General features: G+C 57.4%; 105 protein-coding genes, 4 tRNA genes and 2 pseudogenes (2 of these 111 only partly in view). 57 read left to right on the top strand and 54 right to left on the bottom strand.

All coding sequences use genetic code 11. The annotated features are described in order from the left end of the window. From HGP31_RS23615 to HGP31_RS23600, 4 genes are all read left to right on the top strand, one after another. Window positions 1–107 carry the 3' portion of a DsbA family protein gene (locus tag HGP31_RS23615; protein WP_173667180.1) on the top strand. The gene continues 496 nt to the left of window position 1, outside the view, so 107 of the gene's 603 nt are visible here — the last part of the coding sequence; its start codon lies beyond the left edge, outside the window; it ends in the stop codon at window positions 105–107. After that, window positions 100–1,917, top strand: coding sequence for an ABC transporter ATP-binding protein (locus HGP31_RS23610; RefSeq protein WP_033043105.1), 1,818 nt, complete (start codon window positions 100–102; stop codon window positions 1,915–1,917). Before HGP31_RS23615 ends, HGP31_RS23610 begins: the two co-directional genes overlap by 8 nt. 136 nt (window positions 1,918–2,053) lie before the next feature. Beyond that, window positions 2,054–4,513, top strand: coding sequence for an EAL domain-containing protein (locus tag HGP31_RS23605; protein WP_168758779.1), 2,460 nt, complete (start codon window positions 2,054–2,056; stop codon window positions 4,511–4,513). Between the two features lie 45 nt (window positions 4,514–4,558). Next, complete coding sequence (locus tag HGP31_RS23600) at window positions 4,559–5,353, top strand: iron-containing redox enzyme family protein (RefSeq protein ID WP_033043101.1); 795 nt, start codon at window positions 4,559–4,561, stop codon at window positions 5,351–5,353. A gap of 69 nt (window positions 5,354–5,422) precedes the next feature. Here HGP31_RS23600 and sugE read toward each other — a convergent pair whose 3' ends face one another. From sugE to rdgC, 3 genes are all read right to left on the bottom strand, one after another. Then, on the bottom strand, window positions 5,423–5,737 hold the full coding sequence (sugE, locus tag HGP31_RS23595; RefSeq protein ID WP_008060873.1) for a quaternary ammonium compound efflux SMR transporter SugE: 315 nt from the start codon (window positions 5,735–5,737) through the stop codon (window positions 5,423–5,425). A 119-nt stretch (window positions 5,738–5,856) separates the two neighbouring features. Further along, the gene (locus tag HGP31_RS23590) at window positions 5,857–6,822 is read right to left on the bottom strand and encodes a bile acid:sodium symporter family protein (RefSeq protein WP_020799999.1); all 966 of its coding nucleotides are present in this window, start codon (window positions 6,820–6,822) and stop codon (window positions 5,857–5,859) included. 156 nt (window positions 6,823–6,978) lie between these two features. Further along, window positions 6,979–7,899 carry a recombination-associated protein RdgC gene (rdgC, locus tag HGP31_RS23585; RefSeq protein WP_008060875.1) on the bottom strand — a complete coding sequence of 307 codons (921 nt, stop codon included), beginning with the start codon at window positions 7,897–7,899 and terminating at the stop codon, window positions 6,979–6,981. Window positions 7,900–8,059: 160 nt separating this feature from the next. Between rdgC and HGP31_RS23580 the strand changes: the two genes are divergently transcribed. The 4 genes from HGP31_RS23580 to HGP31_RS23565 all read left to right on the top strand — a co-directional run bounded on the left by HGP31_RS23580 (window position 8,060) and on the right by HGP31_RS23565 (window position 8,601). Next, window positions 8,060–8,135: transfer RNA gene (locus HGP31_RS23580), tRNA-Val, on the top strand. Window positions 8,136–8,154: 19 nt separating this feature from the next. After that, window positions 8,155–8,231 (top strand) — tRNA-Asp (locus tag HGP31_RS23575). Window positions 8,232–8,429: 198 nt separating this feature from the next. Beyond that, window positions 8,430–8,505, top strand: a tRNA-Val gene (locus HGP31_RS23570). 19 nt (window positions 8,506–8,524) lie between these two features. After that, window positions 8,525–8,601 (top strand) — tRNA-Asp (locus tag HGP31_RS23565). A gap of 152 nt (window positions 8,602–8,753) precedes the next feature. Here the strand turns inward: HGP31_RS23565 and HGP31_RS23560 are convergent. Both HGP31_RS23560 and HGP31_RS23555 read right to left on the bottom strand, forming a co-directional pair. Further along, on the bottom strand, window positions 8,754–9,887 hold the full coding sequence (locus HGP31_RS23560; RefSeq protein WP_168758778.1) for a catalase family protein: 1,134 nt from the start codon (window positions 9,885–9,887) through the stop codon (window positions 8,754–8,756). Next, window positions 9,884–11,692 carry a di-heme-cytochrome C peroxidase gene (locus HGP31_RS23555; RefSeq protein ID WP_168758777.1) on the bottom strand — a complete coding sequence of 603 codons (1,809 nt, stop codon included), beginning with the start codon at window positions 11,690–11,692 and terminating at the stop codon, window positions 9,884–9,886. The genes HGP31_RS23560 and HGP31_RS23555 overlap by 4 nt, the downstream gene beginning before the upstream one ends. Window positions 11,693–11,947: 255 nt before the next feature. Between HGP31_RS23555 and HGP31_RS23550 the strand changes: the two genes are divergently transcribed. The 5 genes from HGP31_RS23550 to HGP31_RS23530 all read left to right on the top strand — a co-directional run bounded on the left by HGP31_RS23550 (window position 11,948) and on the right by HGP31_RS23530 (window position 14,657). Then, window positions 11,948–12,661: a BamJ family beta-barrel-assembly machinery protein gene (locus HGP31_RS23550; RefSeq protein WP_020796775.1), complete on the top strand. Its 714-nt coding sequence runs from the start codon at window positions 11,948–11,950 to the stop codon at window positions 12,659–12,661. A 308-nt stretch (window positions 12,662–12,969) separates the two neighbouring features. After that, window positions 12,970–13,425: a YkvA family protein gene (locus HGP31_RS23545; RefSeq protein WP_020796776.1), complete on the top strand. Its 456-nt coding sequence runs from the start codon at window positions 12,970–12,972 to the stop codon at window positions 13,423–13,425. A 114-nt stretch (window positions 13,426–13,539) separates the two neighbouring features. Next, window positions 13,540–13,881, top strand: a complete 342-nt coding sequence (locus HGP31_RS23540; protein ID WP_033043089.1) for a helix-turn-helix domain-containing protein — start codon at window positions 13,540–13,542, stop codon at window positions 13,879–13,881. Next, window positions 13,878–14,249: a hypothetical protein gene (locus HGP31_RS23535; protein WP_020796778.1), complete on the top strand. Its 372-nt coding sequence runs from the start codon at window positions 13,878–13,880 to the stop codon at window positions 14,247–14,249. Before HGP31_RS23540 ends, HGP31_RS23535 begins: the two co-directional genes overlap by 4 nt. Continuing rightward, window positions 14,250–14,657, top strand: coding sequence for an SEL1-like repeat protein (locus HGP31_RS23530; RefSeq protein ID WP_168758776.1), 408 nt, complete (start codon window positions 14,250–14,252; stop codon window positions 14,655–14,657). A gap of 140 nt (window positions 14,658–14,797) precedes the next feature. Here the strand turns inward: HGP31_RS23530 and HGP31_RS23525 are convergent, their stop codons facing one another. Next, a complete protein-coding gene (locus tag HGP31_RS23525; protein WP_083349627.1) occupies window positions 14,798–15,478 on the bottom strand; it encodes a polysaccharide lyase family 7 protein in 681 nt (226 codons plus the stop codon). Window positions 15,479–15,830: 352 nt separating this feature from the next. Here HGP31_RS23525 and HGP31_RS23520 point away from each other — a divergent pair, with 352 nt between their 5' ends. After that, window positions 15,831–16,922 (top strand): DUF3616 domain-containing protein, encoded by a 1,092-nt coding sequence (locus HGP31_RS23520; protein ID WP_168759221.1) that lies wholly within the window; start codon window positions 15,831–15,833, stop codon window positions 16,920–16,922. Here HGP31_RS23520 and HGP31_RS23515 read toward each other — a convergent pair. From HGP31_RS23515 to HGP31_RS23505, 3 genes are all read right to left on the bottom strand, one after another. Beyond that, window positions 16,919–17,746, bottom strand: coding sequence for an alpha/beta fold hydrolase (locus tag HGP31_RS23515; protein ID WP_168758775.1), 828 nt, complete (start codon window positions 17,744–17,746; stop codon window positions 16,919–16,921). The genes HGP31_RS23520 and HGP31_RS23515 overlap by 4 nt on opposite strands. 174 nt (window positions 17,747–17,920) lie before the next feature. Continuing rightward, window positions 17,921–18,658 carry an SDR family oxidoreductase gene (locus HGP31_RS23510; RefSeq protein WP_020796783.1) on the bottom strand — a complete coding sequence of 246 codons (738 nt, stop codon included), beginning with the start codon at window positions 18,656–18,658 and terminating at the stop codon, window positions 17,921–17,923. Between the two features lie 130 nt (window positions 18,659–18,788). Beyond that, complete coding sequence (locus HGP31_RS23505; protein WP_020796784.1) at window positions 18,789–19,349, bottom strand: NADPH-dependent FMN reductase; 561 nt, start codon at window positions 19,347–19,349, stop codon at window positions 18,789–18,791. Window positions 19,350–19,493: 144 nt separating this feature from the next. Between HGP31_RS23505 and HGP31_RS23500 the strand changes: the two genes are divergently transcribed. After that, complete coding sequence (locus tag HGP31_RS23500) at window positions 19,494–20,402, top strand: LysR family transcriptional regulator (RefSeq protein ID WP_033043076.1); 909 nt, start codon at window positions 19,494–19,496, stop codon at window positions 20,400–20,402. Window positions 20,403–20,422: 20 nt separating this feature from the next. Here HGP31_RS23500 and HGP31_RS23495 read toward each other — a convergent pair whose 3' ends face one another. Beyond that, window positions 20,423–21,292 (bottom strand): helix-turn-helix domain-containing protein, encoded by an 870-nt coding sequence (locus HGP31_RS23495; protein ID WP_240963563.1) that lies wholly within the window; start codon window positions 21,290–21,292, stop codon window positions 20,423–20,425. A 245-nt stretch (window positions 21,293–21,537) separates the two neighbouring features. On the opposite strand from HGP31_RS23495, the gene HGP31_RS23490 reads away from it, so the two are divergent. Beyond that, window positions 21,538–22,302: an SDR family NAD(P)-dependent oxidoreductase gene (locus HGP31_RS23490; protein ID WP_020796787.1), complete on the top strand. Its 765-nt coding sequence runs from the start codon at window positions 21,538–21,540 to the stop codon at window positions 22,300–22,302. Window positions 22,303–22,417: 115 nt separating this feature from the next. Here the strand turns inward: HGP31_RS23490 and HGP31_RS23485 are convergent, their stop codons facing one another. Further along, a complete protein-coding gene (locus HGP31_RS23485; protein WP_168758773.1) occupies window positions 22,418–24,217 on the bottom strand; it encodes a bifunctional diguanylate cyclase/phosphodiesterase in 1,800 nt (599 codons plus the stop codon). Between the two features lie 133 nt (window positions 24,218–24,350). Further along, the gene (locus tag HGP31_RS23480; RefSeq protein ID WP_162276367.1) at window positions 24,351–26,432 is read right to left on the bottom strand and encodes a carboxy terminal-processing peptidase; all 2,082 of its coding nucleotides are present in this window, start codon (window positions 26,430–26,432) and stop codon (window positions 24,351–24,353) included. 139 nt (window positions 26,433–26,571) lie between these two features. Here HGP31_RS23480 and HGP31_RS23475 point away from each other — a divergent pair, with 139 nt between their 5' ends. Beyond that, window positions 26,572–27,534, top strand: coding sequence for a zinc-binding dehydrogenase (locus HGP31_RS23475; protein ID WP_168758772.1), 963 nt, complete (start codon window positions 26,572–26,574; stop codon window positions 27,532–27,534). A 122-nt stretch (window positions 27,535–27,656) separates the two neighbouring features. Here the strand turns inward: HGP31_RS23475 and HGP31_RS23470 are convergent, their stop codons facing one another. The 6 genes from HGP31_RS23470 to HGP31_RS23445 all read right to left on the bottom strand — a co-directional run bounded on the left by HGP31_RS23470 (window position 27,657) and on the right by HGP31_RS23445 (window position 32,958). Next, entirely contained in the window at window positions 27,657–28,310 is a 654-nt protein-coding gene (locus HGP31_RS23470; protein ID WP_020796791.1) for an HAD family hydrolase, read from the bottom strand. Between the two features lie 34 nt (window positions 28,311–28,344). Continuing rightward, window positions 28,345–29,334, bottom strand: coding sequence for an ABC transporter ATP-binding protein (locus HGP31_RS23465; protein WP_168758771.1), 990 nt, complete (start codon window positions 29,332–29,334; stop codon window positions 28,345–28,347). Beyond that, the gene (locus HGP31_RS23460) at window positions 29,331–30,131 is read right to left on the bottom strand and encodes an ABC transporter permease (RefSeq protein WP_020796793.1); all 801 of its coding nucleotides are present in this window, start codon (window positions 30,129–30,131) and stop codon (window positions 29,331–29,333) included. The genes HGP31_RS23465 and HGP31_RS23460 overlap by 4 nt, the downstream gene beginning before the upstream one ends. Continuing rightward, window positions 30,118–30,954 (bottom strand): ABC transporter permease, encoded by an 837-nt coding sequence (locus HGP31_RS23455; RefSeq protein WP_162276379.1) that lies wholly within the window; start codon window positions 30,952–30,954, stop codon window positions 30,118–30,120. Before HGP31_RS23455 ends, HGP31_RS23460 begins: the two co-directional genes overlap by 14 nt. Window positions 30,955–30,959: 5 nt before the next feature. After that, window positions 30,960–31,766, bottom strand: coding sequence for an alkaline phosphatase family protein (locus tag HGP31_RS23450; RefSeq protein WP_151143107.1), 807 nt, complete (start codon window positions 31,764–31,766; stop codon window positions 30,960–30,962). 127 nt (window positions 31,767–31,893) lie between these two features. Next, window positions 31,894–32,958 (bottom strand): ABC transporter substrate-binding protein, encoded by a 1,065-nt coding sequence (locus HGP31_RS23445; protein WP_020796796.1) that lies wholly within the window; start codon window positions 32,956–32,958, stop codon window positions 31,894–31,896. A gap of 350 nt (window positions 32,959–33,308) precedes the next feature. Here HGP31_RS23445 and phnR point away from each other — a divergent pair, with 350 nt between their 5' ends. Further along, a complete protein-coding gene (gene phnR, locus HGP31_RS23440) occupies window positions 33,309–34,022 on the top strand; it encodes a phosphonate utilization transcriptional regulator PhnR (protein ID WP_020796797.1) in 714 nt (237 codons plus the stop codon). A 25-nt stretch (window positions 34,023–34,047) separates the two neighbouring features. On the opposite strand, the gene HGP31_RS23435 is transcribed toward phnR, so the two are convergent. Beyond that, entirely contained in the window at window positions 34,048–34,815 is a 768-nt protein-coding gene (locus HGP31_RS23435; protein ID WP_168758770.1) for a DODA-type extradiol aromatic ring-opening family dioxygenase, read from the bottom strand. Between the two features lie 102 nt (window positions 34,816–34,917). Here HGP31_RS23435 and HGP31_RS23430 point away from each other — a divergent pair, with 102 nt between their 5' ends. Continuing rightward, the gene (locus HGP31_RS23430; RefSeq protein WP_020796799.1) at window positions 34,918–35,574 is read left to right on the top strand and encodes a thiopurine S-methyltransferase; all 657 of its coding nucleotides are present in this window, start codon (window positions 34,918–34,920) and stop codon (window positions 35,572–35,574) included. A 188-nt stretch (window positions 35,575–35,762) separates the two neighbouring features. Here HGP31_RS23430 and htpX read toward each other — a convergent pair whose 3' ends face one another. Next, entirely contained in the window at window positions 35,763–36,653 is an 891-nt protein-coding gene (htpX, locus tag HGP31_RS23425; protein ID WP_020796800.1) for a protease HtpX, read from the bottom strand. A 316-nt stretch (window positions 36,654–36,969) separates the two neighbouring features. Beyond that, window positions 36,970–38,181: a pyridoxal phosphate-dependent aminotransferase gene (locus HGP31_RS23420; RefSeq protein ID WP_020796801.1), complete on the bottom strand. Its 1,212-nt coding sequence runs from the start codon at window positions 38,179–38,181 to the stop codon at window positions 36,970–36,972. Window positions 38,182–38,407: 226 nt separating this feature from the next. On the opposite strand from HGP31_RS23420, the gene msrB reads away from it, so the two are divergent. The 3 genes from msrB (at window position 38,408) to HGP31_RS23405 (ending at window position 39,957) form a co-directional block, all read left to right on the top strand. After that, the gene (msrB, locus tag HGP31_RS23415; RefSeq protein WP_168758769.1) at window positions 38,408–38,803 is read left to right on the top strand and encodes a peptide-methionine (R)-S-oxide reductase MsrB; all 396 of its coding nucleotides are present in this window, start codon (window positions 38,408–38,410) and stop codon (window positions 38,801–38,803) included. 210 nt (window positions 38,804–39,013) lie between these two features. After that, window positions 39,014–39,499, top strand: coding sequence for a glutathione peroxidase (locus HGP31_RS23410; RefSeq protein WP_020796803.1), 486 nt, complete (start codon window positions 39,014–39,016; stop codon window positions 39,497–39,499). Continuing rightward, a complete protein-coding gene (locus HGP31_RS23405) occupies window positions 39,496–39,957 on the top strand; it encodes a MarR family winged helix-turn-helix transcriptional regulator (RefSeq protein ID WP_020796804.1) in 462 nt (153 codons plus the stop codon). The genes HGP31_RS23410 and HGP31_RS23405 overlap by 4 nt, the downstream gene beginning before the upstream one ends. Here HGP31_RS23405 and HGP31_RS23400 read toward each other — a convergent pair. After that, window positions 39,941–42,304 (bottom strand): hybrid sensor histidine kinase/response regulator, encoded by a 2,364-nt coding sequence (locus HGP31_RS23400; protein ID WP_083349615.1) that lies wholly within the window; start codon window positions 42,302–42,304, stop codon window positions 39,941–39,943. The genes HGP31_RS23405 and HGP31_RS23400 overlap by 17 nt on opposite strands. Before the next feature lie 117 nt (window positions 42,305–42,421). Here HGP31_RS23400 and HGP31_RS23395 point away from each other — a divergent pair, with 117 nt between their 5' ends. Both HGP31_RS23395 and HGP31_RS23390 read left to right on the top strand, forming a co-directional pair. Continuing rightward, a complete protein-coding gene (locus HGP31_RS23395; protein WP_033044809.1) occupies window positions 42,422–43,312 on the top strand; it encodes an ATP-binding protein in 891 nt (296 codons plus the stop codon). Then, window positions 43,309–43,791, top strand: a complete 483-nt coding sequence (locus HGP31_RS23390; protein WP_020796807.1) for a GAF domain-containing protein — start codon at window positions 43,309–43,311, stop codon at window positions 43,789–43,791. The genes HGP31_RS23395 and HGP31_RS23390 overlap by 4 nt, the downstream gene beginning before the upstream one ends. Here the strand turns inward: HGP31_RS23390 and HGP31_RS23385 are convergent, their stop codons facing one another. The 5 genes and pseudogenes from HGP31_RS23385 to HGP31_RS23365 form a co-directional block, all read right to left on the bottom strand. After that, complete coding sequence (locus HGP31_RS23385) at window positions 43,792–46,737, bottom strand: HD domain-containing phosphohydrolase (protein WP_168758768.1); 2,946 nt, start codon at window positions 46,735–46,737, stop codon at window positions 43,792–43,794. Between the two features lie 48 nt (window positions 46,738–46,785). Next, window positions 46,786–50,427 carry a transporter substrate-binding domain-containing protein gene (locus tag HGP31_RS23380; protein WP_168758767.1) on the bottom strand — a complete coding sequence of 1,214 codons (3,642 nt, stop codon included), beginning with the start codon at window positions 50,425–50,427 and terminating at the stop codon, window positions 46,786–46,788. Between the two features lie 8 nt (window positions 50,428–50,435). Further along, window positions 50,436–51,062: a response regulator transcription factor gene (locus HGP31_RS23375; protein WP_020796810.1), complete on the bottom strand. Its 627-nt coding sequence runs from the start codon at window positions 51,060–51,062 to the stop codon at window positions 50,436–50,438. A 237-nt stretch (window positions 51,063–51,299) separates the two neighbouring features. Beyond that, window positions 51,300–51,689: a response regulator gene (locus HGP31_RS23370; protein WP_020796812.1), complete on the bottom strand. Its 390-nt coding sequence runs from the start codon at window positions 51,687–51,689 to the stop codon at window positions 51,300–51,302. A gap of 178 nt (window positions 51,690–51,867) precedes the next feature. Beyond that, a pseudogene (locus HGP31_RS23365) lies at window positions 51,868–52,581 on the bottom strand (deoxyguanosinetriphosphate triphosphohydrolase); the annotation flags it as partial. A 513-nt stretch (window positions 52,582–53,094) separates the two neighbouring features. Between HGP31_RS23365 and HGP31_RS23360 the strand changes: the two are divergent. Continuing rightward, window positions 53,095–53,910, top strand: coding sequence for a Hachiman antiphage defense system protein HamA (locus HGP31_RS23360; protein ID WP_168758766.1), 816 nt, complete (start codon window positions 53,095–53,097; stop codon window positions 53,908–53,910). After that, window positions 53,900–57,049 carry a DEAD/DEAH box helicase gene (locus HGP31_RS23355; RefSeq protein ID WP_168758765.1) on the top strand — a complete coding sequence of 1,050 codons (3,150 nt, stop codon included), beginning with the start codon at window positions 53,900–53,902 and terminating at the stop codon, window positions 57,047–57,049. Before HGP31_RS23360 ends, HGP31_RS23355 begins: the two co-directional genes overlap by 11 nt. A gap of 130 nt (window positions 57,050–57,179) precedes the next feature. Here the strand turns inward: HGP31_RS23355 and HGP31_RS23350 are convergent, their stop codons facing one another. Beyond that, entirely contained in the window at window positions 57,180–58,868 is a 1,689-nt protein-coding gene (locus HGP31_RS23350; RefSeq protein WP_168758764.1) for an LA2681 family HEPN domain-containing protein, read from the bottom strand. A gap of 244 nt (window positions 58,869–59,112) precedes the next feature. Between HGP31_RS23350 and HGP31_RS23345 the strand changes: the two genes are divergently transcribed. The 4 genes from HGP31_RS23345 (at window position 59,113) to HGP31_RS23330 (ending at window position 62,510) form a co-directional block, all read left to right on the top strand. Then, window positions 59,113–60,474: a deoxyguanosinetriphosphate triphosphohydrolase gene (locus tag HGP31_RS23345; protein ID WP_240963505.1), complete on the top strand. Its 1,362-nt coding sequence runs from the start codon at window positions 59,113–59,115 to the stop codon at window positions 60,472–60,474. Window positions 60,475–60,737: 263 nt separating this feature from the next. Then, on the top strand, window positions 60,738–61,283 hold the full coding sequence (locus HGP31_RS23340; RefSeq protein ID WP_168758763.1) for a hypothetical protein: 546 nt from the start codon (window positions 60,738–60,740) through the stop codon (window positions 61,281–61,283). Window positions 61,284–61,343: 60 nt separating this feature from the next. Further along, window positions 61,344–61,889, top strand: coding sequence for a hypothetical protein (locus tag HGP31_RS23335; protein WP_168758762.1), 546 nt, complete (start codon window positions 61,344–61,346; stop codon window positions 61,887–61,889). A 30-nt stretch (window positions 61,890–61,919) separates the two neighbouring features. Beyond that, a complete protein-coding gene (locus HGP31_RS23330) occupies window positions 61,920–62,510 on the top strand; it encodes a hypothetical protein (RefSeq protein ID WP_168758761.1) in 591 nt (196 codons plus the stop codon). A gap of 226 nt (window positions 62,511–62,736) precedes the next feature. Here HGP31_RS23330 and HGP31_RS23325 read toward each other — a convergent pair whose 3' ends face one another. The 8 genes and pseudogenes from HGP31_RS23325 to HGP31_RS23290 all read right to left on the bottom strand — a co-directional run bounded on the left by HGP31_RS23325 (window position 62,737) and on the right by HGP31_RS23290 (window position 68,388). Beyond that, window positions 62,737–62,883: a hypothetical protein gene (locus HGP31_RS23325; protein ID WP_168758760.1), complete on the bottom strand. Its 147-nt coding sequence runs from the start codon at window positions 62,881–62,883 to the stop codon at window positions 62,737–62,739. Between the two features lie 351 nt (window positions 62,884–63,234). Next, on the bottom strand, window positions 63,235–63,942 hold the full coding sequence (locus HGP31_RS23320; protein WP_168758759.1) for a hypothetical protein: 708 nt from the start codon (window positions 63,940–63,942) through the stop codon (window positions 63,235–63,237). Between the two features lie 13 nt (window positions 63,943–63,955). Then, the gene (locus tag HGP31_RS23315) at window positions 63,956–64,663 is read right to left on the bottom strand and encodes a hypothetical protein (protein ID WP_168758758.1); all 708 of its coding nucleotides are present in this window, start codon (window positions 64,661–64,663) and stop codon (window positions 63,956–63,958) included. A gap of 687 nt (window positions 64,664–65,350) precedes the next feature. Continuing rightward, window positions 65,351–65,980 (bottom strand): annotated as a pseudogene (dgt, locus tag HGP31_RS23310) (dGTP triphosphohydrolase); the annotation flags it as partial. 68 nt (window positions 65,981–66,048) lie between these two features. Continuing rightward, window positions 66,049–67,212: an EAL domain-containing protein gene (locus HGP31_RS23305; RefSeq protein WP_168758757.1), complete on the bottom strand. Its 1,164-nt coding sequence runs from the start codon at window positions 67,210–67,212 to the stop codon at window positions 66,049–66,051. A 129-nt stretch (window positions 67,213–67,341) separates the two neighbouring features. Beyond that, window positions 67,342–67,686, bottom strand: coding sequence for a hypothetical protein (locus HGP31_RS23300; protein WP_020796815.1), 345 nt, complete (start codon window positions 67,684–67,686; stop codon window positions 67,342–67,344). Then, window positions 67,683–68,072, bottom strand: coding sequence for a phage holin family protein (locus tag HGP31_RS23295; RefSeq protein WP_020796816.1), 390 nt, complete (start codon window positions 68,070–68,072; stop codon window positions 67,683–67,685). The genes HGP31_RS23300 and HGP31_RS23295 overlap by 4 nt, the downstream gene beginning before the upstream one ends. Window position 68,073: 1 nt before the next feature. Next, window positions 68,074–68,388, bottom strand: coding sequence for an ElaB/YgaM/YqjD family protein (locus HGP31_RS23290; RefSeq protein WP_008055105.1), 315 nt, complete (start codon window positions 68,386–68,388; stop codon window positions 68,074–68,076). A 318-nt stretch (window positions 68,389–68,706) separates the two neighbouring features. On the opposite strand from HGP31_RS23290, the gene HGP31_RS23285 reads away from it, so the two are divergent. The 5 genes from HGP31_RS23285 to HGP31_RS23265 all read left to right on the top strand — a co-directional run bounded on the left by HGP31_RS23285 (window position 68,707) and on the right by HGP31_RS23265 (window position 72,078). Continuing rightward, window positions 68,707–69,915, top strand: a complete 1,209-nt coding sequence (locus tag HGP31_RS23285) for an ammonium transporter (RefSeq protein WP_020796817.1) — start codon at window positions 68,707–68,709, stop codon at window positions 69,913–69,915. Between the two features lie 73 nt (window positions 69,916–69,988). Continuing rightward, window positions 69,989–70,225, top strand: coding sequence for a glutaredoxin family protein (locus HGP31_RS23280; protein ID WP_020796819.1), 237 nt, complete (start codon window positions 69,989–69,991; stop codon window positions 70,223–70,225). 156 nt (window positions 70,226–70,381) lie between these two features. Continuing rightward, window positions 70,382–70,699: a hypothetical protein gene (locus HGP31_RS23275; RefSeq protein ID WP_020796820.1), complete on the top strand. Its 318-nt coding sequence runs from the start codon at window positions 70,382–70,384 to the stop codon at window positions 70,697–70,699. 71 nt (window positions 70,700–70,770) lie between these two features. Beyond that, window positions 70,771–71,661: a pseudouridine synthase gene (locus HGP31_RS23270; RefSeq protein WP_033044817.1), complete on the top strand. Its 891-nt coding sequence runs from the start codon at window positions 70,771–70,773 to the stop codon at window positions 71,659–71,661. Between the two features lie 138 nt (window positions 71,662–71,799). After that, window positions 71,800–72,078 carry a hypothetical protein gene (locus tag HGP31_RS23265; protein WP_020796822.1) on the top strand — a complete coding sequence of 93 codons (279 nt, stop codon included), beginning with the start codon at window positions 71,800–71,802 and terminating at the stop codon, window positions 72,076–72,078. A 77-nt stretch (window positions 72,079–72,155) separates the two neighbouring features. Here HGP31_RS23265 and HGP31_RS23260 read toward each other — a convergent pair whose 3' ends face one another. Together HGP31_RS23260 and mobA are read right to left on the bottom strand one after the other, a co-directional pair. Continuing rightward, on the bottom strand, window positions 72,156–72,377 hold the full coding sequence (locus HGP31_RS23260) for a YgdI/YgdR family lipoprotein (RefSeq protein WP_020796823.1): 222 nt from the start codon (window positions 72,375–72,377) through the stop codon (window positions 72,156–72,158). A 75-nt stretch (window positions 72,378–72,452) separates the two neighbouring features. After that, window positions 72,453–73,055, bottom strand: coding sequence for a molybdenum cofactor guanylyltransferase MobA (mobA, locus tag HGP31_RS23255; protein WP_168758756.1), 603 nt, complete (start codon window positions 73,053–73,055; stop codon window positions 72,453–72,455). Window positions 73,056–73,136: 81 nt separating this feature from the next. Between mobA and moaB the strand changes: the two genes are divergently transcribed. Together moaB and HGP31_RS23245 are read left to right on the top strand one after the other, a co-directional pair. After that, the gene (gene moaB, locus HGP31_RS23250) at window positions 73,137–73,676 is read left to right on the top strand and encodes a molybdenum cofactor biosynthesis protein B (protein WP_020796825.1); all 540 of its coding nucleotides are present in this window, start codon (window positions 73,137–73,139) and stop codon (window positions 73,674–73,676) included. After that, complete coding sequence (locus tag HGP31_RS23245; protein ID WP_033045705.1) at window positions 73,660–74,886, top strand: molybdopterin molybdotransferase MoeA; 1,227 nt, start codon at window positions 73,660–73,662, stop codon at window positions 74,884–74,886. The genes moaB and HGP31_RS23245 overlap by 17 nt, the downstream gene beginning before the upstream one ends. A gap of 62 nt (window positions 74,887–74,948) precedes the next feature. Here HGP31_RS23245 and HGP31_RS23240 read toward each other — a convergent pair whose 3' ends face one another. Continuing rightward, complete coding sequence (locus HGP31_RS23240) at window positions 74,949–75,257, bottom strand: hypothetical protein (protein ID WP_168758755.1); 309 nt, start codon at window positions 75,255–75,257, stop codon at window positions 74,949–74,951. A gap of 214 nt (window positions 75,258–75,471) precedes the next feature. Between HGP31_RS23240 and yegS the strand changes: the two genes are divergently transcribed. After that, the gene (yegS, locus tag HGP31_RS23235) at window positions 75,472–76,389 is read left to right on the top strand and encodes a lipid kinase YegS (protein WP_083349609.1); all 918 of its coding nucleotides are present in this window, start codon (window positions 75,472–75,474) and stop codon (window positions 76,387–76,389) included. On the opposite strand, the gene HGP31_RS23230 is transcribed toward yegS, so the two are convergent. From HGP31_RS23230 to HGP31_RS23220, 3 genes are all read right to left on the bottom strand, one after another. Continuing rightward, window positions 76,373–77,032: a response regulator gene (locus HGP31_RS23230; RefSeq protein WP_168758754.1), complete on the bottom strand. Its 660-nt coding sequence runs from the start codon at window positions 77,030–77,032 to the stop codon at window positions 76,373–76,375. The two genes, yegS and HGP31_RS23230, sit on opposite strands and share 17 nt — an antisense overlap. Beyond that, entirely contained in the window at window positions 77,029–77,922 is an 894-nt protein-coding gene (locus HGP31_RS23225) for a sensor histidine kinase (protein WP_168759219.1), read from the bottom strand. Before HGP31_RS23225 ends, HGP31_RS23230 begins: the two co-directional genes overlap by 4 nt. Window positions 77,923–78,378: 456 nt before the next feature. Beyond that, a complete protein-coding gene (locus tag HGP31_RS23220) occupies window positions 78,379–78,849 on the bottom strand; it encodes a hypothetical protein (protein WP_168758753.1) in 471 nt (156 codons plus the stop codon). A 422-nt stretch (window positions 78,850–79,271) separates the two neighbouring features. Between HGP31_RS23220 and HGP31_RS23215 the strand changes: the two genes are divergently transcribed. Both HGP31_RS23215 and HGP31_RS23210 read left to right on the top strand, forming a co-directional pair. After that, complete coding sequence (locus HGP31_RS23215; protein WP_168758752.1) at window positions 79,272–80,207, top strand: chemotaxis protein CheV; 936 nt, start codon at window positions 79,272–79,274, stop codon at window positions 80,205–80,207. Between the two features lie 974 nt (window positions 80,208–81,181). Further along, window positions 81,182–81,988, top strand: a complete 807-nt coding sequence (locus HGP31_RS23210) for an MOSC domain-containing protein (RefSeq protein ID WP_168758751.1) — start codon at window positions 81,182–81,184, stop codon at window positions 81,986–81,988. 68 nt (window positions 81,989–82,056) lie between these two features. On the opposite strand, the gene ppnP is transcribed toward HGP31_RS23210, so the two are convergent. The 8 genes from ppnP to HGP31_RS23170 all read right to left on the bottom strand — a co-directional run bounded on the left by ppnP (window position 82,057) and on the right by HGP31_RS23170 (window position 91,393). Further along, complete coding sequence (ppnP, locus tag HGP31_RS23205) at window positions 82,057–82,341, bottom strand: pyrimidine/purine nucleoside phosphorylase (RefSeq protein ID WP_007973461.1); 285 nt, start codon at window positions 82,339–82,341, stop codon at window positions 82,057–82,059. Window positions 82,342–82,410: 69 nt separating this feature from the next. After that, a complete protein-coding gene (locus HGP31_RS23200) occupies window positions 82,411–82,953 on the bottom strand; it encodes a 3'-5' exonuclease (RefSeq protein ID WP_033042085.1) in 543 nt (180 codons plus the stop codon). Window positions 82,954–83,024: 71 nt separating this feature from the next. Beyond that, a complete protein-coding gene (locus tag HGP31_RS23195; RefSeq protein WP_168758750.1) occupies window positions 83,025–84,986 on the bottom strand; it encodes an acetyl/propionyl/methylcrotonyl-CoA carboxylase subunit alpha in 1,962 nt (653 codons plus the stop codon). Window positions 84,987–85,094: 108 nt separating this feature from the next. Beyond that, window positions 85,095–85,892 carry an enoyl-CoA hydratase/isomerase family protein gene (locus HGP31_RS23190; protein WP_020796142.1) on the bottom strand — a complete coding sequence of 266 codons (798 nt, stop codon included), beginning with the start codon at window positions 85,890–85,892 and terminating at the stop codon, window positions 85,095–85,097. Beyond that, complete coding sequence (atuD, locus tag HGP31_RS23185) at window positions 85,889–87,046, bottom strand: citronellyl-CoA dehydrogenase (protein ID WP_168758749.1); 1,158 nt, start codon at window positions 87,044–87,046, stop codon at window positions 85,889–85,891. The genes HGP31_RS23190 and atuD overlap by 4 nt, the downstream gene beginning before the upstream one ends. Window positions 87,047–87,088: 42 nt before the next feature. Further along, window positions 87,089–88,705, bottom strand: coding sequence for a geranyl-CoA carboxylase subunit beta (gene atuC, locus HGP31_RS23180; RefSeq protein WP_033042090.1), 1,617 nt, complete (start codon window positions 88,703–88,705; stop codon window positions 87,089–87,091). A 3-nt stretch (window positions 88,706–88,708) separates the two neighbouring features. After that, window positions 88,709–89,578: an SDR family oxidoreductase gene (locus HGP31_RS23175; RefSeq protein WP_020796139.1), complete on the bottom strand. Its 870-nt coding sequence runs from the start codon at window positions 89,576–89,578 to the stop codon at window positions 88,709–88,711. A gap of 12 nt (window positions 89,579–89,590) precedes the next feature. Beyond that, window positions 89,591–91,393, bottom strand: a complete 1,803-nt coding sequence (locus tag HGP31_RS23170; protein WP_033042091.1) for an acyclic terpene utilization AtuA family protein — start codon at window positions 91,391–91,393, stop codon at window positions 89,591–89,593. A gap of 177 nt (window positions 91,394–91,570) precedes the next feature. Here HGP31_RS23170 and HGP31_RS23165 point away from each other — a divergent pair, with 177 nt between their 5' ends. From HGP31_RS23165 to HGP31_RS23150, 4 genes are all read left to right on the top strand, one after another. Further along, window positions 91,571–92,194: a TetR/AcrR family transcriptional regulator gene (locus HGP31_RS23165; protein WP_205896182.1), complete on the top strand. Its 624-nt coding sequence runs from the start codon at window positions 91,571–91,573 to the stop codon at window positions 92,192–92,194. A 92-nt stretch (window positions 92,195–92,286) separates the two neighbouring features. Further along, on the top strand, window positions 92,287–93,081 hold the full coding sequence (locus HGP31_RS23160; protein WP_205896181.1) for a substrate-binding periplasmic protein: 795 nt from the start codon (window positions 92,287–92,289) through the stop codon (window positions 93,079–93,081). Between the two features lie 133 nt (window positions 93,082–93,214). Further along, window positions 93,215–95,848: a hypothetical protein gene (locus HGP31_RS23155; protein ID WP_168758747.1), complete on the top strand. Its 2,634-nt coding sequence runs from the start codon at window positions 93,215–93,217 to the stop codon at window positions 95,846–95,848. Window positions 95,849–96,007: 159 nt separating this feature from the next. After that, complete coding sequence (locus HGP31_RS23150) at window positions 96,008–97,021, top strand: GNAT family N-acetyltransferase (protein WP_168758746.1); 1,014 nt, start codon at window positions 96,008–96,010, stop codon at window positions 97,019–97,021. Window positions 97,022–97,070: 49 nt separating this feature from the next. Here HGP31_RS23150 and HGP31_RS23145 read toward each other — a convergent pair whose 3' ends face one another. Beyond that, complete coding sequence (locus HGP31_RS23145) at window positions 97,071–97,238, bottom strand: DUF2897 family protein (protein WP_020796133.1); 168 nt, start codon at window positions 97,236–97,238, stop codon at window positions 97,071–97,073. 372 nt (window positions 97,239–97,610) lie between these two features. Here HGP31_RS23145 and kdpF point away from each other — a divergent pair, with 372 nt between their 5' ends. From kdpF to HGP31_RS23110, 7 genes are all read left to right on the top strand, one after another. After that, window positions 97,611–97,700 (top strand): K(+)-transporting ATPase subunit F, encoded by a 90-nt coding sequence (kdpF, locus tag HGP31_RS23140; RefSeq protein WP_007899818.1) that lies wholly within the window; start codon window positions 97,611–97,613, stop codon window positions 97,698–97,700. Window positions 97,701–97,708: 8 nt separating this feature from the next. Beyond that, window positions 97,709–99,403: a potassium-transporting ATPase subunit KdpA gene (gene kdpA / locus HGP31_RS23135; RefSeq protein ID WP_020796132.1), complete on the top strand. Its 1,695-nt coding sequence runs from the start codon at window positions 97,709–97,711 to the stop codon at window positions 99,401–99,403. 10 nt (window positions 99,404–99,413) lie between these two features. Next, window positions 99,414–101,471: a potassium-transporting ATPase subunit KdpB gene (gene kdpB / locus HGP31_RS23130; protein WP_168758745.1), complete on the top strand. Its 2,058-nt coding sequence runs from the start codon at window positions 99,414–99,416 to the stop codon at window positions 101,469–101,471. A gap of 148 nt (window positions 101,472–101,619) precedes the next feature. After that, window positions 101,620–102,165: a potassium-transporting ATPase subunit KdpC gene (gene kdpC, locus HGP31_RS23125; RefSeq protein ID WP_168758744.1), complete on the top strand. Its 546-nt coding sequence runs from the start codon at window positions 101,620–101,622 to the stop codon at window positions 102,163–102,165. Between the two features lie 237 nt (window positions 102,166–102,402). Then, window positions 102,403–103,350, top strand: a complete 948-nt coding sequence (locus HGP31_RS23120; RefSeq protein ID WP_168757207.1) for an IS110 family RNA-guided transposase — start codon at window positions 102,403–102,405, stop codon at window positions 103,348–103,350. A 121-nt stretch (window positions 103,351–103,471) separates the two neighbouring features. Then, entirely contained in the window at window positions 103,472–106,123 is a 2,652-nt protein-coding gene (locus HGP31_RS23115; protein ID WP_168758743.1) for a sensor histidine kinase, read from the top strand. 48 nt (window positions 106,124–106,171) lie between these two features. Then, the gene (locus HGP31_RS23110; RefSeq protein WP_033042097.1) at window positions 106,172–106,861 is read left to right on the top strand and encodes a response regulator; all 690 of its coding nucleotides are present in this window, start codon (window positions 106,172–106,174) and stop codon (window positions 106,859–106,861) included. Window positions 106,862–106,978: 117 nt separating this feature from the next. Here the strand turns inward: HGP31_RS23110 and HGP31_RS23105 are convergent, their stop codons facing one another. Continuing rightward, a complete protein-coding gene (locus tag HGP31_RS23105) occupies window positions 106,979–108,019 on the bottom strand; it encodes a patatin-like phospholipase family protein (protein ID WP_033042534.1) in 1,041 nt (346 codons plus the stop codon). A 218-nt stretch (window positions 108,020–108,237) separates the two neighbouring features. On the opposite strand from HGP31_RS23105, the gene HGP31_RS23100 reads away from it, so the two are divergent. The 3 genes from HGP31_RS23100 (at window position 108,238) to HGP31_RS23090 (ending at window position 110,359) form a co-directional block, all read left to right on the top strand. Beyond that, window positions 108,238–108,516 (top strand): hypothetical protein, encoded by a 279-nt coding sequence (locus HGP31_RS23100; protein WP_020796126.1) that lies wholly within the window; start codon window positions 108,238–108,240, stop codon window positions 108,514–108,516. 87 nt (window positions 108,517–108,603) lie between these two features. After that, a complete protein-coding gene (locus HGP31_RS23095) occupies window positions 108,604–109,362 on the top strand; it encodes a CHAD domain-containing protein (protein WP_020796125.1) in 759 nt (252 codons plus the stop codon). Window positions 109,363–109,561: 199 nt separating this feature from the next. Next, on the top strand, window positions 109,562–110,359 hold the full coding sequence (locus HGP31_RS23090) for an acyl-CoA thioesterase (protein ID WP_020796124.1): 798 nt from the start codon (window positions 109,562–109,564) through the stop codon (window positions 110,357–110,359). Here the strand turns inward: HGP31_RS23090 and HGP31_RS23085 are convergent, their stop codons facing one another. Continuing rightward, entirely contained in the window at window positions 110,360–110,725 is a 366-nt protein-coding gene (locus tag HGP31_RS23085) for a DUF962 domain-containing protein (protein ID WP_020796123.1), read from the bottom strand. A gap of 113 nt (window positions 110,726–110,838) precedes the next feature. Next, window positions 110,839–112,320: a methyl-accepting chemotaxis protein gene (locus HGP31_RS23080; protein WP_168758742.1), complete on the bottom strand. Its 1,482-nt coding sequence runs from the start codon at window positions 112,318–112,320 to the stop codon at window positions 110,839–110,841. A 178-nt stretch (window positions 112,321–112,498) separates the two neighbouring features. Between HGP31_RS23080 and HGP31_RS23075 the strand changes: the two genes are divergently transcribed. The 3 genes from HGP31_RS23075 to HGP31_RS23065 all read left to right on the top strand — a co-directional run. Next, window positions 112,499–113,029, top strand: coding sequence for a hypothetical protein (locus tag HGP31_RS23075; protein WP_020796121.1), 531 nt, complete (start codon window positions 112,499–112,501; stop codon window positions 113,027–113,029). An 82-nt stretch (window positions 113,030–113,111) separates the two neighbouring features. Continuing rightward, window positions 113,112–113,303, top strand: a complete 192-nt coding sequence (locus HGP31_RS23070; RefSeq protein WP_020796120.1) for a PLDc N-terminal domain-containing protein — start codon at window positions 113,112–113,114, stop codon at window positions 113,301–113,303. A gap of 85 nt (window positions 113,304–113,388) precedes the next feature. Then, window positions 113,389–113,532, top strand: the 5' portion of a protein-coding gene (locus HGP31_RS23065) for a hypothetical protein (RefSeq protein WP_033043848.1). 90 nt of this gene lie beyond the right edge of the window; only the first 144 of its 234 coding nucleotides appear in the window; it begins with the start codon at window positions 113,389–113,391; its stop codon lies beyond the right edge, outside the window.

Here is a 113,532-nt window from a genome sequence, read left to right as displayed (position 1 = left end):
TGGCTGAACGCAATGGTCAATTGGCGTTGCTGACCAATGGCTACCAGCCGCTTGGCGTCCTGTCCCCCTTGCTCGGTCGCTGGCTGGAGCGTGCCGCCTGTGCATGATCCCGCCAACGACACCCCAACCGTTAAACGTGTCGACCGGCTGAGCTGGGCAGAAATCCGTCGTCTGGCTCTTCATCACAAGAAATCCCTGTGGATCGCCAACGGTGTAGCCGTGTTGGCGACCCTGTGCAGCGTACCCATTCCCTTGCTCCTGCCATTGCTGGTAGACGAAGTGTTGCTGGGGCACGGCGACGCCGCGCTGAAAATCATGAACCTGGCGCTGCCCGAGGCCTGGCAGAAAGCCGCGGGCTACATCGGCCTGATGCTGGTGGTGACCCTGGCCCTGCGGTGCGCGGCATTGCTGTTCAACGTGGTGCAGGCGCGCTTGTTCGCCGCCTTGGCCAAGGACATCGTCTACCGTATTCGCATCCGTCTGATCGAACGCCTCAAGCGTATTTCGCTGGGGGAATACGAAAGCCTGGGCAGCGGCACGGTGACCACGCACCTGGTGACCGATCTCGACACCCTGGACAAGTTTGTCGGCGAAACCCTCAGTCGTTTCCTGGTGGCCATGCTGACGCTGGTCGGCACCGCGGGCATTCTGGTGTGGATGCACTGGCAGCTGGCGCTGCTGATCCTGTTGTTCAATCCGCTGGTGATCTACGCCACGGTGCAATTGGGCAAGCGGGTCAAGCACCTGAAGAAACTCGAGAACGACAGCACCTCGCGCTTCACCCAGGCATTGACCGAAACCCTGGACGCGATCCAGGAAGTGCGCGCCGGTAACCGCCAGGGCTTTTTCCTCGGTCGTTTGGGGCGACGCGCCCGGGACGTTCGCGATTATGCGGTGAACTCGCAATGGAAAACCGATGCGTCGAACCGGGCCAGCGGTTTGTTGTTCCAGTTCGGCATCGATATTTTTCGTGCTGCAGCGATGCTTACCGTGCTGTTTTCCGACCTGTCCATCGGCCAGATGCTCGCGGTATTCAGCTACCTGTGGTTCATGATCGGTCCGGTCGAGCAGCTTCTGAATTTGCAGTACGCGTATTACGCCGCCGGCGGCGCATTATCGCGGATCAACGAGCTGCTTGCCCGGGCTGATGAGCCGCAATACCCAGGCGGTGTCGACCCGTTCAAAGGTCGCGAAACCGTTGGCATCGAAGTTCAGGGATTGAGTTTCGGCTATGGCGACGAACTGGTCTTGAACCAGATGGATTTGTCGATCGCTCCCGGTGAAAAAGTCGCGATCGTCGGTGCCAGCGGTGGCGGCAAAAGCACACTGGTGCAGTTGCTGCTGGGCTTGTACACGCCGCTGGCGGGGACCATCCGTTTCGGCGGTTCGACCCAGCAGGAGATCGGCCTGGAGACCGTGCGCGAAAATGTCGCCGTGGTCCTGCAACATCCGGCGCTGTTCAACGACACGGTGCGCGCAAACCTGACCATGGGGCGTGAGCGCAGCGACGAGGCTTGCTGGCAAGCGCTGGAAATCGCCCAACTGCACACCACTGTGCGCGAGTTGCCCAATGGCCTGGACAGCATCGTCGGGCGTTCCGGCGTGCGCTTGTCCGGCGGCCAGCGCCAACGCCTGGCCATTGCGCGGATGGTATTGGCCGACCCCAAGGTGGTGATTCTCGACGAGGCCACCTCGGCCCTGGATGCCGCCACCGAATACAATCTGCACCAGGCGCTGGCGCGGTTCTTGAGCCACCGCACCACGTTAATCATTGCGCACCGCTTGTCCGCGGTGAAACAGGCCGACCGGGTGCTGGTGTTTGACGGCGGTCAGATCGCCGAGGATGGCGACCATCAGCAGCTGATTGCCGATGGTGGTTTGTACGCCAAGCTTTATGGGCATTTGCAGCAGCACTGAGTCAGTGCCAGGCACCTCGAGTGGACTTTCCTGCAAGAGGAGGAGGGTTGACGCTTGCTGGGATGCGGAAGGCCCCCTAGTCTAGCTGTAGCGATCACGTGGATGATGATCTGGCAGTGCTAAACAAAGGGACCTCATGAATCAAGCGCGGACTCTCGGAACGCCACGGTTGCTGGGCATCGTCTGGCCTTTTATTGCCGTTGTGTTATTTCAGGCCCTGTTGGGGGGCGTCAGTCTTTATGTATTGTCGGCGGTGCGCGGTTATGTTGCCGGCGAAAGCCTGTGGTCCAAGGGCCAGAAGGACGCGATCTATTACCTCAACCTGTATGCCGACAGTCGCGATGAGAGCAAATTCCTCAAGTATCAGGAGGCCATTGCCGTCCCTCAGGGCGGGCATGAGCTGCGTCTGGCACTTGACCAGCAGCCACCCGATATCGAAGCGGCCAGGCTGGCGATTCTCAAGGGTGGCAACCACCCCGATGACGTTCCCAGCCTGATCTGGCTTTACCTCAATTTTCGCCATTTCAGCTACCTCGAGAAAGCCATCGATCGCTGGACCGTGGGTGATGCGTACCTTGATCAACTCGATGATGTCGCCAGGGACATGCACCGCCACATCAGCATCAAGCCGGCCCATCCTGACGACATCCAGCGCTGGAAAGAACAGATTTTCGATATCAACAACGGGGTGACGCCGGCGGCGAAGGCCTTCAGCGATGCCCTTGGCGAAGGCTCGCGGATGATCATGCGCCTGCTACTGGCAACGAATCTGGCCACCGCCCTCGGCCTGATCGCCCTGGCGCTGCTGCGCACACATAAGCTGCTCAAGCAGCGGCACGCCTTTGCCGACGCCCTGCAGCTGGAGAAGGAGCGGGCGCAAATCACCCTGCAATCGATTGGCGACGCGGTGATCACCACCAATGTCGAGGGCGCGATCGCCTACATGAATCCGGCCGCCGAAGCCTTGACCCACTGGAAAGCCGAACAGGCGAGCGGGTTGCCGCTGGCGGCGCTGTTCAATCTGCTGGATGACAATGCCCAAGCCGATGGTTTTACCTTGATCGAGCACATCCTGAGCGGTCAGCTCAGTGGCGGCAGCGAACATTCCAAGCTCATTCAGCGCCTTGATGGCAGCACGGTGTCGGTCACCCTGGTCGGGGCGCCGATCCGCAATGCCGGGAAGGTCAGCGGTGCCGTGCTGGTGCTGCATGACATGACCCAGGAGCGGCAATACATTGCCAATCTCTCCTGGCAGGCGACCCATGATGCGCTGACCGGGCTCGCCAACCGCCGCGAGTTCGAATTCCGTCTGGAACAGGCGCTGCAGGGCCTGACGCGACAATCGGGGCGCCACGCCTTGATGTTCCTCGACCTGGATCAGTTCAAGTTGGTCAACGACACCAGCGGACACGCGGCGGGTGACGAGTTGCTGCGGCATATCTGTGCACTGTTGCAATCCGGATTGCGCGAGGGCGACACCCTGGCCCGGTTGGGCGGCGACGAGTTTGGCATCCTGCTGGAGAACTGTGCTCCGCAGGCAGCTGAAAAAATTGCCGAGGGGTTGCGCCAGACCGTGCAGAACCTGCACTTCGTCTGGAAGGGGCGGCCGTTCGTGACCACCGTGAGCATCGGCCTGGTGCACATCAATGCCCATCCGACCACCCTGGAAGTCTCGCTGCGCGCGGCTGACATGGCCTGCTACATGGCCAAGGAAAAGGGCCGCAACCGGGTTCAGGTATATCACGCCGACGACTCGGAGCTGTCCCTGCGCTTTGGCGAGATGGCCTGGGTGCAGCGCTTGCACATGGCCCTGGAAGAAGACCGTTTTTGTCTGTACGCCCAGGAAATCGCGCCGCTTGGTCATGTCGAACAAGGTGGCGGGCATATCGAGATCCTGCTGCGTCTGCATGATGAAGCGGGTCGCATGATATTGCCGGACAGTTTTATTCCGGCAGCAGAACGCTATGGCTTGATGACGACCCTGGATCGTTGGGTTGTAAAGAACGTGTTCAAGATCATTGCCCAATGTATGGCCGAAAAGCACAACGAGCCTTTAGCGATGTGTGCGATTAATCTGTCAGGCACAACTATAGGAGATGAAGCGTTCCTGGACTTCCTGCGTCAACAGTTCATTAGTTACGCCATACCACCTGAAATAATTTGTTTTGAAATCACTGAAACCAGCGCCATTTCCAATCTGGCGAGTGCAATTAAATTTATTAACGAACTCAAAGGTTTAGGGTGTCTGTTTTCCCTGGATGACTTTTGCGCCGGTATGTCCTCGTTCGCATACTTGAAACATTTGCCTGTAGACTTCCTGAAGATCGACGGGAGTTTCGTAAAGGATATGCTGGACGACCCGATTAACCGCGCCATGGTCGAAGTGATCAACCACATCGGTCATGTCATGGGTAAGCGTACGATTGCCGAGTTTGTTGAAACGCCCCAGATCGAGCAGGCATTGCTGGATATCGGAGTTGATTACGCTCAAGGGTATGTCATTGAACGCCCGCATCTGTTTACCTGCGATAGCTTGAAAAGTCGTCCAGCCAGGCCGCAGCCCCTGTTGTTCAAGGCGCCCGGCACGTTCCGTTGAAGTCTCTCGTTGATCGGAACAATCACAATCAAAAGGAGCCCGACAGTGATCGAGACATTCAACCGAACCGGACCACTCATGGAAGCTGCAAGTTATCCCGACTGGGCCCAGCGCCTGATTCAGGATTGCAGCGCGAGTAAGCGCCGGGTTGTAGAGCACGAGCTGTATCAGCGCATGCGAGATAACAGACTCAGTGCCAAGACGATGCGCCAGTACCTTATCGGGGGCTGGCCCGTGGTCGAACAGTTCGCGTTATACATGGCGCAGAACCTGACCAAGACCCGTTTTGCCCGCCACCCGGGCGAGGACATGGCGCGTCGCTGGTTGATGCGCAACATCCGTGTCGAACTCAACCACGCCGACTACTGGGTGAACTGGAGCCGTGCGCACGGCGTCAGCCTGGAAGATCTGCAGGCGCAGCAGGTGGCCCCCGAGCTTCACGCCTTGAGCCATTGGTGCTGGCACACCAGTTCCGCCGATTCGCTGATCGTTGCCATTGCTGCCACCAACTACGCCATCGAAGGCGCGACCGGTGAGTGGTCGGCGGTGGTCTGTTCCAATGGTCTGTACGCGGCAGCCTTCCCGGAGGAGGATCGCAAGCGGGCCATGAAATGGTTGAAGATGCACGCCCAGTATGACGATGCCCACCCTTGGGAAGCGCTGGAAATTATCTGCACCCTGGCCGGGATGAATCCGAGTAAGTCATTGCAAATCGAATTGCGCCAGGCCGTGTGCAAGAGCTACGACTATATGTTCCTGTTCCTGGAGCGTTGCATGCAGTTGGAGCATTCGGAAAAGGCCTCGGTGATGCGTGAGCGATTGGAGATGGCCGAAAGCTGACAGATTGGCGTTCATGAAAAAGCCCGCCCCTGGTGACAGGAGGCGGGCTTTTTTGCAGATGGGCTGTAGTCAGGCGCTGACTTTAAGCCCCACCAGGCCGGTGATGATCAATGCCACACTGGCCAGGCGGACCAGCGCCATGGATTCGCCAAACAAAATGATTCCGGCAATCACGGTGCCGACTGCACCCACTCCGGTCCAGATCGCATAGGCCGTGCCCAGCGGCAACTCCTTCATCGCAAGGCCGAGCAAGCCAAGGCTGACGGCCATGGCGGCAACGGTCAATGCCGTAGGGAGAGGGCGGCTGAAACCATCGGTGTACTTGAGGCCAACGGCCCAGCCGACTTCGAACAAGCCGGCGAAAAACAGAATGATCCAGGACATGGAAGACCTCCATCCATTGACGGGGTCGTCCCCAAGGTTAATGACTCGATCGAGCCGCGAGGTCGTCCTCGCGTTGCGCAATATAGTGCCCAGCATTAACCCTGGGATCAAGTTTCGGTTCAGTCGGTCGCCTGTCGCGCGGCGACTTCACGATCCTGCTTCTCGCTCATGCGACGGAAATACGTCGAGAGCAACGCCCCGGAAATGTTGTGCCAGACACTGAACAACGCGCTCGGTACCGCCGCCAAAGGCGAAAAGTGCGCACTGGCCAAGGCGGCGCCCAGCCCTGAGTTCTGCATGCCGACTTCCAGCGCCAGGGATTTGCGCTGGGCCAGTGGCAATTTGAACAGGCGCCCGGTGAAGTAACCCAGCAGGTAACCAAAGCTGTTGTGCAGCATGACCACGGCCATGATCAACAGGCCCGATTCGGCAATTTTCGCCTGGCTGGCGGCCACCACGGCGGTGACGATGATCACGATGCTCACCACCGAAACCAGAGGCAACACGTCCACAGCGTGGCGAACCTTGTCGCCGAGCAGTCGCTGGGCAGCGACACCCAGTACGATCGGCAGCAGCACTACCTGGAGAATCGACCAGAACAGCTCCATGAACGACACCGGCAGCCAGGCCGAAGCCAGCAGCCAGATCAAGGCGGGTGTCAGGAGCGGAGCGAGGAGGGTGGTCACGGCAGCGATGGCCACCGACAACGCCAGGTCGCCGCGTGCCAGCCAAGTCATCACGTTCGACGAGGTGCCGCTTGGGCAGCAACCGACCAGAATCACGCCGACGGCAATCTCCGGGGGCAAATGGAACGCCTGGCAGAGCAACCACGCCACGCCAGGCATGATCACGAAATGCGCCACCACGCCCAAGGCCACGCGCCACGGGTGGCGGGCGACCTCGGCGAAGTCGTCGAGCTTGAGGGTCAGGCCCATGCCGAACATCACCAACCCCAGCAACGGCACGATGGCGCCCTTGAGGCCGATGAACCAGGCCGGCTGCAGGAATGCCACGACGGCGAAAATCAGTACCCAGTAGGCGAAGGTGTTACCGACAAAACGACTCAATGCAGCCAGTGCACGCATGGCCAGATCCTTATTGTAAGAAAGCGTTAGGGAGCTAAGCATACGCTGCTCGCAAAAAAAGATCGCAGCCTGCGGCAGCTCCTACAAGGAAACGCATTCCAATGTAGGAGCTGCCGCAGGCTGCGATCTTTTTGCAGGCGCCGCCGATTTCGATAATCAGATGCCTTGCGGAGTCTCTTCCCCACCCAACGCCTCGACCAGCGCCGGCAGGAAATCACCGAACGTCAGCATCATCAGGGTGAAGCTGGCATCCAGTTGGCCGAGGGCTTCATCGCCACCGTCCTGTTCCGCCTGGTCTTGCAGCAGGTCTTCGAACTTCAGGCGCTTGACCACCATCTTGTCGTCGAGGACGAAGGACAGCTTGTCCTGCCAGGCCAGCGACAATTGAGTGACCACCTTGCCGGTGCTCAGGTGTAGCTGGATTTCTTCGCTCGTCAGGTCCTGACGCTTGCAACGCACGATGCCGCCGTCTTCGTGGGTGTCGCGCAGTTCGCACTCGTCCAGCACAAAGAAGTCGTCTGCGGCTTTCTGGGTGGTGACCCACTCGGTCATGGTCGCTGTCGGGGACATTTTCACAGTCAGTGGGCGCACCGGCAGTGTGCCGATCACTTCCCGCAGGGTGGACAGCAGGTCCTCGGCGCGCTTCGGGCTGGCCGAGTTAACCAGGATCAGGCCCTGTTTCGGCGCGATGGCGGCGAACGTCGAGGAGCGACGGATAAAGGCGCGCGGCAGGAAGGCCTGGATGATTTCATCCTTGATCTGGTCGCGTTCCTTTTTATAGACCTTGCGCATTTGCTCGGCCTCGATCTCTTCGACCTTTTCCTTCACTGCATCACGCACGACGCTGCCCGGCAGAATGCGCTCTTCCTTGCGCGCGCTGATCAGCAGGAAATCACCGCTGACGTGCACCAGCGGGGCATCTTCGCCCTTGCCGAACGGTGCGACGAAACCGTAGGTGGTCAACTCCTGGCTTGCACATGGACGCGCCAGCTTGGTGGCCAGTGCAGTCTCCAACGCCTCGGCATCAACAGGCAGATCTTGGGTCAGGCGATAGATAAGCAGGTTTTTGAACCACATGGGGTAAGTCTCTCCTTATATACAAAGGCGGGCATTATTGTCCTCCGTGTGCCATAGGCCAACCCTTCTCTAAGCCTTTGGAAGGCATCAGAAAATTAATTAAAAAAGTGCTTGCCAGAGGTAGGGGCGCTCCGTAGAATGCGCGCCACACCGAAGCGAAGGGTGATTAGCTCAGCTGGGAGAGCGTCTGCCTTACAAGCAGAATGTCGGCGGTTCGATCCCGTCATCACCCACCATTCGTTTCAAGTGTTTAGCGCAGCGGTAGTTCAGTCGGTTAGAATACCGGCCTGTCACGCCGGGGGTCGCGGGTTCGAGTCCCGTCCGCTGCGCCATATTCGGTAACCTGGACCACTGAACGCCAGGTCACCACGGAAAAACCCGCCAAGGCGGGTTTTTTTCTGCCTCAAGTTTGTACGTTGTACCCGCGGGATGTGTCGTTTCACCGGTTTTCAGATTTTTTTGAAAAAAACTTCAAATAAATCAACACTTTATGAAAATCTGTGGCATAATGCGTCCCGTAACGAAGCGAAGGGTGATTAGCTCAGCTGGGAGAGCGTCTGCCTTACAAGCAGAATGTCGGCGGTTCGATCCCGTCATCACCCACCATTCGTTTCAAGCGTTTCGCGCAGCGGTAGTTCAGTCGGTTAGAATACCGGCCTGTCACGCCGGGGGTCGCGGGTTCGAGTCCCGTCCGCTGCGCCATATTCGGTAACCTGGAACACTGAACGCCAGGTCACCACAGAAAGCCCGCTTAATGCGGGCTTTTTGCTGTCTGGCGTTTGGCTTTTCCTTCGCGGGATACCTGACACCCCGTGGTGCCCTCCAGTTTTTCGCGAGCGTGCTCGCTCCTACTCCTACATAGCTTGATTACGAGCATGACGGTAATCGCTCACAGCTTCGTAAACGGCTTTGCGCAGTCGGTTGATCCCGCCGATGGGGCGGTGCGCCTCAAGCCCGAACCAAGGGTTGAACGACTGGTTATCGCATTGCAGGTTCAGTGCCGGGGTGTCGAAATCCTGGGCGGGCAGGGTGATCCGCGCCACCGTCTCGAAGGGCGCATCGTTCTCTTGCCATTCAATACTGGTGTCCTCGATCGGCATGTACTTGCCGGGGTCCTGCCGCTGTATCTGCAAGACAAAACACGCGGGCATCCGATCGGTCGATAACTGCTGGTACAGCGCATTTCGCAGAAAATTGGGTAACTCACGGTTCTGCGCGGGCAAGGTGTAGGCCGGGCAGCTACCAGGATCCGGCACGACCCGAAACTTGGCATTGGCCTCACCGAACTTGTAGGGCGAAACCGAAAAGTAAGTGGTGCGCGTCGGGCTTTCCGGGGCGGGGGAGAGTGTCGCCAGGGCGATAATCAGATGGCGGACCTGCCAGGTGCGCGGGTCCCAGCCCGGAAAGAACGCCAGAATTTTTTTGCCATCCGCCTGGGCAGCCACATTCTGACGATACTCGGCGACATCGCTGACAAAGAAGTTCGGATGGCTGAACATCACGAAGTCCTGTTCACCTCGACCCGGTTGATCGTCAAGCAGCTGTTTGCCGGGCACATCGTGCAGCTTGATCGCCATGCCCCGGGCATCGCGGATGCTGTCGAATTGAGGGTAGGCGTTGCCGTTGGACAGGCGCAGGGTCGCCTGCCAGGTTTTGCCTGGCTCGCTGAACACACCCTGACGCAGTTCTGCCGCCAGTTCCGATAACACCTGCACTTCGGCCTTAAAGCAGCCGTGAGCCTTGGCGTGGGCATCGCGCAGGTAGCGTGTGCTTTCACGGTGCTGGTCGACGATACGCACCGCCGTCTGGATGATGTCCTGGGTCATTGCGGCTTCACCGTTGGGGATCAGCTCTTGCGTAGATACCGGTCCACGGTGCTGCCAGGCGAACCATGCCGTGGCCAATGCCCAGCCGAGTAACCCCAGGACCAGCAAACAGAGCAGGGCCTTGCCGAGAAAGGCGCCCAGGCGCATCCAGAGTCGTTTCATGGCAGTTGCGCCTCCAGAGGGCCGCCCAGCACTTTCAAATACTCCAACAACGCCCAGCGCTCTTCGGGTTGCAGCAAGCGTCCGATCACGCCGTTGCCACGCTTGCCGGCGCGGAACTCGTGCCCGCTGTTGTGATTGCCGGTTATGCGCGTGTCGAACACAAAGCCATTGCTAAAGGCTTCGGTGCGATAGCCCAAATGCCGCGGGTCGTACTCGAAGGTGCCTTTGTAGAAGGTGGTGGCGCGTTCGTCCTGGGGCGAAAGCAATTGATAAATGCTCGGCACCGAACCGTTGTGCAGGAACGGCGGCGTCGCCCATACACCCGGCAGGGGCCGGGCCTTGTAGGCGCGCAGTTCCTGGACGCCGATCGGCAGGCCGAAGCCATCCATGTCCGCGCGCTCGGCCGGCGTGACGGCGGCCTCGCGATAGGCGCGGTTGCCGACGAATGCCGTGACATACGCCAGCCCCTTGGCCACCGACAGCTGGCTCAGGTCCAGAGGTTCGGTGGGGGCTGGATGCAGTTGTACGTCCAGGCGCGCCAACTCGGCCGGGTCCCACTGCAAGGCCGTCAGGTCGAAGCGGTGATCGGCGATATTGTTGGCGGCGCCCGGGTCGGTGCCGATTACCTCCACGGGCAGCATTTTCAACTGTTGCACCGGGCGCCCTTCGCTGATGCTGACGCGCGGTACGTGGCAACCGGCGCAGTTCTCTGCGAACAACGCGCGACCTTTGGCGGCCAGCGGCTTGTCCACCGCGCCCAACCATTCTTCCGGCCAGGCCGGCGGCTTGAGTCGTTGCAAGGTTTGTTCGATCAGGTGCAGATCCCGCACCCGGACGCTGGACGGGTATCGATTGTCGTCCTTGAGGGGCTGCCCTTCGGCATCGAAAAAGCTCAGCGTAGCGCCTACTCCCAGGGCTTCACCGATATTGCGCGCCATGGGCTGCTGCGCCGAGCCATTCCACTGCACCCAGTCGAAGGTCCACATGTCCCACAACTGTGGGTAGTCGACGGGGGCATTGGCCACGCGGTAATTGGCGGGGGAAATTGCGTCGCCGAAGCTGGCGTTGGCAATGCGCCCGAACGCGTCGGTACGCCCGGGACCTTCTTCGGTGGGGTAGAGCCCGCGGTGAGTATCGTTCCAGGCCACCTTCAGGAAAGTATCCAGGGAACCCTTGAATGCCTCGCGCAGTGCCTGGTGCCCGGCCTCGTAGTCCGGTCCAAGGACGTTGCGGGCGAAACGTTCGAACTTCCAGGGGTTGTAGTAAGTGGAAGCCAGGCTCGCGACCAGCGCCTGGCCAAAGCTGCCACCCTGCAAGGTGGGTACGCTGGAGGGCAACACATGCTGCGCAGAGCCGCCGTCAATGCGCACGGCTTGCCCGTTCAAGCGCAGTTCACCGGTGTGACAGGCGGCGCAGGTAATATCCAGAAATGTATCCGCGCTGCCGGGATTCTGATGCCGTGCGAAGCCCACGGGCAGGTTGCCGGGGTTGTTCGGCGTGGGTTTCTGCTCGGGGTCGATCAGGAAACCGAAGCGCGCGAGGTACTCCGGCGCGGCGAATCGTTGTTGTGAAAAGGGCAGTTCCAGGGCGGTGAACCAGTCGTAGTGCAAGCCCTTTACCTGAGTGCCCTGGGGCGTGAAATAGTAACGCTGGCGGTCTTCGGCGTTCCATTGCTCCAGGTAATGCACCTGTTGCGCGGCCGCGTGGCGCGGCAGTTTCGGGTTGGCGACGTAGTACAGGACCACGGCCAGGGCGAGGGCCACCAACGCAACAAAAAGAGCCAGTAAGCGGAGCAAAAGGCGCACGTGGACCATCCTTGTCTATTATTGCTACCGTTATGCCTTAGGGCCAGGGATGCGGCAAGGGGCCATTACGCCAGATGTTCAGCCTCCCTGAGTGCAAGATGACGGAAGTTTCATCATCAGCATGGTGAAATGCGTTTAAACACCTGAACTTATCGCCAGTTTGTGGCTCTCATGCCGGTAGCCATTGGTCGTGGCCGCCTGATAAGCTCGCGACTTTACTCGATTGCCCTTTAGGCGCATGAACAAGGAAATAGCATGAAACAGCATCGGTTGGCGGCGGCGGTGGCCCTGGTTAGCCTGGTACTTGCGGGTTGCGATTCGCAAACCAGCGTAGAGCTGAAAACCCCGGCGCAAAAAGCTTCCTACGGAATTGGCCTGAACATGGGCAAGAGCCTGGCTCAGGAAGGCATGGATGATCTGGACTCCAAAGCCGTTGCCCAGGGCATTGAAGATGCGGTCGGCAAGAAAGAACAGAAACTCAAGGATGAAGAATTGGTAGAAGCCTTCGCCGCGCTGCAAAAGCGTGCTGAAGAGCGTATGGCCAAGATGAGTGAAGAGTCGGCAGCTGCCGGCAAGAAATTCCTCGAAGAAAACGCCAAGAAAGCTGGCGTCGTGACTACCGCTTCGGGCCTGCAATATGAAGTGGAAAAGAAAGCCGATGGCGCCCAGCCAAAGCCGACTGACGTAGTGACCGTCCACTACACCGGCAAGCTGACCAATGGCACCGTTTTCGACAGCTCCGTCGAGCGCGGCAGCCCGATCGATTTGCCGGTTAGCGGTGTGATCCCGGGTTGGGTCGAAGGCCTGCAACTGATGCACGTAGGCGAGAAGTACAAGCTGTATATTCCTAGCGAACTGGCTTACGGCGCGCAAAGCCCAAGCCCGGCGATCCCGGCCAACTCGGTGCTGGTGTTCGACCTGGAACTGCTGGGAATCAAGGATCCAGCAAAAGAAGACGCTGCCAAGTAATTCGCGTCTGCTTTAACGACAACGCCTCGCTAATGCGGGGCGTTGTTGCATCTGGCGTTGATTGCACGAACCTGTACACAGGTAAACAAAGCGAACAGTTGCCGTACACTGAAGTCATAGTCAGTGTGGGGGCCGTGCCTAACCTTCGGCAGACCTCCAAGTCAATGAAATATTAGGTTTTTTTAGATGGGTAAAAAACGCCCGATCTAAGTGCAGCCCTTATGCAGCGGGCCTTTCAGCCATGAAAAGTGGCTCTGTTCACAAGGTTATCCACAATTTGTGTGGATAACATTTCTGCCGGAGGCATCATGAAAGCACCCTGGAATTTTGCTCGTTTCCTGCCCTTGGCCGGACGCCTGCTCGCCCGTGGGCGCTTGCCGACCTTACTGTTTGCGGTGGCCAGCAAAAGTGCCAGCCAGGGTAACCGGTTGGGCAAGCTCAAGGATGATCTGCGCCTGTTACAGGCGTTGTGCCTGGCGTACTGGCGTGGCGAATACCGGGCCATCAGTCCCAAGGCGCTGATATCGGTGGTCGCCGGCCTGATGTATTTCCTCAGTCCGGTCGATGCCATTCCGGATTTTCTGCCGCTGTTCGGCATGATCGATGACATCGCCGTGTTGGCCTGGCTGATGAAAGTTCTCGACGATGAACTCAACGCCTTCCGCGCCTGGCGCAAACGCCAGGTCCCGGAAAAGCTCGCGGTGGTCGAGCGATTGCCCGACACCCCTGAACAACTCAAGCTGCAGAAACCGAAAAAAACCTGATTCGATCCCGTCTGTGCTTCATATAGATAGCCCCCGCGACCTTGGCCGCTGTTAGGATTACACTTCTAGGGAAAAGTGCCGACTCGCTAAGTGTTGTTGTCCTACGGGGTAATCATGGATATTCAGATAATTACACGCGAAGGCGAGCCCGAATACGCGGTTCTGCCGTGGGCTCAGTATCAGGCTCTACTGAAAGCAGCAGGCATCAACGAAGCACCGTCACGTGCGGCCCCGACGCCGCTCGCGACAACGCCAGACACCATTCTTCCGGGTCTGGATCAATTACGCAGTTTGCGCGAAGGGAAGGGCATCGCCATCGAGGCGCTCGCCCGCACGGTAGGCATCAGCCCGTCTTACCTGGCCATGATCGAAAGTGGCGAGCGTCTGCCCGACGCCGCGATTCGCCGCAGCCTGGCCTGGGAATTGACGGTGCCAGGGTGGAGGGATGAATCGTGAGCGTACGCATCAGTCGTCAACACTGGGATGGATTGCTGGGCGAGTTGGATCAGGCGCGCCGACAGCGTCACCTCCTGACCTACCGGGCATTGCTGGAGCGATTGCAGCTTCCTACGCCCGCCATGCAAACCCTGACCGCCGCACTTGAACATCTGGCCGCACTGGATGCCAAGGCCGAACAGCCGCTGCGCAGTTCCCTGGTGATCAGCCAGGGTGCCAGCCGCTTGCCGCGTACCGGATTCTTCGAATGCGTCGAGCGCTTGGGGCGCTTCACCGGCCCGTCCGACGGCGTCGCCGCTGCCTCATGGCATGCCTCGGAAGTGGTTCGCGTATTCGAATACGAGTACCCCGAATCGGCGGAAGCCTGAGTGTTCCTGAAGCTCAAGGCGCGGGCCGGCTACTGGCTGGCCCGCCGGTTGTTTCACTGGCCATGGTTCGTGCGCCAGCCTCGCGGCTGGAGCTGGATGGAGGGTCAATTCGCACGCATGGCCAACCTGGGCGATGTCGGCGCGCAGAGTTTCTACGGGCACATCCTGACCTTTCGTGGTGTCGGGCTGGGCGCACGGGAAGAGGGTATTCGGCTGTTGCGCCTGGCGGCACTGGCCGGTGATGGCAAAGCCGCCTACCAAGTGGGTGTGATCAGCCTGGCTGGCAGCCCGAGCAAGGCGCCGGATCCGGCGGAAGCGGCGCGGTTCTGGGCAATGGCGGCCAAGGCCGGACATCCATTGGCCGAGATCAAACTCAAAGAGTTGGCGGCTGGCGGGTCTTCTCAGTAATTCGTTTATTCTTCGATAAGCAAACAAGGGCACCTGCCGCCCGCGTTGTTGAGTTTCAGACAGCGATCACTTGGTAGCCGATCGACGGGGAAGTCCACTTGAGTCTTCACCCTTCGGATCGGCATGCCAACGATAGTGACCTAGAGAGGCGACTTAATGTTGTGTTGGATCTCCAGCATCCTGAACGTCACTCTTGCGCCCTCGGTGGGATAGCCGGTGTTGTCCTGCACATACGCCCCTGCTTTGAAATAGAGTGGTTTAGTCTTCCAGCTCGGGTCGATGGTGGTTCTCCAGTTGTTTCCTGCTGCGCTGATGCCCAGTGCGCCCTTCGGGCTGAGGTGGATCTGGTAGGAAAAGTCGCGGTCGAGTGGCACACCCGTCGCAATGTTAATGACCCGGCCCTCTTCATCGTCGGGGTGCATGCGTACCTTGGCGACAATGTTCCCCGTCGAAGCCGACGTTTTGTATTGGTATTCCAGCTTCACCATGGGTTTGTTGCTGTCCTTGTTGTGAATCTGTCCAATCACGATCTTGCCGGTGCTGGGGACCTGATTGACTGTCAGGCTCGCCCGCAGGATGTTATCCGCCGCTGAGTACTGCCAGTTGCGCAGCGTTCCATCACTATAGGTTTCCCGCAACTCGCTGCGCGGATAAATAGCGTTGGCCGTCCTGGAACCGGTCACAGGTGCCCAGAAGGAAAGCGTAGCGGCTTCGGAGCTGAAATACTGGTCCTTGAAGCCTTGCGCCAATCGAGGTGTTTCTATTGTGGCCGGTGGGCTGCCTTCAGGGATGCTTAAATTCCAGGTGGCGAGATCGATCATGTCAATAATCCTGTATGCGGGGGAATGTTGCGGCCACAGTTGCACTCGAACCGACGCTATTGAGCTGTATCAATTGGGCCTGCTGATTAGGAAAATCCGTATGGCGGTAGATTGACGTCAAATGCTCGTCAAGGTGTTTGGTGCAGGCTTTGTGCCTACGGGTTTTACCGTTCGTCGGCTATTTTTGTTTTGGATGGAACTAATCCGCGGTGCGCAGTCGCTGCAGAGAAGGGACCCAGGCCAACACCAGCGTTCAGGTCGGAAGGGACGAGTGCATGCACTGGATGAAGAACACGCGCAGAATCCGGTTCTAAATAACCGGCCGCCGCGCCATAAAGACAGGAGACCGCTCATGAGCCGCCGAAGCAATTTTGCGCTGTTGAGCTTTGATCCGGAGCTTGCGTCGTTGCGCGATGGCCTTTCTGTCGTTCAGCAGATTGACGACACACTCTGGGTTGCGAACGACGAAACCACGAGCCTGGAACGCCTGAAAATCCAGGATGCTGCGCCCGACGGTGTTGTAAGGTGCGACGAGCACCATTCGTTTCCGCTCCTGGACTATCTGGATCTGCCCCTACCGAAACAAGACGCCGAGATCGATATCGAGGGCTTGGCCTATGTTCCTGACAGTGGTTACCTCTGGGTGGTGGGCTCTCATAGCCTGAAGCGCAAGAAGTGCAAGGCCGGCACTTCTGCACAGAAGAATATCAAGCGCCTGTCGACGGTAGAGGCGCATGGCAATCGTTTTCTGCTGGCCCGCATCCCTGTCGTGCAGCAGAACGACAGCTATGTACTCGCCAGGAAAGTGGATGCCGATGGACGTACAGCGGCGCAGCTGCGGGGCAACGAAGTCGGTAACGACCTGACCGCGGCTATTGCTGAAGATCCTCAGCTACGCGACTTCCTGCGTATCCCGGGTAAGGACAACGGCTTCGATATCGAAGGGATGGTGATGATCGGCTCGCGTCTCCTGCTGGGGCTGCGTGGGCCGGTGCTACGCGGCTGGGCCGTGTTGTTGGAGATCGAACCCGAGCTGAACGACGCTTCGTCTGACACCCTGGTGCTAAAGAAGATCGGTCCGGATGGGTGCCGCTACCGCAAGCACTTCTTCGCGCTCAATGGCCTGGGCTTGCGTGACCTGTGCACCCGCGGTGACGATCTGCTGATCCTGGCGGGCCCCACGATGGAGCTGGACGGTCCGGTAACGGTCTTGCGCTGGGGCGGCGGTTTCGCGTCTGACGAGCAAAACGTGGTTTTCGCCGATCAATTGGAGAAGGTGCTGGAGGTGCCTTTTGGGCAAGGCAACGATCACGCTGAAGGCATGTGTCTGTTTGAATCGGGCGGGCAGCCTGGGGAGGTTCTGATGATCGTCTACGACTCTGCGGCGCAGAGTCGTAAACACGGCGATACGGATGTGGAAGGGGACCTGTTCATCCTGGATTAGCCACGTACATCGACGTCAACGCGGGCGTCACCCATCATTGGCACCGGCTCTTCATCGTCGTGCTGCTGGCAGAGGAATTCGCGTATCGCTTCGGCGGTTCGCCTGGCGCTGGTCACCACGAAAAAATGCCCCTCGCCCTGCAGGGTGCGCAGTTCGGCTCGGCGAATGGTGCGGCGCAGGATGTGCGCGTTGTACAGCCGCACCAGGGTGTCGCGTTCGCCGGTGAGAATCAGCGTGCGCTGTCGCAGACGGAACAGCCGCAACAGGCTGGTCCAGCCGACCAGGGCGGTGAGCTGGTGGTAATAGGTTCGCGGGTTGGCCGTGAGCATGCCCTTCATCACACCGAAGCGCAGCAGTGTATGCAGTGAATTGCGCGAGCCTTTTTGCGTGTGTTGCCTGGGGCTTTTGCTGCTGGCAAAAAAGTCCAGGATGTCGGCGGGCTTCACCAGCATTGCCGGGCCAGCTGATGTTGCCGCCAGGATCAGCCGGCGCACCATGCCCGGGTAACGCAGGGCGAATTCCTGCGCCAATGCACCGCCCCAACTTACGCCGAACACATCGACCTGGTCGATGCCCAATTGCTTGAGCAGCTCGGCGATCAGGTCGGCATGGCGCGGCAGACGCATGGGCCAGCGCGGCATTTGCGATTTGCCGACCCCGGGCACGTCCAGCGTTATGGTCCTGTAGTCCGCCAGTTCATCGCGCAAGGAGTCGAAAGTACGGATCAAACCGCCCAGGCCGTTGAGCAAGAGCAGCGGTGAGCCTTGGCCGCGGATGGAAACGTTCAACTGCAGGTCTTTGATGGTGATTTTTTGCGTGGTCATGGTTTCCCCTTGGGCCTGCCCGCTGTTAAGACAGCGTCTGGGGTGCAGATGATCCCTGGCCGATTAGCCAAGGAAACCATTTCAACATCAACCCTGATGAATTCAATCGGTTGAACGACCTCGTTCTGCGAGGCCGTGGCCAATACGCTGGCCACCTGGCAATTGCCTGCCTCGTCAGAATGGGCTCGCCGTCGGCCGAACGATCAGCTCGCTTACATCCACGTCCGCAGGTTGTTCAATGGCATAGGTAATTGCTCTCGCGATGGCGTCGGCCGAAATCGCGATCTTGCGAAACTCTTTCATCTCTGCGCGCCCCCCTTCATCAGAGATGCTTTCGGCCAGCTCTGATTCAGTGACGCCCGGGGCGATGACGGTAACCCGAATATTGCCGCCCACCTCTTGTCGCAAACCTTCGGAAATGGCCCGGACGGCGTACTTGGTGGCGCAATAAACGGCCGCGGTCGGGCTCACTGCGTAGGCACCAATAGAGGCAATATTGATGATCTGCCCCGTCCGTTGGCGCTGCATCAGCGGTAGCGTGGCAGCGATACCGTGCAGCACTCCGCGAATATTCACGTCAATCATACGGTCCCACTCATCCACCTTGAGTGCCTCGAGTTTGGAAAGAGGCATCACACCCGCGTTATTGACCAGCACATCGACCCGATCGAAACAGGTAACGGCGAAGTCAATGAAGTCCTGGACATCCTTTCTGTCTGTGACGTCCAGGGCACGGAATTCAGCCCTGCCGCCGCAGGCGTTGATATCGCCAGCAATCTTTTCAAGTCGGTCGGTACGACGCGCGCCGAGTACTACTTTCGCGCCTTGGCTAGCCAGCAGTCGCGCGGCAGCCTCTCCGATACCGCTGCTTGCACCGGTAATTGCGATGACTTTGTCCTTGATGTTCAACATGATCGGTTTCCTCTTCTGTTCGCCCAGGAAGCGGGTCTGGAAACAAGGTTAGGGACGGACAACACGTTTCCGTTAGTCAAATACTGCGTACCTTTTGCCTATTTCTGCGGTGAAGCTTTTGCACTAAGGTTCAGCTCACCAGTGCATAGGGCATCTGTTGCCGCGCAGCCTTCAGGGCTCTCGCCCACCAGTTCAGCTGTACCAGCATTCGAGCCATTGGAAGCCTGGCTTGATCAGGCTGACGTAACACTCCATCCCCATCGATTAGCGCCCAAGGATCAGGGAAGGACACGAAATTGCAGATGGGTACTGCGTGCTGTCCGGCCAGTATCTGGCGAAGCTGATCAATCGCACACAGTCCACCCGACGCTGCGCCGTAGCCGATGAATGCCACCGGCCTTGCGTGCCAACGATCCGAAACCCGTTCAATGAATGCTTTCAGCTCGCAGTGATGCACATTGCGGTGTTCCGATGTAATGATCAGGAACGCATCAGCGTCGGCCAAATGACGAAGACTTTCCTGAACGACTGCATTGTCAGACCTGGCCATGAGGTGGGCGGGTTCTACCCACCAGGGTTCGAACTCCGCACGTTGCGCTAGAACATCGGCAACCCAGTTCACCAGCGCAGGCTGTAGTCCTTCTTCATCTTCACCACTGTGAATCAGGACCAGTTTCATCTCGTTATTCATCTCATCCTCCAGACTTGGTATCCAAGTGGTGGCACGTCATTTGCTGAATTTCACCTGCGCCTTTCAGGCTCTGGATTAGAGTATGAGCGGGAGCGCGGCAGATATAGCCGGTTCTGGGGCATACAACTTGTGACGTGAATTCATATGAGACGGTTGGACATAAACTGCTTCGCCGAAATGAACGTGTTCGTCAGGGTCGTTGAAGATGGCGGCTACACGGCTGCCGCCAGGCACTGTGCAATGACCCCATCAGCGGTCAGTAAGCTGGTTTCAAGGCTGGAAAACCGCTTGGGGACGCGTCTGCTCAATCGCTCGACAAGACGGCAGTTGCTCACCCCTGAAGGGGCCGCGTTCTATGAGCGCAGCCTGACTATCCTGGCCGCGCTCGATGAGGCGGAGCAGGAGGCGGCGGCAAGCAGCGCACCTCAGGGAACAGTGCGGGTCAACTGCAATGTCGACATCGGGCGTTTGTACCTGCTGCCCCTGTTGAAGACTTTCTTGCGAGACCACCCAGGGGTATCAGTGGAGGTTTTCCTCAGCGACGAAGTCGTCGATCTGATCAGCGCACGCGCTGACGTGGCCATCCGCAGCGGCCCGCTCAAAAGCTCCAATCTGGTGGCCAGGCGCTTGGGCGAGACGCGAACTCTCATCGTGGCATCACCGGACTATCTGGCAGCACGCGGCCTACCAAAAACTCCGGCCGATCTCGTAGACCACAACTGTCTGGGGTTCACTTTTGGCCAACCCATGATGGAGTGGAACTTCATGGGCGATGACGGCCTACCTGTTCCGGTATCCGTGACCGGCAATGCACGGGTCAGTGACGGCAATGGAGTACGGGAACTTGCAATCCTCGGGCTCGGCCTTGCGCGCGTAGGATTTTGCCAGGTCGAGCACGATCTTGCGGATGGCCGGCTTCTCCCGGTATTACAGGACTTCATGCCCATTGCGAAAACTGAAGTGCATGCGGTTTACGTAGGGCAGGGAGGAAAGTTGCCCACACGCGTCAGAGTCTTCATGGATTTTCTGGCGGCAAACCTCACGATCCACTAATCGCGAACTTGTAGGGCATGTCACGCTTGGCGGAAAGCGCTGGGCGTGACACCCACCTCACGACGAAAAACCTGGGAGAAATGGCTGGGGCTGGAATAACCCACTTCCAATCCAACATCAATAATGCTGCGATCGGTCTCAAGCAGCAGATGGCGGGCGCGACTCATGCGCAGACGGATGAAGTACTGCGATGGCGCCAGCCCGGTGGCGCGTTTGAACATCCGACTGAAGTGATACTCGCTCAGTTCGGCGATATCAGCCAAGTGCGCAAGGCGGAATTCATCGGCCAGATGCTCGTTCATCGCATCGATGACGCGTCGCAACTTGTAAGCCTGTAGTGCATTACTGCGTCGGGGAGCGCTGTGCAGATCGAGATAACGGCGTATCAGGTGAACGGTCAGCGCCTGAGCCAGGCTGTGTACGAACAACAGGCTGGGCTCAGGTTCCTCGATCAACTCCAGGCGCAACTGATCAAGCATGAAATTCACGCGCTCATCCCGGGCACCGGAGACATCGAGGAAAGTCACCGAAGCAGTGTGCTCGCCCCGAAGATCACGGGCAGCCTGGTCGATCAGTGGAAGGCCGAGGTAGAGATGCATCACTTCGAAGGTGTCACCCCCGATTGTCTGCCAGCGCATCTCGTAAGGCTCGCTTGTATTGGTGAGAAAGAAGTCGCCAGCCTGCACCTGGACGGCTGTCCATGTGCCACCGAGGGAGCGTTCTTCGACCCTGGCCGTTCCAGCCAGGACCAATACCAGCAGAGGCTCCACCACGGCAGGCACCAGGATCGGCTCGACGGTGCTCTGATGGCTGAACAACTGCACCACCACATCCGGCATCTGCGGGAGCCGCGGCACCACCTGCGGTGTTCCCGGCAGATGGCGTGGCATCGATTCGGCCGTGATGCGCTGTGCATCGAGCGGCGTCAGGTCTTCATAGTCGTGCGGATGCACTGGCGGCTCCATCGAAAAAGCTGGGGGCGGTATTAACGTTAGCGCAAAACTCCGACAGCTTCGGCAAGCCTGCGAAAGCTCAATCCAGCCCATTGCGAGACAGTGAAGCCGTCGATAACGACAGCGCCTCACGGGCGCTGAGCCGCTGAATATCTCGGTGGCTTGCAATGCAGGAGAGCACCATGACTGAGATCAACCACAGCATCCCCAACGAAGTCGAAGGCAAAGTCGCGCTGGTCACCGGCGCTGCCAGTGGCATCGGCAAGGCTATCGCACTGTTGCTGCATGCGCGCGGCGCCAAGGTCATCGCTGAAGACCGCAATCCCAGCGTCGAAGAACTCGCCCGCCCCGGGTTAGTGCCACTGGTGGCCGATATCACCGAAGACGGCGTCGCCGAGCGCGCAGTCGGATTGGCCGTCGAGACGTTCGGTCGGCTGGACATTCTGGTCAACAACGCCGGGATCATCATCAACAAGTTGGTCATCGACATGACCCGCGAAGACTGGGAGCGCATCCAGGCGGTCAACGCAACCGCGGCCTTCCTGCATTGCCGCGAAGCGGTCAAGGCGATGATGCCCAATAAATCGGGAGCGATAGTCAACATTGCCTCTTACGCAGCCTATTTCGCATTCCCAACCATTGCCGCTTACACCGCATCAAAAGGCGCACTGGCCCAGTTGACCCGCACGCTGGCGCTCGAGGTAATCGAGCATGGCATTCGAGTCAATGCCATCGGCGTCGGCGACGTGGTGACCAACATCCTCAACGACGTGGTTGACGACGGTCCCGGCTTCCTGGCCCGGCATGGCGAAGCCGCTCCCATTGGCCGTGCCGCGCAGCCTGAGGAAATCGCCGAAGTGGTGGCATTTCTCGCCTCGGACCGCGCGAGCTTCATCGTCGGTTCCGTGGTCATGGCCGACGGTGGCATGACTGTCACCGCTGGTTGATCGGGTGACCTGGCAGTCTGAGCACTGAAGCAATGAGCAGCCTGCGCAGGTCATGGTGACCAAGCATGCTGGTAAATCCGCTGAACTCGTGGTCAGGTCAACTGCAGACGGCTGGTCAAGTGGAGTGCGATGGCGCCATCAACCATTCACTCCCTCGCCCCGTCCCCTCCAGGCTATCCATCACATGCACGCTATACCCCGGCACATCCTTGGCGTGATGCTTGGCCTGCGAGGCCATTTCCGCCAACCGGCTGGCATCGAGATGTGCGCAGGCCTGTGGGTGTAGATGCACCACGCCGACCGACAGTGACAACAATGGGAATTCCTGGCGCGTGCCCTGGCGGTTGGGGGCGATGAAGCAGCCGGCTTCCAGGTGTTCGCTGCGGTAGAAACGTCGGCACTGACCCTGGAAGTCCTCCAGCAGTTGGTTCAAGCGCTTGCGCCAGTCGTCCGGGCCCAGCACCAGCAGGAAGTCATCGCCGCCAATGTGGCCGACGAAATCTCGGGACGGATCGATGCGATCATTCAGGCATTGCGCCAGGCACAACAGCACTTCATCGCCACGGCCGTAGCCGTAGATGTCGTTGAAGGGTTTGAAGCTGTCGATGTCCACGTAGCAGATCAGCGATTCGCGTTGCTGTTGCAGCAGGCGGGTCAGGCATTGCTGGATGGGTACGTTGCCCGGCAGCAGGGTCAGGGGGTTGGCGTAGCGCGCTTGCTGGATTTTCAGTTCGGTGATCAGCTTGAGCACGTCGATCACCCGGCCCAGGCCCAGGTAATTGCCATCGAGGGTGATGATAAAGTCTTCTTCGATGCGTTGCCGGGCGCGGCTGGTGATCAACCGGCTGACTTGCTGCAGCGACTGGCCCAGCTCGACGGCGAGGAAGTCGTCGCTCATCAGGCGGCTGATCGGTTTGCGGGCGAACAGGTCGGTGGCAAACGGCTTGAGCAGGGCATCCGAAAGCGAATGGCGATGGACGATACCGCAAGGCTGGCCTTGTTCATCCAGCACCGCCAGCGAGTTCAGGTTGGCCTGGCGACGGAAGGCTTCGAGCACGGTGGCGGTCGGGGTGTGGCGGGCCACCGCGGGCTGGTCGTTGAGCAGGGCACTCAGGTCGCTGCCGTCTTCGCCCAGCGCCACGGCGCTGCTGTCGCGCCTGGGCATCAAGGTGCGGGCATCGCGCGGTGGATGTTCCTGTGGCCGGCAGAGAAGATAGCCCTGGACCAGGTCGACGCCCATTTCGGTCAGTACCGCCAGTTCTTCCGGCAATTCGATGCCTTCGGCGATCACCTGTGCCCGCGAGGCGTTGGCAATTTGCAGGATCGAGCCAACGAACTCGCGCTTGAGGGCATCCAGGTGAATGCCGTCGATGAAATGTCGGTCGATCTTCACGTAGTCGGGACGTAGTTCGGACCACAGGCGCAAGCTGGAGTAACCCGCGCCCAGATCGTCCAGCGCAATGGAAAACCCCATGGCCCGGTAATGATGCAGGGCGGTGTGCAGCAGCTGGAAGTCGTCGGTGGGAGTCTGCTCGGTGAGCTCGATGACCACCTGGTTCGGTTTAATGCCGAAATCCTGCAGCAACTGCAAGGTGCGACCGGGCTGGTGGGCGGCTTCGAGCAAGGATTCCGGGGAGACGTTGAGGAACAGTTTGCCGGGTAGCTGTTGTTCGTTGAAGCGCCGGCACGCGCTCTGTCGGCAGGCGATTTCCAGTTCGCTGAGGCGACCCGCCTGGCGGGCGACGGAGAACAGGGCGACAGGGGAGTGCAACGGACTGTTGGAGGGGCCGCGGCTCAGGGCTTCGTAGCCCAGGATGCGTCGCTCGGAGAGGCTGATGATGGGTTGGAACAGGCTGTGCAAACCGCTTTGAGCCAGGATTGAACTCAAGGCACTCAGCTGTTCGGTTGTGGTCATGGCGATCTCTGGCGAAAAAAAAGGACCGGGCGTGCTCTTGGTTAAAAGAGGCGCTACCGGTCCGTTATTTCACGACAGAATGATGACTATTTGATGACGCTCCGGGGAGCGTCAGCATTAAATTGCCATCAGCTTAGTGCTTGGCTACCGCCGTATTGAGCTTCAAGTAATCCAGCAGGATGCGCCCGGTCTCGCTCAGGTAGGCGTCGTCTTCCGGCTTGGTCTTGTCGTCCTCGGCCGCGATAGCGTCTTCGTCTTCTTTCTTCAGCTCCTTGAGCGGCTCTTCGCCCTTGGCCTTGCGGCGGATATTCTCCATGGCAAGCTGCTTGGCTTCGATATCGGCGTGCTGGGCACGACGCTCGGCCTCATTGAGGCTGACGGTTTTTTCCGTCATCAGTTTTTGCGCCAGGGCCAGTTTGTCACGGATGAACACGAACTCCGCGTCCTTGGCCGTGCGTACGTCATGCTCGGACTTGAGCTGGGTGATGTACGGTTTGAACGGGTCGACCGCAGGCTTGATCGCCGCACGGATGGTGTCCCACGGCATGGCTTCGGGCAGGGCGCTTTCGCCGATTTCCTTGGTATCGATGATCGACGGGTAATCGATGTCCGGCAGTACGCCCTGATGCTGGGTGCTCTGTCCGGAAACCCGGTAGAACTTGGCCAGGGTCAGCTTGAGCTCACCATGGTTCAGCGGCTGGATGGTCTGCACGGTGCCTTTGCCGAAGGTCTGGCCGCCGATGATCAGTGCGCGGTGGTAGTCCTGCATGGCGCCAGCGAAAATTTCCGAAGCCGAGGCGGACAGGCGGTTGACCAGCAACGCCATCGGGCCTTTGTAGAAGGCGCCCGGGTTTTCATCTTCCAGGACGTCGACACGGCCATCGGCGTTACGCACGAGTACGGTCGGACCTTTGTCGATGAACAGGCTGGTCAGCTCGGTGGCTTCCTGCAAGGAGCCACCGCCGTTGTTGCGCAGGTCGATGACCACGCCGTCAACCTTGTCCTTTTGCAACTCGGTCAGCAGCTTCTTGACGTCGCGGGTGGTGCTCTTGTAATCCGGATCGCCGGCACGGAACGCCTTGAAGTCCAGGTAGAAAGCCGGGATCTCGATGACGCCGAGCTTGTAGTCCTTGCCATCCTGCTTGAGATTGAGCACCGACTTCTTCACCGCCTGGTCTTCGAGCTTAACCGCTTCGCGAGTGATCGGCACGATCTTGCTGGTCTGGTCGTTCGGTGCATTGCTGGCCGGAATCACTTCCAGGCGCACGATGGTGCCTTTGGGGCCGCGGATCAGCTTGACCACTTCGTCCAGGCGCCAGCCGACCACGTCTACCATCTCTTTGTTGCCCTGGGCAACGCCGATGATCTTGTCGGCCGGTGCGACTTGCTTGGTCTTGTCCGCCGGGCCCGCAGGCACCAGGCGCACGACCTTGACTTGATCGTTATCGCTCTGCAATACGGCGCCGATGCCCTCTAGGGACAGGCTCATGTTGATGTCGAAGTTTTCCGCGTTATCCGGCGACAGATAGTTGGTGTGCGGGTCGTAGGACATGGCGAAGGTGTTGATGTACGCCTGGAAGATGTCTTCCGCGCGGGTCTGGTCCAGGCGCGCCAGCTGGTTCTTGTAGCGCTTGGTCAGGGTTTCCTGGATTTGCTTGGAATCCTTGCCGGCGATCTTCTGCCGCAGCACTTCGTCCTTGACGCGTTTGCGCCACAGGTCGTCGAGTTCCGCGGTGGATTTGAGCCAAGGGGCATCCTTGCGGTCGATCAGCAAGGTTTCCTTGCTGGTGAAGTCGATCTTGTCGACGCCTTTGTTCAGCTCGGCAAGGGCAAAGTCCAGGCGCGATTTGACGCGGTCCAGGTAGCGCTTGTAGATGGTGAACCCGGCGTTGAGGTCGCCGCTCTTGAGGAAGTCGTCGAACTGGGTCTTCCACTTGTCGAATTCGGCGATGTCGCTGGCCATGAAGTAGCTGCGCGACGGGTCGAGCAATTTCAGGTAGCTGTCGTAGATGATCACCGAGCGCGCGTCATCGAGCGGCGGCTTGCTGTAGTGGTGGCGCTTGAGCAACTCCACGACGTTCAGACTGGCGATGACTTCGTCACGGTCGGGCTGAAGCTTGTCCCAGCTGTTGGCTGCGAAAGTATTGCCGGACATCGGCAGCAGGCCGATACCGATGAAAAGGGCGAGGGCAGTGCTGGGGAACAAACGCTTCATGTTGATTCGACGCGGGGACAATTGATAACGCATATTAGGCCGTCTTTGAAGTCGCCGGTTCCACATGGGCCGGTCGCATAATGCAAAAAGCCCGGTGCTACAAGCTTCGGGCTCAGTCCAGACTCACTATGGAGGCACTGTGAAAGCATTGCAAGGCGTTGACGGTCAAGTGGTGTGGGTTGAAGAGCCCAGTCCTGCGTGTGATGTAGGGCAAGTTCGTATTCGAGTGGCGGCAGCGGGTCTCAATCGTGCCGACTTGTTGCAGAAGGCCGGTCTTTATCCGCCACCGCCGGGTGCCAGCCAAGTGCTTGGTCTAGAGTGTTCGGGGGTGATCAGCGAGGTCGGGCCGGGGTCGTCCTGGCAGGTGGGCGATCGGGTTTGCGCCTTGCTGGCCGGGGGCGGGATGGCCCAGGAGGTGGTGGTCGACGGGCGGCACGTGTTGCCGGTTCCCGACGAAATGTCGTTGGCGGAAGCGGCCGCGTTGCCGGAAGTCTACGCAACCGTCTGGTTGAACTTGTTTCAGCTTGCGCAACTCAAGCCCGGTGAAAAAGTGCTGTTGCACGCCGGAGCGAGTGGAATCGGTTCAGCTGCCATTCAGCTGTGCAAGGCATTCGGCAATCCGTGCTGGGTCAGTGTCGGCTCTGCTGAGCGCCTGGCCTATTGCGAAGCGCTCGGCGCCCAGGGCGGTGTGGTGCGCACTGACGAACTGGACAGCCTGCGCGACTTGGGGCCATTCGACGTCGTCCTCGATCCGGTGGGCGGTAACTACGCAGCGCTGAACCTGAAACTGATGGCGACTGATGGCCGCTGGGTGCTGATCGGCCTGATGGGCGGCCGCGAGGCCACGCTCGACCTGGCGCAGGTGCTGGCCAAGCGTGTGCAGTTGCTGGGCTCGACCCTGCGCAGCCGCGATGATCAGTTCAAGGCGGATCTGTTCAGCGATCTGCGCATGCATGTCTGGCCACTGTTTGCGGATAAACGCTTGAGCCCGCAATTGGCCAAGGCTTTCCCGATCAAGGACGCCGAAGCGGCGTTTGCCGAGTTGGCGAGTAACAAGGTGGCGGGGAAGTTGGTGTTGGTGATTGACGAAAGCCTCCTCTGATACCGATCGTTCCTACGCTCTGCGTGGGAATGCCTCGTCGGACGCTCCGCGTTCGACTCTGGGACGCAGAGCGTCCCGGGCTGCATTCCCACGCGGAGCGTGGGAATGATCAGGGCGAGGTACTATTTCCAGGTGTGGATTGGCCAGCCGGCCTTTTGCGCCTGCTCAAGTAACACCGGGTCGGGGTTCACCACGTGCGGGTAATCGACCTTCAGCAACAACGGCAAATCATTGCGTGAGTCCGAGTAGAAACTCGCGCCTTCCAGGTTCTCCTCTTCGGCATCCAGCCACTCCAGCAACCGGGTGATCTTGCCTTCGCGGTAGGTCAGGGTGCCGACGGTCTTGCCGGTATAGGCCCCGTGTGCCACTTCCAGCTCGATACCCAGGATTTCATCGATGCCCAGGCGTTCGGCAATCGGCTTGACCAAATGGACGCCCGAGGCCGAGATCACCAGGATCCGATCGCCGGCCTTGCGGTGGGCGGCGATGGTTTTGGTGGCGTCGCTGAAGATGATCGGTTCGATAAAGTCTTCCACCCAAGGGCCGACCAAGTGCTCGACTTCTGCGGGAGTTCGGCCGATCAAGGGTTCCAGGCTGAAGGCCATGTAGTCCTCCATGGCCAGGTGCCCCCTGCCGTAGGCGTCCATCAATTCCTTGTCGCGACGCAGGAAGGATTCGCCGTCGACCCAGCCGAGGCGGACCATTTGTTCGCTCCACAACGAGGCGCAGTCGCCGTGGATCAGGGTTTCGTCCAGATCAAAAATTGCCAGGGCCATCAGTGCAGTTCTCTCTTCAACTTCAGCAAGGGCATCAGGCTACCTCACGCAGGGCCGTCGGATCGATGGAAAGCGCCAGGCGCTGACCATCGGGATGCAGGTCGGACGCCGAGCGGTTGAGCACATCCACCACCAGTTCCACGCCGCGGGCTTCGATCCGGTAGCGAATCACGTTGCCCAGCAGGCTGTGGCTGCGCACCTGGGCGTCGAGATCGCCGTCGAGACTCAGTTCGATGGCCTCCGGGCGAATGGCGATGCGGTGCTTGATCGGCCGTTGCAACAGCTTCGACGCGCTGTCGGCGTCCAGCAAATTGTAGTTGCCGATAAAACCGGCGGCGAAAACGTCCACCGGTGCGGTGTAAAGGGTTTCAGCGTCACCGCTTTGTACGATCTTTCCCTGATTCATCAGGAAAATGCGGTCGGACATCGTCAGCGCTTCTTCCTGATCGTGAGTGACGAAGATGGTGGTCAGGCCCAGTTCGCGCTGGATCTGACGGATTTGTTCGCGCAGGTGCTTGCGAATCCGCGCATCCAGGGCTGACAGCGGTTCGTCCAGCAGCAACAGCCTGGGCCGGGTTACCAGCGAACGGGCGAGGGCGACGCGCTGGCATTGGCCGCCGGACAACTGATGCGGATAACGGGCGGCAAAATCTTGCAGCTCCACCAGTTTCAATACTTCTGCGACACGCTTCTGGCTGTCGTCAGGGTTGACTTTCTGCATGCGCAAACCGAAGGCGACATTCTGCTCAACGGTCATGTTGGGGAACAGCGCGTAACTCTGGAACACCATGCCGATCCCGCGTTTTTGCGGGCTTAACGGCACGATATCGACGCCATCGAGCAGGATCTTGCCGCCATCGACCGATGTCAGCCCGGCGATGCAGCGCAGCAACGTGGACTTGCCGCAACCGGACGGGCCCAGCAGGGTTACGAACTCGCCTTTCTGGATTTCGCAGTTGATGTCGCTGAATACTGTGGTGCCCGAGTAGTTTTTCTGCAGATGTTGGACGCTGACATAGCTCATTCGCTTTTGTCCCTGTTCAAGATATTGGCAATCCAGGTCAAGACCAGCACAAAGAGGAAGTAGGAAATCACCAGCGCACTGGTGAAGTGACCGCTACTGTTGCGCATGTTGTTGAGATAAACCTGCAGGGTTTCGTAGCGAGTGCCGACGAGGATGTTGGCGAACACGAACTCACCGAACAGGAACGAGAACGACAGCAGCAGCGCCACCATCAAGCCTTTGCGCAGGTTCGGCAGCACCACCAGGAATGCAGCCTGGAAGGTGCTCGCGCCGAGCAACTGGGCGGCGTCCATCAGGTCGCGCAGGTTGATTGCTTGCAGGTTGTTGGTGATGGCGCGGTACATGAACGGCAGCGCTACGGTGAAATAACAGCCGATCAGGATCCATGGCGTGCCGACCATCGCAAACGGCCCGGAGCCATAGAGCTGCAAAAGCCCCACCGATGACACCACGGGCGGTACGGCAAAGGGTAGCAGGATCAGGATGTTCATCAGCGCATCGAGTTTGGGGAAGTGGTAATGCACCACGAACAGCAGCGGCAGGATCAGCACGACCGCCAGGATCAGCGCACCGACACAAACCAGCAGTGACTGGCCGAAAGCGCTCAGGAAGCGCGGATCGCTCCACAGCTGCGCATACCATTTGATACTGAAACCGCTGGGTAGAATGGTGGCCGACCAACTGCTGGAAATCGAATAGACAAAGGTGCCGATCAGCGGCAGCAGCATGATTGCAAACAGCAGGTAGACCACCACCCGATGGTAGATGCCGGCAGCCCCTAATTCAGCGCGAGACATGGTAGCTCCTCTTCAACAGCAGTTGATGGACGATGGTCACCAGGGTCATCAATGCCACCAGCACCACGGCCAGGGCACTGGCCAGGTTCGGGTCCAGGGAAATATCGCCCGACACCATCGCGGCGATCCGGATCGTCAGCACGTTGAAGTTGCCGGTAGTCAGGGCGTACACCGTGGCGTAGGCGCCGAGGGCGTTGGCCAGCAGGATCACGAAGGTGCCGAGCAGGGCCGGAGTCAGCACCGGCAGGCCGATGTGGCGCCAGAACTGCCAGCCGTTGGCACCGAGCAACGCGGCGGATTCGCGCCAGTCTTCGCGCAGCGCATCGAAGGCGGGGTACAGCAGCAACACGCCCAGGGGAATCTGGAAGTAGGTGTAGAGAATGATCAGCCCGGTTTTCGAGTACAGGTTGAAGTCCTGAATGATCCCGGCCTGCTTGAGCATGATGGTGAAGCTGCCGTTGAAGCCCAGCAAAATGATGAAGGCGAACGCCAACGGTACCCCGGAGAAGTTACTGGTCATGTTGGCAAAGGCATTGACGAAATTACGCAGCCTGGAGTCGACGCGGCGCAAGGAATAGGCGCCAAGTACGGCAATGATGATGCCGAACACGCTGGACCAGAAACTGATTTCGAGGCTGTACCGGATCGCCTGCAGGTAGAATTTCGAGTTGAAGATTTTGGTGAAATTGGCCAGGCCCCAGCCGAACTCTTCCGATTGCAGGCTGTTGATCATCACCCAGAACAGCGGCGCGAGTTGGAACACGAAGAAAAACAGCGCGAAAGGTATCAGGCAAAAGGCTGCCAGCCATTTGCCGCGGGTCATGGCGTTCACTTGAGTAGCTCCCGGCAGATCGGCTTGTCGTGGGGGACACCCAGTAATTCGCACACGGTGCCGCACAGTTCTGTTTGCTTGGGTGTGGCGCCGGCATTGAAACTGAAGGCGTCGCCGAGGACGAACAGCGGCACTTCACGCTCCTCGGGTAGCAAGCCGTTATGGGAGCGGTCACTGTTCATGCCGTGGTCAGCGGTCACCAGCACCTGATACCCGGCGTCGAGCCAGCCTTGCAGGTAGTCGGCGATGATGATGTCCGCCGAGCGCGCGCTGTTGCGGTATTGCGAGGTGTCGAGGCCGTGCTTGTGCCCGGCGTCGTCGATGTTCATCGGGTGCACCAGCAGGAAATTCGGTGCGTGGCGCAGGCGCAGGTTTTCGGCGTCGGCGAACAGGTGTGAGTCGGGGTAGTGGTCGTTCCAGTAGAAGTGCCCGTGCTGGATTGGCAGGCTTGGGTCGTCGGTATGGCGATCCCGGGCCGCCACGAACGGCGATCGGTTATACAGCTCACTGACCCAGTGATAGGCCGCGGCGGCGGTTTTCAGGCCGGCAGCGGTGGCGTAGTGATAAATGCTGCGCTGGTTGGACAGGCGCGAGACGTTGTTGTGAACGATGCCGCTGTCGATCGGCGTGACGCCGGTGAGGATGCATTCGTAGAGCGGTCGGGACAAGGACGGCAGCTCGCATTCCAGCTTGTAGAGTGCGGCGCGTCCTGCGCCGACGTAGGCCTGCAGGTGCCCCATGGCGTGACGGGCGACCTCGTAGTTGAGGCCGTCGAGCACGACAAGGATGACGTTGTGTTTCATGGGGGCAAAACTCCGTGGATGTTCTCCAAACCCGCAGGAGCCGGCTTGCTGGCGATTGGATAAACGCGATGCTCAAAGAGACCGCGTTGACTGTATCGCCAGCAAGCCGGCTCCTACGGATGAAGCATTACTTCATTTCAACAATGACTTCTTCGTTCCACTTCTGTGGCAGGGACTTGGAGGTCTTCTCCCACGCATCCGCATCCTTGATCGGCGTGACTTTCTTGTACTGCTCGTTCGGCAGCAGCTTGGCCTGGACCTCTGCTGGCAGGGTCAGGTGCTCGGCTCGGATCGGACGGGCGTTACCCTTGGCCAGGTTGATCTGGCCAGCGTCGCTGAAGATGTACTCGCGGGTCAGCTTGGCGGCGTTCGGGTTCTTGGCGTATTTGTTGATGATGGTGGTGTAGCCGGAAATCACCGAGCCATCGGACGGGATCAGCACCACGTAGTCATCCGGATTGGCCATCTTGGCCTTGTAACTCAGGCCGTTGAAGTCCCAGACCACGCCGACTTCGATCTCGCCTTTTTCCATGGCGCCGATGACCGGGTTGGACATCGACAGGCGACCTTGTTTAGCGAGGTCGGCAAATAGCGCCAGAGCCGGTTGCAGGTTTTTCTCGTCGCCACCGTTGGCATAGGCAGCCGCCAGAACGCCGTTGGCAGCCTGGGCGGCGGTGCTCACGTCACCGATCGATACCTTGTATTTGCCGGTTTTGAGGTCAGCCCACTTGGTCGGTACTTCGGAGCCGTGCAGCAGCTTCTTGTTGACGATAAAGGCGATGGTGCCGGTGTAGGCCAATGCCCAGTGACCGTCCTTGTCTTTAGCCCAGGTCGGGACCTGGTCCCAGGTGGATGGCTTGTAGGGCTGGGTAACGTTCTGTTTCACCGCGATCGGGCCAAAGGCTGCGCCCACATCGCCTATATCGGCACTGGCGTTGTCTTTCTCGGCGGCAAACTTGGCGATTTCCTGGGCCGAGCTCATGTCGGTGTCCATGTGCTTGAGGCCGTAGTTCTTCGCCAGGTCTTCCCAGGTGCCTTTCCAGTTGGCCCAGTCATCGGGCATGCCGACACTGTTGACGGCGCCTTCCGCTCTCGCAGCGGCTTCCAGGGTTTTCAAATCATCAGCCGCCATGGCGGCGGTGCACATGGCAATGGTCGAGCCTAACAGTGATGCCAGGAAAAGCTGTTTCATTCCGAAGCTCCTATGGGCGTTTTCAACGCTGCGATTGCGGTTGTGTTGGTCTAGGTCAGCAATACCTGAGCCAATCTAGGGTGACTCGATGACACTTTGATGTCGTTCGTCGCCCCGATGAACGTTTACTTGCCCGGTATTGGCGGGTGCCAGGTAAGCGTAGACCATGGGCGAAGGCCCATTGCGCAAGGACTTGGCCGATGTCTTGCACGCGATTGGGGTGACCGTCGGGCGGCTATGTCATCTCTCGGTCATCTGCATTGCCTACGCTTGCAGGATCTTTAAACAGCCGGTTATCTCGCCGGTTCTGCCCTGTAAGTGTGCTGGTCTAGTCCAGATAGGTAACGTTGATGCGCGATGAGGCAACAAAAGCGGTGACAGCCATTGGCCAGGTGCTTCAGGAGCAGATCGATCACGGGCTGCTGGCACCGGGGAGCAAGTTGCCAGCCGAACGCAAGCTCAGTGAGTTGTTTGGGACCACGCGCATAACCGTGCGCGAGGCCTTGCTGCAGCTCGAAGCCCAGGGTCAGATCTATCGCGAGGAGCGCCGGGGCTGGTTCGTGTCGCCACCGCGCCTGGCTTATAACCTGATGCAGCGCAGCCACTTTCACGCCATGGTCAGCGCCCAGGGGCGGGTGCCGTCCACCGAAGTCATTTCGGCGCGATTGCAGCCGGCATCGGCGGCGGTCTGCGCCTGGTTACAGTTGCCAGCATTGTCGAGCGTGATTCAGATCTGTCGTTCGCGGCGCATCGATGGGCGACTGGTGCTGTACGTGGAGCACTATCTCAATCCGCAGTATTTTCCTGGCATTCTGGATTTCGACCTGAATCAGTCGATCACCGAGCTGTATGCGCGGCACTACGACCTGCATTACGGGCGGGTGCGCTTCGAAATTGTGCCGACGGCGTTGTCGGCAGACGCAGCGGCCGCTTTGCGAGTGTCGGTGGGCAGTCCTGGACTGCGCATCGCCCGGGTCAATTACGATCAGCATGGGCGGCTGATCGATTGTGACCTGGAGTTTTGGCGCCACGATGCGATCCATGTGGGGGTCGATGTGGCTTGAACCTGACCGCCGCAGGCTCTGGCCCTTATCCGAAACGGTAGATGTCCATGCCCAGCGCGCCCAGGGTGAATCCCTGGTGGGCAATACTGAATGGGCCCCCGGCACCGCGGGCAAAGTACAACGGCAACAGATGTTCATCGCTGGGATGGTTACGCACCGCGTTCGGTGCTTGCCGGCGATAGTCGTGCAAGGCGGCTTCATCGTTGGCCGCCAGCTTGTCGATCATCCAGTCGCGAAATACCTTGGCCCAGGGTTGTACGCTCTCGGGGCCGGCATGCCAGTCCAGCTCTCGCAGGTTGTGAGTAATGCTGCCGGAACCGATCAACAGCACGCCCTGTTCACGCAAGCCGCTCAGGGCCTTGCCAACGCGGGCCTGTAGCGCGGGACCGCCTCGGGTAGGCAGTGAAACCTGAACAATCGGGATATCGGCCTGCGGATACATCAACGACAGCGGCACCCAGACACCATGATCGAACGGTCGAGTGCTGTCGATGCGGGCAGGAAGGGCGTTGGCCTGCAACAGATTGACCACCTGTGCGGCCAGGTCGGGGTTGCCGGGGGCCGGGTATTGCACCTCGAACAGGGCCCGTGGAAAACCGCCAAAGTCATGCCAGGTGTCCGGCTGCGGGTTGCCGCCGACCAGCAGTTCATCGCTTTCCCAATGCGCAGAGACAATCACGATCGCGTCTGGCCTGGGCATCTCTGTCGCCAGGCGAGCGAGGGCCGGCCCACTGGCGCCAGGTTCCAGGGCCAGCATTGGCGAACCATGGGATATGTAGAGGCTGGGGAACATGGATGAGCTCCTGAGAGTTAAGATAGAGCCATCTTCTGTCAGATCATTGATCTAAATCTAATATAAGTTTTAGGGTGTTTTGATCGAATTTTGGGGTTATTTATGCAGCCGGAGTTTTGGCACAAAAAATGGAAATCGAATCAGATCGGTTTTCACTTGCCGCAAGTGAACCCGTATCTCCAGCGATTCTGGCCGGCGCTGGGCCTGGAAGAGGGCGCTCGCGTACTGGTGCCGTTATGCGGCAAGAGCCTGGACCTGCTGTGGCTGGCGCAGCGAGGCCATGAGGTGCTGGGGATCGAACTGTCGGAAAAGGCTGTCGAGGATTTCTTCAGCGAGCATCAATTTGATCCAGCAGTGGATGAACAAGGACCTTTCAAGGTATATCGCGCAGGTTCCATCGAGCTGTGGTGTGGCGATTTCTTCGATCTGACGCCAGGCGATGTCGCCGACTGCTCGGCCGTCTATGATCGAGCCGCATTGATTGCGTTGCCCGCGCCAATGCGTGAGCGCTATGCAGCTCATTTGACGCGGATCCTGCCCAAGGGCTCCAACGGGTTGTTGATTACCCTGGACTACGACCAGGCGCAAATGGAGGGGCCGCCTTTTGCCGTGCTCGATGAAGAAGTGCAGCGGTTGTTCGGTGCTTCGTGGACGCTGAAGACCCTCGAAGACCAGGATGTGTTGAGCGAGAGCGGCAAATTTCTGGAGGCAGGCGTTACGCGGCTTGAAGAGCGGGTGTATCGGGTTTCCAGCCGATAGGTTGTAGCCGCCAGTGCCGGCCCCTTCGCGGGCAAGCCCGCTCCCACATTAGACCTCATTCATCTTGATAACTCGGCCAACTGTGGGAGCGGGCTTGCCCGCGAAGGGGCCCTGATGAGCGCCGTATAAATCAGCAGGCAAAAAAAGGCCCGCATCATTGCGGGCCTTCTTGTTTATATCGCCAGCGTTCAGCCGCGACGACGCGCCAGTGCGTCGATACGCTCTTCCAGCGGCGGGTGGCTCATGAACATGCGGGCGAAGCCCTGTTTGATGCCACCGTTGATGCCGAAGGCATTCAGGGTGTCAGGCATATGCACCGGCAGGCCCTGTTCCGCGCGCAGGCGTTGCAGTGCGCCAATCATCGCGTTGGTACCGGCCAGGCGTGCACCGGCTTCGTCCGCGCGGAATTCGCGCTTGCGCGAGAACCACATGACGATGGCACTGGCCAGGATACCCAGGACCAGTTCGGCGAAAATGGTGGCTATGTAGTAGGCAATGCCCTGGCCTTCTTCGTTCTTGAAGATCACCTTGTCGACAAAGTTGCCGATGATCCGTGCGAAGAACATCACGAAGGTGTTCACTACGCCCTGGATCAAGGCCAGGGTCACCATGTCGCCATTGGCCACGTGGCCGATTTCGTGGGCCAGGACGGCTTTCACTTCATCCGGCGAGAAACGCTCCAGCAGGCCCTGGCTGACCGCGACCAGTGCGTCGTTCTTGTTCCAGCCGGTGGCAAACGCGTTCGCCTCATAGGCCGGGAAGATCCCGACTTCCGGCATCTTGATCCCGGCTTCGCGGGACAGTTGCTCGACCGTTTGCAGCAGCCATTGCTCGTGACGCGTGCGTGGCTGGCTGATGATTTGGGTGCTGGTGCTCATCTTCGCCATCCACTTGGAGATGAACAGCGAGAACAGGGAACCGGCGAAACCGAAGACCGCACAGAAAATCAGCAGCTGATTGAGGTTGAGATCAACCCCATTGGCCGCCATGAACCCGTTGAAGCCGAAAAGGCTCAGGGTGATGCTGGCAATCAGCACGACCGCCAGGTTAGTGGCCAAGAACAGCAGGATGCGCATCATGGTTGTAGAAATCTCCTCAAGCTAAAGATGTAGCGTACTGCGGGGTATATAAGGTGCCGCAACGGGGTATTCAACCGAGTGACTATTTCAAACTGTGTCCTACAGCAACAGCGTAGCTGTTTGCAGGGCATTTCCGACAAGGGATGGCAAAGAGATTTGCCAGCCAACCGGCAACAAAGTGCCCGTCGTTGCTCGATGTGACCAGGCAATGGGGCAGTGCACGGGCATCGGGAGTGAGGTCACGGGTAGGGCGCGAGCATATGTTGCAGAATGAATCACCGTGCGATGTTTCTGGTATCGCACGGTGACTGGCTGCTTACTGGCGATAGGATTTGAGGAAATTGCCAATGCGTCCGATGGCCATGTCCAGGTCATCGACGCGCGGCAGGGTCACGACGCGGAAGTGGTCGGGCCATGGCCAGTTGAACGCCGTGCCTTGCACCACCAGCAGCTTCTCCGAGAGCAGCAGGTCGAGGACGAATTTTTCGTCGTTGTGGATCGGGCAGACCTTCGGGTCGATCCGCGGGAACGCATACAGTGCGCCCATCGGTTTGACGCAGCTCACACCGGGAATGTCGTTGAGCAGTTCCCAAGTGCGGTTACGCTGCTCCAGCAGGCGCCCCGACGGCAGCACCAGGTCGTTGATGCTTTGATAGCCACCCAGTGCGGTCTGGATCGCGTGCTGGCTCGGCACGTTGGCGCACAGGCGCATGTTAGCCAGCATGTCGATGCCTTCGATGTAGCTCTGGGCGTGGTGTTTCGGTCCGGAAATGGCGATCCAGCCGGAACGGAAACCCGCCACTCGATAGGACTTGGACAGGCCGTTGAAGGTCAGGCACAACAGGTCCGGCGCCAAAGACGCGGTGCAGATGTGCACGGCATCGTCGTACAGGATCTTGTCGTAGATTTCGTCGGAAAACACCACCAGGTTGTGCTGGCGGGCCAGCTCCAGCATGCCCAGCAGGACTTCTTTGGAGTACACCGCACCGGTCGGGTTGTTCGGGTTGATGATCACCAGTGCCTTGGTGTTTGGGGTGATCTTGGCCTTGATGTCCGCCAGGTCCGGCCACCAGTTGGCTTGCTCGTCGCACAGGTAATGCACCGGGTTGCCGCCCGAGAGGCTTACCGCGGCGGTCCACAACGGGTAGTCGGGCGCCGGTACCAGCACTTCGTCGCCGTTGTTGAGCAGGGCCTGCATCGACATCACGATCAGCTCGGAAACGCCGTTGCCCAGGTAGATGTCTTCAATGCCGACGCCTTCCACCTGTTTTTGCTGGTAGTACTGCATCACGGCCTTGCGCGCGCTGAACAGGCCCTTGGAGTCGCTGTAGCCCTGGGCGGTGGGCAGATTGCGGATCACGTCCTGGAGGATTTCATCCGGCGCTTCGAAACCAAAGGGCGCCGGGTTGCCGATGTTCAGCTTGAGGATGCGATGGCCTTCCTCTTCCAGGCGTTTGGCGTGCTTGAGCACTGGGCCGCGAATGTCGTAGCAGACGTTGGCGAGCTTGTTCGATTTGCTGACCTGCATGGCGATGTGTTCCCGAAAATGAACGATCCAGGCGGTGTGTGGACAACCGTGCTGGGAATCCTGCGTAATCACACAGGCCTGACGCCTTGAGAGGCAGCACCCATAAATCCGTTTGAATGCGCGTGGCCTGGCTGCCAGACTGGCGTTTGACGAGGCGCAATCATACGTGCCGCCCGATCCGTGGAAAAGGTACAGATCGGGCTTTTTCAGTTGCTGAGGTGTGATGATGGAAAAGTTGGAAAAAACCCTGGAAGAATGGAAAGCCATGCTCGATCCGGAACAGTACAACGTTTGCCGCCTCAAGGGCACCGAACGCCCGTTTTCCGGCAAGTACAACGGCACCAAGACCGACGGTATCTACCACTGCATCTGCTGTAGCGAGCCGTTGTTCGATTCCAGCACCAAGTTCGATTCCGGCTGCGGCTGGCCAAGCTTTTATGCGCCGATCGGCAATAGCGCCATGACCGAGATTCGTGATGTCAGCCACGGCATGATCCGCACCGAAGTGGTCTGCGCCAAATGTGACGCGCACCTGGGCCACGTATTCCCGGATGGCCCGCCGCCAACCGGCCTGCGCTACTGCATCAACTCTGTGTGCCTGGACCTGGTACCCCGCTCGTAACGCGAACCCTGTAGGAGCTGCCGCAGGCTGCGATCTTTTGATCTTTGTTTTTTCTCTCTATCGCGAAAGATCAAGATCAAAAGATCGCAGCCTGCGGCAGCTCCTACAGGGATTGAGTGTGGATTGAGGGGCAGGTGGGATTTATTAGATTGCACACAATTCAATTGCTCGCTATGTTTGTCGCATCACCCCTTTTCGAGTGCCTCGATCATGAGCGACAACCTCCTGAGCATCCCTTGCACCACCATCAAGGGCGAACAAAAAACCTTGGCGGATTTCGCCGGCAAGGCGGTATTGGTGGTCAACACCGCCAGCAAATGCGGTTTCACCCCGCAATACAAAGGCCTTGAGGAACTGTGGCAGACCTACAAGGATCAAGGCCTGGTGGTGCTTGGCTTCCCCTGCAATCAATTCGGCAAGCAGGAACCGGGCAACGAAGGGGCGATCAGCGAGTTCTGCGAGCTGAACTACGGTGTCAGTTTCCCGCTGTTCAAAAAGATTGAAGTCAATGGCGACGGCGCCCATCCCTTGTTTGTGCAGTTGAAAAAGCGTGCACCGGGTGTGCTCGGTTCCCAAGGTATCAAGTGGAATTTCACCAAATTCCTGATCGGCAAGGACGGCCAGCTGGTCAAGCGCTTCGCACCAGCGACCAAGCCGCAGGACTTGAGCGGTGAGATCGAAGCACTGCTCAAATGAACAGCTTGTCCGTCGACTCGCTGAGCCTCGACAGCCAGCTCTGCTTCAAACTGTATGCGGCGTCCCGCGCGGTCATTCGCGCCTACAAGCCGATGCTCGATCAGTTGGGCCTGACTTATCCGCAGTACCTGGCGATGCTGGTGTTGTGGGAATGGCAGGCGGTTGCCCCGGAGCAGCCGACGGTCAAGGCGCTGGGTGAGCGCCTGGCGTTGGACTCCGGTACGCTGACGCCCCTGCTCAAGCGTCTTGAACAGTTGCAACTGGTTCAGCGTCAGCGCTCGGCGCGCGATGAGCGCGAGGTACACCTGAGCTTGTCGCCCAAGGGCACCGCACTGCGTGATCAGGTCGGGCCGCTCAAGGCCCGCCTGTTATGCGACAGCGGTGTGGATCTGGATCGGCTGAATGACCTGCGCGACGGCCTTGACCACTTGCTGGGGCAAATCAAGGCGTTGTCGTAGCTGGTATCCAAACGTCCAGCAGGGCGGCAAGCTCTTCCCGGCGGAAAGGTTTGGCCAGGTAGTCGCTCATGCCCGCCGCACGGCAGCGTTCGCGTTCTTCGGACATGGCGTTGGCGGTCAGGGCGACGATGGGCAGTTGCGGCCACCGACCACTGCGACGGATTTGCCGACTGGCTTCATAGCCGTCCATGACCGGCATATTGCAATCCATCAGCACCAGATCGAAGTCGCGGCCTTCCAATTGATCCAGCGCCTCGGCTCCGTGCGCGGCGACAATCACGTCGCAACCGAGTTTACCCAGCATGCCCTTGGCCACCAGTTGGTTGACCGGGTTGTCCTCCACCAGCAGCACTCGCGCACGTCGCTGCGGGACGTGGCTATCGACGCGGGTATCGATGGGGGTGTCGGTTTGCGCCAGCAAGATTCGTCGCAAAGTCTGATACAGCGCATTGCGTGCCAGTGGGCGCGCCTGCTGCTGCAGGGGGGCGAGGGCGCTGACTTGTTCGCTGGGCATGAAGCTGCCGTAAGCGGTCACCAGCAGGATGGGCGCACCGACGGTAGGGCGCAGGTTGAACAGGCACTCGGGGCAGTCGGTGATCAGAACATCGGGGTTCAGGCCGAGCAATGGATCATCGATCGACCGTTGCTGATAATCGAGCCCCCACCCGGGCAATACACGGCTCAGCAGTTCCGCCAGACCGCTGCTGGCGGCGGTAATCGCGATGACCTTGCCCTGCAGGGGAGCCGGGGCCAGTGCCCGGGTGTGACTGGGCAGGGGCAGTTGCGCGCAGAACTGGCTGCCGAAACCGGGTTCAGAACTGATGGTTAGCCGGCCTTGCATGGCTTCACACAAGTTGTGGGTCAGGGCCAAACCCAACCCGGTGCCGCCAAATTGTCGGGTGATCCCGGCCCCGGCCTGGGTGAAGGGCTTGAAGATCTTCACCTGAGCATCCCGGGGGATGCCAATGCCGGTGTCGCAGACTTCGATGCTGACGCCATCCTGGTAGGTCGACAGACGCACATCGACCCGGCCAAAACGGGTGAACTTGAGCGCATTGGACAGCAGATTACTGACGATCTGCCGGACCCGTGTCGGATCGCCGAGCACCAGCGCAGGAAAGTCCGGATCGATCAGGCAGGTCAGTTCGACACTCGGCGCGGCGTTCTGCGACAGCAGGTTGGCCGTGTCTTCGACCAGCGAACCAAGGTCGAACGGGATGTGCTCGAGTTCGAGCTGGCCGGCATCGAATTTCGACAGGTCGAGAATATCGTTGAGCAACTCCACCAGCACTTTGCCCGAGTCATGGGCGATGGCCAGCTGTTGCTGTTGCTCGGCAGACAGCGGGCCGTCCAGCGACAGCGCGATCATGCCCAGCAGGCCATTGAGGGGCGTGCGAATTTCGTGGCTCATGTTGGCCAGGAACACGGAACGCGCTTCGGCCATGTCCAGGGCGGTACTGCGCGCGACTTCCAGCTCCTGGTTGGACTGACTGAGCCGGGCGTTGATGGTCTTGAGTTCGGTGGTGCGTGCCGAAACGATGTTTTCCAGCTGGCCAAGATAGTCGGTCAGACGGTTTTCGGCGTTGCGTCGCTGCTGGATTTCGGTGGCGATGTTTTCGAATTGCTGGTTGGCGACTTTCACCAGTACGCCGATTTCATCGTTGGCATGCCCCGCCGGACATTCCAGGGAGGTCGGCTCCGCGCTGCGCGGATCGCGGCCACTGAGTTCGCGGATGACCCGCACCAACGGCTTGGTCAGCATCACGTAGAACAGTGCCAGCAGGATACCGCTCAGGAGCAGGCTGCGGGCGAAACCATTGATCAGGGTTACCTCGGCCCGCCGCAGGAATCGGTAGCCGAACGAGTAAGTGTCGACGTCCAATTGCAGGGTACCCAGGGATTCGTTGGGCAAATGATCCAGGTACAGGCGGTCTTCGAACTGCCGGTTGGCCCCGAACAGAAGGTCACTCAAGACCCGATAGTCGCTTTGCAGGCCTGGACGCTTGACCTTGGCCAGGATACTGCCGTTGTTGTCTGTCAGTTTCGCTCCGACGATCGCAGGTGAGCGCAACAGGCCCAAGGTCAGTTCCTGGGCGAGTTCGGCGTCGATGTTGTAGGCGATGCGCGAGGCGGGGTTGTGACTGATTTCGAGTAAAGACAGGATTTCGCGGTTGATGGAGGCGTCTTCACTGGCATAATCGATGCCTATTTGCAGCACGCTGAGCAGCATACCCAGAACAAAACCGACCAGCACGGTGAGCCGCGCTTGTTTGTAAGACAGCCGGTTGGTGAACTTGATGTCCATGGGGTGTTGAATCACTTCCGTTTTCCTTCGCTGCTCAAGCATAGTCGATCATGCAGGGTGATCCCGCGAGCCCCGCTACAGGGCGGTTGACCGTTCATCGAACGCTGTATTTCGTTGCTGTATCGACATCATTACTGTGAACGTGCCCGAGGAGAAGACGTGGATTCCCGATTAAATGCTTTTCTTGAACGTGCCGATGCCGTTCTGGCCCGTATCGAACCGTTGTTGCCCACCCCTCGGCAAGCCATCGACTGGACCCATTGCCTGGCTGCGCGCTGGCAGCGTGAGGGGCGCAGCGGTTTTCTGCTGCCGCTGCAGGTCAGCCTGGACATGCGTCTGAGCGACCTCATCGGCGTCGACCGCCAGGTGGAGCAACTGGGACGAAATACCCGCCAGTTCCTCGATGGCATGCCGGCCAACCACGCCCTGCTCTGGGGTTCGCGTGGCACTGGCAAATCGTCGCTGGTGCGCGCCTTGCTGGCTGAGCACGCCGAGGCTGGTCTGCGCCTTATCGAAATCGAGCGTGATCACCTGGCGGACTTACCGCGGGTGGTCGAGCAGCTCGCCAAGCTACCGCAGCGTTTCGTATTGTTCTGCGATGACCTGTCGTTCGAGTCAGGCGAGGGCGATTATCGCGTGCTCAAAAGCGTTCTCGACGGTTCGCTCGAACAGGCACCGGACAACGTGTTGCTGTACGCCACCTCCAACCGTCGACACCTGGTGCCGGAAAAGGAAAGCGATAACGAAAACTGGAAACGGGTCGATGGTGAATTGCACCCCAGCGAGGCAGTGGAAGACAAGATCGCCCTGTCGGATCGCTTCGGGTTGTGGCTATCGTTCTATCCGTTCACCCAGGAGCACTTCCTCGATGTGGTCGAACACTGGATCGGTCAATTGGCCGACAGGGCAGGCCTGCCGTGGCAACGCACCGAAGAGCTGGACATCCTTGCGGTGCGCTGGGCCACGGGCCGGGGCAATCGCAACGGACGTTGCGCGTATCAATTTGCCCGCTATTGGGTGGGGCTGAAACTGTTGGAGCACAAGGCATGATCGATTTACAAAAGAGCGGCCAGGGCCTCGAGGGCTACGGCATGCTGCACGCGCAGCTGGAGTCCTTGCTGGCGGATGAGCGTGATTTCATTGCCAACGCCGCTCAGTTTTCCGCGTTCCTGTTCAATCAACTCGAGGGCTTGAACTGGGCCGGGTTCTACCTCAATCGTGATGGGGAGCTGGTGCTGGGGCCGTTCCAGGGGCAAATCGCCTGCGTGCGGATTCCGTTCGGCCGGGGCGTGTGCGGGACGGCGGCGGCGACCTTGCAAACCCAGCGAGTCGAAGACGTGCACGCGTTTGCCGGGCATATCGCCTGCGACAGTGCGTCGAACAGCGAACTGGTCGTGCCCTTGGTCAAGGACGGTCGCCTGATCGGCGTGCTCGATCTCGACAGCCCCCAACTGGCGCGTTTCACCGCGCAGGATCAAGCGGGCATCGAGCAATTGGCCGCTATTTTCCTGCGCCTGACCGACTGCTGATCACGCTCTCAAGCCTGCCTTGACCAGCAGGCTTGGCGCATCCACTGCATCGACCTGTTGTGGGTCGAGGAAGCGCCGGGCGTACTGCAGATAAATCTGCGCGTTGATGAACAGTTCGAACAACTGTGGGTCGATGTGGGCATCCCGGCACATGTTGGCCATGATGCCCAGCGCTTCACTCAGGGTCTTGGCTTTCTTGTAGGGGCGGTCGGCGGCGGTCAGCGCCTCGAAGATATCGGCAATCGCCATCATCCGCGCCGGCAGGCTCATCTGCTCACGCTTCAAGCGTTTCGGATAACCCGTGCCGTCCATTTTTTCGTGGTGACCGCCGGCGATCTCCGCTACGTTGCCCAGATGCTCGGGGAAGGGCAGGTGGTTGAGCATCAGAATCGTCTGCACCATGTGGTGGTTGATGATGTAGCGCTCTTCGCGTGTCAGGGTGCCTCGGGTAATGCTCAAGTTGTAGAGTTCGCCGCGGTTGTACTTGTAATGCGGGACATCGAGCTTGAAACCCCAGGGATTATCCTCGGCAATCACTTCGGCTTCGGCGCGTTCGAACAGATGCTCGGGCCGGTCCGCCAGCAACGTCTCGCAGACGGGCAGCGTCGGTGCGGGCGTGCGTGCCTGGCGCTGGTTCTCCTCCCAGGAAACTCCCAGGCGGTCATCCAGGGTCCGCGTCCAGGTGCGTTGACCGATACTGCGCAGGCGTTGCAGATCGGCTTCGGCCATGGTCTCGCCGCCGAGGTTGCAGCGGGCGATGAAGGCGAAATCGTCATCGAGTTCCGCCAAAGTGGCATCGCGCTGTTGCGCCAGGGGCTGCTCATCGCCACCTTGGGCAATGGCTTGCCAATAGTTGATCCAGGCATCGCGCTTGAGCACTTCGAAGCGGGTGCGTATTTCGTGGATGCGGTCGTTCAGGGTTTCGAGCTTGGTGGCTTTGTCGACGACGTATTCCGGGGTTGTCACTTTGCCGCAGTCGTGCAGCCAGGCGGCTATGTGCAGCGCCTCCCACTCATCGTCCGTAGGCTGGTAGCCGCTGAAAGCCGGGTCCTGGCTGGCTGCTGCGGCCTGGGCGAGCATCAACGTCAGCGCCGGAACTCGTTGGCAATGGCCACCGGTATAGGGGCTCTTGGCATCTATCGCGCCGGCCAGCAGCTTGATGAAGGCGTCCAGCAGCTTTTTTTGCCGGTCCTGCAAGCGATGGCTTTCAATACTCACAGCGGCGGCACCGGACACCGCCTGCAGGAATGCAATGCGGTCGGGACGCAGTTTGTCCAGGTCGCTCTGGTTGCCGCTGTCGGCCAGCAGAAACACCAACAGGCCGACGGTTTCGTTGTGACGATTGTGCAAGCGGATGCCGATCAGGTGAACGCGGGGACAGGCCATTGCCAGCAGGACTTTTTGGAGATCCCCCGCCTGTTCGAAGCCCAGGTGGGTGACAACGTTGTCGGCTGTCGACAGCTGCTGCAGCCAGGCGGGGCTGTCTGTGTCCTTGAATGCGTGTGCGCGAAGGTCGAATGAAGACAGGGCGTGTGCGGTGTCGTTGATCACCAGGCCCTTGGGTTCCATGAGGTCGCCATCCCCTTCGCGCAGGTAGATCAGGCCAGCCTGGGCCCGGCCGATCCTTACCGTTTCAAACAGCACCCGCTCCAGCAATGGGGCAAACCGGGTCTCGGCGCTCAGGCTGTCTGTGATCTGGAAAAAGCTTGCCAGGGTATCTTTCATACGCTCCATGGAAAGGCTTAGCTGGTCGACCTCAAGTACCGGAGAGCGGCGTGTGGCCGGAAAGTTGAAATCGAAACTGCGAATGGCATCCGCTTCCTGCACGAGGGAGCGCAGGGGCTTGACCAGGATCCTGGACGTCAGCCAACCCAGTGGTACGCACAGCAGCAGGGTCGCCAGGGTAATCAGTGCGCCTTGCCAGCGCATGCGGTAGGCATCGACGAGCAGTTCATCTTCAGGTATCAGCATTGCCAGTTGCAGCCCCTGGGGGCCGCCTTCCTGCATGCGGCTACGCGCAACAATCCATTGACGGCTCATGGCAGTCAGGCGATTACCCGGCGCAGGTGTACTGAGTAGCGCCTGCAGGGCGGGACTGAGGTCGGCGGCCTTGCTCAGGTGGGCGGTTTGATCGTCAACGATCAGGCGACGGCTGTCGGGATAAGCGATGGCATTGCCTTGCGCGTCGCACAGCACGATCTCGGTAGCGGGCGTCACCACATGTTTGGCCAGTGTGGCCGAAAGCTCGGCCAGGGTCAGGTCGGCAGCGAGTACGGCATGCTCGCCGCTGCGCCGTGCCAGGGTGGTACCGACATTGTGGGTCGAGAAAAAAACGTAGGGTTCGGTGGTGATCTGGTCAGCGTTTTGGCTGGCGCTGATAAACCAGGCGCGGCCACGCGGATCGTAGGTTTCTTCAGGGTTGTCCTGACGGCTGACGAGCGTCAGGTCCCGATCAAAAAACAAGGATTGCGAATGCACCTGGCCGCTGCTGTTTCGCTCGATACTCCAGACCTGGTAGGCCGCGGTATCCGGGGCCTTGAGTAACGCCTTCTGATCTGGGGTGCGCAGCGGGCGAACCATGAAGAAGTCACCGGTGTCGTACCCCACGTACAGCGAAGCCAGGTCGGGGTTGTCCTGGAGTGACTGACTGAAGGGCAGTAGCAACGCCAGGCGCTGCTGCAGATCGAGCGCCTGGGTGGCAGGGGTATGCGTCAACAGGCTCAGCAGGTGCCGAATCGGTTCATAGGTGGCGTGCAGGTCCAGGCGCACGTCCTGCTCAATTCGACTGAACAGTTTTTCACTGCTCGACAGAATGATTTGCGTGGTTTGCTGATAGTTGAAAATGCCCAGCACGATCCCGGTCAGCAACAGCAGGCAAGTGAACATCACGCTGATATGAACGTGCAGGGGAAAACGGCGTTGATCCGGACGCAGTGGGCTGGGCATGCAGGTCACTCCGTGATGGTTAACACACTGCTCCGCGTCCAAGCATAGTTAAGGCTCGCTCACTGTGCAGGGGGCGTTTTGCTCGATTTGTTGCAGCAATGCCTGCTCCAGTTCGAGCAAGGCGCGCTCTACGGCGTCGCAGCATTCGCTTACTTTCTCGGGGGAGAAGGGGGCATGGCCGGCAGCCTCGAGCGCCTCGCAGCTGTCGATCAACCGAGTGGCCTGGACGATTCGGGCGGCGCCCTTGATTCTATGGGCAATGTCGAGAAATGCCTGTGGTTCCTGTGTGCCTGACAGCGCTTGCAGGCCCTGTCGATCCAGGCGGCTACTGCTCAGCAGTTCGGTCAGCAGGCGCAGGTTTAACGTCGGATTGCCACCCGTCAACACATGCAAGCCTTGCTGGCTGAAGGCTGGTGCGGCGCCCGCGGGCTGGATGCCCTTGACCCATTGACCCAGGGCGGCCAGGGACAGTGGCTTGAACAGGCAGTCGTCCATCCCGGCCTGTTTGCAACGTTGAATCTCTTCCGGTTGAGCATTGGCGGTAAAGCCCAAGAGGGTGCAGCGCGGCAATTGTGCATGCTGTTCATGTCGACGAATGGCTTTGGCCAGTTCGTATCCGTTCATGACCGGCATGTTGCAATCGGCGATCACCAGGTCAAATGTGTCGGATTTCCATGCGTCCAAGCCAGCCTGGCCATCTGCCGCGACGCTGAATCGGTGGCCCAGAAACTCCAGCTGCTGGCACATCAGCAAACGATTGGCCGCGTGGTCGTCGACCACCAGCACATTCAATGGGACCGTGGCGCAGTGGATGGTGGGCTCAGCTATTTGCTCCCGTGATTGGCGAGGCAGTGTGGGTAACGGCAATGAAATCCTCACCCGGGTACCGACGCAAGGCTGGCTGCTCAACTGCAGGCTGCCGTTCATCATCTCACACAGGCTGCGGCTGATTACCAGGCCAAGCCCGGCACCCCCCCTGGCCGACTGAGCTGCATTTCCGGCCTGGGCGAAAGGTTCGAACAGGCGTTGTTGATCCTCATGGCTGATTCCCGGGCCAGTGTCTTCGACCAGCAGCAGCATTTGAACCTGGTTGGGTTCTTCGGTCAGGTGCAGTGCGACAATAATCCTGACCTGGCCGTGCTCGGTAAACTTGATGGCATTGCTGACCAGGTTCGACAACACCTGCTTGAAGCGCAGGGGATCGAGCAACACGTCGATCGTCGGGTTGGCCGGATTGAATTCCAATTGCAATTCGAGTCCCTTCTGTCGCGCCAGTCCATCGAAAATACGCGCCACCGACGCCACGAGTTCCTCTGGATTGACCCGTTCCGGGTTCAGGCTCAGGTGTCCGGACTCGATGCGGGCAATATCGAGGATGTCCCCGATCAGTTCCAGCAGGTCCCTCGCCGAGTGGTAGGCCACATCAATGGCGGGACGATCCGGGTGCTGGAGTTCGATGCGTTTGAGCGTCAGTTCGAGCATGCCGATGACGGCATTCATCGGGGTGCGAATTTCATGACTCATGGTTGCCAGGAACGTACTCTTGGCCCGGTTCGCTTCGTCGGCACGTTCCTTGGCACAACGCAGGTCATCGAGCAATTGCCGCCGTTCGCTGATGTCGATCCAGCCACCAATGATGCCCTGGACCTCACCGCTTGAGTCACGGTACGGGAGAATCCAGTGATAGATCGTCAACCGGCGGTCGCCAATGTGCAGCGCACGGTCAAGGATCATGGGCGTGCCCTCGGTCACGACACGCTGGTAGTCGACCTGGTACTCCCGAGCTTCGAAAGCGTTGCCCAGGGTGCCCTGGATCACGCTTTTGCCGATCACGTCTTCGCGTTTGGTATTGAAGGTTCGCAGGTAACTGTCATTGCAACTTTGCAGCAGTCCTTGACGATCACGTACATAAATTGGATGAGGCGTGCCATTGACCAATGAACCCATGAATTCCAATTGATCGTTCAGCGCTCGCTCGGCCGCCCTGCGTTGATTGATCTGGCGCCGCATGTAGGCGTTCCAGGTCACGGAGATCAACAACAGTAACCCCGCGCCGATGACGATCTGATAGAAGAGCCGTTGATAATTGCGCCAGGTACTTTGCGAGGAAGCCGAATAGCCGCGCCAACGGTTATTGATGACGCCCAGTTCCTGTGGCGCGATGCTCAACAGTGCCTTGTTGAGGATGTCATTGAGTTCCTTGGCATCGCGCCCGGTTGCCAGGGAGAACGCCGCCTGCCGGGTGCCGATGGTGGTGCTGATTTGCAGATCGGTTTCGAACAGTTGCGAGGCGATGAAGTAATTGGCGATCACCAACGAATTCACTGCGCCTTCCACCCGGCCTTCGGCGAGCATTTCTACGGCACTGAAGGTGTCCGGGGTCTTGATCAACCGGATCTGCGGGAACTCGCGGCGCAGATACTCGACCAGGGGATTGCCTCGGGCAATTGCCAGGCTCTTGCCCTTGAGCTGGGCAAGGTTCGCCGGACTGTCGTGCGCCTTGCGTGTCAACAGGACGTAGGAGTTCTGCAGGTAGGGACGGGTAAAGTTCAGCAAGTTATCCCGTTTCGCGCTGGGGAGCAGCGCGGCGATCAGGTCGGCCTGACCGGTCTTGATCAGCTCGATCATGTCGCTGTCGCTGCGGCTGCGCTGAATATCGAAGCGCAGGCCGGTACGCAACCTGATCAACTCGAGCAGATCAGCGGCAATTCCGCGAAAGTTGCCGGCACTGTCAAAAAAAGTCAGTGGCGCATAGGCCTCATTGACGACCACCCGGACCACCGGATGTTGCGCCAGCCAGTGCTCCTCATTGTAACTGAGCTCCAGTTTCTGGTCGGTGAGCAGGATATCGCTCCCGGCGCTCCAGCGCTTGGCGATGTTTTCCCGTTCGCTGGCGGGGATAGCCTTGAGCGTCGTGTTGATGATGTCGAGCAGTTGTGGATTGGTCTTGTGCACCGCAAAGCTGAAACCATGGGCTTCGTGCTTGCCGAAACTGGCCATGCGAATGTTGTTCAGATAGCCCTTGTTAATCATGTAGTGGGTTGAAACGGTGTCACCGAGAAAAACATCGGCCTGGCCGAAAGCAACGGCATTGATCGCGTTCTGGTAGGAGGGGTAGGACGTGATGATTGCCTTCGGATACAGGGCCTTTACCTCCTCCAGGGGCAAGTAGTGATAAAGCATGCTCAGCCGCAACCCGGACAGCCCATCATTGAGCGTGCGGGTTTCGCCTTCACGTGTCACCAGGACCGGTTGATCTACCGCATAGGGCCTGGAAAGCGCGATGTGGTCATTGCTCGCCTCGAATCCGTTGGCGGTGCCCAGCAGGTCTACCTCGCCGTTTTCGAGTGCTTCGATTGCAGCTCCCCGGGAGTTGAAGCGCCGGACCTTGATGGGCAGGTCAAGGACCTTGCCAAGAATGCCCGCGTAGTCCGCAGTAAAACCTTCGTAGTCATGACCGCTGCTGGTCAGGTCGAAGGGGGGATAGTCGGGTGCTGAAGTACCCAGGATCAGTTCCTGTTTACCTCGGGCCCAATGTCGCTGTGATTGATCCAGCTCGACTTTCAGGTGCAGGGGGGCTGAACGACTGAGCAAGGTGAGTTGCTCAGAGGCCTGGGCGGCGTGCAGCGGGGTGTACAGGCACAAGCTTGTGATCATGATCAGCAGATAGTCCTTCAAGCGACTGGGCATCCTGTGCCTCACACTAACGAGTTACGTTTTGCCATCTCGATGAGTTCAACCAGTGATTTGGCCTTGAGTTTTTGCATGAGTCGTTTTTTATAAGTGCTGACCGTTTTGTTGCTGAGGAACATGCCCTTGGCGATTTCCTTGTTATTGCGACCTTGTGCAAAAAGTTGCATGACCATGAGCTCCCTGTCATTGACTGACTTGAACAGTTCGAGTTCTGCGCACCGCGCTTCGTCACCACGGGTAGGGTTCAAGGCTTCACTGGGAAAATAGTTATAACCTGACAGTACCGCTTTAATGGCGCTCACCAGTTCGCTCAGTTCTTCCTGTTTACAAACATATCCCGAGGCGCCGGATTGCATGCAGCGTATGCCGAACAGTGTCGGGCATTGCGCGGTCAATATCAGGATTCTCGGGGGTGTATGCATGGCGTTGAAACGGGTCAGCACTTCAAGGCCATCCAGTTTGGGAATGCTGATGTCGAGAATGACCAGGTCGGGCATGCATTCACGCACCATCTGCATGGCATCGACACCATTATCGGTTTCACCGACGACTTTGAAGCCCTCGTGCTCAAGCAACATGCGAACGGCAAGGCGGATGACAGGGTGATCGTCGACGATAAAAACGGAGTTCATAATCAAATCCCATGCGAGCTCAGATAAAGCGCGCACCTTAGCTCAGATAGTTGAGGTGCCGTATGAACTGACGGGTCCGTCATGGCAATATAGGAAAGTTCCTACACGCGAAAAAGAAATAACTTACGTGTCAACTGGTTTTTGGTGCGGTTGGCGCAATTAGTGTTGCTGTTTAATTATGGCGATCAGACGAAAATTTGCAGGTCACAGATTTTTCATCTGCGCCTGTTCGAAGGGTTATGGAATAAGTTTCAATAGGTGTCTCAGTTCGCATTGTTTCAAAGGTTTTATCAAGCAGCCAAGTAATGGCAATCCATTGAGGAATGCCATCCTTTCAAGTTCGCTCAGTTCGGTAGATGTCAGGCTACTTAAAAGTATTGCCTGCTTGATCATTCCCTGATGACTGGCAATTTTTATCAGGTCAATACCGGATACTTCGGGTAGGCACTGATCGCATAACAAAATATCGAACGGCTGTTCTGCCCTGAGCATGTGTTGCAATGCGCCCGTGGCACAGTCACTGGTGGTTAAATGAATGAAGCCGTAACTCTCAAGCAGGCATTGAGTAGCCTTGAGCTGAAATGGGTGATCTTCCACCAGCATGATGCGCAGACTGTCGTCCATCATATTATTCACGCTTCTTCTATCGGAACCGATAGGCGTGATTGTTTCCTGTCAAAACCGCACGTTCGATCAGTGCACTCGACAGATGCTGTAGGGGAATTCGGTATTCATTGAAAGTTTTTTGACCTTCAGGACTGAACGGCCATTACCGGAGGGGTAATAGCCGATCGATCAATAGTTGTCAGTGGCTGGAGCGTCCCGTCATTTCGAGAGCCATATGGCTGGCGTAACTATCGGTCATGCCAGCGATGAAATCGATCATGCGCAGGAACGAGTTGTGCAGTGGGCCGTTCGGATCGGGCGCATTGTTGCCCAGCAGGTCGAGGACCCGTCGGCTTTTGAAGGACGGCGTTCGACCATTGTGTTGCTCCAGTGCGGCACCGCAGAAAGCGTTGAGCAGAATTTCCAGGGTGGTGTAGGCACCGATTTCGTGCAGCGTCTTGCGTTTGTCCTGGAAGATTTTCTGCCGAGCCATGTCCTTTGCATTGAGGACGCAGCGTTTGGCCGGACCGTGCATATGCTCCACCAGGTCGCCAGGCAGGGAGCCGGCCAACAGTGCATCCTGTTGCTCGACAAAGGCGCGGGCCGCTGCGTTGGTCAGGTGCTCGATGGCCTTGCCCCGCAGGATCGCCAGTTTGCGTCGCCGCGAATCGTTCGGGCCAAGCAGGCGATAGGTTTGCGGTAAATCGTCGCCCACCAGATCCAGTAACAGGGACTCGACTTCGGCGTACTCCAGTAACTCCATTTCCAGGCCGTCTTCGAGGTCGATCAACGCATAGCAGATGTCATCCGCAGCTTCCATCAGGTACACCAACGGGTGGCGTGCCCAGCGCTGCTCTTCAAGCTGCGGCAGGCCCAGTTTTTGCGCGATCTGCTCGAGCAGCGGCAGCTCGCTACAGGCAATTTAGCAACCAAACTGAAAAGTTGCTATCTAGTTGATTTATATGGATAAAATTTTAAATTAAAGGGTTTTCTTTCAAAGTGCTGCACCACATGCATGGGCTGCGTCAGCGGTAGGGAACCTTTCGAGCTCTGAGTAGAACGTAGCTTCAAGTAATGAGGCTTCTTGATAAGGATAGACATGCCAAGGGGCAGCAATGGCACCTTAGGTCTATAGGGTCGATGAACACGAGATGCGTGTTAGGTCGCCTATAGCAACACAACCCCCCCCCAGAAAGGGTGCTCTGCAGAATTTCATCTTTCGGGTCGAGCACAAAGCGGCCAAATGGGTGGCTAATCGACATCAGTGCAGAAATCATATAGGGTTTAATTTTTGAGAGTTTTCTCGCCTAGTAATGGAGTACTGCATGTTTAAAAGCAAATCAAGCATATTGGAAGTCTTGAGTATTGAATTGCATTCAATTAGCACGCGTCGAAAATTATCAAGAAATCAGAAGGTCATGTAGGTATGGCAGTTACTCCAGCTTACCTTAATTGGCTGCAAGATACTGGTGTCGCACTGAAAACAAAGGACGGTGCTCCTGTAAAAGTATTTGAGCTAATACACGAGCCGGATCAGGCTATATTGTCAGAGTGGGCTAAACACTTCAGGAGCCAGTACTGTAGTGATTTGGATATTGACTTTCTAAGAGAATTCACAGGAAAAACTAGAGCCGAGTATTTGAATGATTTAAAGTTTCCAACAAAAACAGGAGGGTTTGGACCCGGTACTAGATCAGGTGACTTCGCTGAAATACTGGTTTCGGATTATCTTGAATTTATTTCAGGGTATTGGGTTCCTAGAACGAGGTACGATAGAAAAACTATCAGAAATGAATCTACTAAGGGCTCTGATGTCCTCGGATTCAAAATGCTGTCACCAACCGATTCTCCTGATGATTGCTTGGCTATGTATGAAGTTAAGGCTCAGCTTTCCGGAAAAAAAGCCAATGAGAGATTGCAGGTGGCGATAGATGACTCCGGTAAAGATAATGTTAGGAAGGCAGAGTCACTAAATGCCATAAGGCAGCGGTTTTATGAGGCTGGAAGCATTCAAGATGCACAAAAAATAGGTCGATTTCAAAATCCAGTTGATAGGCCTTATAAAGATGTTTATGGGGCAGTTGCTCTTTACGAAGATGGAATATATGAACCGTTAGAGGCTTCTAGCTCAGATGCAACTGGCCATCCTAGTAAGAATTCGCTAGCTCTTATTATCATAAAGGGCAAAGATTTTATGGAGCTTGTTCATAGCCTATATAAGCGAGCAGCCGATGAAGCCTGAAAGAGCGTCGCGTGTTTTGCTGGGTGTGACTCGTTCAAAAGCTAAAATGTACGAGTATAATGTTCCGCCCGAACATCACATTGATATTAATAGTGATCCTTCAAAGTTGCTGATACTCTCCATCGCCACTCTTGGCGAGGTATGCTTAGCCGTTAATGCTACAGATACACCAGCCGAGCGGTTAGCTGAGTTGAAAGCCGACCTGCAATTTTCCGCTCAGTTCTTCGATTCATACCTCCAATCAAAACTAGATGTTGAAATCGATCCTTATTTGATTTTGCTGGCGTCGGCATCGTACTACTTATGTGATTTGCCCGGTAGCTCAACTGTTTTAATAAGAAAGTTATCACCGGATTGCCCCTATCTGGAGGCGTCGCATTTAGAAGACCTGTTGCACTGGTTGTTGGTAGGCGATTTTTCCATTTATTTTACTGATGCTAGAGAGAAGTACAGGTCTAGTATTATTGGGATTTCGCAGAAGCTTTCGGCTTATTACAGTACTGGAGATGGCGTCTCCGGTGTTGAGATGGAGTTGGTTGCTCTTAGAGATAAAGCTTATGATATAGGTTCAGATAGAGAGCTATTATTTGCAGATGTGATTTGTGCAATAGTTAAGTTCAGGCTAAAAAACTCCTCTTGGATTTTGTTACCTCGGTTCTCCGGCTTGCCAAAAGAAAGTTGGAGTGGCTACCTTGCTAAAGACGATGCGATAAAAGAGCTATGGCCCTCCCAGCGTTTGCTGGGGGAGGAAGGGGTGCTTAAGGACTCGTCAGCAGTAATTCAGATGCCTACCAGTGCAGGAAAAACAAAGTCAATCGAACTAATTATCCGCAGTGCATTTCTATCGGCGAGAGCAAATCTGGTAATTGTGGTCGCTCCATTCAAAGCACTTTGTCAAGAAATTAGGAGTGATCTTTCCAGAAGCTTTGACGGTGAAGTCGTCAGTATTGATGGTGTATCCGATGTCCCGCAGATGGATTTTTCTGAATTTGATCTTGATGGCTTTTTAGATCTTGATTTTAGCTCATTAGAAACGGACAGCATATTAGTTCTCACTCCCGAAAAATTGATGTATATACTGCGTCAAACTCCAGAGCTGGCAGAGCAGATCGGGGTTGTTATTTATGATGAGGGTCATCAATTTGACAGCGGCCCTAGAGGTGTTACTTATGAGCTTTTGCTTTCATCTCTAAAGTCTTTAATCCCTAAAGATGCCCAGACTATACTTATATCTGCAGTTATTAACAACTCGCATGCTATAGGCAGTTGGCTTAATGGCGATGACGGAATAAATGCCAATGGTGCAAGCATACTTTCAACGTATAGAACAGTGGCGTTTGCAAGTTGGAAAGACTCACTGGGTAGACTTGAATTTGTAGAGCAAAATAACACTGATGAAAAAACCTTTTTTGTTCCGAGAGTAATTGAGAAATATCAGCTTTCACTCAATTCAAGAGAGCGAGCTGATAGATTTTTTCCGGACAAGGCTGATGGAAAGAGCATTGCGATATACCTAGGTTTGAAATTGGTGCCTAATGGTAGCGTAGCAATATTTTGCGGTGTAAAAGCAGCTGTCTTAACCCTTGCGAAAGTGGCAGTTGATATTTACTTGAGGAGTCTACCAATTCCAAAGCCAAGTGAATATTCAGATAAGGTTGAGGTAGAGAAATTACTGAACCTACACAAAGTTCATTTAGGTAAGGATAGTGAAACGACAAAATGTTCTGCCTTAGGTATTTACTCTCACAGCAGTAATACACCGCAAGGGTTGAGAGTTGCGATAGAATATGCGATGCAGAAGAGTCTGATAAAATTTGTTATTTGCACTTCTACTCTCGCACAAGGCGTTAATCTCCCAATAAGGTATCTGCTGATAACGAGTATTTATCAAGCGGGTAAGCCTATAAAGGTTAGGGATTTTCATAACCTAATCGGTAGAGCTGGTCGTTCTGGTATGTATACCGAAGGTAGTATAATTTTTGCCGACCCTGATATTTTTGATATGAAGTCCTCTGATAAGGGGCGTTGGAAATGGGCTGAATTCAAGAGGGTTCTTAATTTTGAGAATTCGGAGCCATGTACTAGTAGCATATTGAATATATTGGAACCTTTTAAAAGTGTTGATGGGAAGCATTCCTTTACTCTTGATCCGATAGAGTACTTGGAAAGATACCTTGATTCCCCATCTGAGTTAGTTAAGCAATTGGTAGATGCGGCTAATTTTGGCAGTCATTTAAAATTCACTGTCGAAAGTGTTCTCGACCAATCCGAGCAAAAAGCTAATATCATCGCCTCGATAGAAGGTTATTTATTGGCTCACTGGGATGATACTAAGGAGGCTTTTGGAGAAAACGGTGCGGTCCATCTGGCTCAACAAACCTTGGCTTATAATCTTAGCAGCGAAATAGATAAAAAGACGATACTCTCTGTATTTGATTTGATTGCAAAAAACATTGAAAAAAAATGTCCATTAGAAGTTGAGCGGCGAGCATTTGGCAAGACGCTCTTTGGTTTAACTCAAGCCCAAGAAATAAAGGACTGGCTAACATCTAATATTCATTTGCTCGAGCGATGTACCAGTGAATCTGAGGCTTTAGATCTCTTGTGGCCTTTTGTTTATTCGCAATCGAATAGCAAAAGTATTCGTAAGATTGAGTCAAGTGATAATTTGAGGTCTTTAGTGTCGGAGTGGATAAAAGGCATCCCTTACCATGAGTTAAGAACGCACTTAGTAAAAGCAGGATCTAAACTTATTTGGGGGAGCAAAAGGCGAGAACTTTCAAATGAGCATGTCATCGAGGCTTGCGAGTCTGGAGTTGCGTACGATGGGACTTTGCTTTTGGGCTCTGTGATTGAATTATTAAAGTTAATAAAGCCAGACGTCAATCAGCAGCTAATAGATAATCTATCGAACTTACAGAAAAAGCTCCGGTATGGACTACCCTCCGTAGATGCTATTCAGTTGTACGAAATGGGTGTCACGGATCGTCATGTTTCTCAGGTTTTATCGAATGCTCTAGTTCAGTCCAACGACTCAATCAATATTCGAATTAAAAACTCTGAAGAGATTTTGATCAACTGTGTAAAGGATTTCCCATTGTACTATCAGGATTTTATAGAAAGGACTCTTTCTAGCTGATTATTCTATTCACAATCAACAAGGCAAAAATATGTCAGGCACGCTAGTGCCTGATGCTAGCCTTGCCGCTTTACTTTGTGAACATAAAAAGAAGGAAATATGCGGTCCTAGTTTCTGGGTAAAGCCAAACTTAGCGGTATGGAACCTCTCTAGATGCGATTAGGGTGTCGTCATCAGGTAGCGATTTTTCTTGGTGGTGAATGGACAAAGCGAGGTACATCATTGCCGTTTTGGACATCTTGAATAGGTCCATGATCTGCTGCTCAAGGTCTTCGATTGATATGGCTTCGCCATACGACTGGAGCCGCTTTTTTTCCTCTATAAACTCAACCAGTTCTTTGTGTTCTCCGCTCTCAGGATCCAACTCTCTCAGCTTTATTTTAGCTGCCTTTAGTGTGTTTTCCGGGTTGTAAGGTCTCTGGGATAGTTCATATCCGAATGAGTCAACTATTTTCAGCGATTTATGCTCAAGAGCATTCCGTATTTTATTTACAACGTTTGCTCTTGGGTAGTTAACATCGGCTAGGAAAAGGTTAGCGTTAGGGTCTTTATTGGTAGTGCTATTTTTTTCGCCAGTATCATGTATGTCTTGGCTCAGAAAATAAAGTGCTCTCAAATATGGGTTTTTGACTTCACTTAACCAAATAGCGGGTTTCTGGTTAGAAGAAAATATGCTGTTTATGTTGACTTTGTGTTCGGGTATTTCACTTTCTGAGACTTTAAAGAATTTATAGATGAAGTAAGCGATTTTGTCTTGTATGGAGTAAAGGCAGCGAAGAGCTGTTCTGTAGTGATTGGTCTTTAAGTCGTAGAAGGTCGAATCGTAGCTTTCGACCTGTAAGGTTGTCGAATTATACATGTGCTCAGTTTCGATTGGGATTTGTAAGGCGGTATGTAATAGATATCTAGCATATTTATAGGTGTCTTTTATCTCTTCAAAGTGAGAGTGGTATGCAAGCTCTTCACTGGGGAGTAATAAGTGATTTATTTTTCCACTAAATGAAGGTAAGTAAAGACAATCTTCGTATGCGTATTCCTCTGTGATGACATTGTTTGTGAAATTCAGGAATAGTTTATTCTTCCCCACCCAGTCAAGGTATGATTTATGCTTTCTGTTCATAAAGTTTTCTTTGTAAGTGTCTGAGTGGTCGGAATCTAGATATTGAGGGTATTGGGCTTCAAACCATTTGCAGTAATGATTGAGGCGGTGATTTAGCTGCTCAAATAAGTCCTGTTCTCCCTGAGTGCTCACGCTTTCTGACAGTTTTGCTTTTTTAGAAAGCCTATATGATTGTTTGTAAAAGAAGAATCTTGAGTTTTCATCATATATGCTCTCGCTGGCTTCTATCAGGCATCGGGCCTTGGTGGTGAGGCCGAAAGCATTTTTTTCATCAATAGCCAAATCATAAAATTCTAAGGCTTCAAGATGCCGATGTTGCTCGCTCAGATAATTTGCAAGATTTATACTTATTTTTGAGCGTAGGTGTGCAGTGCTAAAGTGGGCAAGTCCTTTACGGCTCTCAAAGCTATAGTATTTATCTTTCTGACTGCTCAGTTCATGTAAGGCTTTTCGCAAATAATAGATTGCTCTTTTTATGTGGGGCGAACTCCACTCGTCCGCGATTATAGCTCTGTATGCTGAGTAGTATCCCGTGCCGACTGTGTAATAAAGTTGAGCTGTCAGAAATTTAGTTTCACCTTTCTTTTTTTGGACTATCTGGCAGTAGTTTATGAGATTGGTGCTTGAGGTTTCTATCAGTAAATCCATTTTTTGACTGATTTTATCTATTTCTTGATTGTTGAGAGCTTTATCAGTCATGTATTTTTACCTGCGAAGATCTGGGGAGTTTTCGATATTCAAACTATATCTCGTCCTGAAGGCTTGGGTAAAGTAGTGTGCTGGATGTGGCGTTAATTTTTAGTGTTTCGGGATGCTAGCTTGGCTTCAATCATTAGCTCTTAATAACTGTTTAGTGCGTGTGCATGTTTGTGTGGATTTTTATTGAAAATATCTATGTCTGAGCTATATTTATATGCTTTGCTTATGTGTTGAAGGTAGTGATATGGCTAGTATGAGTTGGGATAAGCTGCTGAATAATACCCGTCTTGGCGGTCGGCCTCCAAAATCTGAGCTAGGTCGTTCGCCTTTCCACTCAGATCATGACAAGGTTATCTTCTCTGGGGCTTTTAGACGCCTTGCAAGAAAAACGCAGGTTCATCCACTTGCCACTAATGACCACGTTCATAATCGCCTCACGCACAGCTTAGAAGTCGCTTGTGTTGGTCGGACGCTTGGTGTGAGGGTAGGCCAAGAGCTTCTGAATGAACGCCTTATCCCTGAGCAGCATTCAGCTTCTGATATTGGTGATATCGTCCAAACCGCTTGTCTCGCTCATGATATTGGCAACCCGCCCTTTGGGCACACAGGTGAAGAGGCTATACGTCACTGGTTCTCCAATGATGTCGGGGCAAAGATAATTGAGCGGCTTCCATTCAATGAAGCTGCTGACTTGCGTAGGTTTGAAGGTAATGCCCAAGGGTTTAGGGTTTTAACTACCTCAGAGTATCATCCCTATGAAGGGGGAATGCGTCTGACCTATGCGTCACTTGGAGCTTTTATTAAGTATCCTTGGTTGGCAGGGGATGCTCTGAACATGCAAAGGCCGATTCAGAATAAATACGGTATTTACTGCTCTGAGTTAGGTTTGTTTAGTGAAGTGGCTGATGCTACTGGTTTGTTAAAGCTGGGGGATGGTTGGCGGTGTCGCCATCCACTGGCTAATTTGATGGAAGTCTCTGATGACTTCTGCTATGCCATTCTTGATTTAGAGGATGGTGTAGAGATGGGTATCCTTGACTGGGATAAAGTCTTTGAAATTTTATGCCTTGTCCTTAGCGACTACCAGAAGGATCAGCTTGTCAAAGAAATTCAAGGCATGAAAGTTGGCCGTAGGCTCTCTATGGTTCGTGGGAAAGTTATTTCAGCTTTTGTAGATGCTGGAGCGACGGCCTTCATGAATAACCATAATGAAATTATGACAGGCAAGGTGTTAGGTATCTTAGACCTTTGCGATAAGAACGTGCGTGAATGTGTATCAGCCGCCAAGGGGCTTGCTCGTGATGAAATTTTCCAACATCCCCGTAAGGTTGAGCTAGAGATTGGTGCATACAGCACCATTTCGACTTTGCTGAATGTGAGCTGCTCGGCTGCCTTGGATTACGTCAGAAAAGGTGGTGCTGATGACTCAAAGACCAGAAGGGTGGTTGACCTCCTTGGACTAGACCTCGCCCCGCTCGATAATTCCAGCGGTCTGTCTAAGGAGTACGGAATCATTATGCAGGTGCTCGACTATGTGAGTGGCATGACCGATAACTATGCGATGCATCTTGCACGACAGTTTAATGGGATGGGCATTGATAGATAGTAATTGAACCGGCACGAATAACGTCCACAATGATTTTCATCCATTGATATGATTTGCGTATGGTCCTGTCCTTGCGATTAATATTCATAAGGTCAAGTCTTAACGATGTATGATTTATGCGTGTTTCCGTGGTAACTAAACAGTTATTGGTTTTGTGCGATTTTTAAATGAGGTGGATTTTACTATCGCTACCTTTGTGATAGCATTCTGCCTTGATGTTGATAGGTTGGTGCATGTAATTAAACTGAATGGATAAGAAAAAAATGGATAAGATATTAGGAATTTTATTGGCGTCGTTGATTACCGTTTACTCTTTCGCTGTATCAGCGGAAACCTTTGAGCATGTCGAGCTTGATAAGGATAGAAGAAGCGTTGAGTACTCTGGTCCTATCAATAAAACAATCAACGCTATTAAAGAGCGGAAATGGCTGGGTCAAACCAAGGATATGAATGGTGGGGTTGTATTCACCCCTTATGTGAATCCCCAGTTTGGTAAGAATAATACTGAATCCGGTGGTGCCATCATGGTGACTGCTACATTCTATCTATATGACCAACCTGTCAAAGAGGCATTGATGGTTGCACGTCAAAGTCAGATTCCCGGTTTTGTAGAGTTTTATGGCTACGATTCAAGAGAGCTTCAAATGCACATAAGAATGATTGATGGTGACACGTTCCAATCTTTCGCAAGTGATACGCAATATCGCTCTCCTGAAAAGCTGAATACTTACAAGAAGGTTGAGTACTTCAATAAGAGTCAATATAAAAGCCAATTGAAAACCCCAGAAGAAAGTGGGACTTGGTATTAGTTAATTTAAATAAAAAAGGCTATTCCGGTAGTTTTTTAAGGGTTGAATTGAGGGGGGCAGATGAAAAAAAATATCAGCTTGGCGTTTGCAGTAGTGCTAGCCACTACGTCTATGGTTGTTAGTGCGGAAGTTTTTAATCATGTTGATTTGGACAAGGATAGACGAAGTGTTGAGTACTCTGGCCCTATCAATAAGACGATCAACGCTATTAAAGAACGTAAATGGCTAGGTCAAACCAAGGACATGGATGGTGGGGTTGTATTCACCCCTTATGTGAACCCCCAGTTTGGTAAGAATAATACTGAATCCGGTGGTGCCATTATGGTGACTGCTACATTCTATCTATATGACGAACCAGTCAAAGAAGCGTTGATGGTTGCACGTCAAAGTCAAATTCCCGGTTTTGTTGAATTTTATGGCTACGATTCCAGAGAGCTTCAAATGCATGTAAGAGTGATTGATGGTGATACGTTCCAATCTTTCGCAAGTGATACGCAATATCGGTCTCCTGAAAAGCTGAACACTTATAAGAAGGTTGAACAGTTTAATAAAAGCAGCTACAAAAGTGAAATGAAAAGTGCGAGTGATAGCGGAATGGTTTTCTAGGTTTAATAGTAATTAAGAAAGGCTATTGATATGGCTTTTGCAAAAAATAATAGGCCGGAGAGGGATAGGGAAAAAATGGATAATATTAAAAGCTTTGTGCTTGCATCGTTGATTGCCGCTTTTTCGTTCGCAGCATCAGCGGAAACCTTTGAACACGTCGAGCTTGATAAAGACAGAAGAAGCGTTGAGTATTCTGGTCCTATCAATAAGACAATCAATGCTATTAAAGAACGTAAATGGCTAGGTCAAACCAAGGACATGGATGGTGGGGTTGTATTCACCCCTTATGTGAACCCCCAGTTTGGTAAGAATAATACTGAATCCGGTGGTGCCATCATGGTAACTGCTACATTCTATCTATATGACCAGCCAGTCAAAGAAGCGTTGATGGTTGCACGTCAAAGTGAAATCCCCGGTTTTGTTGAGTTTTATGGCTACGATTCAAGAGAACTTCAAATGCACATAAGAATGATTGACGGTGACACATTCCAATCTTTCGCAAGCGATACGCAATATCGCTCTCCTGAAATGCTGAATACTTACAAAAAAGTCGAAAGCTTTAGTAAGAGTAATTATAAGAGCGAATTGAAGTCTGCGTTAGATGATGGCACTGTTTTTTGAAAGGGTATAAGCGATAATAAAAAATATATCAGTGTTTTTGTTGGTTTTAGGTCAGTGAAGATACAGTTGGATACATTGCTATCATTGTTAGTGATTATCAGGCCAGCCTTTCAAGCTGGCCTGTTTTATATCGTTTCTACTTTGAGCTTTCTGTCGTGAGTATATATTTAATTTTATTTTGTTAGTGCGTTTTCCACTAAAAAGGCCACTTACGTGGCCTTGTGTATCACAAGTCAGCTTTTAGTTTTTCAAATTCATTTTTTATTTCGCCAAGAATTAACTTGCGTCCCGCGTTAGCTTTGGAGTTCCCGATAATGGCAGAGATGGAAACATTATTCAAAATATAAATTTCCGCAGCAGTAGTGGCGAGCATGCCCAAAAACACTCATTCAACTGTTAGTTTACTTCGATTTTCACCCGTCGCTCACGTCATTGTCTACACCCAGCAGACGCCATATCGCCCCCCCACAGCCCCGGGTAGATCTTACCCAAATCGCTTCCATTACTTTCACCGCATGGTAAATTAAATACAAATAACAACCAAAAAATCATGTATATGGACTAATCACAATGGATGCTTATTGGAATAGAACAAAATTCTATATTGGACAACCAAAGAGTTTTCCTAAGGATTGATTATGTTATGCAAGGTTCCGTCAGTGGTGGGGCGTTATGTAGATCATAAATTTTTATTTATAAACAAAAAGGAGCCTAGGCTCCTTTTTTATAGATTATTAAAATGTTCTAAACTTTTATTTCTTTTTATTTTAAAATAGCAAATTCCACCAACAAAAACGGCGAATGATAGTGACCCTGTTGTTATTGTTGACGATTGAATCAATGAGTACGATTTAGCGAGAGAACTAGCACCGAACGCCATGAAACTCGTTTTAATTTGAATTAACATAACCAAACCTATTGCTATTTGAAATATTAATGCTGGGTAATTGCTATAATCCTTTTTTATTTCTTTGGCCCAATCTTTAACAAATAAAAAATTGGTGACTAATGACATTATTGGGACCATATACATAATAAATATTAATAAACCTGTAGCAATCTGTTTTGCTGTAAATTCAGATGTTTTTGTTTCTAATAAAGTATAATTTTTCTCACCTTCTTTCTTTTCTCCACTCAATTCATTTTTTGAAAACGCAACAATATCATCGCCTTCGACACCTATATATAAAGGTTTATCGTCGATTTCTATATCATGTACCGTCTTCATAGCAAAAAGCTTACCAGTTTCAATGTCTTTAAGATCATATTGATACAAGGTGTAGCCATCTGCAACTTGTCCATTTATTTGTTTATTTTGTGTATAGTGTTTATGGCCGTATTTTCCGTTATGCCTGTCAACATTACGAGTTACACCGTCTTTAATGTTGTGAGCTTTTTTGTTTCTAGTTTCACATTTATATATTTTAAACATGACTTTCTACTTTTTAGGATTTCAGCATTTTTTTTAGCTTTGAGATATATAAAAATTTACTTTTTATCTCTCGCAAATCATGTAATAAAATCGCACATACAAAAAGACAGCCAGCTATTAATGAATATATAACTGTCTGAAAAAAAGCTGGACCACCAAACTTATAAAAGTTGTATGAAGAATAAATTTGAACAGCCATAATTACTAATGCAAAAATGCTGACTATGTATGTGTTTTTGTATCCACCATCTACAAATTTTTTTTCAGGCTTTAATGCTTGCAGTGCAAAAAACGGTGAGAAGAAAGGAATTGCGTGGACAATAAATGACCATTGATAATAACTAAATGGACTAAATTTATGATTTTTAATTAGAGAAACAGGATCGGCATTAGCGTAAGGTTGATAAGCTATTATTGTGTCGTTTTTATCAACACATACCTTAATTGTATCACCCACTTCTGGCAAGAAGTCATCTCTTAACACTACCAATGAATATGTTTTATTTCCTTTATCTATCGCTTCAATTTTAATCACTGTATAGTTATCATATGATGTCGATGTGGAATGTATCGTTGTTGTATCCTTTTTACGTTGTCTTTCACTTTTTAAAAGGTCACCACTATTATACTCATAGGTAGATACTGAGTTATGAGTTTGACTTTCATTTCTCATGTGAGTATTTTTGTTTGTTATTGTAACTTCTAAAATTTTTTCATTCATAACAATCTCCATATCAACAATTTAAAATCCTGACGAATCGACACTCTACACACACCAATAGCAAAACCATTCAAGCTCTTGATTTGAATATTTTTAGCACTGCACAAATATTCAGACTTCGGCCTAACACAAGTCAATGCATTAAGCTAAACCCAATTCCAGTAAGTGCTGTTCCCACTACATACTCATGCCTATTCCTTAGCTTCTTCAGTACAAAAGCAACACACAATTAAAGCGTCGATTTTTTACCTCAACCCTCTACCCTCAAATCGTCATTTTTGAGGTCCAATAGCTCTAGGCTTAAGGCTGGCATAATGCTACCATCTGTCAAGGTGAGAATCCTACCATGTCCTCGAATCTATGATTGGGGTAACGCAGATCCCTAACTCGTTTTACTGCCTAGCGTTACAGCTAGCTTGGGAGCATGCAGCAATTGCTCCACAGGCAATAGCAGCTTTGCCGAGGCGGTAGAGTCAGTACTTTTGCTTCATTGGTGGCTCTAGTCTTTGCTAGCACCTAGCCATATCGGGCTGTCCACGGAGTGAGTTTTGCGGTTATAGTAAGAATCGTGAAACCCAAGCTTTATTCCAGTAAGGCATAGTCTTGCAGACGGATATTCCAAAATATTCGGACTTATAACTTCTTGGCTGTTGACATTGCAATAATGTCATTTATGGCTGCAAGGCCTAAGTACAGTTCGCTCTGGTAGCACCCGAACTTGTGCTTCTTGTACCCCAGGGAGTCGGCATGCCTGGCTGTCCATGGGTATTTCAGGTAAGTGCCCAAGGTGGCATAGGTCAGCCGGGTTCCGCCGTCGAACTGGTGATATTCAAGCTGGGTCAGTACCCGAAAGCCTTGGGCGTTACCTTCGAAATTGAGGAAGTCATTGCGCTGCGCTTCACTCATCGCATCCAGCCAGCCCCGTCCAGCGGCTTGCTGGAACCAATGCCGAATCGCGTCTTCGCCGGAATGGCCGAAGGGTGGATTGCCGATGTCATGGGCCAGGCAGGCCGATTGGACCACCATTCCCAGATCACTGGGCTCACACCAGTCGGGCAGGGCGCTACGGATGCTTTCACCGACGCGCATGCCCAATGAACGGCCTACACAGCTGACTTCCAGCGAGTGGGTCAGGCGCGTGTGTATATGGTCGTTGCTGTGGACCGGATGAACTTGAGTCTTGCGTCCGAGACGGCGGAACGCCCCCGAGAAAATGATGCGGTCGTGGTCTTTGTGAAAAGGACTGCGGCCCACTTCTTCCGGGCTGTACAGGGGCTTTCCGAGGCGTTCGCGGGTAAGCAGGGTAGGCCAATCCAAGGCTGGTTCGCTCCGTCAGGTGACTGATTGGCTAGCTTCCCGGTTCGCGTCGTTACCTGCAAGTGTCACTACAGCCCCACGGCATCGATATCGATGAGCAGCAGGCGTTCGCCGTTGTCGAAAAATTGCCCGGCGGTGAGGCAGTACTGATTGCTGGTGGCGTCGCGATACGTATTGGAAAGGGTCAGCTGACACTCGTCCCAACCCTGCGCCAGCAGGTGATAGAAATACGGACGCCACGACCAGTTATGGCCCAGATAGCGGTTGTCGGCGACCCACTCGCTATTGCGCCACTCCAGGTTGGGCGTCATCTGCGTACCGTGACGGTCGCACTGGTAGAAGCGCAGTAGCCAGGGAAAGGCCTCCAGTTGTGGCAGGGCACTCAGTGGCGCCCTGGCCTGTGCCCAGGCCTGCAGGATCGCCATCAGCTCACTGAGTTGCTGGCGCAAGAGCTTCAGGCGAACGCGCTCGGCCAGCTTTTGCTGCACATAGCGCTGGCGCAGATGCGCAAAGCGCTCGACGAAGGCGTCAGCGGCAAAGAAATCCGCTTGTGCCCCGGCAAACAGAAACCCCTGGACGTAACGTGAGCCGCACTCCAGGGCAAAATTCAGTTGCGCTTCTGTTTCCACGCCTTCGGCAATGATCCAGCAACCGGTTTTTTCCGCCATTTGTGCAAGGGCCTTGACCACATCGCTGCTGGGCCCGCCCAGAGCCGCCGCCTGGAACAGGCGCATATCGAGTTTTAGGATGTCCGGTTGCAGCGCCAGAACCCGATCGAGCTGAGAGTACCCGGCGCCGAAATCATCGATGGCAATCCGTGCGCCGGCTTGCCGATAGCGGGCCACCACATGAGCCAGGCGCTGGACATCACCACCCAGTTCGGTGATTTCGAAAACGATGCGCTGCGGATCGACGCCATGCTTTTGCAGCTGGCCTAGGCTCGGCAACGGTTGGTCCGGGCGTAGGCGGCTGATCCAGAGCGGAGAAATGTTCAGGCTGAGAAACCAGTCGCTGGGTGCTTCATGCAGGCGGCTCAGCGCGTTATCGCGTAGCTGGCGGTCCAGCCGACGCAGGGCAACGGCGTTGGTTCTGGGATCAGCGAACAGCGGCCCGACCGAAACCAGTTGGCCGTCGGCCCGGCGCAGTCGGCCCAATGCCTCCACGCCGGCGATACCGCCGGTGGCGGTATCGATGAACGGCTGAAAGCAGGCGAGCGGTTGCCCGTCGATCACAAGGCCTCCTTGATGGATCTTGTTTTTGGATAAAGCCCGGGTCACCGGATAGGCGCGCAGGATTGAACCCCTCGATGGAGAGGTTCGATCCCGTGGGTACTGCAAGAATGTAGCCAGATACTGACAGGGTCAGTGTTTGCGCGAAGAACCTTGCAAGACCAGTTTGACCAGAGGCCCCAGAGTGGTGCCCAGGCGGACCAGTCGGGCCAGGCTACCCACGCCGTTGCCCTTCCTGGCGCCCTTGCCGCTCAGAAACCCCAGCAGGGTGACAGCGGCCACGCCCCACAGCGGGGCATGCTTGATGCCGAACCCGTCTTGCAGGCTTTGGGTCATTCCACGTACCCGCTGCAGGGGTTGCAGTAGTTGCGCGGATTCGTGACGGATCTCCTGGCGATGCATTTCCATGCGCAGGCGTATCAGTGCCTTGCGCATTTCCGTGCGCGAGCTGTTTCGAGGCAGTTCAGGCAGGTTCATGGCAGCAGGCGCTCCCGATCATTGGCCAGCTCTTCCAGCGTGCCATGGAACGGCGAGGACTCATCGAAGATCGCCGCTCTCAGGCGCATGCCGCAGAAGACGCATGCCAGGGTGTAGAACACGCAAAGCGCGATGATGGCAGGCAAGCGGTAAGTGTCCCAAAACAGGATCAGCACCAGGGTCGACAATCCCACCAGCAACAGCAAGGCAAACACCAGCGCCAGGCCTGCAAACAGCAACAGGCTCACGGTGCGGGCTTTTTGTTCCTGCAGTTCGATGCCGAACAATTCGACATGGCTGTGCAGCAGTCCAAGGAAAGCGGCACCCAGGCGCCGCGGTGAGGAACTTGGGCCTGTCCCGGACGAGCCGGATTCATCGATGGCCATATCAGCGCCGAGTAGCTAGCAAGCCAATCAGGAAGCCCACGCCGGCCGCGATTCCGACCGATTGCCATGGGTTGGCCTGGACATAGTCCTCGGTAGCGGTCACGGCAGCCTTGCCGCGTTCGCGCAGGGAGTCTTCGGTCAGCTTCAGGGTTTCACGTGCACGCAGCAGACTGTCGTGGATCTGGTCGCGCAATTCATCGGCCTGGTCACCGGCCAGGGAGGCGGTGTGCTCCAGCAACCGTTCGGTATCGCTGACCAGTGTCTGAAAATCGCTCATCAAAATTTCTTGAGCAGTCTTTGCCTTGATGCTGGCCATTGGTGATCTCCATAAGTGGCGTCTGAATCGTTCGAGTATGAGCCTTATGCGAAGGTTCAGTACAAATGACTGGTACAACTTTTGCTGTGTCGTGGTGCGTCAGCCCGCGCTGTTGCGCTGTTGCTGGGCAAGATTCCCGTAAAACCTTAACTCAAACAATCGAAACCCGCGCGAATGTCCCGGTCGTGATTGGCCTTGATGAACCCTGTGCTCCAAAACGGTTCATTGGGAGAGACTTGTTGAAGTCTCAACTTGGTGCATGGATTGCCCGCGCGAACTGCTTTGGTGCTTTTTTCAGCCTTAAGGTCTGCCAAATCCATGGAAAATCTGCAAAGCGCTGTGGACACCCTGGTCCATAGCTCCAATACGTTGTTCATCCTGATCGGCGCGGTCATGGTACTGGCCATGCATGCCGGGTTCGCCTTTCTTGAAGTCGGGACGGTTCGGCAAAAAAACCAGGTCAACGCCTTGTCGAAGATTCTCAGCGACTTCGCTGTTTCGACCCTGGCCTACTTCTTTATAGGCTATTGGATTTCCTACGGGGTCACTTTCATGCAACCGGCGGCAGTGATCAATGCCGATCACGGCTACGGCCTGGTGAAGTTTTTCTTCCTGCTGACCTTTGCCGCGGCGATCCCGGCAATCATTTCCGGTGGCATCGCCGAACGTGCCCGGTTCGTTCCGCAGTTGTGCGCGACGGCGTTGATCGTGGCATTCATCTACCCCTTCTTCGAAGGCATTATCTGGAACGGCAACCTGGGTCTGCAGGCCTGGCTGCTGGAGCACTTGGGCGCCAGCTTCCACGATTTTGCCGGTTCCGTGGTGGTGCACGCCATGGGCGGTTGGCTGGCGCTTGCAGCAGTGCTGTTGTTAGGGCCACGCAATGGGCGTTATCGCGAAGGGAAGCTGGTGGCGTTCGCGCCGTCGAGCATCCCGTTTCTGGCATTGGGCTCGTGGATTCTCATCGTTGGCTGGTTCGGTTTCAACGTGATGAGCGCGCAAACCCTGCAAGGGGTCAGCGGGCTGGTAGCGGTGAACTCGCTGATGGCCATGGTCGGCGGTACGGTGGCGGCGCTGATCGTTGGGCGCAACGACCCGGGCTTTCTGCACAACGGTCCACTGGCCGGCCTGGTGGCGATCTGTGCCGGCTCCGACCTGATGCACCCGGTGGGTGCGCTGGCCACCGGTGCCATCGCCGGGGCGCTGTTTGTCTGGTGCTTTACGGCCGCGCAAGGCAAATGGCATATCGATGACGTGCTGGGCGTCTGGCCGCTGCATGGTCTGTGTGGCGCCTGGGGCGGGATTGCCTGCGGCATTTTTGGCCAGGCGGCCCTGGGTGGCTTGGGCGGTGTGAGCCTGCTCAGCCAGTTGATCGGCACCGCGCTGGGTGTGATGGTGGCGCTGGCCGGTGGCTTTGCAGTGTATGGCGTGATCAAGGCGTTCCATGGTTTGCGCCTGAGCCAGGAAGAAGAGTATTACGGCGCGGACTTGTCGGTGCACAAGATCGGCGCCGTCAGCCAGGATTAACCGTGGATTCATTGGCTCGACGGCATTTCGGGGCAGGCCTAGAATAGGCTCTTAATTTTTTGGTAGAGCGCTCATGCTTCCTGAATGTCAGCTGTTCGGCACGCTTGGGTGCCATCTCTGCGAGGTGGCCGAAGCCATGTTGATGGATTTTGTCGAGCATGGCTTGCTAGTGGAGCTGGTGGACATCGCTGAAGACGAAACATGGTTCCAGGCCTACAGCCTGCGCATTCCGGTATTGCGTCGGGTCGACACTGGCTCGGAACTGGGTTGGCCCTTCAGTCCCGACGAAGTGGTTGCCTTCTTGCGTTAATGATTTTGTTCCGCCCGTCGAACTTCAGGATCGATCCCCTTGGCTTAATTGGCGCGATTCGGATACTGTATGCGCATACAGTTATTCGGATTGTTGCCTTGTCTGCGCTGATTTTCGGCTTTGAGCGGGGCAAATCCGGGCGTGAGAGGGTCAGTCGTGGTCAATGTCGAACAATTGAAGAGCAGCGTTAACCGCATGTCGGTGGATGTAGTACGCGAAGCCGTCGCCGAATTGCGTCTGGACGGCTTGGTGACGGAGGGCAAGACACCCTTCAACAAGCTGCATTTCAATACCTGTTTCGCTGAAATCGAAGCCTTGTTTCAGCGTGCAGGCTACCACCGGCAGCTGGATGTCGTGGGCTATCAGGGGTTGTTGTATGCACTGTATGACCCGGGTCGCTGGGAGGCGGTCGACGTGTTGCGCTGGCTCAAGGAGTACACCGAGGCAGCCGGGCGTGCGCAGATACCGGCTTGAGGATTCTGCGCTAGGTTCGCTTGCGTTGCTGTTGGATAATGCCGCTCTGCATTCAAGGTAAGAGCTTTTGTATGTCCACTTCATCTTTTTCTGCTGCACACAGCCAGGCCAGCACGTTGTACTTGCCGCCTGGCCCGTGGCAGACCGTTTTCGATTGCCTGTGCGAGCACTTCAGCGCCATCGGTCGTGAACAGTGGCTGGACAGAATCGCTCGCGGCCGCGTTCTCGATGGGCAGGGTGCGCCCATTGCCCTGGACCTGCCTTACAAGGAAGGCCTGCGGATTCACTATTTTCGCGAAGTGCCGGATGAAAAATCGATCCCCGTGGTCGAGTCGATCCTGTACGCGGACGAGCATCTGGTCGTGGCAGACAAGCCTCATTTCCTGCCCGTGACCCCGGCGGGAGAGTACGTTGAGCAGACCCTGTTGCGCCGTCTTATCCGTCGACTGGATAACCCGCACCTTGTGCCCTTGCATCGCATCGACCGGCATACGGCGGGGCTTGTGCTGTTTTCAGCCAACCCGCAAAGCCGATCGGCGTATCAATCGTTGTTTCCAACCCGAAAAATTGAAAAGCGCTACGAAGCTATTGCCCGGGCATTGCCTGAATTGACGTTCCCCCTGGTGCACAAGAGCCGGCTCATTGATGGCGAGCCTTTCTTTCGCATGCAGGAAGGTCCGGGCGCGAGCAACACCGAAACGGCTGTCGAAGTCCGGGAGAAGAACGGTGATCTCTGGCGTTATGGACTTTATCCGGTAACGGGCAAGAAGCATCAGTTGCGGGTGCACATGACAGCGTTGGGCGCGAGCATCTGCAACGATCCGTTTTATCCCCAGGTGCTCAAGGATGTGCAGGATGACTACGCCAACCCGCTGAAGCTGCTGGCCCAGGGGCTGAAATTTGTAGACCCGGTGTCCGGCGAGAACAGGGAATTCGAGAGCGCAATCACACTGCAATGGTGAGCAAGGGCGTCAAAAAAATCGAATTTGTGCGCAGCGCTACAGTCTTTTGATCAGGCGCCACGCATGTGGCGTCCGATGAACTTGGCGCCGCCGCAGGGTTATCAGGCGCGCCGAGACCTCCCAAGCAAGGAGATTTTCATGAAACGCACTGTTTTCGCTGGAATGTTGATTTGCGCCGCCATGTTGTCCTCTTCCGTCTATGCCGCAGACAACGATCTGTGCACCATCAAGCTGCAGGAACTCAAGGACAAGGTCACCAGCCTGCCTGCCACGTCCGAAAACACCACCATGGAAATCAAGCGGATGCAGGCCAGCGCTGAAGCGGCCCGGGCTGCCAAGGATGACAAGAAATGCATCACCGAAGCCACCCAGGCGCTGGCACGGGTGGATAAACTGAACAACGAGCCGAACCCGTAGCACCGGGTTTTCGGTTGCATACAAAAATGCCCCGACAAGTCGGGGCATTTTCATGTATCCGGTAGTCACCGCGAAAATTACAACTCTTTGACGGTACGAACCTGATCCTTGTTGATGCGGTTTTGCTTGCCATCCAGTTGTTCGAATTCGTAGAAGCCCGAATCCTTGTCATAGCTTGGCGTATCGACGGCCTGGATTTCGCGACCGTCATTCAAGGTGATCACGGTAGGCGATGCGCAACCGGCGAGGGTAGCGAGGCCCAGTGCGAGCATGAAAGTGGCCAGGGTCCGTTGAGTCATGGAAGTGTCTCCGAAAATGAATTCTTTTGGTTGCTGGGGTTGAGACGTAAACAGCGCGTGCAAGTTCCTTGATACTCAGTCTGACACACCGTCTGGCATGCTTAATAGTTCCGGCGTATTAAGGTTTGCCAGGCGCGGATCGTTGTCGGGGCACAGCAATGCAGTAGCGCCCAGCCTGCGCATGAGTCGTCCCGGGCTACGCTCCCCCTCCTTCCAGGCCGTTTCGAAATCAACGCGCAGGGCCAGGGGAATTACGCACAACAGGGGCTCCCAGTGATCGTCATGGCGCAGCATCAACGGTTTGTCGGGATGCTCGGCGGCGGCTTCGCGCATGCGGGTGAGCAGTGCGTTGTCGATGCGCGGGACATCACAAGGCAAGACTAGCAGGTGTGGATGCCGAGCAGCCTTCAGACCTGCAAGAATGCCCGCCAAAGGGCCCGGAAAGTCGCCTTCGTCGTCATGGACCAATTGATCGGCGTAAGGCGCGTACTGTTCCAGGTTCCGGTTGCACGAAACGATCAAGTCATCGCTCAGAGGGCGCGTCTTGCGGTGCAAATGCGCAATCAGCGGCTCGCCGTGCCATTCCAGCAATCCTTTGTCCTGGCCGCCCATGCGTTGGCCACGGCCGCCTGCCAGGAGCAAAATGGAGCAGGGTGGCAACGCTGGGTTTGAAGTCATGGCAGGCCTCCGTGGGGGCGGCGAAAAATGGGGTCGCTGTGATATAACACCGGGCTGTTTCTCCTACAACTGGACGAGCCTATGAAAGCCAAGGCTGATGTACCTTTCGCACCGCTCAACATCGCGGTGTTGACGGTCAGCGACACCCGTACCCTGGAAACCGATACCTCAGGCCAGGTCTTCGTTGACCGCCTGACGGCTGCCGGACATAACCTGGCCTGTCGGGTCTTGCTCAAAGATGATCTCTACAAGATTCGCGCGCAAGTTGCCAACTGGATCGCCGACGACGTTGTACAGGTGGTGCTGATCACCGGCGGCACGGGCTTCACCGGTCGTGACAGCACGCCGGAAGCGGTGAGCTGCCTGCTCGACAAGCAAGTCGATGGTTTTGGTGAGTTGTTCCGCCAGATATCGGTGGCGGACATTGGCACCTCGACCGTCCAGTCCCGCGCATTGGCCGGCCTGGCCAACGGCACGCTGGTGTGCTGCTTGCCGGGGTCGACCAATGCGGTACGCACCGGTTGGGATGGCATTCTTGGCGAGCAGCTGGATTCGCGGCATCGCCCGTGCAATTTCGTGACTCACCTGAAACAGGCGGCACCCTGTGAATCCCGCGGGTAAGCCGGGCAAGACTGGCACCCTGATGCCGGTCGAGGTGGCCCTGGCACGCTTGCTGGAAATGGCGGACGCCTCACGGATTGTCGAGCGCGAGCGTTTGCCATTGGCGCAAGTCCAGGGCCGGGTGCTGGCCGATGATCTGCTGTCGTCCCTCGATCTGCCGCCGTGGCCCAATAGCGCGATGGATGGATATGCCCTGCGCGTGGCCGACTGGAACACAGAGCCGCTGGTCGTCAGTCAGAAAGTGTTTGCTGGCCAGGCCCCTGTTGAGTTGACGCCGGGCACCTGTGCACGAATCTTCACCGGGGCACCTGTGCCGCCCGGTGCAGATTGTGTCGAGATGCAGGAGAACGCCGAAGTCCTGGCGGATGAACGTGTACGTTTCACCGAAACCCTGGTCATCGGGCAGAACATTCGTGCGCAAGGACAGGAAACCACCGTGGGCGAACTGATCCTGCCCGCAGGAACACGGCTGGGGCCAATCGAACAAGGCCTGGCAGCCTCGCTGGGGTGTGCCGAGCTGGAAGTGATTCGCAAGGTACGCGTAGCGGTGCTGTCCACTGGCGACGAACTGATCGAGCCAGGTCAGGCGTTGGGGCCAGGGCAAATCTACAACAGCAACCGTGTGTTGCTCTGCAGCTGGTTGCAGCGCCTGGGTTGCGAGGTCATTGATGCCGGGATTCTGCCGGATGACCTGGACACCACGCGCACACGCCTGGGCGAGTTGGGGAATGTCGACCTGATTCTCTCGACCGGTGGCGTATCGGTGGGGGAGGCCGACTTTCTGGGTATCGCCCTGAGAGAAGAGGGCGAGCTGGCGCTGTGGAAACTCGCCATCAAACCAGGAAAACCCCTGACTTTCGGGCATTTTCGTGGCGTACCGGTGATCGGCTTGCCAGGCAATCCCGCCTCGACCCTGGTGACCTTTGCCTTGTTGGCAAGGCCTTATCTGCTGCGGCGCATGGGTGTCCTGGAAGTGGAGCCTCTGAAGGTGCAAGTGCCAGCTGGGTTCGACTGGCCCAAGGCCGGCAACCGACGCGAGTACCTGCGCGGTCGGCTGGAGAACGGCCGGGCCATCATCTATAGCAATCAGAGTTCCGGTGTGCTGCGTAGTGCGGCCTGGGCCGATGGACTGGTCGAGGTCATGGAGGAGCGAACACTGGTGCCAGGCGATGTCGTCTACTTCATCCCGCTCAGCGAAGTGTTGGGCTGAGTCTGGCCGCCGCCAGGCGTGCAAGCCCGGTCGATCGCGCCGGGTTTTGCACCCCTGTCCGATCAATGGGCCAACAGCAGCAGTACCACCTGATCAAAACGGCTGTTGGCGATCCAGCCCAGCAGCCCCAGCACTACGGCTGTTCCGACCGCCGAATAGGCAAGCCTGTGCCTGACGGACTTGATGTCACTGCGAATCTTTTCCAGGTCGCTGCGCAGGGTGTCCAGTGTCTCAAGCTCGTTGAGGCGATGTGGCATATCAACTTCTCCGCTGGATTTTGCATCGCTGACGAATTCAGCTTGATGATTGGCCCGTTTCATTACGAGCGGCATCACCGGAACCACCGGTGACCTGATGTCATGTTGTTGCATTGCACATCCTTGCGTCTGTCCTGCTGATGACTGAAAACCGCTGACACAAAAGTGGACCAATCGCCATTTCTGGTCAATTGAGCCGTTTCCTCACGTTTTGTAAGAAAAATCTCCTTATTGGACTCAAGTGTAAATAATTCAGTTTTTTGCGACTTTTCCGCAGGGAAGCAAGGTCACATGTCCCATACGCCATTCAATAATGGGAGTGACGACAATGAGCGAACGCAAGGCGCTGTTGATTTTGCATGGCAAGCAGGCGCTCAACGAAGCGGTTCGGGCCGCCGTCGACAGCAAGCGTGAACAAGGCTGGGAGCTGGCCGTTCGATTGACGTGGGAGGCCGGGGATGCGCAAAGGCTGGTGGGTGAAGCGCTGGATGCAGGTTATCGGCAAATCATCGCCGGTGGCGGCGACGGTACCCTGCGCGATATCGCCGAAGCGATGGCCGGACAGTCGCATCAGGCCAGCCTGGTATTGATGCCGCTGGGAACCGCCAACGATTTTGCCCGTGCTGCCGGTGTTCCACTGGAGCCGGATGAGGCACTGGCGCTTCTGGACGTTGCCCCCAGTGCCATCGACCTCGGGGAGGTCGGTGGGCAGGTTTTCCTGAATATGGCCACTGGTGGTTTTGGCAGCCAGGTTACGGCCAATACCTCCGAGGAACTGAAAAAGGTTTTAGGCGGGGCGGCGTATCTGTTCACCGGTTTGTCGCGGTTCAGTGAGTTGCATGCCGCCTATGGTGAGTTACAGGGGCCTGATTTCCACTGGAGTGGCGAGTTGCTGGCTCTGGGGATCGGCAATGGCCGGCAGGCGGGCGGTGGGCATGTGCTATGCCCGCAGGCCCTGGCTGACGACGGGATGCTCGACATCAGTATTTTGCCGGCGCCGCAAGAGCTGCTCAGCACCTTGAAAGACCTGCTGGCCGATGGCTTCGGAATCGACAACATGTTCGTTCGTGCCCGCCTGCCATGGGTTGAGATCAAGTCCTCGGAGGGTCTTTACATCAACCTTGATGGCGAGCCGCTCGAGGGTGACAGCCTGCGTTTCTCGGCCCGGCCGGCAGCGTTGTGGGTGCATTTACCCGAGCAGTCACCCTTGTTGAGCAAAGCCTGCGCTGTCAGTCATCCAGACTGATGATCTGCTCTCGTACGGCGAACAATACCAGGCCGGCCACGTCGAAGATCTGCAAGCGCTTCATGACTTGCGAGCGATGGGTTTCGACCGTCTTGACGCTCAGGCCCAGGCCGTTGGCGATTTCCCGAGTGGATTTTCCGCGCACGATCAGCCGCAGGATTTCCAGTTGGCGCGCTGTCAGGTTGTGTGAATCTGGCGACTCTACCGGGTTTTTCTGGGTCCGGTTCAATGCCTGGGTGATCACGGTATGGGCGATGGCCGGGCTCAGGTAGCGCTCATTGTTACGCAGGGCGTGCAGCGCGTGTTCCAGTTCGGTGGCCGTGGTGTCCTTGAGCAGGTAACCATGGGCACCTGATTCCAGGGCCTGCATGATCAGGGCCGGGTCGGTGTGCATCGACAGGATCAGCACTTTGGCCTGCGGGCGGACTCGCTTGAGTTGCTGCAGGGCTTCGAGGCCGCCTGTCTGCTTCATGGAAATATCCAGCAGCACGATATCAGGCGACAGTTGCTGGACCATGTCGAGCAACTGCGAGCCATCATTGGCCTCGCCAATAACCGCATAGCCAGGAAGATCCAGCACCAGGGCGCGCACGCCTGCCCTGATCAGCGAGTGGTCATCCACCAGAAGTAAGTTACAAGTCAATGCATAACCTTATTCGGACTGGCCCGTTCGAACGCACGCGGCGCCCATGGGAAGAGGGCTTCGATTTGAGTGCCTTTGCCTGGCTCGCTGGTCACGGTCAGAGTGCCACCCAGTTGTTTGATCCGTTCCGACATCCCGGCCATTCCCCGTTGTCCCTCACGCCCCGGGTCGGTGGCGGGCGCGAAACCCAGGCCATCGTCACTGATCATCAAGGTCAGGCCCTGGGGCAAACGCTGCAGGCAGACCAGCAGGTTTTGCGCTTGGGCATGGCGCAGCATATTGGTGACGGCTTCCTGGGTAATACGAAAGGCCGCCACCGCTATTTCTTCCGGGATGCCGGTCAGTCGTTGATGGCACTCCAGGCTCCAGTGCACCGAAGTGTTGCTCAGCGTCTTGAGCAAATGCGCCCGCAGGCTGGCTTCCAGCCCAAGGCTGGTCAGTTGCCGGGGGTTAAGGATGGCCGATACATCGCGAACCTTGGCCAGGGTTTCCTCGAGCGTGTCGCACAGCACCGAGCACTGCGCCTGGAGGTCTTCGGGCATCCTGCGCTTGAGCCAGTCACCTTGGAGTTTTGCCGCCGTCAGCAACTGGCCGATGTCGTCGTGCAACTCCCTACTGAGGCGGTGGCGTTCGTTTTCCTGGACTTGCAGCAACCGATCGGCCAGCTCCTGGGGCTGGAACTTGATCGACTTGCGTGACAGGCGGTACTGCACCCACACGCAGCCCAGTGCAGCACTATCGAGTACCAGCAGGCCCAGCGGCAAGCGCGTGGACAGGCTGTAGACCAGCAGGCTGCCGAGCGTCGAACCGGCACACAGCAATAACGTGAACCGACGTGCGTTTTCTCGGGAGGGTGGCCATTTGGCAATTGACTTGAGGCTGGCGTACATAGCGGATGGAGCCAATGGATGTTCGCTGCGGGCTGATCGGTCATGCTCGCTGACAGATCGATGATTTTTATGGTCAGCTATCGATTTCAACTGAATTTTGTATAAGAAAATCAGAGTTTTGTATAAGAAATCAGGCCTGCAACTTGTTGGCTGCAATCGTTGCCGTTAATTGACGTCAACTAATGGGCGGCATAATACCACTTCGGATACCGTTGGTCGCGCCTGTGGTAAAGATCCAGGAGGGCAGGACATAACGCGCAGGAATGGGGATATCGTCACGCAGGGTTCGATTATTCAGGTCGTTACATATCAGAAAAGTCGGGTCAGACAGACAAATACTTGTACAAGCAACAGTTACTTGTTTCGAGGTGTCGCTGATCGATATGAAGTATTCAATTGCGACATTGATTCTGGTGATGCAGTTCTCTATTGCCGCTGAATTGTACTTGCAAAAAATTAAGCCTGGCGCTCCGTGTAAGAAAGGAGCGTGAGCGGCCTGGAATTAACCGGGGGACGAAATTGACTCTGGCCGACCTGGAACGCGAAAGCTTCGATCAGGGTGGTCTGTTCAGTTTCATCAAGGCTGAGCTGCCCTGTATTCTGGTCGATCAGCTCAAGTTGCCAGGCGATCAGCGTCAGGCAGTCCTTGAGCGCGTCCAGGGCTTCGTCGTGCAATTCCATGTGGTTCAGGGCGTGATTGAGCAAACCATGAATATGCAATGAAAACTCTGACACGGCGGCGAGAGCGAGGGCATCGGCCTTGCTGGCGAGTTTGAGCAGGGTGCTGAGCAAGCAGTCAATGGCGTCCGGGTCGTTGCTGATCAATTGCAGATGACTCAGGCATTCCTCGGTTCTGGCCAGGAGCGTTTCAGCCTCGACGATAAACTCCGGAATACGCTTTGCCCACTCTTTACGATTGTTCGGCATGCTTATCTCCACAACGTCATGTCAAATGAGGAGGGTGTCGTGTCTTGAGTTCGCGCTCTGAACGGCTCAAGTGCGGGCTGGACGCTTGAGAGGGTGGCTGGCCACTGGTTTGCGATCGCACACAAATGCCCGACTCCACTTCATGCAATGAGAATGGCGTCACATTAATGGCTATTGGATATCGCGAATATCAGGTTGCACCTGATTGTTGCTAGGGGAATCCCTTACATGACGGAACTCATCGCGCGAACTGTGGTCGCGGCGAAGAGAATGCAGCAGATGAAATAACAGCGCCAGTAAAGCATGATGTTAATGTGACATCAATGCCGGGCGCGGCATTTGCCAAAGGGGTCAAGGTCCAGCGAAAACCGCCGATAACCCTCTATCCAGTGAATTCATCCGAACAAGCCCAGGAGTCATCGATGGCCGGCATTCTCGATACGGTAGACCAACGAACGCAACTTGTGGGTGAGAATCGCCTGGAAATTCTCATGTTCCGGCTTGCCGGGCGGCAACTGTTCGCGATCAACGTGTTTAAAGTGCAGGAAGTCCTTCAACTGCCGAAGCTGACTTTGATGCCCCAGCGTCACCCGTTCGTTTGCGGCGTGGTCAATTTGCGCGGCCAGACCCTGCCGGTCATCGACCTGTCCCAGGCAATCGGCATGCGTCCTTTGGTGCCAGGTCCTGGCAGCACGATCATCGTTACCGAGTACAACCGATCGGTACAGGCCTTCCTGGTCGGTGGGGTGGACCGCATCGTCAATATGAATTGGGAAGCCATTCTGCCGCCGCCCAGCAGTGCTGGTCGGCAGCATTACCTGACTGCGATCAGCAAGGTCGATGATCAATTGGTGGAGATCATCGACGTCGAGAAAGTCCTCGCCGAAATCGTACCTTACAGCGCCAAGGTTTCCCGGGAAAAACTCGAGGATCCAGTGCTGGAACGCGCCCGTGGCCGCGAGGTGCTGCTGGTGGATGACTCGAATGTGGCCCTGGCGCAAATGCGCGATACCCTGGGGCAGTTGGGCGTGAAGATGCACATCGCCAGCGATGGCTTGAAGGCCTTGAACATGCTCAAGGCGTGGGCGGATACCGGCGTTAATATGACCGACAAGCTGCTGATGGTATTCACCGACGCGGAAATGCCGGAAATGGATGGCTACCGGCTGACCACCGAAATCCGCAACGATCCGCGACTGCGTGGCCTTTACGTGGTGCTGCATACGTCCCTGTCCGGCAGTTTCAACGAATCGATGGTCAAGAAGGTTGGCTGCGACAACTTTCTCTCCAAATTCCAGCCGGACAAGCTCGTTGATGTGGTGCGCCAGCGTTTGGTGCTGGATGAGGTGCCGGCCTGACAGCCAGGATTTTTCGGCTGCACCCGATACCTGTGGGAGCGGACTCGCCCGCGAAGGCGGCCTGACAGGCGACCTGTTATTTGTTGTCGGAGTACATATCCATTCCTGCGGTAACGGCCACTTAGGGTTTCGCCCTTACGGCGAGTCACTTTCGAAAAGCGCGAAAGTAACCCAAGCGCTTTTGCCCCACCACTCGGTGCCTCGCTAGGGCTCGGCATGCCAGAACGAAGGCATTGCTCCGTGGGTCGCCGCGATGGGCCATCCCTGGCCCAGCGCGGCTAAACCGGCGTCCTGCCGGTTTCCCCACTGCGCAATGCCTGCGTTCGGCCATCGAGGTTAACGGGGCACCCAAATCCAAAGCAAAGCGAGGCGGCCTTAAAGCCGACCTGATCTTTGCAGATACCCCCCAATCCTCTGTAGGAGCCAGGCTTGCCGACGAACCAGACGCTGCGGTGTATCTTTTGTACCGCGTCATCGTTCTTCGCCGGCAAGCCTGGCTCCTACAGGGTGAACGCGTACGGCTCCCGATCAGGTCGGCTTTAAGGCCGCCTCGCTTTGGCTGTTGCTTTGGCTTTTGATTTTCTTGCCACCTCGAGAGGCCGAGTGGAGGTTCTGCACAGTGGGTAAACCGGCAAGGATGCCGGTTTGGCCGCGCTGGGCCATGGATGGCCCATCGCGGCGACCCACGGAGCAGGACCGGAGCGAGGGCATGGCGAGCCTTAGCGAGCCACCGAACGTCAGGGGCAAGAGCCCTTGGTTACTTGGGGCCGGGCGGCGTTCCGTTTTTCCAAGTGACTCGCTGTAAGAGCGAAACCATAAGTGGCCGTTACCGCAGGAACGGATATGTACTCCTGAAAGAAAATGGTCGTCTTCAAGACCGCCTTCGCCCGCAAGCCTGGCTCCAAAGTCGGAGACCTTTGATTCGCTGACCAAGCTCGTATAGGGTGGCTTTTTTGTCCATCAGGGAGCTGGCCATGTTGCGTCTGAGCGCGCTGTATCGTTATCCGTTGAAATCCGGCAAAGGGGAGATCCTGCAACAGGTTGGCCTCGACAAGCTGGGGCTGGACGGCGATCGACGCTGGATGTTGGTGGATGAAGCCAGTGGACGCTTCTTGACCCAGCGCGCGGTAGCGCAGATGAGCCAGCTGTCGGCATTGTGCAATGCCGAGGGCGGCTTGACCCTTAGCGCCCCCGGCCATTCGCCGATCGATGTCGACTTGCCCGCCAGCGATGCTCAATTGCGCGGCGTGACCATCTGGCGTGACAGCTTGCGTGTGCCCGACGCCGGCGATGCGGCGGCCGCCTGGGTCAGCCGGTTCATCGGCAAACCGACGCGCCTGGTGCAGGTGCCACTGGACCGCGCACGGACCACCGCATCGGGCTATGGCCAGGACGACGATCAGGTCGCCTTCGCCGATGGCTTCCCGTTGTTGCTGATTGGCCAGGCATCGCTTGCGGATTTATCGCAACGCGTCGGGCGCCCGCTGGAGATGCTGCGTTTTCGTCCGAACCTGGTGATAGAGGGCAGCGAGGCGTTTGCCGAGGATGGCTGGAAACGCCTGCGCATCGGTGATGTCGAGTTCCGCGTGGTCAAGCCCTGTTCACGCTGCATCATGACCACTATCGACCCGCAAACCGGCGAGCGTAGCGCTGACCGCGAACCCTTCGCCACCTTGCAGAAGTACCGTGTCCAGGCCGAGGGTGCGATGTTTGGGCAGAACCTGGTCAACGACGGCAATGGCCGGCTCGAAGTCGGCATGCCGGTCACCGTGCTCGAATAAATACCCTTCAATGAAAAATGCCCGTGTCGATGGACACGGGCATTTTTTTTTGCGATGAAACCGGGGTTTTAGCCGCGGTATTCGCACAGGTAGGCAGTGTCGACGGCCACTTTGAGCTGGAACTTGCTGTTGGCAGGCACGTTGAACTGGCTGCCAGCGGCGAAGGTTTCCCAATCGTTGCTGTCCGGGAGCTTGACGGTCAGGGCGCCGGACACCACGTGCATGATTTCACGCTGGCTGGTGCCGAATTCGTATTCGCCCGGAGCCATGACGCCAATGGTCGCTGGACCTTCAGCAGTGCCAAAGGCGATCGACTTGACGGTGCCGTCGAAGTACTCGTTGACTTTAAACATGGGCGATTCCTCGAAAAGGGCTAAAAAGGGCCGGCCAGTATGCACAAGGCCCAAGGCCTAGTCACCTCTCTAAAGCGCAAGGACAAGGGGCAACAGGCGTGCGGTATTGCGCGCGTCTTCCAGCGCCCGGTGTTGCTGCCCGCTGAACTGCAGTCCCGCCAGTTGCAGGGCACCGTTGAGTCCCAACGGTCGTTCCAGGCGCCGGGCCTTGGCAAAGCGCTGCTTGAGATTCATGTGCGGCACTTGGCTCAACGCGCTATCGAGTGCCAGGCGTTGCCAATCCTGGAGCAACTGCTTGCGATCGTAGTCGCCCCAGCTGACCCAGCCTTCAAGCCGCGCGTGATGTTGGCCCAGCCAGCGCTCGAACGCCGCCCAGACTTCGCCGAGGGGCTGTGCGGCATCGATATTGGCCTGGGTGATGTGCGTCAACTCCCGGCAAAACGGCGTCAACAAGGGGCGCCGCAACGGGCGTACGAAACGCTGGAAGAAATCCAGCTCGCGGCCTTTGTGATCCACCAGGGTGGCACCAATTTCGATGATTTCCATTTCCGTAATGGGCCAACCACCCTCATCGGTGGTGGCTTCCAGATCAATGACCAACCAGTGAGGCATCGCAGGGTTCCCGGTATCCGCATGCTGATAGGGCTTGAGCGTAGCCAAAGCCTGCGGTTACGCCTAGCGGCTTATTCGACCTCCAGCAGAATCTGACGGTTTTTCACCTGGTCTCCGACCCGCACCTGCAAGCGCTTGAGCACGCCGTCGATACCCGACTTGAGCGGGTGCTCCATTTTCATGGCTTCCAGCACCACCAGCAATTGGCCTTTGCTGACCTTGCAACCCTCACTGACCAGCACATCGATGACCGCACCGTCCATGGGCGCCTTGAGGGTGCCGCAGCTGACACTGGCCTGGCTGCAGGCCGGCGCTTGAGTGCGATCCACCAGCCGCAGGCTGCCGGGAGCTGTGAATAACCAGAGTTGCCCGGCCTCCATGCGGTAGGCATGACGCTGGCGGACGCCGTCGAGTTGCACCGTGGCCCAGCGGCCGTCGCTCTGGATGATCTTAAGTTCGAGGTGGCGACTGGCGACTTCAACCCGCAGCGGCTCACCGGGAACCGCATGCAACGCCACCGGCCAGTCCTGATCGTCCAGTGCGAGGCGATAGTGCAGCGGCACGCTGGCGTTATTGCGCCAACCGGCCAGCGCAACCGGATGCGCCTGTGCCGATGCCTGATAGAACAGCGCCGCGGCAATCGCCAGTTGTTCGGCACTCGGGACCTGGCGATGCAAACAGGAATGTTCGGCGAAATGCTGCTCGATGAACCCGGTGCTGAACTCGCCACCGATGAATAGCGGATGTTGCAGCAGGCTGACGAGCAAGCGCTGGTTGCTCTGTACGCCCAGCAGCACGCAGTCCTGCACGGCCCGCAGCAACTTGCGCCGAGCCTCTTCACGGGTCTGGCCGTGGGCGATGATTTTGCCCAGCAGCGGGTCGTAGAACGGGCTGATCTCCTGGCTTTCGATCAGCCCATGATCGATCCGCACGCCATCCTGCAAGCGCGGTTCCCAGGACGCGACTCGACCGGTTTGTGGCAGGAAACCTTGCGCAGGGTCCTCGGCGTACAGGCGCACTTCCATGGCATGCCCCTTGAGCTGAACGTCTTCCTGACGCAGCGGCAGCGCTTGTCCCTGGGCGATGTTCAACTGCCAGGCCACCAGGTCCAGGCCGGTGATGAATTCGGTCACCGGATGTTCCACTTGCAGTCGGGTGTTCATTTCCAGGAAGTAAAACTGTCCGCGCGCATCCAGCAGGAATTCCACCGTGCCGGCGCCGACATAGTTGACCGCGCGTCCCGCCTTGAGCGCCGCTTCGCCCATGGCCTGGCGCAACGGACTCGTCATCACGGGGCAGGGGGCTTCTTCGATGACTTTCTGGTGGCGACGCTGGATCGAACAATCACGCTCGCCAAGGTAGATCAGGTTACCGTGCGAGTCGCCGAACAGCTGCACCTCGACATGGCGCGGTTCGATCAAGGCCTGCTCGAGGATCAGTTCGTCACTGCCAAAACCGTGCAAGGCTTCGGAGCGAGCACTGCGCAGCTGTTGCACCAGGTCGGTGGCCCCATGCACCAGGCGCATGCCACGCCCACCGCCGCCGGCACTGGCCTTGATCATCAGCGGGTAGCCGATGCGGTCGGCTTCGCGGATGAGGGTGGCATCGTCCTGTTCGGCACCCTGATAACCCTCGATGCAGGGTACGCCGGCATTGAGCATGGCGATTTTCGACCGGCGCTTGCTGCCCATCAGCTCGATGGCTTCGGGGCTGGGCCCGATGAAGGTGATGCCGGCGTCCTGGCAGGCGCGGGCGAAAGCGGCATTTTCCGAGAGGAAACCGTAGCCCGGATGGATGGCATCCGCGCCAGTGCGCCGGGCCGCGTCGATGATCGCCTGGATATTCAGGTAGGACTGCTGCACCGGGGCGGGGCCGATGTTCACCGCTTCGTCGGCCATTTGCACGTGCAGGGCATCGGCGTCGGCGTCGCTGAATACCGCGACGGTGCGGTAGCCCAGGGCCTGGGCGGTGCGCTGGAGGCGGCAGGCGATTTCACCGCGATTGGCGATCAGGATCTTGCTGAATCCGGGCATGTTCTGCTCCCAGGGATTTGCGTTGAATGTGAGGGCCTCTTCGCGAGCAGGCTCGCTCCCACAGTTGAAATGCATTCCAAAGTGGGAGCGAGCCTGCTCGCGAAGCGCTTAAAGGGCCCACCCCGGTTTGCGTTTTTGCACGAACGCCAGGGTCCCTTCGACCCCTTCAACCCCGGTCACTGCTTCGCTGAACCACTCGGCCGCCTCATCGAGCAATGCATCCGATGGCTGCACGGCGCTCGCCAGCAACAGTTTCTTGGTCGCCGCATTCGCCCCGGGCGCGCAACACAGCACATGGGCCAGCACTTCATCGAGGCGCTCGGCCAATGCCTGCGTATCGTGCTCGACAAAATGCACCAGCCCCATCCGCCGTGCCTGGGTGCCGTCGAAACGTGCGGCGGTCAGGGCGAGGCGACGGGCCAGGGTCAGGCCGATGCGCTGCACCACGAACGGCGCGATCTGCGCTGGCAACAGACCGAGGCTGGTTTCCGGCAGGCCGAACTGCGCCTGGTGATCGGCCAGGGCAATGTCGCTGACACAGGCCAAACCGAAGCCACCACCGAGCACCGCGCCTTGCAGGACGGTGATCACCACCTGCGGCGCATGCTGCACCTCTTGCAGCAACGCACCGAACAGTCGATTCAAGTCGCGGTGCGCGCCCGGACCTTGGGCGCGTGCATTGGCCATGTCCTTGATGTCTCCCCCGGCACAGAAATGCCCGCCGGCACCGCCGACCACCAGGGCCCTGACTCCCCGCTCATCGTGCACTGCCGCCAGCACCGCACGCAGTTCGCTGACCATCTGCAAGTTCATGGCGTTGCGGCTGTCCGGTCGATTGAGGGTGATGTGCAGCACACCGTTGTGCATATCGAGCAGCAGGGTCTGGCAAACCGGCAGGGTACTCATTTTTTTTTCCCGGGCAGAATGCCCATGAGCTTGCAGATAATCCCCAGCATGATTTCGTCGGCACCGCCGCCGATCGACACCAGGCGCACATCGCGGTAGGCGCGGGCCACCGGGTTGTCCCACATGAAACCCATGCCGCCCCAGTATTGCAGGCAGCTGTCGGTCACCTCGCGACCCAGGCGACCGGCCTTGAGCTTGGCCATGGACGCCAGGCGCGTGACGTCCTGGCCCTTGATGTATTGCTCAGTGGCTTGATAGACAAGCGCCCGCAGGCATTCGATCTCGGTTTGCAGTTCGGCCAGGCGAAAGTGGATGACCTGGTTGTCGATCAGCGCACTGCCAAAGGTCTTGCGCTCCTTGCAATACTCGATGGTGCTGTCGACGCAATACTCCAGGCCCTTGATCATGTTGGCCGCACCGAACAGGCGTTCCTCCTGGAACTGCAGCATCTGCATCATGAACCCCGAGCCTTCGTGACCGATGCGATTGCGCTGTGGCACCCGCACATTGTCGAAAAACACCTGGGCGGTTTCCGAGCTGCGCATGCCTAGTTTGTCCAGGTGCGAGCTGAGGCTGATGCCCGGCGTGTTCATCGGCACCATGATCAGCGACTTGTTGATGTGCGGTTTGTCATCCGAGGTGTTGGCCAGCAGGCAGATGAAGTCGGCGCTTGGCGAGTTGGTGATCCACATCTTGCTGCCGTTGATCACGTAGTCGTCGCCGTCCTTGCGCGCGGTGGTTTTCAAGCCGGCCACGTCGGACCCCGCGCCGACTTCGGAGACGCCGATGCAGCCGACCTGCTCGCCGCTGATGGCCGGGCGCAGGAACTCATCGCGCAACTCATCGGAACCGAAGCGCGCCAGGGCCGGGGTGCACATGTCGGTCTGCACGCCGATCGACATGGGAATCCCGCCGCAATGAATGGTGCCGAACTCTTCGGCGGCGACGATCGAGTAGCTGTAGTCCAGGCCCATGCCGCCGAACTTTTCCGGTTTGGAAATGCCCAGCAGGCCGAGGTCGCCGGCCTTGCGAAAGATCTCGTGGATCGGAAAACGCCCGGCCTTTTCCCATTCCTCGACATGAGGGTTGATCTCATGATCGACGAACTGGCGGACGGTGCGACGCAGTGCTTCGTGTTCCTGGGTGAAGATCATTTTTATTGTTCTCCTGGCGAACCACGCAGAGCGTGGGAACGATCAAAACCTCGCGACACCGAAGCTGTTGGTTTGCAGCGAGCGCACCTCGGCCTCGTGACAGATATCCAGCAGGTAACCAAGAAGGGTCCGGGTGTCCCGCGGATCGATCAGGCCGTCGTCCCACAGGTTGGCGCTGCCATAAAGCGCCGTGGACTGGCTGTCGAGTTTCTGCGCGGTGACCTGTTCGAGCATGTCGAGCATTTTCGGGTCGGGCACCAGGCCGTCTTTGGCCTGCTTGGCCTCGGTGACGATGCGCAGCACCTTGCCGGCCTGGGCGCCGCCCATGACGGCGGTGCGGCTGTTGGGCCAGGCGAAGATGAAGCGTGGGTCCAGGCCCCGGCCGCACATCGCATAGTTGCCGGCGCCATAGGAGCCGCCCACCACGATGGTCAGTTTCGGCACCCGGGCATTGGCTACCGCCTGGATCATCTTGGCGCCATGCTTGATCACCCCCTGCTGCTCTGATTCGGTGCCAACCATGAACCCGGTGGTGTTGTGGAAAAACAGCAGGGGCGTCTGGCTCTGGTCGCACAGCTGAATGAATTGCGCAGCCTTGCTCGCACCCTTGGGCGTGATCGGACCGTTGTTGCCGATGAATCCGCAGGCGCGCCCCTGGATTGTCAATTGGCCGCACACGGTCTGCTGATCGAACTCGGCCTTGAACTCGAGGAAGTTCGAGCCATCGGCGATTCGGGCGACGATCTCACGCACGTCGTAGGGTTTTTTCGGATCATCGGGAATCAGGCCCAGCAATTCGTCGATGGGGTAGAGCGGTTCCTGCCATTGCCTGGCAGGCAACACCGGCAAGCGCGCATTCCATGGCAGCAGGCTGACGATCTCGCGGGCCTGGCGCACGCCGTCGGCATCGTTTTCGGCCAGGTATTCGGCAGTGCCGGCGATTTGTGCGTGCATCTCAGCGCCGCCCAGTGCCTCGTCGCTGGCGACTTCTCCGGTGGCTGCTTTCAGAAGAGGCGGACCGGCCAGGAACAGCTTGGCCTTTCCACGCACCACCACCACATAGTCCGACAGCCCCGGCTGATAGGCTCCGCCAGCCGTCGCCGAACCGTGGACCACGGTAATCTGCGGCAGGCCCATGGCCGACATGCGTGCCTGGTTGGCAAAGCTGCGCGCGCCTTCGACGAAAATCTCCGCCGCGTAATTGAGGTTCGCGCCGCCACTCTCGGCCAGGGTAATCACCGGCAGTTTGTTTTCCATGGCGATCTGTTGCAGGCGCAAGGATTTTTTCAGGCCTGAAGGGGAAATGGTGCCGCCCTTGATCGCACTGTTGTTCGCCACCACCAACACCCGCACACCCGACACGTAGCCGATCCCGGCAATCAAGCCGCCGCCCGCCGAACTGCCGTCCTTGTCGTCGTGCAACTTGTAGCCGGCCAGGCTCGCCAGTTCGAGAAATGGCGCACCCGGGTCGAGCAGCAGGTTGAGGCGTTCGCGGGGCAGTAACTGACCGCGTTTTTCGAACCTGGGCCTGGCCTCGGCTGCCTTGTCCAGCAGGTTCTGTTCGAGGGTACGGACCTGTTCGACGGCGTCCAGCATGGCCGCACGATGACGGGCGAACTGTTCGCTGTGGGGGTCCAGTTGCGACTCAATCACCGGCATGGGTTATTCCTTGTCCTTGAGGACATCAGGCAAGTACGCGCGGTGGAATCCGTTGTACGAGTGGCTGTTGGTCGCCTTGTGAATCGGCCATGCGCGCCCGCCGAGGCTGGCCGCGCCGTCGATGCGCAGGGTGCTGCCGCTGATGAACGCCGCCGCCGGGCTGAGCAGGAACACGATCGCCGCGCTGACTTCCGATTCGGTGCCGATGCGCTTGAGTGGCACGTGCTCACGCAAGGTCGGAATCACCGCCTTGAACGCACCTTCGTAGGTGTCCATGCCGCTGGAAGCGATCCAGCCCGGCGCCACAGCGTTGACCCGGACCCCGGCGTACCCCCATTCGAAGGCCGCGGTCTTGGTCAGGTTGTCCATGCCCGAGCGCGCCGCCCCCGAGTGGCCCATGCCGGGCATGCCGCCCCACATGTCGGCGAGCATGTTGACGATGGCGCCGCCGTGCTTGCTCATGGACTGGTTGAACACTTCCCGGGCCATCAGGAATCCGCCCAGCAGATTGGTGCGCATAACGGTTTCGAAACCCTTCTGGTTGATCGAGGCCAGGGGCGACGGGTACTGGCCGCCAGCGTTGTTGACCAGGCCGTGAATCGGGCCGTATTTGCGGATGAATTCGCTGACAAGGTGCGTGACCGCTTCTTCCTCACGGATATCGCAGGTGCCCCAGTCAGCCTTGCCGCCATCTTCGGTAATCTCGGCAGCGACATTTTTCAACTTGTCGGCCTTGCGCCCGACCAGCAGCACATGCGCACCGAGGGCCGCCAGTTCGTGAGCCGTGCAGCGGCCAATGCCACTGCCGCCACCGGTGACGATGATGGTCTGGCCGGCAAACAGATCGGCTTTGAAAATCGAATCGTAAGCCATGGCGGCAATCCTCTAGTTGACCTGGTCGGCGATGCGCTGTGGCACCGGAATCTGGATCTCCAGCAATTGCTGGGCGAAGGCCTTGCCCTGCGGATCGATCCGCAGGCTGGCCACGCCTCCACCCCCCAAAGCGTTTTCCAGGAGGAAATTCAGGCTGTGGCTGGCGGGTAAATACCAACGCTCGACACGCCCGTGGATCGGGTCGAGGACATGGCTCATCCAGTCGACGATCACGGCCGGGGTCAAGGCTTCGGCGATCCATGGCAGGTACTGCGGGTCGCGGGCCATGACGCCGATATTGCTGTGATTGCCCTTGTCACCGGAGCGGGCCACCGCGAGCTTGACCAGGGCGACGCTGGCATCGGCAGGTCCCGTGGGGCGGGGTGGCTCAATCGGCACGGGCAAGTCGGCGCTGTCGAGCACATCGAGGGCGGGCAGGGCGCACGAGTGGCGCTGGCCCATGAGATCAATTTCCAGCGTGCAGGCAGTTTTGTCGATCAGGAACGAAAACAAGCGGATCAGCGGATACACCGTCGGCCGGCCGCCGACGATCCCGGTCAGCCCCGGCGCCATGCCGGTGGCGGCCTGGGCGATTTCCCGGGAGAACAGGATCAATGCCTGCTTGTTCGGATGGCGCACCGCGAGCTTGATCACTACTTCGCGGCTGTCCTGGCGCTGCCCGTGGGGGCCGTACGTGGCTTCGCTGCCAAGCAGTTCAATGTTCACCTCGCTGTAGGGCGCCCAGCCGCGCTGGCTGAACATCTGTGAGGTCTTGTTGATGATCGCTTCGCTGACCCTGTGGCCCTTGGCGACCGCATCGATCCCGGCGATCAGGCAACTGGCGGTGCAACGGAAACCGTCCGGGTACGTGGCGCTGACCTTGTACTGAGCGGTGGGCGGCAAGCCTTTTGCGCCGTGCACCCGGACCGCGTTCCTGCCTTGCTGCACAAGTTTGACCTGGGTGAAATCACAGACCACGTCGGGCAGCAGGTAGGCCCGCGGATCACCGATTTCGTAGAGCATCTGTTCGCCCACGGTCAAGGGTGTGACCAGGCCGCCGGTGCCTTCGGGTTTGCTGACGATGAACTGGCTGTCGGCGTTGACTTCGACGATGGGAAAACCGATGTGCTCGTAATCGGGCACATCGCGCCAGTCGGTGAAGTTGCCGCCGGTGCATTGCGCGCCACACTCGATGATGTGCCCGGCCAGCGCCGCCTGGGCCAGTTTGTCGTAGTCGTGCCACGACCAGCCGAACTCATGCACCAGCGCGGCGCTGACCACGGCGCTGTCGACCACGCGTCCGGTGATCACGATGTCCGCACCCAGGCGCAGGGCTTCGACGATGCCCGGCGCCCCCAGGTAGGCGTTGGTCGAGACACACATCGGCGGCAGGGGGGCGGCGCTGAACATTTCGTGAATGCCAAGGCTGCCCAGTTGTTTGATCTGCGGTTGCAAGTCATCGCCCAACAAGACAGCGATCTTCAGCGCGACGCCGGCCTTGTCGCAGGCGGCCTGCAGGGCGGCTGCACAGGCTTGAGGGTTGACCCCGCCGGCATTGCTGATGACGCGGATCTTTTGTTCGGCCAGTTGCGAGAGCAGAGGAGCGAGCACTTCGATGAAGTCGCTGGCGTACCCGGCCTGGGGATCTTTCATCCGTGCGCCGGCCATGATCGACAGGGTGATTTCAGCCAGGTAATCGAAGACCAGGTAGTCCAGGCGCCCGCCTTCGACCAGTTGCGCGGCGGCGGTCGAGGTGTCGCCCCAGAAGGCGCTGGCGCAACCGATGCGAATTGTTCTTGGCGCAGTCAACTCCATAACCACCTCCGGCAACAGTGCCTTGAGACTACCAAGCAAGCGCTTGGTTTGTAAACGGCTGAACTATCTTCTGCCCGAGCGCTTGCTTGGTCGTCGCCAGTTGCTTAAATTGCCAGCGCAACCCAATGTTTTCGCGGGGAGCGCGGCATTGGACTGATCGACTGTAGGAGAGAACGGGTGGATGAGCAAAAAGCCTTGAGCGTCATGCGCGAGTTGGTCGACAGCGGACAATTGACCGACCCGGACAGCGCCCGGGGCAAGTTGCTGCAAGTGGCGGCCCACCTGTTTCGCAACAAGGGCTATGAACGCACTACCGTGCGCGACCTGGCCGGTGCCGTGGGCATCCAGTCGGGAAGTATTTTTCATCACTTCAAGAGCAAGGACGATATCCTGCGGGCGGTGATGGAGGAGACCATTCTGTATAACACCGCGCTGATGCGTGCGGCCATCGCCGAGGCCGGCGACGTGCGCGAGCAGGTGCTGGCGCTGATCCGCTGCGAATTGCAGTCCATCATGGGCGGCAGTGGCGAGGCGATGGCGGTGCTGGTCTACGAATGGCGTTCACTGTCCGATGAGGGGCAGGCCAGGGTACTGGCGTTGCGCGATATCTATGAAGACATCTGGCTGCAGGTGCTGAGTGAAGCCAAGAGCGCCGGTTTTATCCGCGGCGATGTGTTTATCACCCGGCGTTTCCTGACTGGAGCGTTGTCCTGGACCACCACTTGGTTTCGTGCCGATGGCAACATGAACCTGGATCAACTGGCCGAGGAGGCCTTGATTCTGGTGCTGGCGGGTAAATAGTGCGTGAGTGCGGGTCGGCAGGAAACTGGCTAAGTGGTCGAAACCGCCTAGCTTCAATGCATTGATGCAGTTTCGGGGAGTGGGTTGTTTTGATGTCTTCGCCAATACGGACGGCTTCGCGACTTTTACTGGCAATACTCGCGTCGTTATCAGTCATGCCGACCCAGGCCGCACAACTGGTGCGCATCGGTGCCGCACACTTTCCTCCCTATACGGTGCGCCCGGAGTCTGGTGCCGACACCGGCCTGTTGCCGCAATTGGTCGCGGCCCTCAACAACCTGCAAAGCGACTACCGGTTCGTGTTGGTACCTACCTCCATTCCCCGCCGCTTTGGCGACTTCAAGCAAGGCCGGGTGGACATGGCGATCTTCGAAAATCCCGACTGGGGCTGGCGGGACATCCCCCACACCAGCGTCGACATGGGCCTGGAAGACGCCGAAATCTTCGTTGCGCAACGCTTGCCTCAGCGCCAGCAAAGCTACTTCAGCGAACTCGCCGGCAAGCGCCTGGCATTGTTCAGCGGGTATCACTACGAATTCGCCCACTTCAATGCCGATCCCAAGTACCTCGCCACTCACCACAACGCCACCTTGACCTATTCCCATGACAGCAACCTGCTGATGGTGCTGCGTGGCCGCGCCGATGTCGCCCTGGTCACACGGTCCTACCTGAGCGACTACTTTCTGCGCAACGAGAAAGTCGCCATTGAGTTACTGGTATCCGAGCGCGTCGACCAGATCTATCACCACTACGCCATTCTCCGCCCGACAGCGCCGATCAGCGGCGAAACCTTCGGCAGGTTGCTGCAAGGGTTGCGCGATAATGGCCAGATGCTGAAGATTTTCGATCCGTACAAAATCGCGGTGGTGCCGGTGCCTGGCAACTGATGCACATACAGGTTTACCGCTTGTCGCTCCAATGTGTTTTGCAGTGAAAACCTGTCAACTTTGACAGTAGCCAATAACGATTGCCGAGGGTTTAGATAGCGTAATCATCTATTCCGTCGAAAGGTAATCTGTCATGGCTAAAGAGGTTGTCAAAGACGCAGCTCAACACGTCCTGCCTGTTGCGGAACATCCAATTCCGACTGTCGAGTTTGCGACGGCCAATAACACGCTGGATCCGATTTTTGCGAGGCGGGGCGTCATCGTCACCATTGCGTTTGCCAGTATGACGTCTGCTTACCAGATTCAATTGCATTGGGACGGCCCCGAAGGCCCGGGGCGACCCTCGATCCCGGTCAAGGATGGCAGTGACGACCGCTCTATCCAGATTAACGTCGCTGCTGAAGTAATCGGTGCCTGTATCGGTAAGACCGTCGAAGTTTGGTACACCGCCACCCTCAATGGCCGAACTGAACCGTCTATCAAACTTGAATTGACGGTTGAGACACTTAAACCTGAATTTTTACCGGCATCCACGTTTCTCGATGTGGATACATCCCAGGGTGCGCGCTGGCTGGACATGCGCAAGTTCGAAGACAATGCCCGGGTTGCCCTGGAACGTTGGAACTTTATCGCAGAGGGGCAGCGACTGTGGATTCTGGCGATAGGTAACGAACACCATGTCGGCAACTTCCGGTTCGAATGGGTGTTGGAAAACCACCTTGTGAAGAAATGGGAAGCCCAGGGCGGCTTTGTCTTTCTGGAGCACTTGTGTCGTGACTGGCTGGCCGGGTGTGAAGACTATTCCTCGGTAACCTTGTGCGCGGCTGTCACTTTCGACGGCGCGCCCGGAACCGCACCGGCAGATCCAACGCTTTCCTGGCTACCGGCAAATGCTCATGAGCTGAGTCGTAATACTGAAAACCTGCGGTTGGGTGAGCCGGACCTCAAACTGCTGATGCCGAGGGTACTGGAGGCCACCGAGTGCGCGGCCGACGAATGTCTGCTCAATCCGATTAACGCCACAGAGGGCGCGACAATACGCGTGGCCTATAACGGAATGCGCGATACCGATCGGGTGTGCGCTTTTTTCGAAGGAGCGCCCGGTGCCGGGACTCCATCGCTGGCCTGTGTAAGCGGAACAACAAACGGCTTTGTCGATATCCCGGTGCCGGCTTCAGCCATCAGCGCCAACTTTTGCGGCCAGGTTCGAGTGCGTTATACGGTCCAGCGCGATAGGCAGTGGCCTTCTCCGGTGCTGACACTGAAGGTGCTCAAGCTCACCGGTTTGTCTACACCAGAGGTGAGACAGGCTACGGCACGGATGTTGGACCTCAATACGTTCAATGACGATGCCGATGTGATGTTGGAATCATGGCCTTTTATCGCCGAAGGCCAGCCGACTTGGCTATGGGGGACAGGCAAGTCGGAGGATGGCACACCTTACAGCTTCGATGTGCTGATGGGGGACGCGCTGCCGGCGTGGGAGGGCGAAATAGCCGTCCGTGACTTGTTGCCGAGGCATGAGATAGAGAAACTGGCAGATTGTACCTGGCTTCAGCTGCATTTCGCGGTGAACTTCAATGGCCTGATCGATCACCCCAGTGCAGTGAAGTTTCCGTCTTTGGCCTTGTCCCTTCATCAGCAAGATCTGCACCTGATCGCCCCGACAGTACGTCAGGCGGTTGGCGAGCTGCTCAATCCGGAAAACGCCAAGGAAGGCCTTACTGTGCGGGTGGCTTACGACCGTATCAGCCCTCGTCATACGATCCAGCCATACTGGGTACGCCCGGACGGTTACTCACTGCCGATCGAGGCCAAACCAGGCAATAGCATCGTGGGGTATGTGGACTTCGAGGTGCCTTTCAACGAGGTGATTGCCTGCATCGGCAAGACGGTGACCCTTCGTTATGACGTGACCAGCCCGTGCAAGCAGGCGACATCTCCAGACTTCAACCTGCAAATCAGCGTTCCTAAACATTGGCCGATACCGCAAGTGCTTCAGGCCACCAACGATATTCTGGACCTGCGCAACTTTGACGACGATGGCACGGTTCTGGTCGAACCCTGGAATCCCTGGATGGTTGAGGGCCAGCGTGTATGGCTCAGCTGTGCCGGTACTGACAAGGATGGCAATTGTGTTGTGCTTGATCTGATGGTTGGCGAGTTGGTGTCGGAACCGAATCTGGATGATGGCTTGACCCGGGATTTACCTCGAAAATGGCTTCAATCACTGAAGGACTTCAGCACATTCAGCCTGATCTGCAAAGTAACGCTGGATGGAAGTGAGAGTACCGACAAGGCAGTTGTACTTACACCGCGGGAGTTGACGATACGATTTGCGTTCGATGATCTCACTACGTTTGATGACGGCAACTGGAAAGATTGGGAGCGTGGTGTGGATATGCGTCCTCAGGATCTGATTTTGCAAGCGACGGGAGGGACGGGGCATCTGGTTTCCGACTCTGCTAACAAACCTGTCGGTGTGTTAATGACAAAGTACTTCGACAACTTGCAACCGCACGTCACGTATGAATTCAGTTTGTCGGTTCGACGGAGGAATTTTTTGGCCCCCGTCCCTAGCTTGTCGCTTCGCGCGGGTTCAATGGCTGTGACTGAACATACGTTCTTTCCACATATGAGCTGGAAACCTCTTTCTGGAACCTTTGTGGCCACGCAACCTCGCATGCAACTTTGGGTAGAAAGCCATAGCTTTTCATATGATGGAAACGATTTTGATATCGATGATGTGCGTTTGAGAGAACTGTAATTTTCTTGTTCCTCTCGCAGGTGCTTCACTCCAGGTATTTGCAATCGCTGCATGTATCGACCATTGGTGTTGCACAGTTATCTGTCGTGCACGCTTAAATTTTTATCCTTGGCTCGCGTTACATCGTTTAACTGTCGACGATTACCGTGAGCCTTTCCCATGCCCAATCCGAAAGACCTGACTGCCCTGCAATTACCAACGGGCAGCAGTCTAGTAGCCGATGAAACCGAAAACCGGCTGAGCCTCAGCCTCGAAGGCCAGGCGCTGATAAATCTGCGCCTGACCCGCGACTCCGAGCTGCGGCTGCAAGTGGAGGAACGCTTCGGTCTTTCTGGCAGCCAGGCTTTCTGGGCTGCCGGTTATTGGTTGTTCGCTCGCGACCCGGCCTGCCAGCGTCTGATCTGGCAACTCGATGAAACGCCGACCGAAGCCCTGCTCAGCGGCTTGCTGGTTCCTGCCGATACGGCTGGCTGCTATCGTTGCGAACGCACCCTGTTCTGCCAGTTGCCACAGCCGTGGTTGGGCGATTCGCTGACGGGCTGTTATCCACAGCAGATGGTCATCAGCGGCGGCAAGCGTCACCCACTGCGCCCACCGAAGCCGCAAGGCGAGGTTTATCGGCGTTTCGATTCCAGGCTGGGGGCGTGGATTTCCTTGCGCACAGTGGATATCGACGAGGATCTTGTGCGATTCAATCGCTGGCAGAACAGCCCTCGGGTCGCGAGTTTCTGGCAAGAGCAGGGCAGTCTCGAAGAGCATCGCGAGTACCTGGGCAAACGCCAGGACGATCCCCATACCCTGACGTTGATCGGTTGTTTCGACGATCAACCCTTTGCTTATTTCGAAGCCTATTGGGCCAAGGAAGATCGTATCGCACCCTTCTATGACGCGGATGATTACGACCGTGGCATCCACATGCTGGTGGGCGAAGAAAGTCACCGGGGTCCGCACAAGGTGGCGAGCTGGCTGTCGGCGCTGGTGCATTACCTGTTTCTCGACGATCCACGGACTCGCCGGGTGGTCGCCGAGCCCCGTGCCGACAACGCGAAGATGATTGGGCACCTGCAGGGACAGGGGTTTTATTGCGAGAAGGAATTCGACTTTCCACACAAGCGCGCAGCACTGATGGTGCTGGGGCGCGAGCGTTTTTTTGATCGCTGCTCGTTGATCTGAACCGCAGGAAATCGTCCGAATGCCTCACAGGTCTCGGACGATTTCGCAGCTAGCGGTCCTGCGCTTCCTTGGCGTCCATTTCCGCATTGCGTTCGGCGACGCGTTTGCGCTGTTCATCGGTCAGCTCAACCTTGTGGGCGGTGTCGCGCAACATCATCAAACCGCCAACGATAGAGCCAATGGCAACCACCAGAATCAACCAGGCATACCAGGGCATGGGACCTCCTTGAAAGCCGGCCGGCGGGCGAGGGTTTCGCCTGTCGAACGTGCATACCACTTTGAGCGATTGGATTTCGCACTGGTTCCATTGTATGCCTGTTCTGTGTCGTTCACCCCTGTGTCGTCTGCAATGCCCCTTCGCGTGCAGGCTCGCTCCCACAGGGGTATGCGTTTTCCCAAACACTGCTAAACAGTGTGGGAGCGGGCTTGCTCGCGAAGAGGCCCGTCAAGACAACGCAGTAACGGAGCCCTAAACCCACTCTTTACGCTTTCTTTATGCCCCGCCGCACCCCTCGGTCTCGTTCCTTTACAGCCTCCCTGCCGACAATACCTCCACACGCGGCAATACGCCGTAACACGGAGAACTTCCATGAGCGTTCTGGACGGAGTGTCACTGCTGCTGGCAGTGGGACTGTTCATTTATCTGTTGGTTGCGCTGTTGCGCGCGGACCGCAACTAGGAGCGGCTATGCACAGTTATGACTATTGGCTGATCCTGGCGTTTTTCGCCCTGGTACTGGTCCCCGCACCGTTTCTCGGGCGTTTCTACTACAAGGTCATGGAAGGGCAGCGCACCTGGCTGACGCCGATCCTTGGTCCACTCGAACGTGGTTGTTATCGCCTGTCTGGCGTCGATCCCCAGGCCGAGCAGAGCTGGCAGAAGTACACCCTGGCCTTGCTCGCCTTCAACCTGGCGGGTTTTGTACTGTTGTTCGCGATCCTGCTGTTCCAGGACCACTTGCCGCTGAACCCGCAAAACCTGCCGGGCCAGGAATGGACGCAAGCGTTCAATACCGCAGTCAGCTTCATGACCAACACCAACTGGCAGTCCTACAGCGGCGAAGCGACCCTGAGCTACCTGAGCCAGATGGTCGGCCTCACCGTGCAGAACTTTGTCAGCGCCGCTACCGGTCTTGCAGTCCTGGTTGCGCTGTGCCGCGGCATCGGTCGCAAATCCACTGCATCGCTGGGCAACTTCTGGGTCGACATGACTCGCGCCACCCTGTACGGCCTGTTGCCGCTGTGCCTGCTGCTGGCGCTGTACCTGGTCTGGCAGGGCGTGCCGCAAACCTTCGCGCAATATGTGAATGCCGTGACCGTGCAGGGCATCGATCAAGTGATCCCGCTGGGGCCGGCCGCCAGCCAGATTGCGATCAAGCAACTGGGCACTAATGGCGGTGGCTTCTTTGGCGTCAACTCGGCGCATCCGTTCGAGAACCCGACGGCCTGGAGCAACCTGTTCGAAGTCGCGTCGATCATCCTGATCCCGGTGGCGCTGGTGTTCACCTTTGGCCATTACGTGAAAGACCTGCGTCAGAGCCGCGCGATCATCGCGTGCATGCTGGCGCTGTTCTTGATCGGTGGCGCGACGTCGCTGTGGGCTGAATACCAACCCAATCCGACCCTGGCCAACGTCGCCGTCGAACAGACCGCACCGCTGGAGGGCAAGGAGGCGCGTTTCGGTACCACCGCCACGGTGCTGTGGTCGGTGACCACCACGGCGGCGTCGAACGGTTCGGTCAATGGCATGCATGACAGTCTCAACCCGCTCAGCGGCATGGTTGCGCTGGTCAACATGATGGTCGGCGAAGTGATCTTCGGCGGCGTCGGCGCGGGGCTCTATGGCATGTTGCTCAACGTGCTGATCGCGGTGTTCCTTGCCGGCCTGATGATCGGCCGGACGCCGGAATACCTCGGCAAGAAACTGCAAGCCCGAGAGGTGCAGCTATTGGTGCTGACCTTGCTGGTCATGCCGATCGGCGTGCTGGTCCTCGGTGCCATTGCCGCCAGCCTGCCAGGGCCTGTGGCCTCGGTGAGCAACCCCGGCGCCCATGGTTTCAGTCAGTTGCTCTACGCCTACACCTCGGCCAGTGCCAACAACGGTTCGGCATTTGGCGGCTTCGGCGCCAATACGCCGTACCACAACCTGATGCTGGGCCTTGGCATGTTGATCGGTCGCTTCGGCTACATCCTGCCGGTGCTGGCCCTGGCCGGCAGCCTGGCGATGAAGAAGACCGCGCCGATTGGCCAGAACAGCTTCCCGACCCACGGCCCGCTGTTCGTGACCTTGCTGACCGTGACCATTTTGCTGGTGGGTGGCTTGACCTTCCTGCCGACGCTGGCGTTGGGCCCGATTGCTGAACATTTAAGCCTGGGCTTCTAAGGAGCAGATGATGAATATGCCCGCAATCAAACCGGTCGCTGCCAAGGCCCCGGAACAAGCAAGAACCGCGATCTCGGCCCTCTGGCGCCCAGCGCTGGTACAAGCTTTCGTCAAGCTCGATCCGCGACAATTGCAGCGTGCGCCGGTGATGCTGGTGGTCGAACTGACGGCGATCCTGACCACCGTGCTGTGCTTCATTCCCGACACGGCGGTGCCGACCTTCGTCGCCGCACAGATTGCCCTGTGGCTGTGGTTTACCGTGCTGTTCGCCAACTTCGCCGAGGCCCTGGCCGAAGGTCGTGGCAAGGCCCGCGCCGACAGCCTCAAGGCGGGTAGCGAAGGCTTGAGCGCCCGGCGCAGAACCAGCAACGGCAGCTTTCAAGTGGTGCCGGCCGCCAGCCTGCGCAAAGGCGATGTGGTGCGCGTCGAAGCGGGGGAGATGATCCCCGGTGACGGTGAGGTGATTGAAGGGATTGCTGCCGTCAACGAAGCGGCCATCACCGGTGAATCCGCTCCGGTGATTCGTGAATCCGGCGGCGACCGCTCGGCGGTGACCGGCAATACCCGGCTGGTGTCTGACTGGCTGTTGGTGAAGATCACCGCCAACCCCGGCGAGTCGACACTGGATCGCATGATCGCCCTGGTCGAAGGCGCCAAGCGCCAGAAAACCCCGAACGAAGTGGCGCTGGACATCCTGTTGATCGGCCTGACCCTGATCTTCCTGCTGGTGGTCGTGACTCTTCAACCGTTCGCCCACTTTGCCAATGGCAGCCTGCCGCTGGTGTTCCTGGTGGCGTTATTGGTCACGCTGATCCCGACCACCATTGGCGGTTTGTTGTCGGCCATCGGTATCGCCGGCATGGACCGCCTGGTGCGCCTGAACGTGATCGCCAAGTCCGGTCGCGCGGTGGAAGCGGCGGGGGACGTGCACGTCCTGCTGCTGGACAAGACCGGCACCATCACCTTCGGTAACCGTCGTTGCGCCGCCGTTGTTCCCGCTCCAGGCGTGACGGCCAGCGAACTGGCCGAGGGTGCCTTGTTGGCCTCTCTGGCCGATGACACGGCGGAAGGTAAATCCATCGTCGAATACCTGCGTGGCACGCAACCGCAAACGGAGCCGGCCGCCGAATTGCTGACGGCTGTACCGTTCAGCGCCGAAACCCGGCTGTCAGGTGTCGACTATCAGGGCCGCGTGTATCGCAAGGGCGCAGTGGATTCCCTGCTGGCGTTCGTCGGCTTGAAGCGAGCCGACCTGGCCGCGCCGTTGTCCCGGGAAATCGACAGGATTGCCCAGAGTGGCGGCACGCCGCTGCTGGTCTGCGCCGACGGCAAACTGCTCGGTGCGATCCACCTCAAGGACGTGGTCAAGCCCGGCATCCGCGAGCGTTTTGCCGAGCTGCGCAAGCTGGGGATCCGCACGGTCATGGTGACCGGCGACAACCCATTGACCGCTGCCGCGATCGCCGCCGAAGCGGGTGTTGACGACGTGCTGGCCGAAGCCACGCCGGAGAAAAAACTGGCGCGCATCCGGCACGAGCAGAACGACGGTCGCCTGGTTGCCATGTGCGGCGACGGCGCCAATGACGCCCCGGCCCTGGCCCAGGCGGACGTCGGCATGGCGATGAATGACGGCACGCAGGCGGCACGTGAAGCGGCCAACATGGTTGACCTCGACAGTGACCCGACCAAGCTGCTGGACGTGGTGCAGATCGGCAAGGAACTGTTGGTGACCCGCGGCGCGCTGACGACCTTTTCCATTGCCAACGACGTGGCCAAGTATTTCGCCATCCTGCCGGCGCTGTTTGCCGAGATCTACCCGCAACTGGGCGTGTTGAACGTCATGCAGCTGCACAGCCCGCAGAGCGCGATTCTCTCGGCGATCGTGTTCAACGCCCTGATCATCGTGGTGCTGATTCCCTTGGCTTTACGCGGTGTGCGCGTGCAGGCGGCGAGCGCGGCGGCGTTGCTGCGACGCAATCTGCTGATCTATGGCCTGGGCGGGATTGTGGTGCCGTTCGTGGGCATCAAGGCGATCGACATGCTGTTGACGGCGTTGCATCTGGTTTGACCGTGTGTCAGGCGTACCGCCTTCGCGAGCAGGCTCGCTCCCACAAAGGCACCTCGTTTCCTTGTGGGAGCGAGCCTGCTCGCGAAAAAGACGACACGTTGTACCTGACTGAACGCGGTACTTGTTCACCGAATTCGAGGAGTTTGAAATGTCCACAATGATACGCCCGGCCCTGAGCCTGCTGGTTTTGATGACCCTTATCACCGGTGTCGCCTATCCCCTGGTGGTCACCGGCGTGGCCCAGGTCGCCTTCCCGGATCAGGCCAATGGCAGCCTGGTGCGCGATGCCGACGGCAAGGTTCGCGGCTCATCGCTGATTGCCCAGGATTTCGTCGGCGACGCCTGGTTCCACCCGCGGCCATCGGCTGGTGCCTTTGCCACCGTATCGAGCAGCGCCAGCAACCTGTCGCCAAGCAACCCGGCCCTGGCCACTCGGGTGATCGACGACGCCAACAAGCTGCTGGTGCCAGGGCAGGGGCCGGTACCGCTGGCGCTGGTCACCACCTCTGGCAGCGGCCTCGATCCGCACTTGCCACCGGCCGCGATTGCCTATCAACTGGCGCGTGTTGCGGCGGCGCGCAACCTGCCGGTTGCGTCGCTCCAGCAACTGCTGGACGCCCACATCGAGCAGCCATTGGTAGGCCCTGCGGTCGTGAATGTGCTTGAGTTGAACCTGGCGCTGGAAAAACTGTAGTCGGCGGTGACGCCATTCGCGAGCAGGCTCGCTTGTATGGTAGGACTTGAAGGGAGGAGGAGGGACAAGGCTCGATTCTGACTGTTGACGCAGTACAGACTGTGGGAGAGTTCGCCCCTCCTCCTTTCACCCAAGCGCCGATAAAGAATGCATCTGGCCTAGACCGACGATAGGAACAAGCCTGCGCCTCTGGGTGAGCCCTTCAAGTGCTTAAAACCTTATCCCGGAGGAAAACCTATGGCAATGCCGGTTTCTGTTTCAAAGCCGATCGTGGGCGTGGATGTCGCCAAGAAAGAATTGGTGATTTATCACGCCGAACTGGACCTGCTTGAAGAGATTCCCAACAACAAAACCAGCATCAACAAGTGGTTAAAGGACTTGCCGGGGAGTGTGGCTATTGCTATTGAAGCCACCAACATCTACCACCTGGAGTTCGCTGACCTGGCCTTTGAGGCCGGCTGCGTGATTTACATGGTGGGCGGCTATGAGCTCAAACATTACCGAGAAGGTGTGAAGGTCCGTGCCAAAACCGATGCACTGGATGCCAAACTGCTTGCTCGCTATCTGAAGAACGAGCATGAAGAACTTCACCCATGGACGCCGCCGACACCGCTGTATCGCCAACTCCTGAGTCTTTTTCGCCGCCGGGCGGCCTTGGTCCAGGCCAGGGTCGGCCTAGTGCAAAGCTGGTCGAATGAGCCCTTGCTGAAGGCTGCTTTTTCCGAGCAAATAAAGTCCATGCAGCAGCTTGAGACGCTGATCGAAAAGACGATCAACGATCAGCTGAAAGAAGCCGGTTTGCTGGGGCAGTTGAAGCGTTGCTTGAAAGTTGAAGGGGTTGGATTTTTGACTGGCGCGCGCTTGCTCACGGCGTTCCAGCGCGGAGACTTCCGAAACGCAGATGCCTTTATCGCCTTTCTTGGAATGGACTTGCGGGTGTCAAAATCAGGGCAAAAAGATGGTCGCCGGAGTTTGACCAAGCGAGGCGATCCAGAAGCCCGCCGCCTTCTGCACAATGCGGCTATGTCGGCGAGTCGAACCGAAGCCTGGAAAGGGTTTTACCAAGAACAAAGAAATCGGGGTTTCAGCACCACTCAAGCCCTGGTGATGCTGGCTCGCAAGCTCGCTCGTATCGTATTCGCCCTGCTGAAGGGGCAGAGTGAATACCAACCGAAAACCAGTTGAGGGCTTCCCCTCAACCATAGAATCTCCCACAGGAGAATGCATTCCAAATGTGGGAGCGAGCCTGCTCGCGAAGACGGCCCCCAGGCACCACATGAATACCTGAATAAAGAGAATTGAAAGCATGAGCGACTCCGGCCGCGCCGACGCGCTATTAGCAAACCTGCCCCGTGATGGCCGTGGCCGGCTCAAGGTATTCCTCGGCGCCGCCCCCGGCGTCGGCAAGACCTACGCCATGTTGCAAGCGGCCCACACCCAATTGCGCCAAGGCGTGAAAGTCATTGCCGGAGTGGTCGAAACCCACGGCCGTTTCGAGACCGAAGCGTTGCTCAGCGGATTGCCGCAAATGCCATTGGTGCGCTCGTCATACCGTGGCGTGGAGCTCGAGGAGATGGACCTCGACGGTCTGCTTGCAGCCAAGCCCAGGCTGGTGCTGGTGGATGAACTGGCCCACACCAACGCCCCCGGCAGCCGTCACGAAAAACGCTGGCAGGACATCCAGGAACTGCTCGCCGCGGGCATCGACGTGTACACCACGGTCAACGTCCAGCATCTGGAAAGCCTGAATGACAAAGTGCGTGGCATCACGGGCGTGCAGGTGCGCGAAACCCTGCCCGACTGGGTTTTGCAGGAAGCGTACGAACTGCTGCTGATCGATTTGCCACCGCGCGAATTGCTCGAGCGTTTGCGCGACGGCAAGGTCTACGTGCCCGAGCAGGCGAGGGCCGCCATCGATGCGTATTTCTCCCAGACCAACCTCACGGCGCTGCGTGAGCTGGCCATGCAAACCGCGGCGGCCCAGATCGATAACGACCTGACCCAGGGCTATCGCCAGATGGGGCAAGCGGCGCCGACGGTGCGCGGTCGCTTGTTGGTCGGCGTCGATGGCGATGCCCAGGCCGAGCGCCTGGTGCGTCACGCCAGCCGCGTCGCCCAGCGTCGGCATCTGCCGTGGAGCCTGGTGCATGTGGATAATGGCCGCGTGCGTGACGAGCAGTCGCGGCTGCGTCTGCAAAGTGCCCAGCAACTGGCCGAACGCCTGGGCGGTGAAGTGGTGCTGCTGCGGGCCGGCGAGGTCGCCAAAACCCTGATCCAGCACGCCGCTGAACGCCGCGCCAGCCTGGTGCTGGTCGGCCAGTCGCGGCCGCGCCTGCGTCGTCGATTGTTCGGAGGCGGCCTGGCGGCGCGACTGCTGCGTAATGCCCGTGGGCTGGAAATCAACGTGCTCGACACCGAGCAGCAACAGCATCAACCAAGGCAGCGTTCGATGCAGGCACCGGTATGGTTCGACTACGCCCTGGCCGTGGTGGCGACGCTGTCGGCCACTGCCCTGGCCTGGGCAGTTGCCAGTGTGCTGCCGTTGCCGAACATCTCGCTGGTGTTTCTCGCCGCGGTGTTGCTGGTAGCGGTGCGCAGCAGTCTTGGCCCGGCCCTGGCCTGTGCGGCGTTGTCGTTCCTGACCTACGATTTTTTGTTCATTCCGCCGAATTTTTCCTTCAGCATCCAGCGCGAAGAAGACGTGCTGACCTTGCTGTTTTTCCTGCTGATGGCGGCGCTCACCGGCAACCTTGCTGCACGCCAGCGCCGGCAATTGCAGGCCCTGCGTGATACCCAGGAAGAGACCAGCGAACTGCTCGATCTGTCGCGCAAACTCACCGCTGCCACCGATCGTCAGGCCGTGGTCAACGCGGCGGCCCAGCACCTCAGCGGCTGGAGCGACCTGCAACTGTGCCTGCTCAATCGCGACGGCCAGAGCGGCTGGAAAGTCGAGATCGGTGGCCCGCTGGAGTTCACCGAAGCCGAACGCGCCGCCGCCGATTGGGCGTGGCAGCACGACCAGCCGGCGGGCGCGGGCACCGGGACCTTGCCGTTCGGTCGTTGGTGGTGGTGGCCATTGTCAGTGGAGGAGGGGCCGCTGGCGCTGCTCGGTGTGTGTGCCAAAGAAGGCCAGGCCTTGAGCGGCCAGCGTCGGCGTTTGTTGACCGCGTTGAGCCAGCCGTTGGCCCAGGCGCTGGCCCGAGCACAACTGGCCGATGACCTGGAAGCCGCGCGGCTGCACGGCGAAACCGAACAATTGCGCAGTGCCTTGCTGGCCTCGGTGTCTCATGATTTGCGTACCCCGCTGACCTCCATGCGCGGCAGTATCGATAGTCTGCTGGCCCTCGGTGAGGCCATTCCCCTGGAGGATCGCCGTGAGTTGCTGGAAGGCACCCGCGACGAAGCCGAACGCCTCGATCGCTACATTCAAAACCTGCTGGACATGACCCGCCTCGGTCACGGGGCATTGAAGCTGGCACGGGACTGGGTATCGCCGGCAGACATTGTCGGCAGTGCGCTCAATCGCCTTCGCGCGGTATTGGCCCCGTTGCAGGTCACCACCGAAGTGCCGGCGCAACTGCCGCTGTTATTCGTCCACGCGGCGCTGATCGAGCAGGCCCTGGTCAACGTGATGGAAAACGCTGCGCGTTTCTCGCCGTCCCACGGGCGCCTGCACGTGCGCGCGGGGGCCGATGACACGGAGCTGTTTTTCTCGGTAAGCGACGAAGGGCCGGGGATTCCGGAAGCGGAGCGGGAGAAGATTTTCGACATGTTCTACACCGCCGCTCGCGGCGACCGTGGTGGGCAGGGCACGGGGCTGGGGTTGGCGATCTGTCAGGGCATGGTCGGTGCCCATGGCGGGCGGATCAGCGTGGCCGACGGTATTGAAGGGCGCGGCACCTGCATCACCTTGCACTTGCCTTTGCAGGCGCAGCCGGGCTTTGAGAGTGAAGCCTGATCGTGCTTGCGTTACTCTCTTGCCACTACTTTGTGTTGATGTGAATCCATGAACCAGACCGCGACCATCCTGGTCATCGATGACGAACCGCAAATCCGTAAATTCCTGCGCATCAGCCTCGCTTCACAGGGCTACAAGGTGCTGGAGGCCGGTACCGGCACCGAAGGCCTGGCGCAAGCGGCGTTGAACAAACCGGACTTGCTGGTGCTCGACCTCGGCCTGCCGGACATGGACGGCCAGCAGGTACTGCGTGAGTTTCGCGAGTGGTCGACAGTGCCGGTGCTGGTGCTCTCGGTGCGTGCCGGTGAAGGGCAGAAAGTCGAGGCGCTGGATGGCGGTGCCAATGACTACGTGACCAAGCCCTTTGGCATCCAGGAATTCCTGGCGCGAATTCGAGCGCTATTGCGCCAGGTGCCGGTGGGCGAGGCCCAGCAAGCGGCACTGGCCTTCGGCCCGCTGACGGTGGACCTGGCCTATCGGCGGGTTTCGCTCGATGGTAGCGAAGTCGCGCTGACCCGCAAGGAATACGCAGTGCTGGCGCAACTGGCACGGCATCCCGGACGAGTCATCACCCAGCAACAACTGCTCAAGGACATCTGGGGGCCGACCCATACTGAAGACACGCATTACTTGCGGATCGTGGTGGGGCACCTGCGCCAGAAACTGGCGGACGACCCGATGCAACCGCGGTTCATCGTGACCGAGGCGGGGGTGGGGTATCGGTTACTCGACTCATGATCGTTCCCACGCTCTGCGTGGGAACGCCGTCATGGACGCTCCGCGTCCGCTATTGAGTTCGTGACGCGGAGCGTCACAGGATGCATTCCCACGCAGAGCGTGGGAACGATCGTTGTTTCAGGAATCTCGCTCACTCTCATACCGATCCAGCGTATCGCGCGCAATCTCGCGTCCCAGCGCGATCAACTCCGGCGCCTTGTAGAACTCGAAAAACCGGCACACCCGCTTCGGCACGTTGATCAGGATGTCCGGCGGATACCCGGCAATCTTGTATTGCGCCAAGGAGGTCTGCATGACCTCGAAACTCTGGTTGATCAAATCCAGCAGGGACGCCGGCCCCACGTTGTCGATGATGAACGACCCGGTGGCGGACTTCGGCGCACCGTCCCGTTCAGGCGCGGCCGCGGGTTGCTGGGCTTCAGGTTCGGCCGACTCGACCCAGGGGTTGATCTCTGCCGCTTCGGCCATCAACGCTTCCTTCTCCAGCAGCAGCAATTGTTCGGCCTGCTTGCGCCGGAACGGCAACTTCGAGCCCAGGGAACTGATCAGGCTGTCAAAGCGGGTCTTGAAGGCAGCTGGGCGCTGGATCACCGGTAACTGGTAGTGACGCTGGTTGGTGGAGTTGAGGTTGACCGCGATGATCAGATCGCAATGGCTCGACACCACCGGCACGATCGGCAAGGGGTTGAGGATACCGCCATCGACCAGCATGCGATTGCCCTGCATCACCGGGGTAAACAGACTGGGAATCGCCGCCGAGGCACGCATGGCCTGGTGCAGGCAGCCCTCCTGGAACCAGATTTCCTGCTGGTTGGTCAGGTCGGTGGCCACTGCGGTATAGGGGATGCGCAGGTCTTCGATATTGATTTCGCCAACGATCTTGCGGATTTGCCCGAAGACCTTTTCCCCGCGGATGGCCCCGAGGCGAAAACTGACGTCCACCAGGCGCAGTACGTCGAGGTAATCCAGGCTCTCGATCCAGTCCCGATAATCATCGAGTTTGCCAGCGGCGTAGATCCCGCCAACCACCGCGCCCATGGAGCAACCGGCGATACAGGCGATATCGTAGCCTCGCCGTTCAATTTCCTGGATGACGCCTATATGGGCATAGCCCCGGGCTCCACCCGAGCCCAACACCAGTGCGACACGCTTTTTCATTGATCGCCCTCGTTTGAATCGTTCAACAATGCACCCAACGAGGGGGGCGCTTCAATCGACAGGTCGTTCGGCCGCGTGAATGGGTCGTTTTTTCGACACTCCATGGCGGCGGATGGGTATTCTCTCCCCGTTGGGTTAACGTTGCCGACGGACGGCACTTTTTGTCCGCCAGACCGTCCTACCTGCATGACTGTTTACCTATTTTAGAGGTGTAAGAAATGAAAGCCTGGATCTGTGTGCCACTGATTGCCCTGGCGCTGGCCGGTTGTGCCGGCAAAACCGCTTATCGCGACAGCTGCGGCAGCCAGCTCGATGCCGCCTGGCGTGAGTTGGACCTGGCAAAGGCCGAAGGTTTCGCCGGAACCGTCAGCTACTCCAAGGCTTTATCGCTGCTGACCGCAGCCAAGACCCAGCAACAATTCGAAGGCTTCGAGGGATGCGCGAAGAAGGCCGAAAAGGCGCGTTTCTATATTCGTGAGTCGCGCGCGGGGAGATAGGCTGGAAAGCAGCTATAAGTTATAAGCTGCAAGCCACAAGTCGGTTCGCTTGCAGCTTGCAGCTTACAGCCGTTTACGGAGTAAACCATGATCGATAGGTTGGTGGCCCGGGTCTTAGGCTTGGAAATTCGTCTATTGGCCTGTCAGGCACGCTTGAGTGCCCACACCGATCCTGAGGCATTGCACGAGTTGCGTACCACGGTGCGCCGGTTGCGCAGCCTGCTGCGGCCGTTGCGCGGGTTGCCCGGAGTCGAGCAGCTGGAAGCGGCGGCGTCCGAAGTTGGCGACTTGACCACGCCATTGCGTGATCGTGAGGTGTTGGCTGCCTACTTGCTCGAAAACGATCAAGTGCAAGCCGCGCAGCGGCGCATGGTGCAAATGGCCAAGGCTTATCCTGCGGTGGCGACCAGTACGGAGTTTAAGCAGCTGCTGTTGATCCTCGATGCCTTTCCGCGATTCCTGCGCGCTGCTCAGCGCCAGGGTTTGCTCAAGGGGCTGGACAAGCGCATCGAAAAACGCCTGGGCAAACAGTGGAAGAAACTCGACACCGCCTTGCACGATCCGGCCCATGACCGCCATCGTTTGCGCTTGCTGATCAAGCGCGTACGTTATGGCATCGACGCTTACCCCGAACTGGATCGCCTGCCCAAGGCCGCCATGCCCCGACTGAAATCTGCCCAAGGGGCCTTGGGGGACTGGCACGACTGTGTGCAATGGCTGGCGATGGCCGAGCAGGAAGCGGATTTGCAGCCTTGTGTCGCCGTTTGGCAAGCCACCATGGCCAAGGCCGAACAGCGTGCCGACCGGGTGCTGGAAAAACTCAGCAAGGCCTGTTTCAAATCCTGAACCCACCACGACCCCGTAGGAGCTGCCGCAGGCTGCGATCTTTTGATCTTTGTTTTTAAAATCAAAAGATCGCAGCCTGCGGCAGCTCCTACACAGGCGCAGGCGGCTTATCTGTCAGTCAATTTGACCGGAATAGGCACTGTACAGCCCCAGTGAGCTGGTTAAGATTCCTTCATCCGTTTCCTGCCTTGAGGTCTTCATGCGCTTTTGCGATTTGCTCGACGCTGTTCGCCGTCAACCACTGGAACTGTCGATCCCGCCCGGATGGGCGCAAGGCCGAGCCAGTTTCGGCGGCCTGGTGGCTGCCTTGCAGTACGAAGCCATGCGCGCCAAGGTGCCAGCGGACCGGCCGGTGCGCTCACTGGCAATCACCTTTGTCGGCCCGGTCGAACCCGACGTGCCGGTCAGTTTTGAAGTTGATGTATTGCGCGAGGGCAAGGCGGTCAGCCAGGTGTTGGGCCGCGCGATGCAGAGGGGGCAGGTCGTCACGCTGGTTCAGGGCAGCTTCGGCGCCTCGCGTCCATCGGAAGTGGCGGTGCAAGCGTTGCCGGCGCCAGAGATGAAGCATTGGGACGACTGTCAGGAACTGCCTTTCATCGAGGGCGTGCTCCCGCAATTCATGCAGCACCTGGCAATGCGCTGGAGTGTTGGCGGGTTGCCATTCAGCGGCAATACATCGCGTCAAATGGGCGGCTGGGTGCGCTTGCGGGGTGATGTGAAGGAGGAGTCGGTCACCGAAGCGCACATCCTGGCGCTGGTGGATGCCTGGCCACCGGCCCTGATGCCGTTTCTGAAGAAGCCGGCGATGGGCAGCACGCTGACCTGGACCATCGAATTCGTCCAGCCATTGCTGGCACTAAGCACCCTGGACTGGTGCAAATACCTGGTTGAAACCGAGCATGCCGCCGACGGCTACGGCCATGCCGCGGCGAAGCTGTGGGATGTGGAGGGGCGGTTGATTGCCATGAGCCGGCAGACGGTGACGGTGTTCGGCTGATCAATGACGACGGTGGCGCTCGCGCCAGGCGCGCCACCAGCCGCCGCTGAGGACGTATCGCGGGAAGGTCAGGAACTGCTCGACCAGCAAGCGTGAAACCGCATCTTTGCGATCACTGAATGGCTCGGAGGCTTGCGCCTCCAGGGTATGGCCGTGACGTTGCAGACCCAAGGCGGCAATCACACCGATGACGCCGATGGCGAAATTCGCCAGGTTCAGGCCGAATACCCCGCAGGCGATCAGCAGGAAGGCGACAATGAACAGTGGCACGGCAATCAGGTGCAACACCAGGTTGGTCGGGTGTTGGTGATTGTTCGGGTACGCACGCCATTGCCAGGCGGGAAGGTTGGGGTGACGTTTACCCATGATGCTTATCCTCGATCCTTGTTGAACTCATGAATCAAGGATAGGCCCGGTAGATGCGGGCGGCGAATCAAGCTTGGCTATCGAAGCGATAGGGGTCATGTCCACCCTCGATGTTATAGCTTGAGCTGCCCGATCGCCGTGCTCAACTCGCCGGCCAACACCGCCAGTTCATCACTGGTGGTAGCCGAGCTGACGGTCTGGCGCACCGTATTTTCGGTCACATCGCGGATGCTCACCACCGCCCGGTTCATCTCTTCGGCCACCTGGCTTTGTTGCTCGGCCGCCACGGCAATCTGGGTGTTGCTTTCGCGCATCTGCGCCACTGCCCCGGTAATCTGCGCCAACGCGGCCCCAGCCTCCTGGGCTTGCTGTACGCATTCATCGGCCTTGTATGAACTCTCCTGCATGAAGTCCACCGCATCGCGAGTACCTGATTGCAAGGCGGACACCATCACGGTGATTTCATCGGTGGAGGTTTGGACGCGCTTGGCCAGGTTGCGCACTTCATCGGCGACCACCGCAAACCCCCGGCCCATTTCGCCGGCCCGGGCCGCTTCGATTGCCGCGTTCAGCGCCAGCAGATTGGTCTGCTCGGCAATGCTGTGAATCACGTTGACCACACCGTTGATCTTCTGGCTGTCCTCGGCGAGGCGCTGGATCATCTCGGCGGTCTGCTGCACCCCGGTAGACAGTCCGGCAATCGATCGCTGTACCCGCATGACCACTTCCTGCCCGCTGCCGGCCAAGGTGTCGGCAGATTGCGAAAGGTCTCGGGTGGCACCGGCGTGCTGGGCGATGTGATAGACGGTGGCGGTCATTTCATTGATGGCCGTTGCCGCCTGATCGGTTTCGCTCTGCTGGCCAAGCATGCCATGACGCACTTCATTCATGTTCGATGCCAGGCGTGCGGCACCTTCGTCCAGTTGTCGGACGGTGCTGGCGACGGTGCTGACCACGCCTTGGTAACCGGCCTGCATGGCGTTGAAAGCGTTGGCCATCTGCCCGACTTCGTCGCTGCAAGTCAGCGGGACACGGGCCGACAAGTCGCCAGTTTTTTCAACGTGGAGCATCACGTCTTTCAGGGTATTGAGTTGACTGAGCAAAAAGCGAATCAACAACTGTGAGGCACCGAGCATTGCCAGCATCAGGATAAACACCGCCAGCGCATAATTGACAACACGTTCGCTGAACACCTGGCCCAGGCTTGGGCCATGGGCAATCAAGGCGACCCGCTGGCCGTCCGTGCGGGTGAAGACTTCGGCGCCGATCGGCGGGTTGTCACCGAAATATGGCAGCGCGTCGAACTCGACCCAGCCGGTGGCATCGGCCAGTGCCTGCAGCGGCTGTCCGTCCAGCCGCGGTGCCTGGCCGTGATCGAAGGTCAGCAGGTTCCCGGCCCTGGGCAGCGGCTGCCCGGCAGGCCAGGCTTCGAGCAATCGCGCCTGGGCCAGGGCCGATTCCTGGGCGGCATGGCTGCGGGCTTGTTGTTCGAGTTGCACGGCATAAAACACCAGCAGTAGCGTGGTGACGAAAGCGACGGCGTTCACCGCCCAGAATTTGTACTTCAGCGAGATGTTGCTAAGCCAGGCACCCATGGAGGTCTTCTCTGATAGCGGAAACAGTTTTGGCAAGGTGCCATTATTGTGCCGCTATTGTTGGGCTGAACGCTTGATGCAGGTCAAGATTGCGAGGCTTGCTTGCAAGACGCCATCGCAGGGCGTAATGCGCTATCCTGCGCGCCCTGAAAATTTACCAGCTACAGGATCCGCCCCCATGAAAGCCGCCCTCATCGAACTCATCAGCAACATCAGCTCCGGGTGCATGGCCGATGACGAAATCGAGAAAGTCGCTGATGAAGCGGCCCAGGCTTACGCTGATCCAGCGGCTTTCCTGAGCGCCAACCCGGACATCAACTACGACGACAGCTTCCCGATCCCGCTGGGTGAGTGGGTCGTGGTTGGCAGCTTGCCCGATACCGTGCTGTTTCAGGCCGACACCTATGTGGACCTGTTTGCCCAGATCGTCGCCTCGTTCGGCCCGGGGGTTGAGTTCAATCTCAAGCCCAAGCAGTTGGCCAGGACCGAAGCCCTGACCGCACTGAATCGCATCCAGGTGCAGATGAGCAGCCTGAACAAGGAAAACGGTGGCTACACGCTGATGAACTTCAGCCAACTGCTGGACGATGAACTGCAAGTGGTGCTGGTCTATGGCAATGCCGTGCCTCGGGTGCTCGAACTGTGCGCGCAAGTCGGCATCGCCGCTGCGCCATCGCTGGAAGCCTTGAAAGTGGCGATCCACGTCTGAACCGCTAAAGCTGTCAAAAAAAGGGAACCCTGTTCACGGCGGGCTATCCTAAGAGGGCATATCACTCTTCAGGAGCGTCATCATGGGTTCCACGTTCAATAGCCTGGTTGGCTTGATCATTCTTGCCCTGGATATCTGGGCAATCATCAACGTGCTGAAAAGTGGCGCCGAGACCGGAATGAAAATCTTCTGGGTGCTGTTGATCCTGTTGCTGCCGGTTCTGGGCCTGATCATCTGGGCCATTGCGGGCCCACGAGGAAATGTGCGCATCTGAAGCGAAACACTCGCCGGAACATTGCCCGGCGCCCGAGGTCGAGATAGGTGTAAGCCCATCCATGGGTTTTATCGAGGAGGCACCGATGCAAAGGTGGAAAGTCACTTTCGTGGATGATCATGGTGAAGTAATCGATGAAGAATTCGAGTGCGAGGAGTGCCCGAGTCACGAAGAGGCCGCCAAACTCATCAAGGCGCGATTGCTTCCCGTGGCCGCCGAACTGGATCTG

The sequence above is a fragment of the Pseudomonas umsongensis genome, assembly GCF_012647205.1.
In the GTDB taxonomy this organism is placed as follows: domain Bacteria; phylum Pseudomonadota; class Gammaproteobacteria; order Pseudomonadales; family Pseudomonadaceae; genus Aquipseudomonas; species Aquipseudomonas umsongensis.
The sequence above is the reverse complement of the archived record's forward strand: the minus strand, read 5'-3'. Positions and strand labels throughout refer to the sequence as shown.

Bases quoted from the DNA above. Each gene is read 5' to 3' on its own strand.
- HGP31_RS23605 (WP_168758779.1), top strand. From the start codon at position 2,054: ATGAATCAAGCGCGGACTCTCGGAACGCCACGGTTGCTGGGCATCGTC.
- sugE (WP_008060873.1), bottom strand. From the start codon at position 5,737: ATGTCCTGGATCATTCTGTTTTTCGCCGGCTTGTTCGAAGTCGGCTGG.
- HGP31_RS23590 (WP_020799999.1), bottom strand. From the start codon at position 6,822: ATGCGTGCACTGGCTGCATTGAGTCGTTTTGTCGGTAACACCTTCGCC.
- rdgC (WP_008060875.1), bottom strand. From the start codon at position 7,899: ATGTGGTTCAAAAACCTGCTTATCTATCGCCTGACCCAAGATCTGCCT.
- HGP31_RS23560 (WP_168758778.1), bottom strand. From the start codon at position 9,887: ATGAAACGACTCTGGATGCGCCTGGGCGCCTTTCTCGGCAAGGCCCTG.
- HGP31_RS23550 (WP_020796775.1), top strand. From the start codon at position 11,948: ATGAAACAGCATCGGTTGGCGGCGGCGGTGGCCCTGGTTAGCCTGGTA.
- HGP31_RS23545 (WP_020796776.1), top strand. From the start codon at position 12,970: ATGAAAGCACCCTGGAATTTTGCTCGTTTCCTGCCCTTGGCCGGACGC.
- HGP31_RS23540 (WP_033043089.1), top strand. From the start codon at position 13,540: ATGGATATTCAGATAATTACACGCGAAGGCGAGCCCGAATACGCGGTT.
- HGP31_RS23525 (WP_083349627.1), bottom strand. From the start codon at position 15,478: ATGATCGATCTCGCCACCTGGAATTTAAGCATCCCTGAAGGCAGCCCA.
- HGP31_RS23520 (WP_168759221.1), top strand. From the start codon at position 15,831: ATGAGCCGCCGAAGCAATTTTGCGCTGTTGAGCTTTGATCCGGAGCTT.
- HGP31_RS23515 (WP_168758775.1), bottom strand. From the start codon at position 17,746: ATGACCACGCAAAAAATCACCATCAAAGACCTGCAGTTGAACGTTTCC.
- HGP31_RS23510 (WP_020796783.1), bottom strand. From the start codon at position 18,658: ATGTTGAACATCAAGGACAAAGTCATCGCAATTACCGGTGCAAGCAGC.
- HGP31_RS23505 (WP_020796784.1), bottom strand. From the start codon at position 19,349: ATGAATAACGAGATGAAACTGGTCCTGATTCACAGTGGTGAAGATGAA.
- HGP31_RS23500 (WP_033043076.1), top strand. From the start codon at position 19,494: ATGAGACGGTTGGACATAAACTGCTTCGCCGAAATGAACGTGTTCGTC.
- HGP31_RS23495 (WP_240963563.1), bottom strand. From the start codon at position 21,292: ATGCCACGCCATCTGCCGGGAACACCGCAGGTGGTGCCGCGGCTCCCG.
- HGP31_RS23490 (WP_020796787.1), top strand. From the start codon at position 21,538: ATGACTGAGATCAACCACAGCATCCCCAACGAAGTCGAAGGCAAAGTC.
- HGP31_RS23485 (WP_168758773.1), bottom strand. From the start codon at position 24,217: ATGACCACAACCGAACAGCTGAGTGCCTTGAGTTCAATCCTGGCTCAA.
- HGP31_RS23480 (WP_162276367.1), bottom strand. From the start codon at position 26,432: ATGAAGCGTTTGTTCCCCAGCACTGCCCTCGCCCTTTTCATCGGTATC.
- HGP31_RS23470 (WP_020796791.1), bottom strand. From the start codon at position 28,310: ATGGCCCTGGCAATTTTTGATCTGGACGAAACCCTGATCCACGGCGAC.
- HGP31_RS23465 (WP_168758771.1), bottom strand. From the start codon at position 29,334: ATGAGCTATGTCAGCGTCCAACATCTGCAGAAAAACTACTCGGGCACC.
- HGP31_RS23460 (WP_020796793.1), bottom strand. From the start codon at position 30,131: ATGTCTCGCGCTGAATTAGGGGCTGCCGGCATCTACCATCGGGTGGTG.
- HGP31_RS23455 (WP_162276379.1), bottom strand. From the start codon at position 30,954: ATGACCCGCGGCAAATGGCTGGCAGCCTTTTGCCTGATACCTTTCGCG.
- HGP31_RS23450 (WP_151143107.1), bottom strand. From the start codon at position 31,766: ATGAAACACAACGTCATCCTTGTCGTGCTCGACGGCCTCAACTACGAG.
- HGP31_RS23445 (WP_020796796.1), bottom strand. From the start codon at position 32,958: ATGAAACAGCTTTTCCTGGCATCACTGTTAGGCTCGACCATTGCCATG.
- phnR (WP_020796797.1), top strand. From the start codon at position 33,309: ATGCGCGATGAGGCAACAAAAGCGGTGACAGCCATTGGCCAGGTGCTT.
- HGP31_RS23435 (WP_168758770.1), bottom strand. From the start codon at position 34,815: ATGTTCCCCAGCCTCTACATATCCCATGGTTCGCCAATGCTGGCCCTG.
- HGP31_RS23430 (WP_020796799.1), top strand. From the start codon at position 34,918: ATGCAGCCGGAGTTTTGGCACAAAAAATGGAAATCGAATCAGATCGGT.
- htpX (WP_020796800.1), bottom strand. From the start codon at position 36,653: ATGATGCGCATCCTGCTGTTCTTGGCCACTAACCTGGCGGTCGTGCTG.
- HGP31_RS23420 (WP_020796801.1), bottom strand. From the start codon at position 38,181: ATGCAGGTCAGCAAATCGAACAAGCTCGCCAACGTCTGCTACGACATT.
- msrB (WP_168758769.1), top strand. From the start codon at position 38,408: ATGGAAAAGTTGGAAAAAACCCTGGAAGAATGGAAAGCCATGCTCGAT.
- HGP31_RS23410 (WP_020796803.1), top strand. From the start codon at position 39,014: ATGAGCGACAACCTCCTGAGCATCCCTTGCACCACCATCAAGGGCGAA.
- HGP31_RS23405 (WP_020796804.1), top strand. From the start codon at position 39,496: ATGAACAGCTTGTCCGTCGACTCGCTGAGCCTCGACAGCCAGCTCTGC.
- HGP31_RS23400 (WP_083349615.1), bottom strand. From the start codon at position 42,304: ATGCTTGAGCAGCGAAGGAAAACGGAAGTGATTCAACACCCCATGGAC.
- HGP31_RS23390 (WP_020796807.1), top strand. From the start codon at position 43,309: ATGATCGATTTACAAAAGAGCGGCCAGGGCCTCGAGGGCTACGGCATG.
- HGP31_RS23385 (WP_168758768.1), bottom strand. From the start codon at position 46,737: ATGCCCAGCCCACTGCGTCCGGATCAACGCCGTTTTCCCCTGCACGTT.
- HGP31_RS23380 (WP_168758767.1), bottom strand. From the start codon at position 50,427: ATGCCCAGTCGCTTGAAGGACTATCTGCTGATCATGATCACAAGCTTG.
- HGP31_RS23375 (WP_020796810.1), bottom strand. From the start codon at position 51,062: ATGAACTCCGTTTTTATCGTCGACGATCACCCTGTCATCCGCCTTGCC.
- HGP31_RS23370 (WP_020796812.1), bottom strand. From the start codon at position 51,689: ATGATGGACGACAGTCTGCGCATCATGCTGGTGGAAGATCACCCATTT.
- HGP31_RS23360 (WP_168758766.1), top strand. From the start codon at position 53,095: ATGGCAGTTACTCCAGCTTACCTTAATTGGCTGCAAGATACTGGTGTC.
- HGP31_RS23355 (WP_168758765.1), top strand. From the start codon at position 53,900: ATGAAGCCTGAAAGAGCGTCGCGTGTTTTGCTGGGTGTGACTCGTTCA.
- HGP31_RS23350 (WP_168758764.1), bottom strand. From the start codon at position 58,868: ATGACTGATAAAGCTCTCAACAATCAAGAAATAGATAAAATCAGTCAA.
- HGP31_RS23345 (WP_240963505.1), top strand. From the start codon at position 59,113: ATGGCTAGTATGAGTTGGGATAAGCTGCTGAATAATACCCGTCTTGGC.
- HGP31_RS23340 (WP_168758763.1), top strand. From the start codon at position 60,738: ATGGATAAGATATTAGGAATTTTATTGGCGTCGTTGATTACCGTTTAC.
- HGP31_RS23335 (WP_168758762.1), top strand. From the start codon at position 61,344: ATGAAAAAAAATATCAGCTTGGCGTTTGCAGTAGTGCTAGCCACTACG.
- HGP31_RS23330 (WP_168758761.1), top strand. From the start codon at position 61,920: ATGGCTTTTGCAAAAAATAATAGGCCGGAGAGGGATAGGGAAAAAATG.
- HGP31_RS23325 (WP_168758760.1), bottom strand. From the start codon at position 62,883: ATGCTCGCCACTACTGCTGCGGAAATTTATATTTTGAATAATGTTTCC.
- HGP31_RS23320 (WP_168758759.1), bottom strand. From the start codon at position 63,942: ATGTTTAAAATATATAAATGTGAAACTAGAAACAAAAAAGCTCACAAC.
- HGP31_RS23315 (WP_168758758.1), bottom strand. From the start codon at position 64,663: ATGAATGAAAAAATTTTAGAAGTTACAATAACAAACAAAAATACTCAC.
- HGP31_RS23300 (WP_020796815.1), bottom strand. From the start codon at position 67,686: ATGAACCTGCCTGAACTGCCTCGAAACAGCTCGCGCACGGAAATGCGC.
- HGP31_RS23295 (WP_020796816.1), bottom strand. From the start codon at position 68,072: ATGGCCATCGATGAATCCGGCTCGTCCGGGACAGGCCCAAGTTCCTCA.
- HGP31_RS23290 (WP_008055105.1), bottom strand. From the start codon at position 68,388: ATGGCCAGCATCAAGGCAAAGACTGCTCAAGAAATTTTGATGAGCGAT.
- HGP31_RS23285 (WP_020796817.1), top strand. From the start codon at position 68,707: ATGGAAAATCTGCAAAGCGCTGTGGACACCCTGGTCCATAGCTCCAAT.
- HGP31_RS23280 (WP_020796819.1), top strand. From the start codon at position 69,989: ATGCTTCCTGAATGTCAGCTGTTCGGCACGCTTGGGTGCCATCTCTGC.
- HGP31_RS23270 (WP_033044817.1), top strand. From the start codon at position 70,771: ATGTCCACTTCATCTTTTTCTGCTGCACACAGCCAGGCCAGCACGTTG.
- HGP31_RS23265 (WP_020796822.1), top strand. From the start codon at position 71,800: ATGAAACGCACTGTTTTCGCTGGAATGTTGATTTGCGCCGCCATGTTG.
- HGP31_RS23260 (WP_020796823.1), bottom strand. From the start codon at position 72,377: ATGACTCAACGGACCCTGGCCACTTTCATGCTCGCACTGGGCCTCGCT.
- mobA (WP_168758756.1), bottom strand. From the start codon at position 73,055: ATGACTTCAAACCCAGCGTTGCCACCCTGCTCCATTTTGCTCCTGGCA.
- moaB (WP_020796825.1), top strand. From the start codon at position 73,137: ATGAAAGCCAAGGCTGATGTACCTTTCGCACCGCTCAACATCGCGGTG.
- HGP31_RS23240 (WP_168758755.1), bottom strand. From the start codon at position 75,257: ATGCAACAACATGACATCAGGTCACCGGTGGTTCCGGTGATGCCGCTC.
- yegS (WP_083349609.1), top strand. From the start codon at position 75,472: ATGAGCGAACGCAAGGCGCTGTTGATTTTGCATGGCAAGCAGGCGCTC.
- HGP31_RS23225 (WP_168759219.1), bottom strand. From the start codon at position 77,922: ATGTACGCCAGCCTCAAGTCAATTGCCAAATGGCCACCCTCCCGAGAA.
- HGP31_RS23220 (WP_168758753.1), bottom strand. From the start codon at position 78,849: ATGCCGAACAATCGTAAAGAGTGGGCAAAGCGTATTCCGGAGTTTATC.
- HGP31_RS23215 (WP_168758752.1), top strand. From the start codon at position 79,272: ATGGCCGGCATTCTCGATACGGTAGACCAACGAACGCAACTTGTGGGT.
- HGP31_RS23210 (WP_168758751.1), top strand. From the start codon at position 81,182: ATGTTGCGTCTGAGCGCGCTGTATCGTTATCCGTTGAAATCCGGCAAA.
- ppnP (WP_007973461.1), bottom strand. From the start codon at position 82,341: ATGTTTAAAGTCAACGAGTACTTCGACGGCACCGTCAAGTCGATCGCC.
- HGP31_RS23200 (WP_033042085.1), bottom strand. From the start codon at position 82,953: ATGCCTCACTGGTTGGTCATTGATCTGGAAGCCACCACCGATGAGGGT.
- HGP31_RS23195 (WP_168758750.1), bottom strand. From the start codon at position 84,986: ATGCCCGGATTCAGCAAGATCCTGATCGCCAATCGCGGTGAAATCGCC.
- HGP31_RS23190 (WP_020796142.1), bottom strand. From the start codon at position 85,892: ATGAGTACCCTGCCGGTTTGCCAGACCCTGCTGCTCGATATGCACAAC.
- atuD (WP_168758749.1), bottom strand. From the start codon at position 87,046: ATGATCTTCACCCAGGAACACGAAGCACTGCGTCGCACCGTCCGCCAG.
- atuC (WP_033042090.1), bottom strand. From the start codon at position 88,705: ATGCCGGTGATTGAGTCGCAACTGGACCCCCACAGCGAACAGTTCGCC.
- HGP31_RS23175 (WP_020796139.1), bottom strand. From the start codon at position 89,578: ATGGCTTACGATTCGATTTTCAAAGCCGATCTGTTTGCCGGCCAGACC.
- HGP31_RS23170 (WP_033042091.1), bottom strand. From the start codon at position 91,393: ATGGAGTTGACTGCGCCAAGAACAATTCGCATCGGTTGCGCCAGCGCC.
- HGP31_RS23160 (WP_205896181.1), top strand. From the start codon at position 92,287: ATGTCTTCGCCAATACGGACGGCTTCGCGACTTTTACTGGCAATACTC.
- HGP31_RS23155 (WP_168758747.1), top strand. From the start codon at position 93,215: ATGGCTAAAGAGGTTGTCAAAGACGCAGCTCAACACGTCCTGCCTGTT.
- HGP31_RS23150 (WP_168758746.1), top strand. From the start codon at position 96,008: ATGCCCAATCCGAAAGACCTGACTGCCCTGCAATTACCAACGGGCAGC.
- HGP31_RS23145 (WP_020796133.1), bottom strand. From the start codon at position 97,238: ATGCCCTGGTATGCCTGGTTGATTCTGGTGGTTGCCATTGGCTCTATC.
- kdpF (WP_007899818.1), top strand. From the start codon at position 97,611: ATGAGCGTTCTGGACGGAGTGTCACTGCTGCTGGCAGTGGGACTGTTC.
- kdpA (WP_020796132.1), top strand. From the start codon at position 97,709: ATGCACAGTTATGACTATTGGCTGATCCTGGCGTTTTTCGCCCTGGTA.
- kdpB (WP_168758745.1), top strand. From the start codon at position 99,414: ATGAATATGCCCGCAATCAAACCGGTCGCTGCCAAGGCCCCGGAACAA.
- kdpC (WP_168758744.1), top strand. From the start codon at position 101,620: ATGTCCACAATGATACGCCCGGCCCTGAGCCTGCTGGTTTTGATGACC.
- HGP31_RS23120 (WP_168757207.1), top strand. From the start codon at position 102,403: ATGGCAATGCCGGTTTCTGTTTCAAAGCCGATCGTGGGCGTGGATGTC.
- HGP31_RS23115 (WP_168758743.1), top strand. From the start codon at position 103,472: ATGAGCGACTCCGGCCGCGCCGACGCGCTATTAGCAAACCTGCCCCGT.
- HGP31_RS23110 (WP_033042097.1), top strand. From the start codon at position 106,172: ATGAACCAGACCGCGACCATCCTGGTCATCGATGACGAACCGCAAATC.
- HGP31_RS23105 (WP_033042534.1), bottom strand. From the start codon at position 108,019: ATGAAAAAGCGTGTCGCACTGGTGTTGGGCTCGGGTGGAGCCCGGGGC.
- HGP31_RS23100 (WP_020796126.1), top strand. From the start codon at position 108,238: ATGAAAGCCTGGATCTGTGTGCCACTGATTGCCCTGGCGCTGGCCGGT.
- HGP31_RS23095 (WP_020796125.1), top strand. From the start codon at position 108,604: ATGATCGATAGGTTGGTGGCCCGGGTCTTAGGCTTGGAAATTCGTCTA.
- HGP31_RS23090 (WP_020796124.1), top strand. From the start codon at position 109,562: ATGCGCTTTTGCGATTTGCTCGACGCTGTTCGCCGTCAACCACTGGAA.
- HGP31_RS23085 (WP_020796123.1), bottom strand. From the start codon at position 110,725: ATGGGTAAACGTCACCCCAACCTTCCCGCCTGGCAATGGCGTGCGTAC.
- HGP31_RS23080 (WP_168758742.1), bottom strand. From the start codon at position 112,320: ATGGGTGCCTGGCTTAGCAACATCTCGCTGAAGTACAAATTCTGGGCG.
- HGP31_RS23075 (WP_020796121.1), top strand. From the start codon at position 112,499: ATGAAAGCCGCCCTCATCGAACTCATCAGCAACATCAGCTCCGGGTGC.
- HGP31_RS23070 (WP_020796120.1), top strand. From the start codon at position 113,112: ATGGGTTCCACGTTCAATAGCCTGGTTGGCTTGATCATTCTTGCCCTG.